Below are 89915 nucleotides of genomic sequence, written 5' to 3'. Positions count from 1 at the left end.
AGCTCAACATTTTTCATGATGGCCTCTCCAGAAAGAAAAACACCCTGCCAGCGTACCGCCTACAGGGTGGGGGTGACCATCTCATTAGCCCTGGCGGAGGCGGCAGCGATACTGGTGCTGCGAAAGCAGTTGCGGGACTACTACGGAATAACCGACGAGGACGACTGACATCAGGTGCGGAACGGCAGACGCTGATGGGATATGTGCGCAACGCGATGGCGTCAGGCGCCCGGTTAGCGGTGTCGCTCACGGAAGCCGGGTTAAGTGAACGGACGTGGCGACGCTGGCAACGTTCGATGGAGGACAAGCGTGCCAGCGCGGTCAGGCCCTCCCCGTCGAACCGGTTAAGCGCGCAAGAAGAGCAACAGATACTGGCAGTGTGCCATCAATCAGCGTATGCCAGCCTGCCACCGTCACAAATCGTACCGGCGTTGGCCGATAAGGGGATTTATCTGGCGAGTGAGTCAACCTTTTACCGGGTGCTACGTCGTCATGGAGAAGGACATCGGCGTGGACGGCAACGTGCGGCACAGAAAATCACGCCGGCCACGACCTGGCAGGCCAGCGGCCCGAATCAGGTGTGGACGTGGGACATCACATGGATGCCGTCAACCGTGAAGGGTCGCTGGTTTTACCTGTATCTGGTGGAAGACCTCTACAGCCGAAAAATCGTGGGATATGAAGTGAATGAAACAGAAAGTGGCGAGCAGGCAGCCGCCCTGATAGAGCGCACGGTACGTCGGGAAGGATGCTGGCAATACCCGCCGGTACTGCATGCGGACAATGGGGCGGCGATGAAGTCGCAGACGTTGCAGATGAAGCTGCATGAGTTGGCAATAACGCCGTCTCACAGCCGGCCTCGGGTCAGTAACGACAATCCGTTCGTGGAGTCATTATTCAGAACATTAAAATATGTGCCGGGCTGGCCGTCAACGGGCTTCACGGGACTTGATGAAGCCAGACGATGGGTTGAACGCTTTAGCCGCTGGTATAACGAAGCGCATCGACATAGTGGCATCGGTTATGTCACACCGGAACAGCGCCACTAGGGACAAGATACAAGTCTGCTGGCAAACAGAAAAGCGGTATATGAAGCGGCGAGGAAAGCCAGACCGGGTCGATGGTCGTCTGCTGTTTCATTCAGATCAAGGGGTTCAATATAAAAGCAATAAATACAGAAAGTTACTCTGGCGTTATGGGGTAATGCAAAGTATGAGTCGCCGGGGGAATTGCCTGGATAACTCGCCGATGGAAAGAGTCTTTCGTAGCCTTAAAAGTGAATGGCTTCCAAAAGGCGGGTAGGGTGATTTTAGCCATGCGGTACGCGATATAAACCAGTGGATAAATGGTTATTACAACGCATACCGCCCTCATACGAACAATGGTGGTTTATCGCCTTGCTTACATGAAGAAAAATGGAAACAGGTTATTCCGGTGTCTTGATTTTGTGATCCACTACAGGGTGTTATCAAAGACAATGGACTGATATGCAGTATGAGTGCGAAGGGCTGTTGCTACGATAACGCTTGTGCGGAAAGCTCTTCCACAGCCTGAAAGTGGAGCTAATCCACGGTGAGAGGTTCAACACGCGGGAGGTGATGAAATCGGCGGTATTCGAGTATATCGAGATAGACTACAATCGGCACCGACGGCATAGTGCCAACGGCGGGCTAAGCCCGGTGCAATTTGAGGAAAAAACCTCGCTTAAGGCTGTGTCCACCGTTGCTGGGCAAGATCAGTATGTGTCTGCTGATAGCAATATACAGAGAGAGACTGTATCAGGAGCCGAATTGTCGATCGGTTAAGTGAAATAAATGGATGCAGAGATGATAGGAAACTTTTATGGTGGGATAAGCGCAGAATCGCGATCAGAGCATCGCTAGACGCATGTTAAAAGTAGGAAAAGACTGGAAGATAGTGGTGGTATACGACCCTGCCATCGCAACAAATAAAGACAGCATTAGCGGATAAAAGTATTTATCTGCTAAGAGCGCTTTACGAGCGTTTACATCAACATGGCGAAGACATCGCCTGGAACGTTAAATATGTTGTATCGAAACTCTTCCGGCAACGCTCGACCGAATTAGGACTAGACGAGGAATATCATATAAATTACGTCAGTCGCTAAGTAGGCAGCGGTGCTAAGGCAATACAGGCAATNCAGGCAATACAGGCAATACAGGCAATACAGGCAATACAGGCAATACAGGCAATACAGGCAATACAGGCAATACAGGCAATACAGGCAATACAGGCAATACAGGCAATACAGGCAATACAGGCAATGCTACCAATTCTCATACGAGTAATGGCATAGCAATGAACATAGGAATTAAAAATAAAAATTCAGATATTTTTTAAAACTCATTTTTTCAACTATTACTACCAAGTTAAAATGATTGAGATGTAGAAAATTATTTTTAGATATTTCATTGAAATAACACAGAAATCATAATACTATCTCCTTTATGTAATGATTCACTAATCATTTAACCAAGAATTCAATTCATGTTAACACTTGAATCAATGCTATTGATAACATTGATATGTTCTTTACACCACTTTCCGCCAGGCAGATTAATATTTACACTTCTCATATTATCGCCGTAAACTAATGCAGATATATTATTACTCAACCGTCTATCCATATGAGAATCTGACTCAGGGTTATTATAGACAGTTATATCACCTCGAAGTAAAGATATCTGGCCTTTTTGGGTGTTGAATATTCTTACATCTTGGGATTTAACATTTTCAATGTATAATTTTAGTTTTATATCCTCACAAACTCTATCTTTTTCGGAAATTATCTGGCAACCATAATGACAGTCTACAGCATGTACAATGCCTTCAATTTTTCCACTTCCGGAACTAATGCGTAAGGCAGCCCCCATGATTGCACCCACAGTATTAACATCGACAACAATATTTTGGTTCCCTTGATGTATTAAACATCCATTCATATATGGTCTAACTGAGGATACACGCACATTGCCGTTTTTATTAAATGGTTCAATTTCGCAAACACAATAACCACAATCACTCCCCGAAATATCAATATCAAAATTAGTACATTTAGCTATTTTTATACCTGACCCAAGCTGTAAGTCATTACCAGTAACAGGATATACTTGCCCCGAACAATTATACTCCCCTTTTATAGTCAAATTACTACTGCCTACAATATAACAAGGAAAAACAGCATCGCAGCAAACTAGCCCCTCAGATAGATAACCTCCATTAACGCCAGATAAATATAAACCATGCGAGCTAACATAACCCCTTGAATATACTCCACGTGATATAGCATTATCAGTCTTATCGACTAAGTTTTTTTTAATTTCATTTCCAGTTATCTTAAGCTTACCTTTTATTGTAAACTCATCACCAACAACCTTTAGTGTCGCTAAATTCTCAATATCTTTATTATTTTCTCTTGTAGGCCTACGGCTTAATATTGCATTATTTCCAATGATAGTTATTTTTCTGTTTTTTATAATCCAGGGAGATGAACTATCAGTTAAAGCATTAAAATACTCTGCATTTTTTCTAAGAGAAATAACATCACCATCCTGCAGCGCTGAAATCATTCGGTTGAATGCAACTGAATCATCAATTCGTCCATCTCCTATGCAACCGTACCATTCAGGTTTTATTATACCTTTAGTCGATACTCTGACCCATATATATTTTTGATTACCACCTACATATTTACCGCCATCATCAGATAATAATCTTGTTCTTAGCTTCGATTTAAATATACCACCACCCAACATTGTTCCTTTTTTATATGACATAAGTTCTACAACTTCATTCTCCATACTAGGCATGATATTTCTCAGATCACTTATAGATTCACATCTCCGAGCCCCCATCCCTAGATGCTCTTTATCCAAATACTGTCTACTTATTGATTCCTTAGGATTGAATAGAAAAAAATAAATTATATACTTAATAAGACTTCGTCTATCCATCCCCCACCCCCATGAAAATAAACACCATCTTTAATGTCAATAGTGTTAACTAGTTAAATTAAAAATAGCGCTTGCGCCATAAAAAAGATTTTTAACTCCCACTAATAAATAAAGCAAACAGATTATCTTTATAAAATTAGATATAAAAAACAACCTAGACAATAAAATAATATAAAAAAACATTGTCATTTCAAATAACCTAAACGACAACACAGGAACTGAACTGAAAGAATAGAATAACACGACTCCTAACATTGAGAAACAATACTCATAAGTGCATATATATTTTCTTAGTTTTGAATTCACATATATATACATAATCCCTATTATTTGCAAGATAGGTTGCGATGCAAAAAAGTTAGCTTCGAAATATTGTTCTTTATATTTAGCTAACTCTATATATGTTTCTAACCTTGCATTATGGATAACACCTGAAAAAACAATCAACGGCAAGAAAAAAGAAAATAAAACAACCCAAAAGAATTTTTTATATCCAAACCGCCTGTAAATAAGAAAAGTTATTATTATCAGTATGGTTGTTAAATGAACCAACGCACCTATACAGAAAAAAATGGACATTGATGTTCTAGATTTATTGCAGTAAATACCGAATGCAACAAATGCCATCGCAAGTGCAATCCTAATTTGTGTATAATCGTGCAAGAACAACAAATAAGAACCATATAATAACATTAGAATAAAAAAATTATCAGTGCTATTTTTAAGTGCCGTTATCTTTATAGTAAGAGTAATGAAAGCGCAAACCAATAAAAAAACATTAAAACCATTATAAATAGACGTAAAAGGTCTCATAAAAGAGACAAAAAGAGGATCAACACCATTTTTAAAGATCTCTATATAGTTATTATACGTTGCCAAATAGAAATAGTTTTGATATGTAGGTTCATCGACCCATGCATTAAAGTCTTTATCTCCCGTAAGATAAACAAGGCATGGGATAAATAAAAGATAAAATAACATTAGCTTCATAACTTTCAGCTCATCAGTTTTTGAAGCTACTTTTGGATTATACTTTAATACATTTGTCATTTTTAGTTCCGTTATATCCAAAGACATATGTGACATTACAAATAATCATCCAGATAATTGGCACCACGGTAGAGAGTAATTAACTTATCACAATAAATCAAAAAACAAACTTAACCAAATTAGATAAGATCATTACTATTTAATAATTAAAAAACGCAAAAAACCACTTAAAATAATTTTTATACTTCAAAAAAACAGGGAAAGCGTGCTTAATTAAATAAAAAAACACACTTCCCCGCCATACTATTGAATTAAATTTATTTATTTATTCCCAATATATAGTTTAAAGCACTTACCCAATTCGATGGGTATATACCCTCTTTTTTCAACTTATTACAATTTAATGATGAATAAAAAGGTCTCTCAGCTGGTGTTGGGTATTGTTCCGTACTTATGGCATTAACAACAGGAACGTGGCCGAGAATGCCATGTTTCAATGCCGCGGCAAAAATTGCTTCGGCAAACTCATTCCACGCCACTTCTTTATCACCACAGAAGTGATAAACCCCGCCTTCAGCTTCTTTCTGCAGCAAATCAATAATCGCCTGGGCGATATCACCGGCATAGGTCGGGCAGCCGTGTTGATCGGCTACAATACCCAACGTATCGCGATCTTTCGCCAGACGCAGCATGGTTTTCACAAAGTTATTACCATACTCACTGAACACCCAGGCGGTACGGATAATAATCGCTTCCGGCAGCACCCCGGCAACCGCCAGTTCACCGTCCAGCTTGGTTTGGCCATACACGCCCAGCGGATTGGTCGCATCGGTTTCCACGTACGGTGTAGTGGCCTTGCCGTCAAAGACATAGTCCGTGGACACATGCACCAGCCGCGCACCCGCCTCTTTTGCCGCCAGCGCCAGGTTTTTCGGCCCGGTGGCATTTATCAATCCCGCCAGTGCCGGCTCGGTTTCTGCCTTGTCCACCGCGGTATACGCCGCCGCGTTCACGATAACGTCCGGCTGATACTGCGCGACCGCCTGTTTTACCTTGTCCAGATCGGTAATATCCAGCGTGTCCGAATCCGTCGCCCACACATCCCAGCCCGCCGGCAGGCGGTCCTGGAAACAGCTGCCCAACTGCCCTTTTGAACCGGTCAGTAACACTTTCATTTCGCCAGCTCCTTCAGACGTCTGCCCACCTTGTCTTTCTCGGAAAGCAGCGGGTTATCGATCGGCCAGTCAATGCCCACATCCGGATCGTTCCACAACAGGCAGCCTTCATGTGCCGGGTTATAGTAATCCGTGCATTTGTATTCAAAATCCGCCGTGTCGGAGAGCACCACAAAACCGTGCGCCAACCCTGGTGGCACCCAGAACTGGGTTTTGTTTTCTTCAGACAGGAGCACCCCTTCCCAGGCACCGTACGTCGGTGAATCCGGACGGATGTCCACCGCCACGTCAAACACTTCACCACGCACCACGCGCACCAGTTTGCCCTGCGGGTTCACCTTTTGAAAATGCAACCCCCGCAGCACCCCTTTGGATGAGCGGGAATGGTTGTCTTGCACAAAATCCAGATCGATATTCAGCATCTCCTGGTAGCGTTTCTTCTCAAAGGTTTCCAGGAAAAAACCGCGCGCATCACCAAACACCTTTGGCTGGATGATTTTTACGCCATCAATTTTTGTATCCGTGACCTGCATATTATTTCTCTCCCACCAGATTCGCCAAATATTGCCCATAGAGTGTCTTGCTTAGCAGTTTGGCTTCGGCAGCCACCTGCTCCCGTGCCAGCCAGCCCTTGCGGAAGGCAATTTCTTCCAGGCACGCCACTTTAAACCCCTGGCGTTTTTCAATGGTGTGGACAAACTGCGAGGCTTCAATCAGGCTGTCGTGCGTGCCGGTATCCAGCCAGGCAAAACCACGGCCCAGCAGTTCAACGTTCAGGTTGCCCTGGTCTAAATACATCTGGTTCAGGGTGGTGATTTCCAGCTCACCGCGGTGTGAAGGCTTCACCTGCTTCGCCATTTCCACTACCTTGTTGTCATAGAAATAAAGCCCGGTCACCGCCCAGTTGGATTTCGGTACCGCAGGTTTTTCTTCGATCGACAACGCGCGGAAATTCTCATCAAAATCCACCACGCCGAAACGCTCGGGATCCATTACCTGATAGCCAAACACCGTGGCACCTTCTTCACGGGCTACCACATTTTCCAGCTTGCGACCAAAGCTTTCGCCGAAGTAGATATTATCGCCCAACACCAACGCGCACCGGTCGCCATTAATAAATTCTTCGCCAATCAGGAACGCCTGCGCCAAACCGTCTGGGCTGGGTTGCACTTCGTAACTTAAATTGATGCCAAACCGACTACCGTCACCCAACAAACGTTGAAATGAAGGCATATCCTCTGGCGTAGAAATGATCAGGATATCCCGGATACCTGCCAGCATCAGCACAGAAATCGGGTAATACACCATCGGTTTATCGTAAATCGGCAGCAATTGCTTGGATACACCGCGTGTAATCGGGTATAGGCGCGTTCCGGAACCACCGGCAAGTACAATACCTTTCATCGTAAACTCCTAATATAGATTAACGGGTTAAACCCAAACGTTCACCAGCGTAAGAACCATCTTTAACACGGCTCCACCATTCTTCGTTTGCCAGGTACCACTCCACCGTTTTACGGATGCCGCTTTCAAACGTTTCCTGTGGTTTCCAGCCCAGCTCTGCCGCAATTTTTGAAGCATCGATCGCATAGCGCATGTCGTGGCCGGGGCGATCGGTTACGTAAGTGATCAGATCTTCATAGTGGCCGATACCCTGTGGTTTATTTGGCACCATCTCGTCCAGCAGGCGGCAAATGGTTTGCACCACTTCAATGTTTTTACGCTCGTTGTGGCCGCCGATGTTGTAGGTTTCCCCCACTTCACCTTCGGTAACCACTTTGTACAGTGCTCGGGCATGATCTTCCACATACAGCCAATCGCGGATCTGGGCGCCATTGCCGTAAACCGGTAACGGTTTACCATCCAGCGCATTCAGGATGATCAACGGGATCAGTTTTTCCGGGAAGTGATACGGGCCGTAGTTATTCGAGCAGTTAGTTACGATGGTTGGCAGGCCATAGGTACGCAGCCAGGCGCGCACCAGATGATCGCTGGAGGCTTTGGAAGCAGAATACGGGCTGCTCGGAGCATAAGGCGTGGTTTCAGTGAACAGATCGTCCGTGCCGTGCAGATCGCCATACACTTCATCGGTAGAAATATGATGGAAGCGGAAGGCCTGTTTAGCGTCTTCACCCAGCGTATTCCAGTACTGACGAGCCGCTTCCAGCAGCGTATAGGTGCCCACGATATTGGTTTCGATAAAGGCCGCCGGCCCATCAATGGAACGGTCAACGTGGCTTTCCGCTGCCAGGTGCATTACCGCGTCCGGCTTGAACGCATTGAAGACACGATCCAGTTCACTGCGGTTGCAGATATCGACGTGCTCAAATTTGAAGCGTTCGTTGTCTGCAATCGGTTTTAGTGATTCAAGATTCCCTGCATAGGTCAGACTATCCACTATCAGGATCTCATCCGCCGTATCGTTAATAATATGGCGAGCAACTGCAGATCCAATAAACCCAGCACCACCGGTAACGATAATTTTCATATAACCCTCAAGTTCTCTTATTATCACTTAATACGCACCATCTCTTTTTAAGACCACATTAATGGTTTTAAAAAGGATCGCAATGTCGTTCCACAAGGACCAGTTTTTTACATACCATGCATCAAAATAAACACGGGTATCATAATCCACGTCATTCCGGCCGCTCACCTGCCACAGCCCTGTCATACCTGGTTTTGCCATCAGGTAATAATCGCGATCGCCGGCATAGCGTTCCAGTTCTTTTTCAATTACCGGACGCGGCCCAACCAGGCTCATTTCCCCTTTCAGCACATTGAAAAGTTGTGGCAACTCATCCAGACTGGTTTTACGGATAAACTTGCCAACACGGGTAATGCGTGGATCATTTTTTAGCTTAAAGTCTTTATCCCATTCTGCTCGTGCTTCAGGATCATTTTCCAATAACTGTTGCAGAACCTCTTGGGAATTCATCACCATAGAACGGAATTTTAAGCATTTAAATTTAACACCATCACGCCCTATACGCTCATGACCATAAATAGCATTGCCGCCATCTTTAGCTACCAGATAAGCCAAGATCGCTAAAACTGGAGAAAGCAAAATAACAATACTACCCGCACCAATAATATCAAAAGTTCGTTTCAAAAAGCGTGATGTTCTTTTGGCCAGGTTGTTGCTAACACGCAGAATCATCACTTCATGGCTAAAGATAAATGACATATCCGTGCCATATAACGGTACACCGCGGAGCGTTGGAATCACTGAAACAGAACGGCAATGGTGCTTGGCCAATTTTTTCAACCATTCATCGCGCAAAGCATGTTCATCAAATTCCAGTGCAACGATAAACTGGGTAGACTCTGGATCGCACTGTCGCCACAATTCTTGTTCATCACAGATTACAGGTTTACCTTCCAGTTCCTTCTCACACTGCTTCCCGCTGGAAAAAAAGGCGCAAATCGCAAACCCTAAAACCTCTTCACTCTGTAATGCCGCAAAGGCATCACGCGCATTTTTCCCCGTGCCAATAATGATGGTTTGCTTTTGCCACAGCCCTAATTTATTGAGCAGGCGTTTGGTCACCGCTCTGGCAAAAGGCACCAACAATAAGGCTAGCCCCCAGGTTAATATCCATACATAGCGTGAAAATTGCCATTTAGAGAAAGCAACCAACGCAAGATCGCATACTGCGAATATCAGTAATGTTCTAAGTATTTCTTTCAGCTCGAACCAGAATGGCTTACGGTAGGTGTAATGGCGTAGCCGAACCCAGAACCAACCGACACAGATCACCCCAAGCATGATATGCGTAAGGATACGCGCAGGCATTTCTGATTCCGGAATAAATTCGTTTATATCCCCGCCACAGAGCCCGATCAAGAATACAGCAACAACTAAAGATAGAGTAAAAAATACAAAATCTGAAGATGCCAATAATAATTTAGAAATATTTGTTTGTTTTGAGTAACTGAGCGTACCCATAGTTATCATCCTTTATTAATAGGATTGTTAATTCGAAATACTATCCCAATAACGTTTATGCATACTAAGTTTTCTTCTCCATTTAGGTGATAGTTTTGTATAGTTTTGTCCAAGTTTATATCCAAGAATCTTTGCAAAATTATTAACGCATGCAATTGGAATCCACAGTGGTGCATGCTTTAGCAAATATTTCAACTCAGATAAAATAAACTTTTTACCTTCTCCACCTGCACCGCCAAAAGATTTCCTGATCCAAGGCTCATCGTAATGGAAAACCCCAATATCAAAATAACGTTTGAATTCCTCTATGGCTGAATAATTGTGAGAATGTTTCACTTCTGCATCTGCAACATATGCAATCTTGTATCCAGCCAAAACAGCCTTAGCTGAAAAGAACATATCTTCACAAAGAATTGTATTTTCAGGAAAAGCACCTAATTCCTTGAGGATAGAGATTCTGTATGCAGAGAATGAATTGGACATAAATACCGTCTTCAGACCTAACGAGTCCTTAGTTGATAAGTCGCCCTTATAATTTTCCATTTTATAGTTAAAAAACCGAGCATGCCTTGCTAATGGATTTGCTTCATCATGAGGCAATTGGCGACCATATGCGGCAGCCACATTTTCATCAGAGAAAACTGACAATATATTTTCTAATGCATGCTTTTGTAATAGTGAATCCTGAGTTAGAAATATCACAATATCTGAATCTGGTGATAATTTTAAAATGAGATTTCTAGTACCACCGTGATTAAATTGACTTGATGGAATTACCCTAACATCAAACCCGTTACTCTTAGCAATATCCACAGAATTATCAGATGATGATGAATCAATAACCATCACACTATTTATTAAATCTTTACTTATGTTTTCCTTTATAAGAAGTGCTGATTTTTCCCATAACGCCCCACCATTATAAACAGGAACGAAAATATTAACATTCATTTCATCACCCTACGCTCACTTATTTGTTTATTGGCAGAATATTTTTTACAACGAGGATGCATACCACTAAAAAAAGCATCAAACATTATAACTATAGTAGACACATCCCCTTTAAATAAAGATTTTATGCATTGTGAGAAAAAAGATTTTATTATCTTCCAATCAGGATAATGACGCATTGTCAATGCAAGATCTAACTGTCTTTCCTTTTTTCTAAAATCACTAATGGCTCCTTCTGTTCTAGACAAAGAATGAACTATATGTGAGTTACACTTAATTTTTATATCAGTGCCGCTATCAATTATCTTTTTCATTCGCTTAAAGAAACTAGTATCGACACCGTAAAGTGCGTAATGCTCATCAAATAGTTTTACATTGTGCTGTTCGAATTTTTTCTTCAACGAACATGAAACAACCATCCCTGAACCAATTGACATTACGTGTCGCCCATCTAACTCACAATATTTATTTATAGGCACTTTATTTTCTGTTGGATAATAACAGATATCAGCACATTTTATTAGTGGCAATTCCAAATCATAATAAAAATCATTTCCGATAAAAAAAGCAAAATCATCGGTTATTATTGAATCATCATCTAGAAAAATATATTTTTTACTAGATGGGTAAAACTCAACAAATCTATTATATGCAATACTGAGAGGTATGTTTTCGATATTCTCAATTATATCCACAGAAAAAAAAGACTTCTTCAACTTAGAAATTAATTCATTTGTATCATTCGAGTCAAATTTTTCAGGGCCATTATTTACAATTCGTAGAACAACATCTTTAAAGTTAAACTTAGCTAAAGATGTTATCGTTTGGGACTCAGATAATTTTTTACCATAAACTATAACAAGTAATGATGATAACTCATGCATCATACTTTTCCTTTTAGTCAGGGAGGTTAGCTTTTAAGAACTCCCGTATTACCTTTCAAGAAGTCTTTAATCCCCATCCAATATGCATTCAGCTTTATTTTTTTATTTTCTTCTAAGAATACAACTCGGAATAGATCTAACATAAACGCAGCCAAATCATATAGAACAAATGATGGATATTTCAAAAAGTATGTTTTATATACAAATAGACGATTGCGAGTAATATAATATTTTCGATAATAAGGATAATTTGTTGGCGAAAATTTAAAAATAACTTTAGCCTTAGTTCGATTACCCAGTGCATGATTAATTACAATTTTAGGGTCAACACAAACTCTGTAACCAAATTTAAGTAATCGTAGACAGAACTCATTATCTATATAATCAATAAAATATTCATCTTTAAAAGAACCTACTTTTTCAAAAATTGGCACATGATACAATGAGCCGGATGAGATAATACTCATTACATCTTGTACATCTTTTTTTGACGAGAGAGTTTCTCTTACAACCAAAGGTCCACGTTTAACAGGGAAACGACATTCACGATTAGCATTTACATCATTATAAACAGGCCCAATCACACCTATATTTTCTTCACTTTCATATGCACCTATAATTTTTGATACATAATCCAAGGGGATGACAGTATCCTGATCAAATGTTAAAAGATAGTCATATCCATTATTTTTTGCATATTCCACACCATAATTCAATGCAGTCCCAATCCCATTATTATGCTCTTCACTATAGAAATGGGCATTTATTATTTTTGAAACAAGAATTTTATTATTTCCAATAATACATTTGTCGACAGAATTATCATAAACAATGACATCATCAACCTGAGAGGCTATAAACGAAATACGGTTATAAATATCCCCATCTGGGTTATACAAAACGACAACCGCGGCTACTTTCATTTATCCCCCAAGAGAAACTCAAATTGTTTTTCCCACGTTAAATTTTTCATCGCAAAATCTCGCTCTCTTAATGAAAACCCACTATTAAGATTTTCTCTCCAAAAGATAACTTTAGATATATCTATAGGAGAATCATCTGCATTAAATTGTAATATAAACTCTTCTTGTCCGGAAAAGGAGTTATCATAATGACTTTTTATAAATGGCAATCCTCTTGCAGAATATTCTTTAGATTTTATGGAGTTATTAATATTGTTTCCACTTCGGTGTCTTCCTAAAGCATCAACACATACATCAGCACTCTGTAAAATAGACTCTAATATACGTCCTGATACTTTACCTTCAAATATAACGTTACTTTCAAGTTCTAAAGAAGCAACCAATTTTTTAAGTCTTGAATACTCAGGCTCAGAATTACCAGCGATTTTAAAAATAACATTTTTAGAACCCTTATAATTTTTTATGCCTGTAATAATTCTGTCATATCCATGCCAAAAAGCAAGATTAGCTACACCTACAAAAATAAAATCATTCGTTATATTATTTTTTTCTTCTAATAACCTAGCATCATTTATATCAATACCATTAGATATCTGTATTGATTTTATACCCCAAATATCATTATCTGCTTGCCCTAAAAAAACAATTTTATCTATTTTTTTTCTAAAAAAAGGCAATGCCATATCAAATATAACATCTGAAATCTTACCGGAAAGTGTGTTTATTTCATTTTTATAAGGATAGGTTGGGATTTCCATAATTACATCGGAACCAAACCTTTTTAGGAAACTTATTAGTCCTGAAAGATATATTACAAACGCACCACCATGGGGTTTTCGAATGTATGCTAAATGGTAGGCTTCTCTTTTATTTTCTTGTATATATTCCTTTATTATTTTATAAAATAAATATTTATTTCTAGAGCCAAGTGAAATTTCTTTTATTCCCTCACCATTATCAACAATAATGTTTTTTTTATCCATATAAAAAAAATCAACATTAAAATCTAGATTTCTTAAAGACTTTACCTGAGAGTTGATTTTTTTCCATACACCATCCGAAGGGTCCAGGTTATTATGAGTGACAAAAATAACTCTTCTTTTCATATGGTAATAACCTTATGCGTAATAAAAAATTTGCAAAAATATGAAAAAATTTCAGCGCGAGGTAGACTCGCGCATTATAAATAAAATATAGTTAATATAAATTACTTCTACATCGGTTATATCCAGAATACTTCACTTCATTGAAGTCACTTGGATTTATAACTGTAATCATAGTAATCGTAACCATAATTATAGTAGTTAGAGGCTTTTCTCATCACTGCGTTAAGAATTACACCTTTAACATCAACTCCATTTTGTTCAAATCTCTTAAAGCTTACATCAACTTCTTTAGGGCTATTAAGCTCAAAACGAGCAACCATTAATGAAGTACCTGCATGCTTACCTATAATAGCCGCGTCAGTAACCGCAAGTATTGGTGGCGTATCAACCAATACAAGATCATAATTTTCTGATGCCCATTTAATCATCTCAGCAAAATGCTTATGCATCAGCAGCTCTGATGGATTTGGCGGTATTTGCCCTCTGGCAATAAAATCTAATCCTTCGTATGCAGTATGCTGAACAGCGGTAGCTACTGATATTGCTCCGGAAAGAATATCGGATAGGCCATTCTTTTTCCCATTCAGGCCAAATAATTCATGTGAATAACCTTTACGCATATCACTGTCAATAAACAGGACTCGCTGCCCTGCCTGTGCAACCACAGCAGCCAGGTTCACACTAATAAATGTTTTACCAATACCAGGGCTAGCCCCTGATATCATCAGAACATTATTTTTTGCCTCCATCATGGCAAAATGCAAACTGGTTCTAAGGCTACGAATAGCTTCAATAGCAAGATCAGCTGGATTGCCAAATGCCAACAACGCAGTTGAATCACTATTCATTTTTTTACCGCTATTCTTGCTTCTGAACTCCAAATCTTTCTTACGTTGCCACTCAGAAAGGGGAACGCTGGCATAAACATTAATCCCCAACTCTTCCAACTGCTCAGGGCTTTCAATGCCACGATGCAAGAACGAACGCAGTAAAACATAGCCAACCGACAATATACCCCCCAAAATGATACTGAAGGCGAGCACTATTAGTTTTTTCGGCGCAACTGGTTTTGATTGTGTTAACGCCTGATCGATAATCCGTACATTCCCAATTGTACTTGCTTTTGAAATACTAAGCTCCTGCTCTTTGTTCAGCAACTGCATATACACCTCTTGCCCCGATTGCACATCACGGCTCAGGCGTAATATCTCTTGCTGAGTTTGTGGCATAGCACTCACACGCTTATTCAGTTTCTCCCTTTCATCTTCAAGCGTTTTGCGTTTTTCCAACAAAGCTCGATAAGATGGATGCTCTTTGGTATACAGCTTAGAGATCTCAGCCTCTTTAAACGTCAGTTCATTAAGCTGCGTATCAACAGAAACGATAGAGTCCAAAACAGACTTCGCTTCAAGCGAAAGATCAACCGAGTCTTTTTGCTGGCGATATTGGTTTAGTTTATCTTCCGATAAATCAAGTGCTGTACGTACTTTCGGCAGTTGTTCCTTCAGAAAATCCAAGCTCTTGGCGTCTTCTTCCGACTTACGCTCAACGTTTTGCTCAAGATAGTTTTTTGTAATTGAGTCGAGAATCTTCCGAATAAGCACTGGATCTTCGCCAGTAAGGGTAAGGCCTAATACCCCAGTATCCTTGCCTTTATCAGCCACATCGAATACTTCAAGCAGATTATTGATTGCACGCAACTCACTAATTTTAGAAATTTTAAACTCTGTACCTGGATTAGCCTTGATATCACTAACTAAAATAGAGACGCCGTCTTTTTGTAGTAATTGTCCAACATTACCTTTTGCCAGCGAATCGCCATCTTTAGTTATAGTAAAGTTATTATTCTCTTCAATAGTGAGAAATATTGATGGATCATCGACCCAAGACCCAGGCACATCAAACTTTGAGACAACAATCAGTCCTGGTTCCTGTTTGGTCAACCGCGCAAAACCTTTGCCAAAAACAGGGAAATATTGTTCTTCAATAACAGTACGCAGGCCTAAGTCTTCCACTGTTTTGCTCAATATCATTCTTGATTTGAGTAACTCAATTTCTGGCGCTGACTCTGGCTGACTGTTAGGTAATATTTGATTGATATTGTTTAGCAATGAATTACCTACATTCTGCTCAACTTGTACCATCGCATCCGCACTATAGATAGGTGTTGCAAATAAGCTATATAAAATCCCTAGTGAGAGACATATTGCTGTCACACCAATAATCAGCCAGCGGCTATCAATCAACTCCCCTAACAAGCGCCCTAAATCTATCTCATCGGACTTATCGCTTGCTGGACTGTTTACTCTAATTTTTTCTGACATTGGAAATCCTGACTGGCTATCGGCTTAAGGCTGCAGCCCATTTTTGGGCTGATTCATTAAGAAGGCGGTATACAAACTCAAAGGCTTCACGGCTTTGGTGATAAGGATCGGATATCTCCCTTTGCCCAAGCCAATGGCCGAACAGCATGGTTTTGCCCCTCACCTCCGGCGCTAAACGGCTGACCGCATCAATATGGCCTTTTTCCATTACTAGGATCAGATCATATTCCCGGCACATCGCCGCTGTCAGCTGTTTGCCTTGGTGTCCTTCCAAAGAAAGATTGTGCTGGTTAGCAACTTCCACTGCAGTGGCATCAGCAGGCTTCCCCACCATCGCTCCCAGACCCGCCGAACTCACTTTTTTATTAGGCAACATCTTTTTAAGCAGCCGTTCCCCTGTCGGGGAACGGCAAATATTGCCCACGCACACTACCAAAATAGAATTAAACAATTTAGCCCCCTAGCTACCTACTATGGCCAATTGCGAATGCGCAACGTGCCTTCGGTAAGATCGTTATAACCAGCAATCGTCGGTAACAGTTGGCTGATCACACGGTTCCAGCGTACTATTGGAGCTGTGGTGACATAAACAATATCGTAAGGTTGCAGTTGGAACTCGGTGCCCATCACCATAGCTGCAGCATCAGAGGCATTTAACTGATAGATACTCGCCAGCTTACTGCCTTGAGTTCCACGCAGTGGACGGATAACAAACACCCCAGTAGCATCAGACATTGCCTGAGATATTCCTTCAGCATTACCCAGTGCTTCGGTCAACGTCATACCGCTACGGTCCATCTTCAGCGTGGCCTGCTTAGTTACCTCACCCATCACGAACACTTTCAAATCATCATTACGCGGCACGTAAAGAATATCGCCAGGGTATAACAAGTGGTTTTGCATCAGGTCGCCGTTTTGCATCAGCGCCTGCAAGGAAATTCGATGCTCCTTGCCGTTGTGCGTTAGCACTACATTGCGCCAATCAGCATCGGTAGCAAGGCCGCCGGCAGCGTTGATCGCATCCATCACAGTGAGCGGCACGTTAGTGATCGCCTGCTTGCCGGAGGTGGTAACCGCCCCGGTGACATAGACCTTTTGCGAGCGGAAGGCTGCAATACTCACATCCACCTGCGGGCTTTCAATATACTGCGCCAGGCGGTTAGCGATGTCACCGCGCACTTCAGTTATAGTTCTGCCAGCAACCCGCACTTTGCCGATATAGGGATAGAAGATGGTGCCGTCAGAATTCACCCAGTTACCGGTGTCGCTGGCGCTGCGGTATTGGCCTGCCGGCGTGGTCAGCTCTGGGTGATCCCACACCGTTACCATCAGCACATCGCCAATACCAATCCGGTATTCATAATTCTGCAGTTCGCGATCCAGCGCGGCATTGTTCTGCGCCACCACCGGTTTGGCCCGCATTTGCTCAACCAGCCGTGGAGTCAGCGGGAAAACGTTAACCAGCTTGTCGATGTCAAAATCACTGTCCTGCTGTTTAATAACATCTTTTCCGCTGGTGGAGAGGTGGGTACCGGGAACGATCGTACAACCGCTAATCACACTGATCGATACCAGGAGCGGTATCAGTTTCCATTGTTTTTTTGCCATCGAGTTATCATCACTTTCAAAGTAAATATTTACGCTGTGCTAAGTCCCCGGCCAACCGTGGCACCTGTTGCGGTTCTCAGCAAAATGGGGTTGTGATACCAGCCCCCATGCATGTTAAAAGGGAACGTGCTCATTGAGCAACCATTGAACCCAGCTTTGCTACGATACAGAAAGAAACAGCCACTTGGTATTGGCTTGCAGCACTCCCTTTAAAGAACGGTGCTGTAATGTAAGGGGAAGTAATTTACTCTTCACCGAGCCCCTCACCCCGGCCCTCTCCCACGGGGAGAGGGAGCTGCGCTGTGCTCCCTACAAGGAACGCGGGCAATGTTGCGATGAGTCATTACTCCTCACCAGGCCCTCACCCCAACCCTCTCCCGCGGAGAGAGGGAGCTGCGCAGTGCTCCCAACAAGGAACGCGGGCGATGTTGCGACGAGTCATTTATTCCTTACCAGGCCCTCGCCCCAGCCCTCTCCCACGGGGAGAGGGAGTCGAACGGTACTCCCCTTCGGGAACGAGAGCGATACTGCGATAGTGAGGGGGAGTAATTGCCTCCTCATCGGCCCTCACTCCAGCGCTCTCCCACGGGGAGAGGGAGCCGTGTGGTGTGCTCTCTATTTCGGTTATATAGCGCTCTGGGGCCGTTCAGTGCTCAAGAGTATGAACTGCAGGCGCGGCTTTTACCAATATATCTGGCTGTTAATTCCACAACCAGGCTGTTAATTACAAACCCGCTTAAAACTGCAGTTGCTCTGCCCATTCGCGGAAGGCTTTCCCTTGTGCAGGGTGGCGCAGGCCATAGGCGACAAAGGCCTGCAGATAGCCCAGCTTTTCACCGCAGTTGTAGGATTCACCCACCAGTTCGGTCGCTTCTACCGGTTGTTGTTTCAGCAGTTCTGCAATCGCGTCGGTCAACTGAATGCGGCCCCAGGCGCCGGGCTTGGTTTTTTCCAGAATCGGCCAGATGTCAGCAGAAAGCACATAGCGGCCCACTGCGGAATAGTTGGATTGCAGCCGCACTTCCCGGCTTGGTTTTTCAATAATAGAGGTCATGCGCGCGCTTTCGCCGGGCTGCAACGTGGTCGTTTCACACTCCACCACCGAGTAATCATACAGCACATTCTCATCGTCGGCCGCTTGCACCAAAACCTGGCTATCGCCACTTTGTTCAAAGCGGGCAATCAGGTGGGCAAGGTTATCTTTTTTCAGATCTGCTTTCGCATCATCCAGCAGGATATCGGGCAACACCACCACAAACGGTTCATCCCCAACCAGCGGTTTAGCGCACAGCACAGCATGCCCCAGCCCTTTTGGCTGCCCCTGACGGATATGCATCAGCGTCACGCCCTTTGGCGTGATGGATTGTACTTCATCCAACAGTTGGCGTTTAACGCGCGCTTCGAGCATCGCTTCCAGCTCGAATGAGGTATCGAAATGGTTTTCTATCGCGTTCTTGGAAGAGTGCGTCACCAGAATGATATCTTTGATACCCGCGGCGACACACTCGTTAACGATATACTGAATCAACGGCTTATCGACGATCGGCAACATTTCTTTTGGAATAGCCTTGGTCGCCGGCAGCATACGCATACCTAGGCCAGCAACGGGAATGACAGCTTTTAACTTCGTCATGGTAATCCTCTTTCAATCTTGTGATCGTATCTGCAGCCGCTGCAGTTATTTATTGGCGAGAGCCTGTTTCAACCACTTGCTGAACCCTTCGCCCTCTGTGGCATGGCGCAGGCCATATTGCACAAATGCTTTCATATAGCCCAGTTTATCACCACAGTCATGGGATTTGCCGCTCATATGGAAAGCTTCAACCGTTTCTTGATCCATCAGCAAGGCAATGGCGTCGGTCAGTTGGATCTCATCGCCGGCGCCTGGAGGGGTTTTCTCCAGCAGTGGCCAAATGTCGGCAGAGAGCACATAGCGCCCCACCACGGCCAGATTGGAAGGTGCATCCTCAAGCGCAGGCTTTTCCACCACCGCCGTCATTGGTGCGCTTTCGCCAGCGGCCAATGCAACCCCACCACAATCCACAACACCGTATTTAGAAACGTCTTTCTCCGGCACCGGCTCCACCATAACCTGGCTGTAACCGGTTTCTTCAAAACGCTGGATCATTTTCGCCAGGTTTTCCTTGCGCAGATCGGCACTTGCATCATCCATCAGCACGTCTGGCAACAGTACAATAAAAGGCTCATCCCCGACCATCGGTTTCGCACACAACACGGCATGCCCCAGCCCTTTTGCCTGCCCCTGGCGCACCTGCATCACGGTCACGTCTGGTGGGCAGATGCTTTGCACTTCCGCCAGCAGTTGACGTTTCACACGTGCTTCCAGCACCGCTTCCAACTCGAACGAGGTGTCAAAGTGGTTTTCAATGGCGTTTTTGGAAGAGTGCGTCACCAGAATAATATCCTTAATTCCAGCAGCAACACATTCACTCACGATATATTGAATCAGTGGCTTATCTACCACGGGCAGCATTTCTTTCGGAATTGCCTTAGTTGCCGGCAACATACGCGTACCCAAGCCTGCCACAGGAATGACTGCTTTCAATCTCTTTTGCATATTTTATATCCATCAGCAAATAACAATTAAGTGTAACAGACACAGGCTAAGCCAACGCTTCCGGGGGAAATGAATTAGGAAAATTCTATATCAACGATCGGTAAAGTGATAAAAACTGTTCTTTATCAATCGCTTCCGGCACGCTACCGCCCTTGGCTTACAGCTACCAATGCACTGGAAATGATTCTGGATGGCTAACGGGCACATGTTCACCATGTATTCAGCCGAACAGTGTTAACCACTGGCATACAACGCAGGGTAATCACGAGAAGGGCAAAAAAGCCTATGTTCTATACAAAGTATTGATAGTTGTTTACATATTATATGGCTAGGATTCTTATACTATTAACCCACTGAGACAAGCCTTAGATCGGCTTCTCATGGGCTTTTAGGAATAAGACTACTCTTTGATAAGGGCTCGGAAAATTCTAACATAAGCAGAAATTCATAACACGATGATTTAAATAATAATTGTATTGCAGTTGCTTTAATAAACAGTTAAAGCGTTGGTTGTTTATGTTATTACACACAGAAACTTCCCGGTTTTAACCGCCTCACTGAGTTATTATTCTTATCCCTACCTTCCCTGCTGTTTTCATGTTGAATTTTCCTTTGCCAACGCCCATCATGCGCGTTACGGCATAAGCCGGCGAACTAAAAGGTGAAATTGGTCATATGGAATGGATCGCAGATCCAACAATTTGGGCCGGCCTGGCCACATTGGTCGTGCTGGAGATTGTGCTGGGGATAGACAACCTCATTTTTATTGCCATCCTGGCAGAAAAACTACCAAAAGAACAAAGAGATAAAGCTCGCGTTGTCGGCTTGCTGCTGGCGTTGCTGATGCGTATGGTGCTGTTGGCCTCAATATCCTGGCTGGCAACGTTAACCAAGCCGCTGTTCTTCCTCGCCGAGCATCCTTTCAGCGGGCGCGATCTGATCATGCTGGTCGGCGGTATCTTCCTGTTGTTTAAAGCCACAATGGAATTGAACGAACGGCTGGAAGGCAAAGATGAAGAGCAGCACGGCGCCCGCAAAGGGGCCCGCTTCTGGCCGGTAGTGGCGCAAATTGTGGTGCTGGATGCCGTTTTCTCGCTGGATTCGGTGATAACGGCAGTCGGGATGGTTGATCACCTGGCGGTGATGATGCTGGCGGTCACTATCGCCATTGGATTGATGCTGTTGGCCAGCAAGCCGCTCACCCGCTTTGTCAACGCCCACCCGACAATCGTCATCCTGTGCCTGAGCTTCCTGTTGATGATCGGCTTTAGCCTGGTGGCGGAAGGTTTTGGCTACCACATACCCAAAGGGTATCTGTATGCGGCTATCGGTTTCTCTGTGATCATCGAAGCACTGAACCAGCTTGCGCAGTTCAACCGCCGCCGCTTTCTTTCCCAGGTGCGCCCTTTGCGCGAACGCACGGCAGAAGCCGTGCTGCGTATGCTAAGTGGGAAACATGAAGAGGCCGAAGTCGATCGGGATGCAGCTGATTTGATCGCCGACAGCAACAGCGAAGGCAGCGAAATCTTTAACCAGCAGGAACGCAATATGATCGAGCGCGTGCTGGGGATGGCACAGCGCACCGTCAGCAGCATCATGACGTCCCGGCACGATGTGGAATACCTGGAACTGAACGATCCGCAGGAAAAGCTGAAGCAGTTGCTGGAAAAGAACCAGCACACGCGCATTGTGGTTATTGAAGACAGCGACAGCGATGAACCGCTTGGGGTGATCCACACGATTGATGTGTTAAAACAGCAGTTGCAGCAAGCGCCGTTGGATCTGCGGGCGCTGGTAAAACAGCCGTTAATCTTTCCTGAAGGGCTAACGCTGCTCAGCGCATTGGAGCAGTTCCGCCAGGCGCAAACGCACTTCGCCTTTGTGGTGGATGAGTTTGGCTCGGTTGAAGGCATTGTTACCCTGACCGACGTGATGGAAACCATTGCCGGTAACCTGCCCGAAGCCGGCGAGGAGATCGATGCACGCCATGATATTCAGCAGTGTGAAGACGGCAGTTGGATTGCCAACGGCTATATGCCGCTGGAGGATCTGGCGCATTTCCTGCCTCTGCAATTGGAAGAGAAGCGCGAGTATCATACGCTGGCCGGTTTGCTGATGGAGCACTGCCAGCGCATCCCGGAACAGGGTGAGCAGTTGGCGATTGATGGTTATCTGTATGAGCCGTTGGAGATCAGCAGCCACCGTATTCTGAAGGTAAAAATCACGCCGCTGGCAAAGCCCGATCAAGATGACGAGGGGTAACCCCTCACCCTAACCCTCTCCCCCAGGGAGAGGGAATAGCCCAGAGTTCTGCATTAGTACCCGCACCAACCCCACCAACGCAGGGATGAGGGCCTTCAGCACTCCCATGCCAAACCCTGCGCCCCTTCTCCCTCTGGGAAAAGGCCGGGATGAGGGCATTCAGTACTCCCATGCCAAACCCTGCGCCCCTTCTCCCCCTGGGAGAAAGCCGGAATGAGGGCCTTCAGCACTCCCATGCCAGACCCTGCGCCCCTTCTCCCTCAGGGAGAAGGCCGGGATGAGGGGATTCGGCATAGTAAAAGAAACGGGCCGCTTGGCGGCCCGTGAGGGAGGAGGTTACAGCTTGTCGAGCAACTTTTTCAGATCCTGCCCGCTTTGCGAATCCTTATTCTTTTCCGCCCATTTATTCAGGGCGTCCTTGGCGCGGTTCTGCAGAGACTGGCGCAACAGTTGATCCACCTTCAACTGATAATTAAGCCTGTCCCACGGCCCATAAACCCGCAGCGGGATCGCTGTTTTGCGCAGCAACGCAATCAGATCGTTATTCCCTTGCCAGCCATCCGTCACCTGCACATTCAGCGTCATATCACACTGCTTGCCAGGCATATCGAGCGTCCCGGCGCCTTTGATGTTCAGCGCAGATGAATCAGCCTGCAGTTCGCTAACCTTCACCGCTCCGGCGTTCAAATGCGCCCGGGCTGTCAGGCGCTGCACTTGCGTATAGCGTTGATATTTTTCCTGGCCGCTCACACGGCTATCGCTACGCGCCACCGCCTGCTGGATCAATTGCTGAATGTTAAGCCCATGCAACTGCACGTTTTGCATTGCTAACTGTGCATCGCCGTGCCAACTGTGTTTAAAGGCTTCCGCGCTCAGCTTATCGCCGCCAAACATGCCCTGCAGATTGAATTTACCGGTTATCACCTGCGGCATATCAAACGCTTTCAGCACCGGGCCCAGTTCAATCTGTTTGATGTCTGGCCGTAACGTAATAGCAGGTTTAGCACCGCGCACATCCAGTTCACCCGGCAGAGAAAACTCGCCGCCCGCCAGCTTGCCGCCAAGCGCGCCTAACGTTAACAGCCCACGCTGGTTCTCTGCCTGTAACGCCAACTGGGCGATCTCCAGCCCACGGTAGGTGAGCCGATCGGCCTTCAGCGCCAGCTGTGCGGTAAAATCGCGCAGCACGTCCAGGCTTTGCGCTTCATCCGGCTGGCTGGCAATCACCGGCGCCAATGGCGCCGGTTGCGGCGCCTCGCCGGAGTTGTCTTTCCAGCCTGAAAGGGTATCCAGGTTAAGATGTGGCGAAGACAGGTTCACCGCATAATGTGGCACGCTGCCAAATTGCAGTTTGGCATCGCCGGTAAGTTGGCTGTCATTGGCGCTAAGTACCACGTTATTCAGCGCCAGTTGCTGCGGCGCCCGCTGGTAAACGGCCTGCACGCTCCCCTCGCCTTTGATACCACCGTTAGTAATATCGGCCCCATCCAGTTGATAGGTAAACTGGCTGATATTGGCACTAATCTGCTGCGGGTATTGCTGCAGATCCAAATCAGCCGCCAGCGTAAAGGCCAGATCGCGCTGATCGCGGTTAACCCGGCTGGATAACGCCAACTGTGCCTGATGCTGGCCGTTTTGCTGCAGCGTCAGGTTGATATCGCGCACGTTGATTTGCTCGTTGTTCGCCCGTTGCCAAATCAGCAGGCTATCGACGATGCGCAAATTATCAATATCGAATTTCCACGCGGCCACCGCCGGTTCTTCAGCGTTGCTGGCTGGCGCGGCGGGCGCCCCCGGCACGGTTTGCTCTTCGCTATCGGGGGTCAGGCGAATAACGCCGTTTTTCAGCATCACCTGCTTAACGGAAAGCTGGTGTGAAAGCAGCGGCAGCAGTTCAACATCCAAGCGCATATTATCGGCGCTGACCACGGGCGCAGCGGCACCAGGCGCCGTCAGCGTCATGCGGCCGGCCAGAATGCTAAGCTGCGGCCAAACGTGCCAGCGCAAATCGCCATCCAGCGTTAGATGATAGCCACTCTTCTGTTCGACCTTTTTCACCATGTAAGCGCGAAAATCATTGGGATTGATCAGCAGCACCAGCGCAGCCATACCGGCCACCAGCACCACCAGCAAAATCGCCAAAGTCGTCAGTAATCGTTTCATGCCATCCCCTTGTCGGCCCCAGCAGCAATATCCTTCAGCCGTTAATCTTTATCGATACGGCTGGCTACGGCACCCTGTTGATCTTTATATTTTGCATCCTGGCGGCGATTATAAGGGCGGGCAGCCGGGCCGGAAAGCGGCTCGAAGCTCAACGCGCCGATCATCATTCCAGGGCGCAGTGCCAACGGCAACTTACCTGAATTATAGAACTCCAGAACGATACGGCCTTGCCAGCCTGGATCGATACGGTGTGCGGTGACATGCACCATCAGCCCAAGGCGCGCCAGTGAAGAGCGGCCGTCGAGCCAACCGACCAGATCGTCCGGCAGAGTAACCGATTCCAGCGTCACCGCCAGCGCAAGCTCACCGGGGTGCAGGAAGAAGGCCTCGCCCTCCGGCAGCACGATCTCGTCACTCATCACGCGATCCAGCGCGGCGCTGACTTCATCTTTCGGGCCGCTCAGATCGATAAATGCCGCGGTATGCCCGCGAAATACGCGGAACTGATTCCCTAAACGGACATCCACTGTGGCCCCGTTAATACGCTCCACCGGTGGACGGGGTGAAATAGCCAGCTTTCCGCAGTCCAACCAGCTTTCTATATCGCGGTCACACAGTCTCATCTCTTCTTCTCCATCAAAGCGCATAAACTAAAACAAAAAGTGCCACACAATAGGCGAAAGGTCTACGTTGGGGCCTAAATCATGGGAGACAGGCCGGGGATTCAGCGCCCGGCCAACAGCATCATTCAAAGAACTGGCTGATCTTGGCTTTCAGGATATCGATCGCAATCCGATTTTTACCACCGCGCGGCACGATAATATCGGCATACTGTTTGGAAGGCTCAATAAATTGCAGGAACATCGGGCGAACGGTTTTCTGATACTGCGCCATCACCGAATCCATCGAACGGCCACGTTCGTTGACATCACGCTTCATACGGCGCATCAGGCAGATATCCAGCGGTGTATCAACAAAGATAGAGAAATTCATTTCCTGGCGCAGGCGGATATCCGTCAGCAGCAGAATACCTTCCAGAATAATGACTTTCTTAGGTTCCAGATGGATGGTTTCTTGTTTGCGGGTATGTTCGGTGTAGCTATACAACGGCAGTTCAATTGCCTTGCCGGCTTTAAGCATTTGCAGATGCTGGAACAGCAAATTGTGATCCATGGCGCTGGGGTGGTCATAATTGGTTTTGACCCGCTCTTCCATGGTCAGATGGCTCTGGTCTTTGTAGTAACTGTCTTCGGGGATAACGCCAATGTGTTGATCGCCAACTTGATCGCGGAGTTCTCGATATAACGTACTGGCAATCAGACTTTTCCCTGAGGCAGATGCGCCAGCTATACCAATAATGACGCATTGATGCGGCTTGTCAGTCATAAAATTAAAGACCTGGTTTCGTAGTGTGAGGGGGGAACTAAATCGCGCCAATTATAGGGAGTTAGCAGGCCCGGCGCCAGTATTTAGAAGGCAGCGGCAACAATATGCACACAAACCGTTGCCGTAATAACCATTTCGTCTTTTTATGCGGCGGCATACGCAAAATAATTCGGGGCGCAGGGTTTGCCCCCAATGGCAGGCCTGGGGATGCCGTCACCACGCCTGCATAGTGGGGAATGACGGATTCAGATACTGTTTTCAGAACTTTTACACTACTGTTAATGCCGCAGCCAAGCTAGAATCACAGCATTTAGCCACGATTATTTATTTGAGTACCCGCGATCACGTGAACAGTCTATCCCGTTATTTATTGCCACAGAGTATGCACCTATGAACTGGCACTTTTTGACCTTCTTCGGCGACAGTATGCTGTTGCTGCCAAGCGCCGCCATTGTGTTCATTATTCTGATGCTTTCGCCGGCCAGCAGAAAGCCGACCTGGCAATGGATTCTGCTGTTCGGCGGCGTGGGGGCGGTGGTGTGCCTCTCCAAGCTGGCCTTCATGGGCTGGGGGATTGGCAGCCGTGAGTTCGATTTCACTGGTTTTAGCGGGCATTCGGCGCTGTCGGCCAGCATCTGGCCGGTGATGCTGTGGCTGCTGGCGGGGCGCTTTTCAACCAACGTGCGCCGTGTGGCCGTGGCCTGCGGCTATTTGCTGGCGCTGGCCGTGGGCTATTCACGCCTGGCGATCAATGTGCATTCCACCTCGGAAGTAGTGACCGGCCTGGCGCTGGGCTGCACCGTCAGCGCGGCATTCCTGCTGTTGCAGCGCAACACGCCGCCACCGCGGCTTTCTTACCGGAAAATCGCCGCAGCTCTGGTGCTGCCGCTGTTTTTGATCAACACCGGCACAGCGGCGCCGACTCAAGGGCTGCTGGAGCGCATCGCGGTAACCATCGCGCCGGTGAAAAAACCTTTTACCCGTGCGGATCTGCACGCCAAGCCACTAGCCGTGCCGGCCCCGGTGAAAGTAGCGCAAGACTAATCGCCCCTCACCCTAACCCTCTCCCCAAGGGAGAGGGAACAGTCCGTGCTCAATTGCCCGCCAGCACTACCCCGATGCCACATCGTACGCCCCCTCTCCCTCGGGGAGAGGGCCGGGGTGAGGGAACTGGCCGCACACAATTCCAGCCAGCACTGCCAATCCCCCACACCCATGCCGCATAATACGCCCCCTCTCCCCCAGGGAGAGGGCCGGGGTGAGGGAACAGGCCGCACACAATTCCAGCCGGCACTGCCCAATCCCCCACACCCATGCCTCATCGTACGCCCCTCTCCCTTGGGGAGAGGGGCGGGGTGAGGGAACTGGCCGCACACAATTACCAGCCGGCACTGCCCAATCCCCCACACCCATGCCTCATCGTACGCCCCCTCTCCCTTGGGGAGAGGGCCGGGGTGAGGGAACTGGCCGCACACAATTACCAGCCGGCACTGCCCAATCCCCCACACCCATGCCTCATCGTACGCCCCCTCTCCCTTGGGGAGAGGGCCGGGGTGAGGGCCCCATCACAGAGCGCGGAAAGAAATCTCGGTGGGGATCGCCTCGCCCTGCCAGTACAACTGCGCGGCCACATTGCCGGCCAGTTGGCGATACATCTGCGCAAACTCACTGTCTGGGCGGCTGATCACCGTCGGCTGCCCGCGATCCAAATCTTCCCGCAGTGAAATATGCAGCGGCATCTGGCCCAGCAGGCGGCTGTGGTATTTCTGCACCAGTTTCTCGGCACCGCCGGTGCCGAATACCGGCTCATGGTGGCCGCACTGGCTGCAGATATGCATACTCATGTTTTCCACCACCCCCAGCACGGGCACCTGCACTTTCTCAAACATCACGATGCCTTTGGCCGCGTCGAGCAGTGCGATATCCTGCGGCGTGGTCACGACCAGCGCCCCGGTAACCGGAATATTCTGCGACAGCGTCAGTTGAATATCCCCGGTGCCCGGCGGCATGTCCACCACCAGGTAATCCAGATCCGGCCACAGCGTATCCTGCAAGAGTTGCAGCAGTGCCTTGCTGGCCATCGGGCCGCGCCACACCATCGCGTTATCGTCGGTCACCAGGTAGCCAATCGAATTGGTCGCCAGGCCATGGGCCAAGATCGGCGCCATATGTTGGCCGTCCGGCGACGTTGGGCGTTCATTCTCGGTGCCCAGCATATTCGGGATCGACGGGCCGTAAATATCGGCATCCAGGATCCCCACCCTGGCCCCTTCTGCCGCCAGCGCCAGCGCCAGGTTCACCGCGGTGCTGGATTTGCCCACACCGCCTTTGCCGGAGCTGACGGCAATAATATTGCGCACGCCTTTAATGCCGGGCTGGTTATTCGCTCGCTTCAGGGTGGCGATATCGTGCTTCAGTTTCCAGTCCACCGCTTTTGCGCCGGTCACCCGCAGCAGCTCGGCGCTGGTTTGGTCTTGTAATGCCGCAAACCCGCTTTGCCAGGCAAACGGCATGAGCAATTCGATATACAGCACATCGTCCAGCAGCGCACAGTGGTGAATGGCCTTCAGCGTCGCCAGGTTATTTTTTAACGTCGGGTGCTCAAAAGCGGCCAGCACACTGGCCACCCGGGCACGCAGATCTTCAGGGTTGGTTTGCTCGGGGGATTTAGCGTTCATCCCGGCTCCTTGGTTTTAAACACATAGCTTCCTGCTTAGCATATCAGAACTGCAAGGGGGCTGGCGCACCCAGCCGGAAAGAAACCGCCCTAGCCGCGAGGGGCGCGATCGGTTAACATCAAAGCCCCTTTTATCATTACAGAAAAGCAAGTTATCACTATGGCTCAAGTCGCGAAAAAAATATTGGTGACGTGCGCACTACCGTACGCAAATGGTTCCATCCATCTCGGCCACATGCTCGAGCACATCCAGGCGGACATTTGGGTTCGTTACCAACGAATGCGCGGCCACGAGGTTTATTTCATCTGTGCGGATGACGCGCACGGTACGCCAATCATGCTCAAAGCACAGCAACTGGGCATCAAGCCCGAAGACATGATTGCGGAAATGAGCCGGGAGCACCAACAGGATTTCGCCGGTTTTGGCATCAGCTATGATAACTATCATTCGACCCATAGCGATGAAAACCGCGAACTGTCGAGCCTGATTTACGGCCGTCTGAAAGAAAACGGTTTTATCAAGAACCGTACCATTTCCCAGCTTTACGATCCGGAAAAGGGCATGTTCCTGCCCGATCGTTTCGTTAAAGGCACCTGCCCAAGATGCAAGGCGGCGGATCAATACGGCGATAACTGCGAAGTGTGCGGCGCCACCTATAGCCCGACCGAGCTGATCGATCCTAAATCTGCGGTTTCCGGCGCGACGCCAATCATGCGTGATTCCGAGCACTTCTTTTTCGATCTGCCCGCATTCAGTGAAATGCTGCAGGCCTGGACCCGTTCCGGCGCGCTGCAAGAGCAGGTGGCGAACAAAATGCAGGAGTGGTTTGAATCTGGCCTGCAGCAGTGGGATATCTCCCGCGATGCGCCGTATTTCGGCTTTGAAATCCCCGACGCGCCGGGCAAATACTTCTACGTGTGGCTGGATGCACCGATCGGCTATATGGGCTCGTTCAAAAACCTGTGCGATAAACGCGGCAATCTGGACTTCGATGAATTCTGGCGCAAAGACTCCACCGCCGATCTGTATCACTTCATCGGCAAGGATATCGTTTATTTCCACAGCCTGTTCTGGCCAGCGATGCTGGAAGGCAGCAACTTCCGCAAGCCGACCAACCTGTTTGTGCACGGCTATGTGACCGTGAACGGTGCCAAGATGTCGAAATCACGCGGCACCTTTATCAAGGCGAGCACCTATTTGCAGCATCTGGATGCCGACTGCCTGCGCTACTACTACGCGGCCAAGCTGTCTTCACGCATTGATGATATCGATCTGAACCTGGAAGATTTCGTCCAGCGTGTAAACACTGATATCGTGAATAAGGTGGTTAACCTGGCCTCCCGCAACGCCGGCTTTATCAACAAGCGTTTTGGCGGCAAGCTGGCGGATAAACTGGCCGATCCTGCGCTGTACCAAACCTTTGTCGATGCGGCGGAAAGCATTGCCGAAGCCTATGCCAGCCGTGAATCCGGCCGCGCTATCCGTGAGATCATGGCGCTGGCTGACGTTGCTAACCGCTACGTCGACGAGCAGGCACCGTGGGTGGTGGCGAAGCAGGAAGGCCGCGATGCCGAGCTGCAGGCTATCTGCTCAATGGGGATCAACCTGTTCCGCGTCCTGATGGCTTATCTGAAACCGGTGCTGCCTTCGCTGAGCGAACGCGCGGAAGCGTTCCTGAACAGCGAACTGCGCTGGGATAGCATCCAGCAGCCACTGCTGGGCCACCAGGTGAATGCGTTCAAAGCGCTGTTCAACCGTATCGATCTCGACAAAGTGAATGACATGGTTAACGCATCTAAAGAGGACATGAGCACCGCCAAGCCGGTGGCTGGCCCGCTGGCGGATGATCCTATCCAGGAGACCATTACCTTTGACGATTTCGCCAAGGTGGATATGCGTATTGCACTGATCAAAAGCGCCGATTTCGTGGAAGGCTCCAGCAAACTGCTGAAGCTACAGTTGGATTTAGGCGGTGAAACGCGCCAGATTTTCTCTGGTATTCGCTCTGCCTACCCGGATCCGAAATTGCTCGAAGGCCGCCTGACGATCATGGTCGCTAACCTGGCGCCGCGCAAAATGCGCTTCGGTGTGTCTGAAGGGATGGTGATGGCCGCAGGCCCCGGCGGGAAAGATATCTTCCTGCTGAGCCCAGACAGCGGCGCGCAACCTGGGATGCAGGTTAAGTAAGTCCCCCTCACCCTAACCCTCTCCCGCCGGGAGAGGGGATCGCCCGTGCTAACTTTTTTGCATCGCTCCCCGTCTACCCATGCCTATCCCGGCGCCCCCTCTCCCTTGGGGAGAGGACCGGGATGAGGGTTCATCCGCTCCAACCCACCTAAACCGGCTCCCATCTTCCCAGACCTATCCCTGCGCCCCCTCTCCCTTGGGGAGAGGGCCGGGGTGAGGGGTCGTCCGCTCCAACCTTCCTAAACCGGCCGCCATCTCCCCAGGCCTATCCCAGCGCCCCCTCTCCCTTGGGGAGAGGGCCGGGGTGAGGGTTCGTCCGCTCCAACCTTACAGAACCGGCTCCCATCTTCCCATGCCTATCCCTGCGCCCCCTCTCTCCCTTGGGGAGAGGGCCGGGGTGAGGGGGCCCTTCGCACAAATGCTGCAAAATAACGGCTTGAACCCCACTCCAGTTATCAAACACCTCATTATTCCAAAAACGCAGCACCTTAAACCCAAGCTGCTTGAGATAACGCGAACGCCGCGCATCATAAGTTGCCTGTTCCATATGTTGCCCGCCATCCAACTCAACAATCAGCTTTCTTTGCAGGCAAACAAAATCAACGATGTATGGCCCAATCGGCAACTGACGGCGGAACTTGTAACCGCCCAAACGTCGATCGCGTAGCCCCAGCCAGGCGGTTTTTTCCGCCGGCGTCATCATAGCCCGTAGCCGCCGGGCGTTTTGCAGCACGCTTTTTTCCATCGCAAGGCCCCCTGCCTGCGACTATAAACAGCGAAAAATATGCCGACACCCGCCTTTTACCCACTTTGCGTAACGCGCCAAAAACTTGCGGGCAACATCCTGAAAAAAATTCATCAAAAAAATAATTCATTATCGCAACTTATCTGGTTATGATGCTGCAAACACAACAAATAGACGTCCAGACAGAAAGACTTCCGTACGGATATTTAATCATCACAATTCCACCTGCTTATGGAGCAATAATGAAAAAGATAAAGACCTCATTGCTGGCGCTCAGTCTGCTGATTGCACTGCCATCGCTGGCGGCGGAAACCGTGCCAGCTCCGGTGCCTGCCGCTATCGCCAACCACCAGGGGCCAATCCGCGTCGCCATCATTCGTAACCTGGGCTCTGATGACAACACCACCCAGTTCCTGGCCGGCGCCATTCAGCAAGGCCGTAAGCTGGGTTTTAAGATCGATACTTTCTTGAGCAACGGCGATGACGCGCGTTTCCAGGATTTCGTCAACCAGGCCATCAGCCAGAAATACGACGGCATTATTCTTTCGCAGGGCCGTGCACCTTATTCCACCGATCTGGTCAAACGCATTGCCGCCGCCGGCATTGCCGTTTCCGTCTTTGATACCGATGTCAGCGGCAGCGTACCTGGCGCCACCGTCACCCAGCAGGACGATGCATCGCTGACCAATGAATCCTTCGGCCAGTTAGTGAAGGATTTCAATGGCAAAGCCAATATCGTCAAGCTGTGGGTAGCCGGCTTCCCGCCGATGGAACGCCGCCAGGCGGCTTATCAGCAGTTGCTGAAACAAAACCCGGGCATCCATGAGCTGGAATCTATCGGGGCCGTATCTTCCGACGTGCAGGGTGATACCGCCAACAAGGTCGGCGCGATCCTGGCAAAATATCCAAAAGGCAAAATTGACGCGATTTGGGGCACTTGGGATGCATTTTCTCAGGGCGCATATAAGGCGTTAAAAGAGAACGGCCGTACGGAAATCAAACTCTACAGCATTGATATTTCTAACCAGGATCTGCAACTGATGCGTGAAGCCGGCAGCCCGTGGAAAGTCAGCGTGGCGGTCGATCCCAAACTGATTGGCGCGATCAACCTGCGCCTGGTGGCGAACAAGATTGCTGGCGAACCCACGCCGGCCACCTATGAATTTAAAGCAGCTACCATCCCACAGGCATTGCTGTTGAGCCAGCCGGGGCCGGTCAACGTTGCCGGGCTGGCGAAAATTATCCCGGGCTGGGGCGCCAGCGATGATTTCATTCAGCCTTGGTTCGCCACGTTAGCGGCGCAAAAACACTAGGTTGCAGCCAGCAGCCGTGCGGGGCAGCGCCACATTCGGGTAACACGTTTTTAGCGTAAAGCGCCTTGGTTAAGGCGAGTGGGAAGCACGGTAGGGAAAGTACATTAAGGCCAACACGGAGGTTGGCCTTTACGCGGGATCATCAATGCAAAGTGCCAAGGCCCATCAGGTTTTCAGGCTTGAAGAGCCCGTTAATGCCTTTCAGTTCAACGCAATTTGCGCGGCGGGCCTGATCTTGCTCCATTCCGTTTTGATGAATTGAAGCGATAACCCCAACTTTACCGGTTTCGCTGTCCATAACCTTGCAGCCTGGGGCAATCCGGTTTCTGTACCTATCATAGACAGTTATCATTTATGACCTCCTACTCGTCAACAGCAACAATAACCGCATAAATGATAGGCCTACAAAAACCTAGATTCAAGCGACCTAGACCGTGCGAGGGGTCGTTTTTCGCCGCAGCTTGGCCAGCTGTGTTTTGATGCGGTTACGCTTCAGTTCGGAAAGGCCATCGACCAGCAGGTGCCCATCCAGATGATCGATCTCGTGCTGCAGGCAAACGGCAAAGGCGCCGCTGGCTTCAATCTGCTGCGGCACGCCGGCCAGATCGGTAAACGCCACCGTCACCTGGCGGGCCCGCTCGGCAGGCAATGGGTGGCCGGGAATGGAAGAACACAACTCCAGATGCGTCGTTTTCTCCGCTGAAACGCTGACGATCTGCGGGTTGATTAACGCCAGCCGCTGGCGCTGCCCGGCATCATCCACGGTGTCGACCGCGACAATGCGCAGCGGGATCCCCAGTTGGATAGCCGCCAGGCCAGAATCTTTGGTAGCATCGATCACGGTAAACATCTCGTCCACCACCGCCTTCACACGATCGTCGATAGCCTCGACTGGCCGGGAAACGCCGGCCATGCGCTTATCGTCGATCCACAGCACCTCAGTTGCAGACATGGTTATCTCCTTTGGTCACTGCCGCACTTTGCAAAGCCAGCAGTTTATTACGCAACCCGGCATCATGAGCATAGATATACAGCCCATTGATCGCTCGGGTCATCAACACGTTGATGGCATTTAGCATGATGCGCCGCTGCACGCTGCCGGCCTCGGCAACCTGCGCTTTGCCTTGAAACGCCGCGCTGTCTTCATAACGGTGGGGATCCAGCACGATTTCCTGCCGGCGATCATCCCAGGATACGGAAGGCCCGAGGATCAGCCCGACATAGTTAAGATCAAACCCCTGCACGGTATATACCGATCCTACTTCATCAATGGTGTCTGGCCGCTCCGCCCAGGGCAGGCGTTCATTCGGCTTTGAGCGATCCCAGCGCAGCCGGAATGCCCCTTCTTCGATAAAATAGTCCTGGCCGTCCAGCCGGTAAGGGTAATCATAGGTAGAGAGCATCCGCGACAACCCCACCGTACGGTTTTTCTGCCGGATGGCATCATACATCGCCTGGGCATCGGCAAAGATTTTTATCTCAAAATTCTGGTGCTCACGCCCAGCGCTGGGCAGCGGCAACAGTCGGTACTGGCAAAAATGGTCGATCCAGGCTTGCACCGCACTGCCGGCCTGCATCCTGAACTGGTGGTGAAGAGCATAGGTTTCATGGGGCCAGCGGCCGACGATCTGCGCCAAATCATCCCCCCGCCACAGGCTTTTGAATTTCAGCACCTGCTTTTCATCAAACACCAGCACAATCAGCCGGGCCAGGCGGGCAATTTCAACCAGGTGGTTGTCCTGGTTGAAGTGGTTGTAGCGATCGCTGCGCGTCAGCAGCAGGTGGGCTTCGTCAACCAGCACAATGTCGGCCCGGCTGCCGTTTTTATCCATCCGGTTGATAAAGGTCGTCGGCCGCTCATAGTCCTTTTTCCGCAGGTAAGGCACACCCTGCGCGGCATTTTTGTAGGCCTTGAGCATTTCCGGGTGGTTGACCAGCAGGTAGTTTTCCTGGCCGGCAAACGGGCTGCCCGGCTGCTGGCGATTTTGCGCCTGGATATCGGCAAACAACGTGTTCAGGAAAACGCTTTTCCCGGTGCCGGCGTCGCCATGGATAACCAAAAAGGCGTGTTCGTCGTTCTGGTGGGCGATCAGGAAGGCTTCAACGCGCTGTTTTAGCGCCAGTTGCTCCGCAGAGAGCGGTTTTTCCGGCGAGAGTTTGAAGCTGGCTTGATTAGTATTTGGCATTTCAGCAACGAGCTTTGTGAAAATAATGGTGGCACGGACGTTTGAGCCGTGCGGGTTGCGCACTTAATGCCCTCACCCCGGCCCTCTCCCACAGGGAGAGGGAGTATTCGTGCCCGGTAGCGGCAACGGGCGAGTCCCCTCACACCGGCCCTCTCCTACGGGGAGAGGGAGCATGAACAAGGGCTCGGGCAATCCCCTCTCCCTCTGGGAGAGGGTTAGGGTGAGGGAAAGCGAGGAGTTAGCCCCACACCTCATCAGCAACGGCTTTCACCAGGGCAATCTTCGCCCACTGCTGCTCTTCGGTCAGCACGTTACCCTCTTCCGTTGAAGCAAAACCGCACTGGGTGCTCAGGCACAGGCGTTCCAACGGAATGTACTGCGTCGCTTCTTTAATGCGCGCAATCACCGCCTGTTTGTCTTCCAGCTCACCAAGCTTGGACGAAATCAGCCCCAGCACCACTTGTTTATTCGGCGACACCTTCGCCAGCGGCGAGAAATCCCCGGCGCGTTCAGTATCAAACTCCAAGTAGTAAGCGGCCACGTTCTCACGGGCGAACAATACGTCAGCCACCGGCTGGTAGCCGCCGCTGGCAGCCCAAGAAGAGTGGTAGTTACCGCGGCAAACGTGGGTGGTCAGCACCAAATCGGCCGGCGCCCCTTCAATGGCCGCATTATTCACCTTCAGGTACAGCTCGGCCAAAGCCTGGGCTTTGGTTGGCTCAGCAGGTTCCCCACCGCAGCAACTGCAGCCGCTTTCGGTCGATTTTGGCGTATCCGCCGCGCCGCCGCCGGCAAACTTCGGATCCACCAGCATACCCCAGGTGCAGTCATCCAACTGCAGGTTGCGGCAACCAGCGGCATACAGCTCTTTAATAAAGGTGCGGTAGGCCTTGGCGATATCGGCAACCAGTTCGTCTTCCGTCGGGTAGACGGCAAGCGTCAGCGCTTTGTTATCCGGGCGCTGCAGTTCCGCCAGAAACTGCGCCGGGGAAGGCACGGTCAGGCGCGGAGTAATGCCCGCTTCAGCGAACTGCAGCAAAAATTTGAAGTGTTCGATAAACAAATGGTTTTCACCGGAAATTTTCCCGGTCAGGCGCGCGGTTTCCGGGCGGGTTTCTTTATCGGCGAACACATATCCTTTAGAAATGGATGCCTTTTCAACCCCCTTCAACGCCCACATAAAGTCCAGGTGCCACCAGCTCCGGCGAAACTCGCCATCGGTGATCACCTGCAGCCCTGCGGCCTTCTGTTTAGCCACCAATTCGGTAATCGCTTGGTCTTCGACAGCCTGCAAATCTGCGGCGGAAATCTCCCCTTTGGCAAAGCGCGCCCGCGCGTCATGTAAGTATTGCGGGCGCAGATAGCTGCCGACTACATCAGCACGGAAAGGCGGGATATGGGTATATGCTTGTGTCATGTATTGTTTCCTGTCTTATTTTAATTACTTATATTTAGCTGTTCATTTCTATCATGAAATAGCCGGTAAGGCATAAAAAAATCCTATAACTTCATCGCCCCTGGCGACGTTTGCGCCAGAAACGGCTACCGTTATTCACTACGCCAACCAGCAAAAACGGAATGGTTACCATAGACAGAATTCATCGGCTGTTTGTGGCACAGCTCACACTTTAATTGTATGATGAATGCGTCAGTTAAAGGGGAAAACGTCATGGGCAACATGTATACACAAGGCTGGAGATACCTGCGATCGTTCGGCCTGATCTATCTTTGTTTATTTGCCGGCAATGCCATTTCAGCGCTATTGCCAATCGTCATCCCCGGCAGCATTATCGGCATGCTCATCCTGTTTGCCCTGCTCGCTTCACAGATTGTGCGTTCAAGCCTGGCCAAACCGGGTTGCCATTTCTTTATTCGCTATATGGTGCTGCTGTTCGTGCCGATCGGCGTTGGCGTAATGAAATACTACGATCAGCTCATCTCCCATCTGGGGCCGTTGGTGGTCTCCTGCCTGGTCAGCACCCTGGTGGTGTTGCTGGTGGTGGGCTACAGTTCACACTACCTGCACAGCCGGCATCCGCTCGCCAATAAAAAAACCGAAAGCGCGGGGGAACAGAAATGATCCAGAATATCTGGTGGTCGCTGCCATTAACGCTGATTGTGTTCTATGCCGCCCGGCAGTTGGCGATCAAACTGAATATGCCGTTACTCAACCCGTTGTTGGTGTCCATGGCGTTGATCATTCCATTCCTGCTGCTGACCGGCATTTCTTACGAAAGCTATTTTCAGGGCAGTAAAATCCTCAACGATCTGCTGCAGCCGGCCGTGGTGGCGCTGGCTTTCCCGCTGTATGAACAGCTGCATCAGATCCGCGCGCGCTGGAAATCAATCATCACCATCTGTTTTATCGGCAGCATGGCCGCAATGATCAGCGGTGGGGCCATCGCACTGTGGCTGGGGGCGACGCCGGAAATCGCCGCCTCTATCGTTCCTAAATCGGTCACCACGCCCATCGCCATGGCGGTGGCGGACTCTATCGGCGGCATCCCCGCCATCAGCGCGGTGTGCGTGATTTTTGTCGGTATCCTCGGCGCCGTGTTGGGCCACCCGTTGCTCAACCTGCTGCACATTAACACCAAATCCGCCCGCGGCCTGGCGATGGGCAGCGCCTCGCACGCCTTGGGAACGGCGCGCTGTGTGGAAATGGATTTCCAGGAAGGGGCATTCAGCTCGCTGGCGCTGGTCATTTGCGGCATCATTACCTCGCTGACCGCACCGATCCTGTTCCCGATCATGTTGCATCTGTTCAGCTGATGGTCGGCCGGCCGCAAACCAGGCTTGGTGGCCGGCAAAAACTTGCATTAAATCTCACAGATTCCCTTTGCGTTACATTAATTTCATAAATTAAGAGACATAAATCACACATTATTATGAGAAGGTTACCTAGAATGTTATCCCGTTTCTGAGGAGAGAGTTTCTATGCATGCGCGTTTTCATACTGCTTTCCGCGACTTGCCTGCCACCCTGCAGGCAGCCCTGCAACCCTATCTTGATACTGAAAACTTCCAGGGCGTGCTGAGTGCAAAGCAAGCGGAAGCCATCAAGCAGCACTGCGGGCTGGATGATAACGCTTTAGCCTTCGCTCTGCTGCCGTTGGCCGCCGCCTGCGCGCTGGCGGCCATCTCAAACTTCCATGTGGGCGCCATCGCCCGCGGCACAAGTGGCAATCTCTATTTCGGCAGTAATATGGAGTTCAACGGCGCCCCGCTGCAGCAAACGGTGCACGCCGAACAAAGTGCGGTCACCCATGCCTGGCTGCGCGGTGAAAGCGGGCTGGCCGCCATCACCGTTAATTACACCCCTTGCGGGCACTGCCGCCAATTTATGAATGAACTCAACAGCGGTTTGGATCTGGAAATTAATCTCCCGAACCGTGAGCCGGCCACGCTGGGGGATTATCTGCCCGATGCCTTCGGGCCGAAGGATCTGGCAATCGATTCGTTGTTGATGGATAACGTTGACCACGGTTTCCAACTGCAACTGGACGATGAGCTGGCGAAAGCGGCGCTGGCCGCGGCTAACCAAAGCCATGCGCCATACAGCAACGCCCACAGCGGCGTTGCGTTGGAAGCGCAAGACGGCCAGGTGTTCACCGGCCGCTATGCGGAGAACGCCGCCTTCAACCCAAGCCTGCCGCCGTTGCAAGCCGCGTTGGTTCTGATGAACATGGCCGGCGCCGACTGCCAGCAAATCAGCCGCGCAGTGCTGGCCGAGCCGCAAAATGCACCGTTCAGCCAATGGGCCGCCACACGCGCCACGCTGGAAGCGCTGGGCTGCCTGGATATTCAACGCGTGGCCTTTTAAATGACCGGCGCTGCAGGCAGCCGCAGCGCCCTGTTTTTTCACTAACTGCCCGTATTCGTTAAATAATATGTCGACCAATAGCAAATACCTGCCCTTTTCCCCCATAATCTGATAACAATTGCTGTACATATTTTCCTTATCTTTTAGGATCTATCACGATATACCCGATAAATATCAAGGTGCGGGAAGGCAGCAAGTGAACGAATACCCAGGCCCTGGCGCAACATGGCACACCGAGCGCACCTGCGGCTTGAATGATGAAAGGGTATAAACGTTATCTGATACGCTAAAGAGTGAAATCCATGGAACTTGAATACGAAAGTAAACGCCCGCTGTATATCCCCTATGCCGGCCCTATCCTGCTGGAATTTCCATTGTTGAACAAAGGCAGCGCCTTTACCGAAGAAGAACGCAGCAACTTCAACCTGCACGGCCTGCTGCCAGAAGCGGTAGAAACCATTGAAGAACAGGTGGAACGCGCCTACCGCCAGTATCTGGACTTCAAAAACGATAACGACAAGCACATTTATCTGCGCAATATTCAGGACACCAACGAAACCCTCTTCTACCGTTTGTTGGACGCCCACCTGAGCGAAATGATGCCGATCATTTACACGCCGACGGTTGGCGAAGCCTGTGAACACTTTTCCGATATTTATCGCCGCGCGCGCGGGCTGTTCATCTCTTACCCGAACCGCGATCGCATCGACGACATGCTGCAAAACGCCACCAAACAAAACGTGAAGGTGATTGTGGTCACCGACGGCGAGCGCATCCTCGGCCTGGGCGACCAGGGCATCGGCGGCATGGGCATTCCTATCGGTAAACTTTCGCTCTACACCGCCTGTGGCGGCATCAGCCCGGCCTATACGTTGCCGGTGGTGCTGGACGTCGGCACCAACAATCCGCAACGCCTGAACGATCCGCTCTACATGGGCTGGCGCCATCCGCGTATCTCCGGCGACGAATACTACGAATTCGTCGAAGCGTTTATCCAGGCGGTAAAACGCCGCTGGCCGAACGTGCTGCTGCAGTTCGAAGACTTTGCCCAGAAGAATGCCACGCCGCTGCTTAACCGCTACCGCGACGAAATCTGCTGCTTCAACGATGACATCCAGGGCACCGCCTCTGTGGCCATCGGCAGCCTGATCGCCGCCAGCCACGCGGCCGGCAGCCAGCTGCGCGATCAAACCGTGGCCTTCCTCGGCGCCGGTTCCGCCGGCTGCGGGATTGCCGAACAGATTGTTGCCCAGATGAAATCCGAAGGGCTGAGCGAAGAAGAAGCGCGCGCCCGGGTATTCATGGTGGATCGCTTCGGCCTGCTCACCGACAAACTGCCCAACCTGCTCGAATTCCAGAGCAAGCTGGTGCAAAAAAGCGAAGCGCTGGCGGGCTGGGGGCTGGAAAACGATGCGATTTCGCTGCTGGACGTGGTGCGCAACGCCAAACCGACCATTCTGATCGGCGTTTCCGGCCAACCCGGCTTGTTCACGGAAGAAGTCATCCGCGAGATGCATAAACATTGCCCGCGCCCGATCGTCATGCCGCTGTCCAACCCGACTTCCCGCGTGGAAGCTCGCCCGGAAGACATCATCAACTGGACGGACGGCGCTGCGCTGGTCGCCACCGGCAGCCCGTTCGCCCCGGTGATGTACAAAGGCAAACAGTACCCGATCGCCCAGTGCAACAACTCTTATATCTTCCCGGGCATCGGCCTTGGGGTGCTGGCTTCCGGCGCCAACCGCGTGACCGACGCCATGCTGATGGCCGCCAGCCGCACGCTGGCCGAATGCTCGCCGCTCGCCAGCGACGGCCACGGCCCGCTGCTGCCGAACATTGACGACATTCAGGGCGTATCGAAATGCATCGCCATGGAAGTGGGCAAAGCGGCGCAGTTGCAAGGCGTGGCGGTGGTGACGTCGGAAGATGCACTGTCAAAAGCGATTGAGCACAATTTCTGGAGCCCGCAGTACCGCAACTACAAACGCACGTCGTTCTAACCCTGCATCGATTGCCCCCCCATAATGGGAGGGCAATAGCTTATAGCTTGCTGAAAAATGTGGCGCTACGCGCGTTCCTTATGGTGCATCGCTTGCGCCAACTAGTCAGGTAAAGTAGCCTTGCTCTATTCTGTCAGCATCTATGTGCGTAAGGCCCGGAAATGTGGAAACGCCTGATAATTAGCCTGTTCATCATCATTGCGGTGTTGGTGCTGTCTGTTATCGCGCTCGATCGCTGGATCAGTTGGAAAACCGCCCCCTACGTTTACGACGAGCTGCAAGAGTTGCCGCACCGGCAGGTTGGCGTGGTGCTCGGCACGGCCAAGTATTACCGCACCGGCGTGATTAACCAGTATTATCGCTACCGTATTCAGGGCGCGCTCAACGCCTACAACAGCGGCAAAGTGAAATACCTGCTGCTGAGCGGCGATAACGCCCAGTCAAGCTACAACGAACCGATGACCATGCGTCGCGATCTGATCGCGGCCGGCGTGGCGCCCAGCGACATCGTGCTGGACTATGCCGGTTTTCGCACGCTCGATTCCATTGTGCGCACCCGCAAAGTGTTTGATGCCAATGATTTTATTATTATCACCCAGCGTTTCCACTGCGAACGCGCGCTGTTTATTGCGTTGCATATGGGCATTCAGGCGCAGTGCTACGCGGTGCCCTCGCCAAAAGACATGATGACGGTGCGGGTGCGCGAGATTTTCGCCCGCCTTGGCGCATTGAACGATTTATATATTCTGAAGCGCGAGCCGCGTTTCCTCGGCCCGATGATCCCGATATCTTCCATGCACAACGTGCCGGAAGACGCCCAGGGCTACCCGGCCGTGTCGCCAGAGCAGATGGTGGAGCAGGGAAATAAACTCGCGGCGGAAAAGCAAAAGGCGCTGAAGAAATCCTGATTCCAGGCCCTCATCCCAGCCCTCTCCCACGGGGAGAGGGGGTGTAGCGTGCTATCAAAAGCATGATGCCTTCCCACAGACGAGCGCTATATCTAACATGATGCTCGGACGGTCCCCTCTCCCTATGGGAGAGGGATAGGGTGAGGGGCAAAGTGACATGCCACTACTTCTTCTTGGCGTACTTCAGCGAATCCAACGCCACCGCAAAGATAATAATGCTGCCCTTGATGATGTACTGCCAATACGGATTGATACCAATGTAGGTCAGGCCATAGTTAATCACGGTAAAAATAATTACCCCAGTCACCACCCCCAGCACGGTCCCCACCCCGCCGGCAAACGATACCCCGCCCACCACACAGGCGGCGATGGCATCCAGCTCATACATAAAGCCCAGGTTATTGGTGGCACTGCCGATACGGCCGGCTTCCAACAGGCCGCCAAAGGCATAAAACACGCCCGACAGCGCATAAATCATGATCAAATTCAGCGGCACATTCACACCGGAGACTTTCGCCGCCTCGGGGTTACCGCCAATCGCAAAGATATTTTTACCGAAACGCGTTTTATTCCACAGCACCCAGACAAAAATAATCGCAATCACCGCATAAAACGTAATGTAGGAAAGTTTGAAATCGCCAAAGCGAATAAACCCCTGAGCGAAGGTTGAGAATTTCTGATCAAACCCCGCCACCGGCGAAGCGCCGACAAAATCGTAATACAGTGAGTTAACCCCATACACGATAATCATCGTACCCAGCGTGGTGATAAACGGCGTGACGTTAAGATAGGCAATCACCAGCCCGTTAATCAGGCCGATAACCGCGCCAACAGCGCAAACCAGCAGGATCACCAGCGGAATAGACCAGGTTTCCATGTGCGGGAACACTTTGTTGACGTTATCCATCGACTGTAACAGCGTGGCTGCCACCACCGCCGCCAGCCCCACCTGGCGCCCGGCGGAAAGGTCCGTGCCCTGGGTCACGATAAGCCCCGCCACCCCCAGCGCGATAATAATACGCACCGAAGACTGCGTAAGAATATTGCTCAGGTTCATCAAGCTTAAGAAAGTTGGATCCTGGATAATAATAATTGCCAGCAGCACCAGCAAAACCACATAAATGCCGCCTTCTTTAAAATAGGTGAACAGCGTTTTTTTATTCAGCACATTCATAATTACGATCCTTAAAGGTGCAGGGATGCCAAACGTAAGATTTCATTTTGCGAGGTTTGTCTGGTATTAACGATGCCCGCAACCTGGCCGTTACTCATCACGAGTATTCTGTCGGTAATGCCCAAAAGCTCCGGCATTTCGGACGAGATAATAATGATCCCCTTGCCCTTTTTCGCCAAATCAGCCATCAGTTGATAAATTTCAAATTTAGCCCCCACGTCAACCCCGCGCGTCGGCTCATCCAGCATCAGGATTTCCGGCTGCGTTAATAACCAGCGCCCAAGGATCACTTTTTGCTGGTTGCCGCCGGAGAGTGAACCTATCGTCGTCCGATGGCCCGGCGTTTTTACCCGCATGGCGTCAATCACCCATTGGGTATCGCTTTTCATGCGCACGTTATCCAACAGGCCTATTTTATTTTTATAATTACGAATATTGGATATCAGCGAATTAAAACCGATATCCAGATAGGCATAAATGCCGGTGGAACGGCGTTCTTCGGTCACCAGAGCAAAGCCGCGGTTAATCGCCTCGTTTGCGCTGTTGTTATTAATCGCCTTGCCGTGCAGCTTAATGGTGCCCGCGACTTTTTCACGAATGCCGAACAGGGTTTCCACAATGTCGGTGCGCTTCGCCCCCACCAGCCCGGCGATCCCCAGAATCTCCCCTTTGTGCAGATCAAAAGAAACGTCGCGGATCGAAGGCTGGCGCAGCGAGGTCAGATTTTTCACTTCCAGAATAACCTCGCCCGGCGTATTACTGCGATCGGGGAAGCGTTGGCTGAGCGAACGCCCAACCATCATGGCGATAATCTTGTCCATATCCAGCCCCGCCAGCGGCTGGGTCGTGATCCATTGGCCGTCGCGTAAAATGGTGATCTCATCGCACAGCTGAAAGATTTCCTCCATCTTGTGGGAAATATAAACAATGCCGCAGCCGCGCGCTTTCAACTTGCGGATAATGGTGAACAGGTGGTTCACCTCTTTTTCGGTTAACGAAGAGGTGGGCTCGTCCATAATGACGATTTTTGCATCATAGGAAAACGCCTTGGCGATTTCGATCATCTGCATTTGCGAAACCGACAGCGTGCCAACCCTGGCGTGCGGATCAATATCGATATCCAGTTCGTCGAAGATTTCTTTGGTGTCTTTATACATTTTGTCCTGATCGACAAACATGCCCTTTGCCGGATAACGCCCCAGCCACATGTTGTCCATCACGCTGCGTTGCAACACCAGATTAAGTTCCTGATGCACCATGGAAACGCCATGCTCCAGCGCTTCTTTGGCACTTTTAAAATCAACTTCCTGCCCCTGGAAAATAATGCTGCCCGTATCTTTTTTATAAATGCCAAACAGGCATTTCAATAAGGTTGATTTACCGGCGCCATTTTCCCCCATCAGCGCGTGAATAGAGTGCGGGCGAACGCGTAAATTAACATTATCCAACGCTTTAACGCCGGGAAATGACTTATTGATCCCCGTCATCTCCAGCAGAAAGTCACGTGAGCTATCGGCCATAGTTACACCTGGCGGTTGTTATACTCGTCATACTTCAAGCTGCATGGCGTTGGCCTGTTACCCGCCCCAGTCACTGCCAAACTTCTGGCGCCTGGGATGTGCCGCACCGCCGACGGCCTGCAACTCAAACGATTTAAAGTATATTTTGCGGGCTGGAACCCGACCGCACGGGAGGTTGCCCCACCGCAGGCCAGGCGCATATCTCTATACCTTTCATACTTCAAGTTGCAGGTGTGTTGGCTTTCCTCGCTCACCCCAGTCACTTACTTATGTAAGCTCCTGGGGATTCGCTGCGTTGCCGCCTTCCTGCAACTCGAATTATTTTGGGTATCGATTTATTTCACAAACTGAGACAAGTTATCTTTATCAACGCCAACGTAAGGAATACGCACCACTTTATTGTCGATGGTGTATTGGGTGCCTTCGGCGGCAGGTTTGCCGGCGGCCAGGTTCTTCGCCAGTTCAAAGGTAGCGCGTGCCTGGTTCTCTGCATCGTTGAGCACGGTGCCGGCCATTGCGCCGGATTTCACCATTGCCAACGCCTCCGGCAACGCATCCACGCCGAATACCGGGATGCTGGCCTTATTGTGGGCCTTCAGCGCTTCTACCGCCCCCATCGCCATCGCGTCGTTGTTGGCGATCACCACTTCGATCTTGTTCGCATTCGGGCCAGACAGCCAGGCATCCATTTTGTCTTTCGCCTGTGCGGTATCCCACATGGCGGTATCCAACTGCAGTTGCTGGGTTTTGAACCCCTGCTCATTGAGGGTTTTCACCACATAGGTGGTGCGCGCTTCTGCATCCGGGTGGCCTGGCTCGCCCTTAAGCAGCACAAACTGAATCTGGCCGTCTTTGTTCAGATCCCACGCGGGGTTGGCTTTCCAGTGTTTGGCGATCAATTGGCCCTGGATCACGCCGGACTCTTTGGAATCCGTCCCGACATAATAAGCTTTGTCATAGCTGTCCAACGCCTTGCGGGAGGGTTCTTTGTTGTAAAATACGATCGGGACATCGTTGGCCCGCGCCTTGTCGATCACCACGGGCGCTGCGGCCGGATCGACCAGATTGATTGCCAGCGCTTTAACGCCCTTGGCGATCAGCACGTCGATCTGATCGTTTTGCTTCGACTGATCGTTTTGCGAATCATTCATCAGCAACGTCACGTCCGGCGCGGCTTTGGCATCCCGCTCAATCGCCTTGCGCACCACGGACATAAAGTTGTCGTCATATTTATAGATGGTCACGCCAATACGGGTATCGGCATGTGCGGCAGCCCCGAACATCATGCAGGCGGCTAATGCGGCCAGGGTAAACGCCTTTTTATTCATTTTCTGTCTCCGGGTTGTGTAGGGTCTTGCTCGGTATCAGGCCAGTTGCCACCGGCAACGTGGCGCCAGCGGAGTCTGGCAAGAGAAAATCAAGGTGCCGCTATCCTGGCTGCATGTTATGCCTGAAAGATGTTGACGATCTGTGAAATTTCTCACAGATTGGAAACGGTTACATCACGCGAAATGTTCAGGGAGTGACCGGTGCCACACTCTTGCGGCATGCAACTTTGGGCGCCGGAGAAAATGCACAGTTCAAGAAAGCAGAGGGGCGCAGGACAATGCCTGGCAGAATTTCAGCGGCAGATTGGTAATGACGAAGCGCAGCAAAAACCCGCCGCCTGCGGGCAGTCATTAATGTAATTTTTTTGTTAACAGCACGACAACCACTGCGCACTACCACGGCGGAAAAGTGATAGCGTTTTCTTTGTCGTGTTAGCAAGGCCAACACGAATCGCAGAATATACTTGATAGTAATCCACGTATTCTCTTTCGGTTTGTCTCCCCTTCTGTCGGAAACAACGTACTCCTGCAGTGATGAACGTCACCATCTGGCACCAAACAATAACCTTCATTATTTCGCCCCAAAAAAGTCAGCAAAGGAAGATATGCGAACGGCGGCTTCCCGCGCCGTCCGGCTCTCTTGCGTGCCCTAACGCCTAAGCCGAAAGAAAAAATTCCTCATGACATTTAATTGTGAAAATAACGTCACCTTTATGTAAGAAAAGGTAAATAAACCCACTCTATAGTTCTGGTGTTTCTATCGCCATAAAGCACCACAGACGTAACGGACATGAGACGCGAAGAAAAAAAGGATCGGATCGCATCGGATGCGTACTGGCTTCCTGCAGGGTAGCCGGATACCAGCACAGATGGCGCCATCGCGCGTTCATCAGCAGATAAAGCATCAACGAGGTACGGCCTTTTCCGGACCAAGCGTTCACCGGAGAAAATAAAAACGAGTTGCCGTTACGCTCAATTACCGGGTTTGTTAAAGCACCGAGATAATACGGGAAATAATGATGAAACATTTCAATCGTTCAGGGGTATATATTGCGGTGATGTCCGCGCTGCTTTCCTACACGACGCAAGCAGCGGACGGCACCGACATAGGCACAATAACCGTCCAAGGGCAGTCACTGGGCGGTGGGCAAATGGTGCAAGAAGAGAGCGCCAAAGCGCGCTCCACCGTAACCAAAGAGGCAATGGAGAAAATGTCCGGCACATCCAATGCCGTCGATAAACTCAAGTACACGCCGGGCATCAACGTCAACAGCAATGACTCCACCGGTCTGGGCGGTCTGGACTTCACCATGCGCGGCATGAGCGCCGATCAGGTGGGCCTGTCGATGGATGGCATCCCGGTGAACGACTCAGGCAACTATGCGCTCTACCCTAACCTGCTAGGCGACCCTGAAAATATCGAAGAAGTTTTCGTCACTCAGGGGTCTTCTGAGGCGGACGGCCCGCACATTGGCTCCAGCGGCGGCAACATCGGCCTGGTGACACGCCGGCCGGCGAAAGAATTTGGCGGGTTCCTCAAACAGACGATAGGCAGCAACAACCTGAGCAAAACCTTCGCGCGGCTGGATACCGGCGAGTATAACGGCTTCAGCAACTGGATCTCCTACTCGCACACCGAGGCGAAAAAGTGGCGCGGCGAGGGGCGGCAGTATGCTGACAAGTTCGAACTGAATTCGAACTATGAGGACGATAACGGCAACTCCAGCAACCTGGTGGTCAAATACCACCGCCAGGACAACATCAGCTACTACACGATGAGCAAGAAGGATTTCGATACTCACGGCCGTCGTTACGACTCAAGCGACACCCCGAGCTACAACAACGGACAGATCAGCAGCTACTACAAGCTGGCCCGCAACCCGTTTGAAAACCTGACGCTGTCCTTTACCCAGAAGCTGCAGTTGCGCGACAACCTGGCGTTGACGCTGCAGCCTTACTACTACTGGGGCAACGGCGGCGGCGCCAGCCCTTCCGCATCGTACCTGACCTCGTCGAGCAGCACGGCGGACCAATACGATCTTAGCAACCTCAGCAGCGACAGGACCTATTTCTACCGCCCATCCTGGACCCAGACCTGGCGCCCTGGCATTACCAGCAAGCTGAAGTGGGATATCAACGAGCAGCACAGTTTGGATCTGGGCTACTGGTACGAGCGCGCGCGTCAACGCCAGACCCAGCCGTATACCACAATCCAGCAGGACGGCAACCCGAGCACCGTATGGGCAGAGCCAGGCGCTTCTAATCAGTTTACTGACGCCAACGGCAACACGGTACAAGGGCGCAACTATTTCACCATCACTCCGGCACAGAAAGTGTGGCTGCAGGATACCTGGTTTGTCTCGCCAGACTGGACGCTGGTCGGCGGCCTGGCTTACCAAAACGTGAAGCGTGACGGTACCAACTATGGCAGCCTGACCGAAGCACCAGAGAAACGCAAATCCAGCTACAGTGAATGGCTGCCTAACTTCAGCATAAGTTACAAGATCGACCAGCAAAATCAGGCGTTCTATAACCTGACGCGCAACATGCGTACGCCGCAAAACTACGTACTCTACAATAAAGGCGATTCCATTAGCCTTGCGCCGGAAATGAGCTGGAACCACGAGCTGGGCTATCGTTTTCAGAATGAAGACATGCTGCTGAGCGCCTCGCTGTTCTATATGCGCTACAGCAATCGCCAGATCTCCAGTTCACTACCGGACGGCTCATACGAGATGATCAACGCCGGCAACGTGGAAAGTAAGGGGCTGCAGTTGGAGTGGGGCGGCAATCTGCCACACAACTTTAACTACTACACGTCCTACACCTATACCGATTCTGAGCAAAAGCAGGACGTGGAATATAAAGGCGTAGCGATGCCGACCAGCGGCAAGCAACTGCCCAACGTGCCGAAGAGCCTGCTCAATCTGTCCCTGGGTTACGATGATAGCCTCTACTACGGCAGCATCAGCAGTAAGTACGTCAGCTCCTTCTACGGCGATATGGCCAACAACGAGAAGATCAGCGGGCGCACGGTAGTCGATCTGGCGGCGGGTGTGCACCTACCGGTAGATAAGAAGATCATCAAGAGCGCAACGCTGCGCTTTGGCATTAACAACCTGTTCGACAAAGAGTATCTGAGCTCGGCACGCACCATCCCGATTAACGCGCAAAGCTACGGCGGCGTTTCTGCGGGAACCGCCTATTACAACGTAGGCGAAGAACGGACCTATAGCGTATCGCTGGAAGCCTCGTTCTAATATCTCCCCCTTCTGACCGCCTCCCGTATAGCTTGAGGAGGTCAGCCTTTCAGCCCCACTTAGCTACCAGCCCGCAAAACCAGCATACTGGTCTACACTCCCGGAAAGACAGCTGCGAATCATCCTCTGTGAGACTTCAGGCTGCTGGTGCGTCGGCCGCGATCGTTTATTCTGCCCTGCGCTTCCCGCTATCGGGCTGCCACCCTAGCAAACGCAACAGGTATCGCGTGTTATCTTCTGATATCAACAGGGGAACTAACCATGGCGCAAATAAAGGAGGGAACAAACTGACAATGCCACGCGGCACATTGACAGGCGCATGCGATAAAACCGAGAGGGACACATTGAGGGGATTAAACGCGGCGGGATAGCCCTGCTAAGATACCTTCCGACGGGGATAACACCGCAGCGGAAGGCACCAGGAAAACGATTCGTTTACTTCAGCCCTTCACTGGTGCCTCCCGGCACGGGCGTCGGATAGTCATAGTCGATACGCAGCGGCTGCGCATAAGGGCTATTCCACAATTGTTCGTAGAGTTTATCCACTCGGGCAGTCATAGCGCCATTGTTCAGGATCATCTCCATATTGCGCGAGTTATCCAAATAACCACCGCTCCAATTGCTGGTGCCAATCCACGTTTTCTGTTTATCAATGGTCATGACCTTACTATGGAGCACACGGGCAAAGGGAATAAATCCACTGCTGGCCTGCGGGATCGTGACGATTTTGATATGCACGTTAGGCAATACCGCCAGGCTCTTCAGATAGCTGATGTTAGGCTGTTTGGTGCTCCAGTCCGCAACCATCAGTTCAATCTGTACGCCGCGCGCCGCCGCGCTGCGTAGTGCGGTATCGATCACTGCGTAATAAGGCCGTGTGTGCTCCGCGCCATATGACAGCGGCACGTAATCCATCACCTGAACCCGAACCCGCTGCTTCGCCTCTGCCAACAGGCGGGGCAATTCGGCCTGCGAATCCAGAATGCCGGCAGGGTTAAACTCCCGAGGGCTGGCAACCAGATAATTGTCGGGACGCGTCTGTTCAGTAGGAGCCGCCAACGGCCGCGGAACAGGTTGCTCTTGTGCCAGCGCCTGCTGCGCCTGCCAGTCCTGTTCAAAAATAGCCTGGATTTGTGCGACGACGGCCGGATCGCTGATCAGCAGGCCGGTTTCATGGATGTGCTCCAGCGAACGCCAGTCCAGATTCTGGCTCCCCATATAAGCCTGTTTGCCGTCGACCAGAATATACTTGGCGTGCAGAATACCGCCACTCAGTTTATGGTACGGAATGATGCGCAGCTCAAAACCGGGAATCATCTTCAACTGCTCAAGGGTTTCCGGCGTGGAAATACGCACACCCTTTTCTTCCAGCAACAAGCGGATTTTAACCCCTCGTTCGCCAGCCTTGCGCAGGTGCTGCAGCACGCTATCAAGTTTCGATCCAGGCCGATCGGCAACATAAAATTCGCCCAGTGAGATCGAATGCTGTGCTCCATCGAACAGCTGTTTCCACACCTCGTCCGGCTGACGCAAATCATCAGCGTTAAGCGTCGTTTCCATCGGTGCGGTGTAAACCAATTCATAGCCAGGAATAGTAAATCCCGCCCAAACCGTGTGACTAAAAATCAGCAAACCTCCAGTAATCAACTTGTTCCAATTACGCTTGCGCCCTGTTGGCCGACCGTCACGTTGCTCAAACATAGTCGGTTACCACCGCCTTGACTTCGACTTCCGAAGGCGCCGACGAATTACGCGCACCAACGTTGGGCATACCGGCACGGATCAATAAGACCTTCAACATCTCGTTAATATTTTCCATGCGGTTCTGCAGAAAATTATTGCCCAGCAGGCACACCAGAGCGATAGCGATACCCAATGCGGTGGCGTACAGAGCGGTACCCATGCCAGAGGAAACCTGCGCCGGATCGGAAATGCCGGCAGCGGACAATGCCTTAAAGGTTTCTATAATCCCCATAATGGTGCCCAATAGCCCCAACAGCGGCGCGGCGGTGACAATGGTTTCCAGCAGCCACAAACCACGCGCCAGCAGGGGTTTGCTGCGCAGGAACTGCGCGTCGATCTGATCGTTGATCGCATCACGATCGCTGGTCTGATGATTCACCTCCAGCACCGGTGCAATAATCTGCAGCGGCAAGCTATTGCGCTTTCTCAGATTGGCGGGCAAATCCAGCACGCGCTTAACATCCGCCGTCAAAGCGCTCTCCAGCAACAGAGCCTGACGGCGCGTATAAACGAAATATAACCCGCGTTCGATGATAATCGCCAGTGCCGTCACCAGCGAGGCATACATAACATAGAAAATAATTTCGTGCAGTAAATTGGCATTCATAATAATCCCCTCTCGTTTCCGTCCCATCGGAACGGCGTAATATGTCGAATGTGTCGGTATGACGTATTGTTTATTGAGCCCCGGCAAAAACCGAGGGTCACTGTGGCTGATAATTGAACGTAGCTAAAAACCGCTTGGTGTTCTGCCCGGCGAATGCATCAGCGGGAAACGGCTTAACCTGTTTAATACTTTGCAGGCTGCTGTCGGCGGCACGGTTAAGCAGCATGCTACGCGCCCTGGTATTAATGCCTGAATTGATCACTCGCCCAGAGCGATCGACCTCTAGCCAGACCTCCACGATCCCTTCCGGCCGCTCCAGTGAAACCTGACGTCCGGTCGGATACCGTTTGGATCGATCAAGCTGCACCCGCAGCGCCTGGATATAACCGTTCTCTATCGCCTGCACGTTCACGCGTGGCGCAGCCGGGACCGGTACTCTGGCAGTCTCCGAACGGCGTGTCTCGGTCGGCGCCTTAGCCGGTGCGGTTTTGGGCGAGCTCACTGCAGGTTTGGGACGTGGCTTTGGCGCGCTCTTTGGCGTCGGTTTGGGGCGTGGTTTTGGCGCGGGCGCCACCTCAGCCACCGGCTGCGGAACCACTGGCACAGGTTCCGGTTCAGGCTCTGGCTCTGGTTCAGGTTCTGGCTGCGGTTCCGGTTCAGGCTCTGGTTCAGCCAGGGCCAGTGTCATAACGGTGTTATCGTAGTGGGGGCTGACTTTGATAGCCGTTTGGTGGCTGTTCAATATCAGGCAGATAACAATAACCGGCAAGGGTAACCAGCTAATGATATGGCGTACACGATAGAGCAAATACATATCATTATTTCCGGGTGGCGATAGAAACAGAATAAAATCCGCCCTGGCGTAGGTTATCCATCACAGCGACCAGTCGTTCAACTGAGACACCTTTATCGCTGTTCACGATGATTGTCGTGGGCTGGTTATCCGTTTGTTGCTGTTTGAGCACATTGACCAATTCGCTCAACTGTACGGATTGACCGTCCAACTGCAGCAAATCCGGTTCACTGATCGTGACGATGGCTTTCTTCTGCGGTTTAAGATCCTGAGCGCTACTCGCCGCAGGTAACTGCGTTTTCAAGCCGTGAGCTGGAATAACGTTCATACTGATTAAAACAAAAAACACCAGTAAAAACATCATGACGTCGATCATCGGAATCAATTCAATATGTGCTTTATTTTTCTTGGGCTCGTTCCAGGTTCTCATTTACTTCCCTCTTAACGCTTGGCGTTTTAAATACGACAGGCTAAAAACCAATAAAAGAATAAATATAAGGAGCCTTTGTTTTATTTTTTTGACTTTTATATGAAAGAATTTCTATAGAGCGGTAGCATGAAAAGCGAGGTGTGAATTGTGCTGTAAATCATCAATTCGAATAGCCAGGAGCTTACTCAAGTAAGTGACTGGAGTGAGCAGAGAAAGCCAACGCACTTGCAACTTGAAGTATGACAAGTATAAACACCCTCTGATTGAGGGTTTACTCATTAAGCAACCGGCCCACTATCCGTGGGTAGGATCAGATGGCTTTTGCCCCAGATCGACAGCGGCCAGCGCCGTGAGCTTGCGCCACAGCCACTCCATCGGCCCCTGGCGGAAATAGCGCAGCCAAAGGTGAGAAACCAGCAGGTTAATCAGCCACACCAGTGGCACAAAGGCCAGCAGTTGCAGACGATCAAAACGGTCATAAAGGCCGAAGCGGTAGAACAGCGTGGTGCAGATAAGCGTCTGCAGCAGATAATTACTCAACGCCATGCGCCCCACCTGCGCCAGCCAGCGGCTGATGCGCAGGCGCGCCAACGATGGCCAGAACCCGTAACACAGCGCCAAATACCCCATCGCCTGCAGTGGCGCGCCAAGCTCACGCGGCACCTGCAGCAAGAAGCTACTCCAGCGATAATCCCACGCCAGGTGCCAATGCAAAGCCACTGCGGGGATTTGAATCACCAGTGAAAGCGGTATCAACCATGCCGCCTGGCTCCGGTAATATGCCAGCGAGTAGGCGCCCCGCAGCCAGCCGCTGCGCATCAGGCCGGCGCCAAACAGCATCAGGCCCGCCAGTTCCCAGCCGTACTGGGCGCCGATCGCCAACAGGCTGGAAGACAGCAAATCCACCCGATTGCGCCAGGCCTCCATCCCGCCCTGCAGTTTCCAGAATTTCTCATACTGCAGGTGGGCGGTATCCGGTAGCCAGAAGTTGCCCGGCCCGCTTTGCGAAATCAGCCCCAGCAGCAGCAATACCGCCACGCCGATCAGGTACAGCACGATCCCGGTTTTCAGCAGCGTGAAGGTATCTTTCGCCTCGCGGATCATACGCCAGCACACCAGGCCAATCAGCCCATAGGCCAGCAGAATATCGCCGTCCCACAGAAAAATCGCGTGCCCCAACCCGAACAGCACCAGCCAGGACAAACGCGCACGTATCCAGCGCTTGCCGCGCGCCAGCAACATCTGCAAGCCGGCGCCGAACAGCAGGGCAAACATGGCCAAAAATTTAGCTTGGGCAAACACATCCAGCAACGCCCAGACCCAGGTATCACGCAACGAAGGCAACCCCAGATAAGCGGGGTTGAGATAGGCCGCCTTCGGCAGACCAAAGGCGCTGATATTCAGCAACAAAATGCCAAGGATGGCAATGCCGCGCGCACAGTCGAGCGTTGCAATACGCGGCAACGGCGCCGTGGTGGTGTGACTCGTCATATTGCCGTTGTCTTCCCGTTAGCAAACAGGCGCCCGCAGGCGCCTGTTATTGGTGTTGATGTTCTGGCCCTTACTTGGCCCTCACCCTAACCCTCTCCCACAGGGAGAGGGAACCGACCGTGCCAATATCCAAAACTTTCCCCTCACCCTTTGGGAGAGGGAACCGACCGTGCCAATATCCAAAACTTTCCCCTCACCCTTTGGGAGAGGGAACCGGCCGGGCCAATATCCAAAACTTTCCCCTCACCCTTTGGGAGAGGGAACCGGCCGGGCCAATATCCAAAACTTTCCCCTCACCCTTTGGGAGAGGGAACCGGCCGTGCCAATCTTTATCCGATGCCAAACCCTGCGCCCCCTCTCCCTTGGGGAGAGGGCCGGGGTGAGGGGCCAGACGATCAACCGTGGTGGCGCACCGCGCGCAGGAACTCCTGGCGGGTATTCTGGCTGGATTTGAATAGCCCCCCCAACGAGGTGGTGGTGGTCGCGCTGTTTGCATCGCGGATGCCGCGCGCTTTCACACAATAATGCACTGCATCAATCGATACCGCCACATTGTTGGTGCCAAGCAGCGTTTGCAACGCCACCAGAATCTGTTGGGTCAGGCGTTCCTGAACCTGTGGGCGTTGCGCAAAGAATTGCACGATACGGTTGATCTTCGACAAACCGATAACCGCATCTTTCGGGATATAAGCCACGGTGGCCTTGCCGTCGATGGTCACAAAGTGGTGTTCGCAGGTGCTGGTCAGCGTGATGTCACGCACCGTCACCATCTCATCCACTTTCATTTTATTTTCGATCACCGTGATTTTCGGGAAATTGGCGTAATCCAGGCCAGAGAAAATCTCATCAACGTACATTTTGGCAATGCGATGTGGAGTTTCCGCCAAACTGTCGTCAGATAGATCGAGATTAAGCAATTGCATGATTTCCGTCATGTGCTCTTTAATACGACGTTTACGCGTTTCACCATCCAACATCTCCCCGCGTAATGGGGTTTCCAGCCCACGTGCTTCCAACGCAGCGTGAACCTGGGCAGCTTCGTTACTTAATGTAGTCATGTGTATCTCTCCAGCGGGCCGCCCCCGCCCCCCAGCGGCCTGGCCGGTGTTTATTCATTGAACCCATTGATAACGCAGGCATACTACGGTTATTTTGCACGGTTCAGAGTAAAAACACCGACGACGATCACGCTGGATTGGCGGGGTCTTATTCTTCATCTTTGCTGGGGTTTCATTGCCAATAGCGTGAACCCGGTCAAGATTTTGCCTCCACTGTAGATGAGAGTGAAGCGTTTAGCCAGTGATAGTGTTTCATCCACAGGTGAAATATCTACATATTAAGCCACGATATTCCCTCTATTTTATAGGGCTAAACCCCAGTTATTCCGTTTCCATTTTGCCGGCCAAAGCCCGCGCAGGGGTATTCACCACCAGCAGCCCGGCCGCCACTAACCCCAGCATCGCCACGTACAGCGCCGGCTCCAGCCGGTGGGTCATGCTGGTCGACAGCGCCGAAAGCAGCGGCCCCACCAGTTGCCCCACCGCGTAGCCGGTGGTCAGCAAACCGGCCATATAGCGTGCATGGTTCGGCGCCAGTTCACGGCCATGCTGCAAGGCGAGTTGCACCACGGAAAGAAAACCCCCGCCGGTAAACAGTGCGCCCAGCGCCAGGCCCGCAACGCCCGGTATCACTTCCGCGCACAGTATGCCGAGCGCCTGTACCCACAGCGTGATCGCCAGCCGGCTTTGGCTGGTGAGCCGGTGGCGCGTCAGAATACCGATCACAATGCCCAGCACCGAAGCCGCACCGAACACCGGCCAGACAAACTGCGCAAACAGGCTGTCGGGAAAGCGCACCGCAGCCATCTGCGATAAAAACGTCGCCGGCAAGATATAGCCGAACCCCGCCAGGCTGTAGCTCCAAACCAGGCGTTTCAGCGCCGGGGTCAAAACCAGCGGCGTCTGCACGCTATTTGCCCGGTGCAGCTCCCCGCTGCGCGGTAGATACAGGCTGATAACGCCAACCAGCAGCAACGCCACCGCGCCGTATAACAGCCAGGCCTGCGCGGCATCCAGCCGCAGGCTGTTAACCCCCACCGCCAGCATGCCGCTGATAAATATCCCGGCCCCCGGCCCGGCAAACACTGCTGCGCTCAGCGCCGGGCGGCCATAGTGCGCAAGCCGCTCATTGGTCCAGGCGGCCACCATCACCATCGCCCAGCCGCTGGCCCAGCCAACCGCCAGCCGTATCGCCGCATGCCACCACACCCCGTGCGCCAGTGCGGAGAGCAGCGTTAACGCCACCGCGCCCCACAGCCCAAGCCACAGGCGCAGCTCTACCCGGCGGTTGGCGCGCATCGCATCATAAGCGCCGCACAGGTAACCCAGGTAATTCAGCGCGGCAATGATCCCGGCGCCGGTCAACGTGAACTGGTGTTCGGTAATCATCAACGGCACTTGCGGGGTGAAGGCAAAACGGCCGATCCCCATCGCCACCACCAGGGCAATAAATCCACTTAGTGCAATTTTTAACGCCATAGCCAATATCTCGTTATCGCAAAAAAAGAAGTTGCCAGTATCATGCAGCAACATTACACTCACGAAAAATGAATAATAGTTAAAAAGTTAATCACGAAAAGAGAAAGCTATGGATCTTACCCAACTGCGTATGTTCTGCCATGTGGCGGAAACCGGCTCCGTCAGCCGCGCCGCTGAGCTTTTGCACCGCGTGCCGTCAAACCTGACCACCCGCCTGCGCCAGCTTGAGCAAGAGCTGGGGGCCGATCTGTTCATCCGTGAAAAACAGCGCCTGCGCCTGTCACCGACCGGCCATAACTTTCTCTGCTACGCCCAGCGCATCCTGGCGCTGAGCGAAGAGGCAATGAATATGGCCCACTCCGGCGAGCCAGCCGGCAACTTTGCCCTTGGCTCGATGGAAAGTACCGCCGCCACGCGCTTGCCCAGCCTGCTGGCGGCCTATCACCAGCGCTTCCCGCAGGTGTCGCTTTCGCTCACCACCGGCACCTCCGGCGAAATCACGGAACAGGTGCGCACCGGCACACTGGCGGCGGCTCTGGTCGACGGCCCGCACCAACATGACGAACTCAACGGCTGCGTCGCCTTCAGCGAACATTTAGTGGTGATCTCCAGTTTGGATCACCCGCCAATCCACAGTGCGCAAGACGCCACTGGCGAAACGCTGTTTGCCTTCCGCTCCAGTTGTTCCTACCGGCTGCGGCTGGAATCCTGGTTCAGGCAGGATGGCGCGCTGCCGGGGCCGATCATGGAAATCCAGTCCTACCACGCCATGCTGGCCTGCGTTGCCAGCGGTGCCGGGCTGGCGATGATCCCCCACTCCGTGCTCAGCCTGCTGCCTGGCCATGAACGGGTTTTAGTGCATACCCTGCCGGCGGAAATTGCCGAAACGGCAACCTGGCTGCTGTGGCGCCGCGATGCATTCGGCCCAAGCGTGCGCGAATTAAAACAGCTGATTATCGAACAGAACGAAACCGTGCCGGGCGGTACGGACGACATTGAACAACCCGAACCGGCCTGAGTAACAAGGCCGGCAATACGCAGGGCGTCAGTACGCTGAGCCCATTCACCTGCAAGTACCACGTTTATACCCACGAGGAGAGTATAATGGAGATGATCAAAACCCGCGCTGCGGTGGCCTGGGGCCCCAACCAGCCGCTGAAGATCGAAGAAGTCGAGCTGATGCCGCCGCAAAAAGGCGAAGTGCTGGTGCGGATCGTCGCCAGCGGCGTATGCCACACCGACGCCTACACCCTTTCCGGCAAAGATCCTGAAGGCGTGTTCCCGGCGATCCTCGGCCATGAAGGCGGCGGCGTCGTTGAAGCCGTCGGTGAAGGGGTAACCAGCGTCGCCGTCGGCGATCATGTGATCCCGCTCTACACCCCAGAATGCGGCGAGTGTAAATTCTGTAAATCCGGTAAAACCAACCTGTGCCAGGCCATCCGCGCAACACAGGGCAAAGGCCTGATGCCGGACGGCACCACCCGTTTCTTCAAGGACGGCCAGCCGATTTTCCACTATATGGGCACCTCCACCTTCTCGGAATACACCGTCGTGCCGGAAATCTCGTTGGCGAAAATCAGCAAAGAAGCCCCGCTGGAAGAGGTGTGCCTGCTGGGCTGCGGCGTCACCACCGGGATGGGCGCCGTGCTGAATACCGCCAAAGTGAAGGCTGGCGATAGCGTGGCGATCTTCGGTTTGGGCGGTATCGGCCTTTCCGCCATTATCGGCGCGCAAATGGCCGGCGCGGGCCGCATTATCGGTATTGATATCAATACCAGTAAGTTCGATCTGGCGCGCAAACTGGGCGCCACCGATCTGATCAACCCGAAAGACTACGACAAACCGATCCAGGAAGTGATTGTCGAACTGACCGACGGCGGCGTTGATTTCTCTTTTGAGTGCATCGGCAACGTCAATGTGATGCGTTCCGCGTTGGAATGCTGCCACAAAGGCTGGGGCGAATCGGTGATTATCGGCGTCGCCGGCGCCGGGGAAGAGATCGCCACCCGCCCATTCCAACTGGTGACCGGCCGGGTGTGGCGCGGTTCTGCCTTCGGCGGCGTGAAGGGCCGTTCACAGCTGCCGGGCATCGTACAGCGCTATCTGGATGGCGAATTCGCCCTCAACGACTTCATTACCCACACCATGGGGCTGGAGCAGATAAACGAAGCGTTCGATTTGATGCATGAAGGCAAATCGATCCGCTCTGTCATCCATTTCGGCAACTGATTAGGGGGCAGACAGATGAGTGCGTCACCTGAGCTTCTCGAAGAGCACCGTATGTTCGGCGGCTGGCAGCAACGCTATCGCCATGCGGCGCAGAGCCTGAATTGCACCATGACTTTCAGCATCTATCTGCCACCGCCGCGCGATGAAAACCCGCCGCCGGTGCTGTACTGGCTGTCGGGGCTGACCTGCAACGATGAGAACTTTACGCTGAAAGCGGGCGCCCAGCGCATCGCCGCCGAATTGGGCATCATCCTGGTGATGCCCGATACCAGCCCGCGCGGCGACGATGTGCCTAACGATGCCGGCTACGATCTGGGCCAGGGCGCCGGGTTTTACCTGAACGCCACCCAGGCGCCGTGGAACCAGCATTATCGCATGTATGATTACCTCAGCAGCGAACTGCCGGCGTTGATCGGCCAGCATTTCAGCATCGCCGAACGTCAGTCGATTTTTGGCCATTCGATGGGCGGCCACGGCGCGCTGATGTTGGCGCTGCGTAACCCACAGCGCTACCGTTCGGTTTCCGCCTTTGCCCCTATCGTCAACCCCTGCCAGGTGCCCTGGGGGCGTAAAGCCTTCGCCGCCTATTTGGGCGATGACGAAAGCCAGTGGCTGCAGTACGACAGTTGCCACCTGTTGGCTAACGGCCAGGAAAAACTGCCGGTGCTGGTGGATCAGGGCGATAGCGATCAGTTCCTGGCCGATCAGCTACAGCCGGCCAAACTGGCTGAAATTGCGCGCCAGCACGACTGGCCGCTGACGCTGCGTATCCAGCCCGGTTACGATCACAGCTACTTTTTTATCGCCAGCTTCATCGAAGACCACCTGCGTTTTCACGCCGAACACCTGTTCCGCTAATCCCTCCGGGCGCCGCTGACGGCGCCCTTTTTCACAGTTTTTAATGCTAAAAGAAACGGTTTAACACCAGATTAAAAACTGGAAAACTCGCTGTGGTTAACTAACCTTAACTCTTGAACGCCATTAATTGAGCAAAAAGGAGTGGTCGCTATGGCACATCAAGATCAGTACACCTTTCAGAATCCACTCACCCAGTACAAACACAACGCCTACCCGAAACAATACCAACCTGCCCCCGGCATTTCCGCCGACATGCAGCCGAAGCCGGATTGCGGCGAGCAAACCTATCGCGGCACGGGCCGCCTGAAGGGGCGCAAAGCGTTGGTGACCGGTGCGGATTCCGGCATCGGCCGGGCGGCGGCGATTGCCTATGCCCGCGAAGGCGCGGACGTGGCGCTGTCTTATCTGCCCGCAGAGCAAAAAGACGCTGAAGAGGTGGCGAAACTGGTGGAAGCCGCAGGCCAGAAGGCGGTGCTGCTACCGGGTGACATCAGTGAAGAACACTTTTGCCAACGGTTGGTGGAGCAGGCGCAGCAACAATTGGGCGGCCTGGATATCTTGGCGTTGGTGGCCGGCAAGCAGGTAGCGGTGGAAAACATCGCCGATCTCAGCAGCGAGCAGTTTCGTAAAACCTTCGAAACCAATGTGTTCGCGCTGTTTTGGATCAGCAAATTCGCGCTGCCCCATCTGCCGGCCGGCGCCAGCATTATTACCACGTCATCCATCCAGGCTTACCAGCCAAGCGGCTTCCTGTTGGATTACGCCGCCACCAAAAGCGCGATCATTGCCTACAGCCGCGCGCTGGCGCAACAGGTAGCGGAAAAAGGCATTCGGGTTAACGTGGTTGCGCCGGGGCCGGTATGGACGCCGCTGCAGATTTGCGGCGGGCAGTTGGCCGACAATATTCCGGGCTTCGGCAGCGACATGCCGCTCAAACGCGCCGGCCAACCCGCAGAGCTGGGGCCGCTGTATGTGTTCCTGGCTTCGCAGGAATCAAGCTATATCAGCGCAGAAGTGTTCGGCGTCACCGGCGGCAAGCCGCTGTCTTAATTCCCCCCTCACCCCAACCCTCTCCCGCCGGGAGAGGGAGCTGATAGTGCCCATATTTAATATATGCCGACTGAAACTCGCTATTTCTCATCCACCCCCCATAGGAAAACACCCCGACCAGCCATCGACAGCGGGCGGTTCCCTCTCCCTGTGGGAGAGGGCTAGGGTGAGGGGCAGCTACCCCTTCAGCTTCGGATCCAGCGCATCGCGCAACCCATCGCCCAGCAGATTAAACGCCAGCACGGTAAAAAATATCGCCAGGCAAGGGAAAAGCGCCACGTGCGGCGCCATCACCATATCGGCACGGGCGTCATTAAGCATCGCCCCCCATTCCGGCGTTGGCGGCTGCGCCCCCAGGCCAAGAAACGACAGGCTGGCCGCGGCGATAATCGAGGTGCCGATCCGCATGGTGAAATACACCACAACCGAGGAAATGGTGCCCGGCAGAATATGCCGCAAGATGATGGTCGAATCCGCCGCGCCAATGCTGCGTGCCGATTCAATATAGGTTTGATGCTTCAACACCAGCGTATTGCCGCGCACCAGGCGCGCAAACGCCGGGATGCTGAAAATCGCCACGGCCACCACCACGTTGGCCATACCGCTGCCCATAATCGCCACCACGCCGATGGCCAACAGAATACCGGGGAACGCGAACAGCACATCGCTAACCCGCATCACAATACGATCCCACCAGCCTTCGTAGTAACCAGCCAGCAGCCCCAGCACGGTGCCGATGGCGCCGCCAGCCAGCACGGAAAATACGCCAGCCAGCAGGGAAATACGTGTGCCCATCAGGATACGGCTGAAAATATCGCGCCCCAGTGAATCAACGCCCAGCCAGTGCACCAGCGAAGGCCCCTGGTTCAGGCGATCGTAATCAAAGTAGTTTTCGGCGTCGTAAGGCGCCAGATACGGAGCAAACACCGCCACCAACAGCAGCAACAAGACAAAGACGCCGGCGACCATCGCCACGTGCTGGCGGCGAAAGCGGCGCCAAAACTCGTGCCACGGCGTGCGCACTGCGTTTGGGTCGATCTGCGGCATCGCCTTGAGTGCGGCGTTTCTGCGCCAATTGATCATGCAGCGCCCCTATTTATAGCGAATGGATGGGTTAATCGCTGCATACAGCATATCCACCAACAGGTTAATCAAAATAAATTCCAGCGAAAACAACAGCACTTCCGCCTGAATCACCGGGTAGTCGCGCATTTCCACTGAATCCACCAGCAAACGCCCCAACCCCGGCCAGTTAAACACTTTTTCCACCACGATCGAACCGCCCAGCAGGAAACCGAATTGCAGCCCCATCATGGTCACTACCGGGATCATGGCGTTGCGCAGCCCATGCTTAAGCAGCACCCGGGTTTCACGCACGCCTTTGGCCCGCGCGGTGCGCATGTAGTCTTCCTGCATCACGTCGATGAACGAAGCGCGGGTAAAGCGCGCCATCACCGCCGCCACCGCGGCCCCCAGGGTAATGGAAGGCAGAATGTAGTGCTGCCAGGTATCTGCTCCCACCGTCGGCAGCCAGCCCAAATTAACCGAGAAGATCTGCATCAACAGCATCCCCAGCGCAAAGGCCGGGAAGGAAATGCCGGATACCGCCAGCGTCATGCCGATACGATCCGGCCAGCGGTTGCGCCATACGGCGGAGGCAATGCCAATCGCCATCCCAAAGATAACCGCCCACACCATGCTGGTTACCGTCAGCCACAGGGTGGGCATAAAACGCGTGGCGATCTCTTCACTCACCGGGCGCCGGGAAACAATAGAGGTGCCGAAATCGCCCTGCAACACGTTGGCAAAATAGTGGATAAATTGCATCGGCAAAGGTTTGTCCAACCCCAACTCCTGGCGCACCAGGTTGATAACGGCCTCATCGGCCTCCGGCCCGGCGGCCAGGCGCGCCGGATCGCCCGGTAGCAGGTGGACAAACAGAAACACCAGCACCGCCACGATAAGTAGCGTTGGGATAAGCCCGAGCAAGCGTTTAAGAAAATAATTAAGCATAGGCTCCCTCACCCCAACCCTCTCCCAAGGGGAGAGGGAGCAACGGATGATTGTTTGTACATACGGTGGTATTCCCTCACCTCAACCCTCTCCCAATGGGAGAGGGCGCGACGGATGATTGTTTGCGCATACGGTGGTATTCCCTCACCCGCCCTTTGCCTGCTGGAGAGGGCGCGTACACAGCGCGTTACTGCAGATCGGCGTTTTCAAAGCTGAACGACGTATCCGGCATCACATAGAAGCCGCTTAACTGTTTGTTATTGGCCGACAGCAGGCGCTCGGTCGCCAGGAAAATCCACGGCGCATCGGCCCAGATGTGATCCTGCGCATCTTTATAAAGCTTCTGTTTCTCGGCACGATCGGTGGTCGCCAACGCGGCGGCCAGGTCTTTATCCACCTGCGGGTTGCTGTAGAACGCAGTGTTGAACTGCTTAGGCGGCGCAGACTGGGTGGCGAACAGCGGGGTGAGCGCCCAATCGGCTTCACCGGTTGAGGCCGACCAGCCGGTATAGAACATGCGCACGCCGGTGTCCTTCACGCCCACGCTTTCCACCTGGGCGGCGCGCTGGCCGGCATCCATAGCGGTCACGGTGGTTTTCACCCCAACCTGCGCCAGCTGTTGCTGGGCAAACTGCAGCACTTTTTGCGCGGTGCTGTGGTTATGCGAAGACCACAGCGTGGTGGTGAAGCCGTTCGGATAGCCGGCTTCTTTCAGCAGTTCGCGCGCTTTAACCGGATCGTAAGGCCACGGTTTGTAGCTGGCGGCGAAGTCAATCGCTGGTGGCAGAGGGCCTTCCGCCGGCACGGCATAGCCGGCAAAGGCGACCTTGATCAGCGCGTCTTTATTGATGGCGTAGTTCAGCGCCTGGCGCACCTTCAGGTTATCGAAAGGCTTCTGGGTCACGTTCATGCTGATGTAACGTTGCAGAATCGAAGGGGCGGCAACCACGTTCAGCTTGCTGTTTTTCTCCAGGATCCCTGCCTGCTCGTAAGGGATCGGGAAAGCGAACGTGGCTTCGCCGGTTTGCAGCATCGCGGCACGGGTATTGTTGTCGACGACCGGGCGCCAGGTGATGCTGTCGAGCTTCGGCAGCCCCGCTTTCCAGTAGCCGTCAAACTTCTTCACTTTAACAAAATCGGTCTGATTCCAGGTCTCAAACAGGTAAGGCCCGGTGCCCACCGGGTGGAAGCCGATGTCATTGCCGTATTTTTGCAACGCGGCGGGTGAAATAATCGCCGCCGCCGGGTGGGCCAGGTTGTTGATAAACGCAGAGAACGGCGCTTTCAGCACGATATTCACCGTTGTCGCATCCACCACCTCGGTTTTATCGATCATCTTGAACAGGTTGTAGCGCTTCAGGTGGTTATCCGGGTTGCTGGCGCGATCCAGGTTCACCTTCACCGCCGCGGCGTTGAAATCGGTGCCGTCATGGAACTTGATCCCCGGGTGCAGCTTGACGGTATACGTCAACCCGTCGCCGCTGACCGTATAGCTGTCGGCCAGCATGTTCACCACCTTCATATCCTTATCAAAGCCGAACAACCCCTGATAGAACGATTTGGCCACCGTCTGGGATAGCGTGTCGTTGGCGTTGTAAGGATCCAGCGTGGTGAAGTTCGATGCCACGGCGATCACGGCGTCTTTCGCCGCCCAGGCGGGGCCTGATGCCGCCGCCAACAGCACGGCAGCGACTAACGCATTACGTTTGAATGTGTGTCGAATCATGTTGCTTTCTCTCCTGATAAAGGCACAGCCTGCCTGGCACCGGCAATGGGGTGGCGGGCCACAAAGTGCCCCGGCCCAACTAGCACCAACGGTGCGGTTACGGGTTCATCCCCCAGCGCGCGGATTGGGCTGGGTATTTCATCGACCAACAGCGGCGGTCGCTGGCGGGCCAGCCGCGGATCGGCTATCGGTACCGCCGCCATCAGCTTGCGCGTATAGGGGTGTTGCGGGTTTTCAAATACCGCGCGGCGCGGGCCGATCTCGACAATCTGGCCCAGATACATAACCGCCACCCGGTGACAAATACGCTCAACCACCGCCATATCATGGGAAATAAACAGAAAGGCGATGCCGAACTCCCGCTGCAAATCCAACAGCAGATTGACGATCTGCGCCTGAATGGAAACGTCCAGCGCCGAGACCGATTCATCGGCAATCACCACTTTCGGGTTCAGCGCCAGCGCCCGCGCGATGCAAATACGCTGGCGCTGGCCGCCGGAAAACTCATGCGGATAGCGGCGCGCATGCTCCGGCCGTAGCCCCACGCGCTCCAGCAGCCAGGCCACCCGTTTTTCCGCCGCCGCGCCGCGGGCCACGTTGTGCACCAGCAGCGGTTCCATGATCGAAAACCCCACGGTCAGACGCGGATCGAGCGCGGCGAACGGATCCTGAAAAATAAACTGAATATCACGCCGCAGATGCTGTAACGCGGCGCCTTTGAGCTGATTGATGGTCTGGCCGTTGAAGGTGATGGTGCCGTGCTGGCTGTCCACCAGCTTCAGCAGCGAGCGCCCGGTGGTGGATTTGCCGCAGCCCGACTCCCCCACCAGCCCCAGCGTTTCACCCGGGTAAAGATCGAAACTGACGTTTTCCACCGCGTGCACGCGCCGTGTAACGCGGTTCAGGATGCCGCTGCGCACATCAAAACGCGTCACCAAATCGCGCACCCGCAGCACCGGCTCACTGCCTGGCGGCACGGTATCCTGCGGTTGGCCGGAGTCTGAACCGTTCGCTAACGGGAACTTGGCCGGGAAATCCTTGCCGGCCATGGCGCCAAGCTTGGGGACCGCTGCCAACAGTGCGCGCGTATAAGGCTGCTGCGGCGCGGAAAACAGCGGCACGGCTCGCCCTTCCTCTACTTTTTCGCCCTGGTGCATCACCAGCACCCGATCGGCGATTTCCGCCACAACCCCCATATCGTGGGTGACGAAAATCACCCCCATTTGCATTTCCAACTGCAACTCATCAATCAACTGCAAAATTTGCGCTTGAATGGTCACGTCCAGCGCGGTGGTCGGCTCATCGGCGATCAGCAACGCCGGTTTGCACGACAGGGCGATGGCGATCATCACCCGCTGGCGCATACCGCCGGAGAGCTGGTGCGGGTAACTGTTCAGGATGTTTTTCGCTTCGGGAATACGCACCCGTTCCAGCATGTGCAGGGCTTCACGCCGCGCGCGCGCGTGGTCCATCCCCTGATGCAGCCGCAAGGATTCGGCAATCTGCTCGCCCACCGGGAACACCGGGTTAAGCGACATCATCGGCTCCTGAAAAATCATCGCCATGTCGGCACCGCGTATATGGCGCAACGTGCCTTGTTCGGCCTGCGCCAGATCCAGCACATCGCCATTACGGCGGCGGAACAGCATGCTGCCGCCCGGGGCGATCTGCCCGTTTGCCGCCAACAGGCGCATCAGCGCCAGCGACGTCACCGATTTCCCCGAACCGGACTCCCCGACGATCGCCAGCGTTTCGCCGCGGTCAACGTCAAAGGAAAGCCGGCGCACCGCCGCAACGCTGCCCTCTTCGCTGGCGAAATTCACGCTCAAATCACGCACGGAAAGCACGCGCTGGCCTGGCAGGCCCCACTCACGTTCGGCGGCGGGCGAGGAGGTATGTATCATCATAAGCGGTAAATACCCACCGTCGGGGCATCCCCCACATAGCCAAAGCCGCGATACATGCCTTCGCTGTTGAACGGCAGCGCCAGATTGCCGAAGCGATCGATAGCAATCAGGCCGCCGATGCCGCCAAGCGCCGGCAGTTTTTCCATCACCACCCGCTCTGTCGCCTGTTGCAGGCTTAGCCCGGCATAGTCGATCAGCGCGGAAACATCGTGGGCAACCACACCGCGCATGAAGGCTTCGCCGGTGCCGGTGCAGGAAACCGCCACCGTGGCGTTATTGGCATAGCAGCCGGCGCCCACGATCGGCGTATCGCCAATCCGCCCGGGCTGTTTGTTGGTCATCCCGCCGGTGGAGGTGGCCGCCGCCAGGTTGCCGAGCGCGTCCAGCGCCACGGCGCCCACGGTGCCGAATTTGTTGTTGGGATCGAGGGGGGCATCGTTTAACGTGCCGCTATCGTGATCGAGCAACACCCGCCCCTGTTCAGCCTGGGCCTGGTGCAGTTGTTCAAAACGCGCCTGGGTGAAAAAGAAATCGGCATCAACCATTTCCAGGCCGTGCGTGGCGGCAAACTTCTCGGCCCCTTCGCCGGCGAACATCAGATGCTGGCTGTTTTCCAGCACCGCGCGCGCCGCCAACACCGGATTGCGGATGCGGCTAACGCCGGCAACGGCGCCGGCCTCGCAGGTGCGCCCATCCATGATGCAGGCATCCAGCTCATGGGTGCCCTGATGGGTAAACACCGAGCCCACCCCGGCATTGAACAACGGGCACTCTTCCAGCAGCCTGACCGCTTCCGTGACCGCATCCAACGCACTGCCGCCACCGGCCAGGATCGCCTGCCCGGCGGCGACAACATCGTACAACGCCTGGATATAGACCTGTTCTTTTTCCGCATTCATCACTGCACGGGTAATTGCGCCCGCGCCGCCATGAATGGCAATCACCGGTTTGCTCATGATTTATCACACCCTGAATGAGGTTGCGTGCGCCAAGGGATAGGCACCGCCTCGTTTTATCGTTACCACCCCTGCGTGGCCGATAATTATTATTTCGTCTTTTTTGACTATATTTAGCATGGCAAACGATGTAAAGCATAAAGTCCCTTGCCGTTATTCCCTAAGGTTCATTTAGATTAATTTGTTCCTCCAAATAGCTTAAGCTAATAAAAACAAATCGTTATGATTATCTTTGCCATAGGGGAAGCATTATCGTTTTTTTTGGCTAATTTGCATGGTTTGCCGGCATGTAAATAATACGCCGGGCGGCAACAGATGCAGATAAAATATTACCGCTCCGGTATCTCACCGATATACCTGCTTCGCAATAATACCCTACACTCCGCCATGTTAAGGGAATGGCCTTAATCGGCTTGCACGGCACTGCGGCGCCCAGCGCCCGGGAGTAATACTTTTGGTGGCATTCTCCCCCCCGGCGTTATCTGCCATAATAACGCCAACTTTGCCGCACTGTGTCAGCGGCCAGATAACGGAGTTCCCCCTATGGATTACTGCCCTACTTCCGGCTTGCTTTCCCTTGAGCAGGCGCTGCAGAACATGCTTTCCCAAATTTCGCCCCTGCAGGAAACGGAAACCCTTCCACTGGCTGCCGCGGTGGGCCGCATTACCGCACAACCCGTGATCTCGCCCATCAACGTGCCCCCGTTCGCCAACTCGGCGATGGATGGTTACGCCGTGCGCCTGCATGAATTACACGCGCAGGCGCCGTTGTCGGTAGCCGGCAAGGCCTTTGCCGGCGCCCCGTTTAATGCCCCATGGCCGGCCAACAGTTGCGTGCGTATTATGACCGGCGCGCCGCTCCCTGCGGGCACCGAAGCGGTGATCATGCAAGAGCAGGCGGAAGTCAGCGATGCCGGCGTGCGGTTCATCGGCCAAGCGGTGGCTGGGCAAAATATCCGCCTGGCCGGCGAAGACATTCAGCAAGGGGCGCAGGTGCTGCCCGCCGGGGTGAAGCTGGGCGTGGCCCATCTGCCGCTGCTGGCTTCGCTGGGGGTAGCGGCGGTTCCGGTGACGCGTAAGCTGAAAGTGGCCGTGTTTTCCACTGGCAACGAGCTGGTGCCGGTGGGCCAACCGTTGCAGGCCGGGCAAATCTACGATACCAACCGCTTTGCGGTGCGCCTGATGCTGGAGCAAATGGGCTGTGAGGTGCTGGATCTGGGCATTATCCGTGACGATCAGGCCGCGCTGCGCAGCGCGTTTATTGAAGCCGATCGCAACGCCGATGTGGTGATCAGCAGCGGCGGCGTTTCCGTTGGCGAAGCCGACTACACCAAACAGATGTTGGATGAACTGGGCGAAGTGGGGTTTTGGAAACTGGCCATCAAGCCGGGCAAACCCTTCGCCTTTGGCAAGCTGCAACACGCCTGGTTCTGCGGCCTGCCGGGCAACCCGGTTTCCGCCGTGCTGACGTTTTATCAACTGGTACAGCCGCTGCTGGCCGCGCTGGCCAGCCATAGCGAATGGCGTTTGCCGCCGCGCATGCGCGCCCGGGTAATCACGCCGCTGAAGAAAACGCCGGGCCGCCTGGATTTCCAACGCGGCGTGTACCAAACCAATGCCGAGGGTGAACTGGAAGTGAGCACCACCGGCCACCAGGGCTCGCACGTGTTCAGCTCCTATAGCCTGGCCAACTGTTTTATCGTGCTGGAACGCGAACGCGGCTCGGTGGCGGCGGGTGAGACGGTGGAGATCGAGCCATTTAACGCCCTGCTAAGGAGCTGACCATGTTGCCGGAATTAACCGATGCAGAAGCGCTGCGCTATAACCGCCAGATCGTGCTGCGCGGCTTTGATTTCGACGGCCAGGAAAAGCTGAAGGTGGCGCATGTGCTGGTGATCGGCCTGGGCGGCCTGGGCTGCGCGGCGGCGCCCTATCTGGCTGCCGCGGGCGTCGGGCAACTGACGCTGGTTGATTTCGATACCGTCTCGCTTTCCAATCTGCAGCGCCAGATCCTGCACCGCGATGCGCGCATCGGTATGGCGAAAGTCGCCTCCGCCCGCCTGGAGCTGGCGGCCATCAATCCCCATATTCGCATTAATGCCGTCGACCACTATTTGGATGATGATGACCTGGCGGCGCTGATTGATGATTGCCATGTGGTGCTGGACTGCACCGATAACGTCGCCGCGCGCGAGCAGCTTAATCGGCTGTGCCACCGGCTGCGCACGCCGTTGGTTTCCGGCGCGGCAATCCGTATGGAGGGGCAGATCAGCGTCTTTACTTATCAGCCCGGCACGCCCTGCTACCATTGCCTAAGCCGGCTGTTTGGCGAAAATGCCCTCACCTGCGTTGAAGCCGGCGTGATGGCGCCGTTAGTCGGCATCGTCGGCTCGCTGCAGGCCATGGAAGCCATTAAACTATTGACGAACTACGGTGAGGTACTGGTTGGCAGGCTGTTGATGATTGATGCCATTACCATGCAGTTTCGCGAGATCACGCTGCCAAGGAATCCACAGTGCGAGGTGTGCGGGGGGGAATTCCCCTCACCCTAACCCTCTCCCAAAGGGAGAGGGGACCGTCCTGCGTTGTCAGCCAGATACGAGTCAAATTGTGGGAGAGGGAATTGTCCAGCGTAGTTAGCCAGAAAGAAAACATAACCTGCTCAGCAGGTAGGTTAGGCAGCCAACACATCCGTTCGCGCCAGACGATATTTAGTCACACTCCCCACCGTCCTGCGTTGTCAGCCAGATACGCGTTAAATATGTAGGCAAAGAGACTACCTAGCGCAGTTAGCCAAATAGATGGGCAAAGAAACATAACCTGCTCAGCAGGTAGGTTAGGCAGCCAACACCCCCGTTCACGCCAGACGATGTTTAGTCACATACCCCACCAACAACGCCGGGCTGCTCCCTCTCCCTATGGGAGAGGGTTGGGGTGAGGGAGAACTTACACAATCCCCTGGCTGCGCAGATAGTCTTCGTAGTTGCCAGTAAAATCAATCACCTTCGCCGGCGTCACTTCCCAAATCCGCGTCGCCAATGAACTGACGAACTCGCGGTCGTGCGAAACGAAGATCAGCGTGCCTTCATACATTTCCAGCGCCATATTCAGCGACTCAATCGATTCCATATCCAGGTGGTTGGTTGGCTCATCCATCACCAGCACGTTCGGCCGCTGCATCATCAGCTTACCAAATAGCATGCGCCCCTTCTCGCCACCGGAAAGCACCTTCACTTTCTTCTTGATGTCATCTTGGCTGAATAACAAACGGCCCAGCACGCTGCGCACCGCCTGCTCGTCGTCTTTTTCCTGTTTCCACTGGCTCATCCAGTCGAAAACCGTCAGGGCATCATCAAATTCGTATTCGTGGTCCTGCGCGTAATAGCCAATCTTGGAATTTTCAGACCATTTCACCGTTCCGCTGTCCGGCTGCAGATCCCCCACCAGCGTTTTCAACAGGGTGGATTTACCGATACCGTTGGTGCCGAGCACCGCCACCTTTTCACCCACCTCGACCATCAGGTTCAGCTTGCTGAACAGCGGCCCGTTGTCAAAGCCCTTGCTCAGCGCTTCCACTTCCAGCGCGTTGCGGAACAGCTTTTTGTCCTGTTCGAAACGAATGAACGGGTTTTGACGGCTGGAGGCCTTCACCTCTTCCAACTGGATCTTGTCAATCTGGCGGGCGCGGGAAGTCGCCTGCTTGGATTTGGACGCGTTGGCGCTAAAGCGGCTAACGAACGACTGCAGTTCGGAAATCTGGGCCTTTTTCTTGGCATTATCCGCCAGCAGGCGTTCACGCGCCTGGGTCGCCGCCGTCATGTATTCATCATAGTTGCCCGGATAAATACGCAGCTCGCCGTAGTCCAGATCCGCCATGTGGGTGCACACCATATTCAGGAAGTGGCGGTCGTGCGAAATGATAATCATGGTGCTGTTGCGTTCGTTCAGCACCTGTTCCAGCCAGCGAATGGTGTCGATGTCCAGGTTGTTGGTCGGTTCATCCAGCAGCAGGATTTCAGGATTGGAGAACAGCGCCTGCGCGAGCAACACACGCAGCTTCCAGCCCGGCGCGATTTCGCTCATTGGGCCATAGTGCTGTTCCACCGGAATGCCCACGCCAAGCAGCAGTTCGCCGGCGCGCGCTTCAGCGCTGTAACCGTCCATTTCACCGTATTGCACTTCCAGATCGGCCACTTTGTAGCCGTCTTCTTCGCTCATTTCAGCCAGGCTGTAAATGCGATCGCGCTCTTCCTTTACGGCCCACAGTTCGGTGTGCCCCATGATCACGGTATCGAGCACGCTGTATTGTTCAAACGCGAACTGATCCTGACGCAGTTTACCCAGGCGTTCGTTCGGATCAAGGAACACGTTGCCGGCAGACGGCGCCAAATCGCCACCCAGAATTTTCATAAAGGTCGATTTACCGCAGCCGTTGGCGCCGATCAGGCCATAACGGTTACCGCCGCCAAACTTAACGGAGATATTTTCAAACAGCGGCTTACTGCCAAACTGCATAGTGATGTTGTTGGTACTTAGCACAACGCTCGCTCTTTTATTGGAAAATGTGATTTAGCGCGCATTATGCCATAAAGCCGCCTGGATTTCGTGGGAAGTTTTGGTGGATTTTTGTGCGGCCCAACAGCTTCAGCCCATCCGCCACCCGGTGCCTGGCCAGCAAAATAAATGTAGTGGAAATGAAAACTCATTCTGGTTAATTAATAACCACAATCGCATTTAATATCCCGGTAATTTATAGCTGTAATAAATCACTTTTCCCTTATTTTGCATGTTCGTGGTGCAGGCTAATAGCAATATCGGTTTTTTTAGTTACAAAAGTAGTTTTTAACATTCTTGCAAACAATAATATCCGTCCAGTAAACGTGAACTGCACAATAACCCTTTGGTATTGCCGGTAATCGTCCACTTTTTGTTAAAAACCCTGTTAACCAAAAGGCATTATTACGCTGTTTCGGCAACCTCAGCGGGCAAGCAGTTTTGCTTATTTTCGGGGTAATCCTGATAAATTCTTTCACCTGCATATGAGTAGAATTTACACAACAGAGATTTAGCTTAATGAGAAAATTACTCGTCCTGTTCTTCTGCCTGAACCCGTTTGGCATGGCCCAGCGCGCCATGGCAGAAGAGAACAAAACCGTTGATGTCGTGCTGATCGGCGGCGGTATCATGAGCGCAACGTTGGGCACCTACCTGCGTGAACTGGAGCCGGATTGGACCATCAACATGTACGAACGCCTGGACGGCGTGGCGGAAGAAAGCTCTAACGGCTGGAATAACGCAGGTACAGGCCATTCTGCTTTCAGTGAAATGAACTACACGCCGGAAAGAGCGGACGGCTCTATTGATATCAGCAAAGCAGTTGTGGTTAATGAGTCTTTCGAAATATCCCGCCAGTTCTGGTCATATCAGGTTAAAAATAACGTTCTGCAGGATCCGAAATCTTTTATTAACAACGTGCCGCACATGAGCTTTGTTTGGGGCGAAGACAACGTTAATTATCTGCATAAACGTTATACCGCATTGCAACACAGCACATTATTCCGTGGTATGGAATATTCAGAAGATCCGGAACAAATTAAGCAATGGGCGCCGCTGGTGATGAATGGCCGCGATCCGGCACAGAAAATCGCCGCAACCCGTATGCCTATCGGTACCGATGTCAACTTTGGCGTGATCACTCACCAGTTAGTGAGCTCGCTGACGCAGGACAAGAAATTCTCGCTGAATCTCAGCCATGAAGTGCGCGACATCAAACGCAACCCGGACAACACCTGGGCGGTCACCGTTGCCGATCTGAAACGTGACGGCAAAGAAACCACCGTCAACGCCAAGTTCGTGTTTATCGGCGCCGGCGGCGCTTCACTCAAGCTGCTGCAAAAATCCGGTATCCCGGAAGCCGACGGCTACGGCGGCTTCCCGGTCGGCGGCCAGTTCCTGGTCACCAGCAAGCCGGAAATCGCCAATCAGCACCTGGCGAAAGTGTATGGACTGGCCAGCGTCGGCTCCCCGCCGATGTCGGTGCCGCACCTGGACACCCGTATGTTGGACGGCAAACGCGTGCTGCTGTTTGGGCCGTTCGCCACCTTCTCCGGCAAATTCTTGAAAAATGGTTCGCTGTTTGATCTGGTGAGCTCGATGAACACCTCCAACCTGCTGCCAATCAGCCATGTGGGCATCGATAACTTTGATCTGGTGAAATACCTGGTCGGTCAGTTGATGATGAACGATGACGATCGCTTCGCTGAATTGAAAGAGTACTTCCCAGACGCCAAGCAGCAAGACTGGAGCCTGTGGACCGCCGGGCAACGCGTACAGGTCATCAAAAAAGATGATGCTAAAGGCGGCGTGCTGCAATTCGGCACCGAAGTGGTCAGTTCACAGGACGGTACCATCGCCGCACTGCTGGGCGCATCGCCAGGCGCATCAACCGCGGCGCCGATCATGCTGCACCTGTTGGAAAAAACGTTCAAAGACAAAGTGGCGACGCCAGAATGGCAGAGCAAGCTGAAAGAGATCATTCCGTCCTACGGCCATAAACTGGACGGCGATGTGGAAATGACCAATGAGATCCGCCGCTATACCAGCAGCGTTCTGGGCCTTAACTACATTGAAGTGAAACCGGAAGCCACCGCGCCGCAACAGGCCGCCGCGCAAGAAGCCGCGCAGCCGGCAACCGCACAACAGGCCGCTGTGGTGCAGGAAGCAACGGCAGCTCACTAAAGCCCCGCGCCACGCTACGAAGGCCGCTTAAATGCGGCCTTTTTTTCGCTGCCGGCCACGCATTTCGCGATTTACCCCATTCGGTTAACACTTGCGTAACCTTATTGGCACGCCTATTATCAAAGAACAATCTTGGATAATTAGCTTCAGCAGCGGCGAACAGATGCCGCATCAGCAGGAGAACCGACATAATGGATCGCGCCAGCATCATTCATGACTTACAGGAATGGATCGAAAATCATCTGGATCACCCCCTGTTATTAGATAACGTAGCGGCAAAATCCGGCTATTCCAAGTGGCATTTGCAGCGTATGTTCCGCAGCACCACCGGCCATGCGCTGGGCAGCTATATTCGCGAACGCCGCCTCGCCAGGGCGGCCGTGGCGCTGTGCTCCACCCCACGCCCGATTCTGGATATCGCACTGCAATTCCATTTTGATTCCCAGCCCTCATTCTCGCGCGCATTTAAAAAGCAGTTTGGCAAAACCCCGGCGGCCTATCGGCGCAGTGCATCCAAAGGCCCGGAAGAAAACCGCACGCAGCATATCGCACAGCTATGCTGCAAAGCATTCCATCACGAATCTTCTACCCCTTATCAGCGCTATACCGATGGGCTGAAAAAAAACAAGAATTGTGGGGATGGATGGAAAAGCGCACATAAAACGCCCCCGTTAAAGCCGTTCAATTGTGCGAAGCACGTGGTACAGGAGGCGGAGTGACCAAGCAGGCAGTAGTGTCAAAAAGCCAATGGCGCCCTCATCCATTGGCTTTGCATCGTCAATATTAGTTGTATTCCAGTGTGAAGGTCGTAATGGCTTTGATCGCCCCGCCTGTAACCTTTGACCCGGTTTGGTAATAACGCGCCTTTAAGGGCAAGGTAAGCGTATTCGTCTGGTTAGCAATGGTTTTCCCGGCATAGACAGAGCTTCCACTGTTAATCGGGGTTGAGTCATTACCATTGAGCAACTGCACTGATACCCCGGAGGCAGCATTACTATCTTGCAACGATCTCAGCACGCCCGAGGCATTGGAAGCATCCGCCGTATAATCAAAACGGACATTAACCAGGCCATCGCCGCTTCCCCCGGTCAAATACTCTGTTCCACTGCCACCGACGCAGTTGATATTGATCGAGAAATCCTGTTCAGCCGCGGTACTGCCCACGCCGGTAAACACCGAAGAAGGCACCGTAGACAAATTCACCACTTTGTCTTTGGAGCCGGTATCTACTGAACATGACGAGGTCACAATAGTAATGCCATCACCCACAACATGTGAAATCAGAATCGGCCGGGAAGGCCCGGTGCTGTCCGCATAATAGGTGGAGTATTGCCCCGGTGCCAATGTGCCCGTACCGGTTTGCTCCGCAATTTTGATGATCTCGACCACAAAGTAACCTTCCGCCAGATATGCAGCACCTGAAACAGTCAGATCATGTGGATAATACTTCCCCATACTGGAACCGATCTGGCGATACAAACGAATCCCAACGCCCGGCACATTTGTCGTCCAGATATTACTGCTCAGTGAACTTGCTGCCCCTTGCAGAATACGGCCATACATAGTGCTGCTTCCCGAACAGGTTATGCTCGTACTTCTGGCAATATCAAATTTACCAGTAGCCAACACGTCCCCGACATTGTCATAGGGAGTGATGAGCACACGCCCAACATTCATAATGATATCTTGGGGATTGGTTGTCGTGACCCGGCATTGCGCATAGGCCAATTTCCCCAGGGACATCAAAGCCAGAAACAATGTAATGTATTTCAAACAATTGCTGGCATAACCATATAGGCTTTTAGCACTCATCATTTGCAGCTCGCTTCAATAATTTCATAATCGGTACCGTTGTTTAGCGTGGCGTGATAGTTCACCGAACACTGCTGCGTCGGCTGCGTTCCCCACTTCACCTGCAACAGCCCTTGTTTTGCTTCGGTCCGCAGGTAAATACGGCTACCCTGCCCCACGATACCCACCACCTGATTACGGGTATCCAGCACTTCGGCGCCAAACGGCAACGACGAACCATCCGGCCCTTGCGCATGAATGATCAGCGCCTGCCCTTTGGTGGTTTTGAACGACAATTTGGCAATCGCGCCGGCATAAGGCGCTACCTGCTGGCTGCTGCTTTCCAATTCCACGCTGTGCGACATGCCGTTGGGATCCAGCGTGACGTTGGTCATCCGGTAAGGTGAAACATAAGGCACCACCGCATAGCCGCGATCGTCGATACGCACGCCCGGCGAGTTGGTGACCGATGCGCCGGCGGCATCCGGCGCTTCAATCAGCACCATGGTTTGGCCGCGCTGCGGCGTCATGGTAACGCCGCCGCTATGGGCGATGATGCTGCCATAAGCACCCAGCGAAGCCTGACGGTAATCTTTGCCGTAGCTGTAGGCGCCGTTCAGCGTTGAGAAACGGCTACGGTATTCACCACTCACGCTGCCGTTGGTGCTGCCGTTGCGATCGTTGGCCAACGCCGCGCTGTAGCTGATGTTGTTATCCTCGCCGGTGGAGGCGTTAATGCCGACACGGCTGCTGTCATAGCCACGATCGCTGTAGCCCAGCGAACTATTCATGCTCAACGACTGCGAACCGACGGTAAACGGAATCGAAAGCGTCAGGTAATAGCGCGTATCGTTACGGTTATAGGCGTCGGTGGTGCGCATGGCCGATAAGCCGTAGGTCACGCGGCCATAATAGTTGTTGTAACCCACCTGATACTGCTTGGTGGTGCCGCCGTGGTTCCAGTAATCCCGCACCGAACCGGTGATATACAGGGAGCCAAGACCGTTACCCAGGCCCTGGTTCAATGTCAGTTGGTACTCGCTGCGCTGGCGGTTCACAGCATCGGTGCTCAACCCTTTGCGCTCATAATCACGGGAAAACACCGCGTCGCGAAGCGACAGATAGCCGGACGTCGAGTAGCGATAGGCCGCAATCGTGAAGTTGGTATTGGTTTCCGTCATCAGCTTGCTGTAGCTGAGCTTAAAGCTTTGGCCGGATTGATTGCCTTGTTTCAGGCGGGTGTTGGCCTGGGTCACATCCAGTGCAAAAGCCCCGACCGGCGTAGCTACCGCGCTACCGACCAGAAACGCACTATAGCCGTCGCTGAAGCTGGTACCGGTGTAACCGGTGATAATATTGGTAAAGCCGCGTTGATAGGTGGCCTGGAACATTTCCGGCTCTTTGCTCAGGCTCTCATCGCGCACCTTACCCGCCGTTAGGGCGTAACGTTGAATCCCCGGGCGCAGCATTTGCGCCACCGAGGCATAAGGCACGCTGAATTGCCGCTTGCTGCCATCGGCCTCATTGATCGTGACATTAAGATCGCCGCCATAGCCGGTGGGGTAAAGATCGTTAATCACGAACTCGCCCGGCGCCACGGTAGTTTGGTAGATAAGCTGGTTATTCTGGCGGATCTCCACCAGGGCGTTGGTTTGCGCGACGCCGCGCACCACCGGCGCATAGCCGTTAAGCGAATCGGGCAACATGCGGTCGTCCGTCGCCAACTGCGCGCCGCGAAAACCGATCGAATCAAAGAAATCGCCGCTGGTATAGCTATCCCCCAAGGTCAACATGCCCTGCACCGCCGGAATGCCGCGTTGGGCATAAGTCGCCGTGTTCTGGAAATGCGAACTGGCGTCGCTGCGCCAGGTAGCGTTGGAATCATGGCGCAATTGCCAGCCGGCCAGATTAAACCCGGCGTTCATGGTCAGATACGCGTTGTTGGTATCCGTCTTGCCGCCCATGTTCGAACTGTGGGTGTTGAAGGCGTTGAAATTGTATGACAGAAAACCGGCGGTAATACCGCGATCCCAAAAGCGCGGATCCACATAACCGCGCGCGCTGCGGCGCAGCGCTGCCTGCGGCACGCTGACATCCATACGCAAGGTGCTGGTGTCCAAACGGTAGCTGGCTTCCGGCACCCACTGCCCGAGCGGTTTACAGGTTTCCGGCGTTATCGCGGCATCGCTGCCGAACTTGGCGCTATCGATGCCAAACTCATCGAGCGACAACAGCGTAAAGCAGGTATCCGCACTGCTTTTCCCTGGGATATTTTTAAACTCAATGTTCTTTTTACCCTTCCATTCGCCATTAACATAAACGTCCAGCGAATATTTCCCGGCTAAAATCGGGTTGCCATCGCGAAAGCGAGAAAGATCGACCCCCTGTGCCTGGCCGACTAAAAAATTGCTGTTGAAAGTGGCTTCGATCGGCGCGGTTTCCTGCGCGGGCTCCGTTGCCGCCATCGCGACCACCGGCAATGCCAGGAAAGCCACGCCGCCCGTCAGCCAAAAAAGGGATGTATAGCTAAAAAGTGCCGATTTTATCGCGGCTGAGATAGGTAACTCTTTCATATCCATGAATCCTTTACCAAATTGCGCTCCCCCCGCCGACAGCCTGTTCTCCGGGGCCTGAAGCCTCTTCCAAAGGTTATTTCTGGTTATTTTTACTGCGAGTCACCCGGCCGCCGTAATCATTGATGGTGGTGAATTGGATATCCGCTATGCGTGCGCTATCACCAGAAAAAGCCAGCGTTTTTTCCTGCCCCGGCGCCACCATATCGCCATGCGGCGCTAAGGGGATTTTTCGCTGGTTGACCACCGCATTGATTTCGGTAAAGGAAACATAATAAGGCGTTGGGTTTTTCACACTGACGCCCGCAGCGCTATAGCGCCATTGCAATTTTTCCGGCGCGTCATTGGCACTGCCCGCCAGGCCTACCGGGCGATAGAGCAGTTTGATGCGGGTTCTGAACGCCACCTGCAAAAAATTATCCGGCGCCTGTTGGTTATGCGCGCCAGTCGGTGCCGGCGGGATCTCCAAAACATTCAGCCAGAACAGTGATTCTTTATCCTGTGCCAGCGCCGACGTCGTCAGCGACAATCTCAACGCCTGGCCACTGCTGGGCTCAATACGGCTGATTGGCGGTGAGACAATAAATGGGGCCTTGCTGTTTTCCGGCGTGGTTTTCGCATCGCCGTCATCCACCCAAGATTGAATTAACGCGGGCGAAGCGCCGTTGTTTGATAATTGAACGGTGACATCACGTTGTTTTCCCGGATAAATAATACGCGTGCCGTTAATAATCACGCTGGAAAAAACGCTGCTGCTGAAAAACATAGCCATCAGCAATACACTGTATTTTTTCAATGAATTTTTCATTCTATTTATCGCTGCTGTAGGGAAAAACGGCGGGGAAAACTCCCCGCCCGAATAAGAATATTACTTACTGGTAAATAATGGTGTACTGAACGTTGGAAGTAACATCACCTGCGCCGGCAGCAGCAGTTGCATAGTATTCAGCGTAGTAATTCAGATCAGCTGAATCGCCATCGTTAGCCACGGTAACCCACTGGGAATTAGCCTGTGCACCATTAGAGCCTGCAGCCAGAATTGGCAGGAACTGGTTGTTGCTGCCCAATAGCTGAATTTGCACGTTGGTTGCTGCGTCAGTCTGTGCCTGGTTATTCAAACGGCCGGTATTAAAATCTACCGTTGCGCCTGGTTCAAAATAAGTTGCTACCTGGCCTTTAGAGCATTGAGTCAGGTTAATTGCGAATGGCGTACGGCCTGCAGTAGCACTCTGAGATGCCAAAGTAGAGGAAGAAACGGTCGGCAGCGTTACGGTAAAGTCTTTACCGCCAGGGGTGCTGATAGTACAGGTTTGATCGGTGACTTTACCGTTAAAAGTAATAGTACCGTCGGCAGCTTGTGCAGAGAAAGAAGAAACGGTAGCGGCACTTACCGCTAATGCCAATACAGCAGACAGCTTAGAGATTTTCATATTTAGACTCTCGATGAATTAATACGACGATGAGGTACATTCAGCGATGCTACTCCTTGTCAGGAATGAAGCCCGATGAATCCATTGCCGAACGGAATATAGACCAGACGTATTATTCCTGTTAAATCGTTTAAAACATTCATACCACCCCATGTGATAGAAAAAAACTATCAACAAACCACCATTGATCGATATTGACGATTCAACAGAATGAGAATAATCTGTGCTTGAGAAAAAAAACAATGCACTACATCACGCAAATGCGTGATATTTAGGCGTTTGCACGCATTATTTTCAGCACGCGTTTTTTGAACCCCATTGACATCCTAGAGGAAATGCTCGTTTTGCAGAGGATTGGCAATCTTTCCCCAATATGGCCGTTTAAATAGGATTTTTACCAATGAATAAGCAAAATAAAATTTATTTATTGTTGAAAATCATCACATTAAAAAAGATCCCAAGGATTGGTAAATGAGTTGTTATTTTAATCAAAAAAACAACGATATTAATTTTGTATTCCAGCCAATGTTTGGGAAGTCTGGCCGATTGGTTGCCGTTGAGTGCCTGTCTCGTTTGCACAAAAACGGAGACTTTGCACATTTAGCCCCGGAGAATTTCTTCCAACAGGCGGACAGTGATACACGTATTGAGATCTTGCTTGAACAGGTTTCATTGATCGAAAAATACCAGAGTTGGTTTAGGAAAAACCGAGTAATCGCCACGTTAAACGTTGATGACCATTCTTTGTGCTCGTTGGCGGACGACCGTTTCTCAGAAAGAATCAGTAAGATTAACTGTATCCATTTTGAGATCAGTGAACATTCCACCCAGTTGATAAAAAACCGGTTGCATGGCAATCCGTTATTAAATGGTTATTCGTTCTGGCTTGATGATTTTGGCTCCGGTTATGCCGGATTCTCAGCACTTTATAACAGCCAGTTCCATTTCGTTAAGCTTGATCGTTTTCTTTTATGGGATTTTATGGAAAAGCCGGGGGGTAAAGAACTTATGCATTCTTTGCTTCGTTATCTCTCACTAAATCAACATCGGGTGATTATCGAAGGTGTTGAAACGGCCGAACATAAGAAGTGGTTGGACGAGATGCCTTACCACGCACTGCAGGGAAAGCTGTGGAAAGAATCCGATATAAAGGATTTAAGCTCGTTTCTTACAGCTGAATACTTTTAACTCATTATGGGCGTTTTCCATTATGTCTAAAAACAATGTTCTTGTTATTAGCGAGTGCAAGTACAGCTATACCGGCCTTTCGTCATTACTGAAAAAGCATGCCGATCAATACAACCTCCGGCTGTTCTCCGACTTTCTGCACAATGGTGCTAAAGCGGAGAAAATCATCCGGCATGATATCGTGCTGATCTTTACTTCGCGCAATCTGGAGCAAAGCGTCAACGTCATCGAAAGCTTGGTCACCGCCTATCAGCAATACAGAAGCAAGACGCGGATTCTGGTGTTCTATGATGATGAGCGCGTGGTTCGGCTGCTGTCTATCCTGGGTATTTCAGTCGAATTGCTGCCTGCCCATGTGCCACTGGCAACGATGCAGGAAAAAATTCAGCAACTGCTGGACAGCAAAGATCACGCCTGCATTAAAGTGCAAAAAACCCGCGAGCTTAGCCCGGCGGAAAGCGACGTTATCTTTAACCTGTTGCGTGGGGATAGCCTGGCGCATATTGCCGAGAAACGCGGCACGCATCCGAAAACGATCTTCTCGCAGAAATACAGTGCGATGAAAAAACTGCGCCTGCGCAATATGAACGCGATCTTTACCGCTGGAAAATAGCAGTGATTGCCCCCTCGCCTTGGAGGAAAGCCAATGGAGAGGGGTGCTTGCTACAGCGGGCCTCCCCCGCGGCGAGCGGGCGTGTTGCTTATTTCCTGCGCACCGGCGCATCGCCTGCCACATAGTATGGCGCCGTGCTGCGCGCCAGTGGTGCGCGCTGGCGAATACGATCGGCAATTTTCTCGGCGATCATAATCGTGGTGGCGTTCAAGTTGCCGGTGATGATCTGCGGCATGATGGAAGCATCCACCACACGCAGCCCTTCCATACCGTGTACCCGGCCCTGGCCATCAACGACCGCCATCTCATCCTCGCCCATTTTGCATGAACAAGAGGGGTGAAAGGCGGTTTCCGCATGTTCACGGATAAACGCATCCAGCTCTTCATCGCTTTGCACATCCGCACCCGGGCTGATTTCACGGCCGCGATAAGGCGCCAGCGCCGGCTGCGCCATGATTTCACGCGTGATACGGATTGCATCGCGGAACTCCTGCCAGTCCTGCTCGGTGGACATATAGTTGAACAGGATGCTCGGGTGCTGGCGCGGATCTTTCGATTTCACCTGTACGCGGCCGCGGCTTGGCGAACGCATGGAGCCGACGTGCGCCTGAAAACCGTGTTCTTTCACCGCATTGCTGCCGTTGTAGTTGATAGCCACCGGCAGGAAGTGATACTGGATGTTCGGCCAGGCGAACGCTTCCCGGCTGCGGATAAAGCCGCCGGCTTCAAACTGATTGCTGGCGCCGATCCCGGTTCCCTTGAACAACCATTCGGCGCCAATTTTCGGCTGGTTAAACCATTGCAACGCCGGGTAGAGCGAAACGGGTTTGGTACAGGCATATTGCAGGTACATTTCCAGGTGATCCTGCAGGTTTTCCCCCACGCCAGGCAGATCGTGCACCACGTTGATATCCAGGTTTTTCAACAATGCTGCCGGGCCAACGCCGGAACGTTGCAGGATTTGCGGCGAGGCGATAGCGCCGGCGCATAGCAAGACTTCACGGCGGGCACGGGCGCGATGCAGCGTATTGCCGTCGCCTTTCAGGTAGCTGACGCCGACCGCACGCTTGCCGTCGAAATCGATATGATCGGTGAGCGCATGGGTGATGATGGTCAGGTTCGGCCGGGCACGCGCCTGATCCAGGTAACCGCGTGCGGTGCTGGCGCGGCGGCCGTTCGGCGTAACGGTGCGATCCATCGGGCCGAAGCCTTCCTGCTGATAGCCGTTGAGATCGGTGGTTGCCGGGTAGCCGGCCTGCACACCGGCTTCCACCATCGCATGGAACAATTCGTTATTGCCCACTTTCGGCGTGGTCACGCTCACCGGGCCATCACCGCCGTGATAGTCGTTCGGCCCGATATCGCGGGTTTCCGCCTTGCGGAAATACGGCAGGCAGTCCAGATAGCTCCAGTCTTCCAAACCCGGCGCTTTGGCCCAGTTATCGAAATCCATCGCGTTGCCACGGATATAGCACATACCGTTGATCAACGAGGAGCCGCCCAGCCCCTTGCCGCGGCCGCATTCCATACGGCGGTTGTTCATGTGCGGTTCCGGATCGGTCTCATAGGCCCAATTATAACGGCGCCCCTGCAGCGGATAAGCCAATGCAGCAGGCATTTGGGTACGGAAATCCAGACGGTAATCCGGGCCGCCGGCTTCAAGCAGCAGCACGCTGACGTCCGCATCTTCGGTTAATCGGGTAGCCAATACGTTGCCGGCAGAACCGGCGCCGATAATGATGTAATCAAATTCCATCAATTATCTCCTTTAATTTTGATTGTTCCCCCGCCGGGGGCAAAAACCCTGTCATCGATTTATCTTCGCTGGGATGAAGAGTTTTTTATTTATTGATTCCCCCTCTTCGCAGGGGGATAAGAATAAGGTGCCTAAGTCGCTATTTGCCTGATACAAGCACCGTCGGCTCCCTCTCCCGTTGGGAGATATTCCCCCCTGAAGGTGAGAATAAGGAGCTTTAGTCGCCGTTTTTCAAATCACGGCACGATCTGCTCCCTCTCCCGTTGGGAGAAATTCTCCCCTGAAGGAGAGAATAAGGAGCTTTAGTCGCCGTATTTCAATCACGGCACGATCTGCTCCCTCTCCCGTTGGGAGAGGGTTGGGGTGAGGGTCAGAACACCGAGCTAAACTCGCCCAGTTCCACCTGTACCGATTTGATTTGCGTATAGTGTTCCAGCGTCGCCAGGCCGTTTTCACGCCCGACGCCGGAATGTTTGTAACCGCCGACCGGCATTTCCGCCGGTGATTCACCCCAGGTATTGATCCAGCAGATACCGGCTTCCAAGCGGTGGATCACCCGATGGGCGCGCGCCAGATCGCGCGTCACCACACCGGCCGCCAGGCCATAGGTGGTATCGTTGGCGCGGGCGATAACTTCCTCTTCGCTTTGGTAGCTCAAAATGCTCATCACCGGGCCGAAGATCTCTTCACGCACAATCTCCATGTCGTCGCGGCAATCGCTAAATACCGTCGGCGCCACAAAAGCGCCCTTGGCGAACGCGCCTTCCAACACCCGCTCACCGCCGCACAGCAGGCGCGCGCCGCTATTCTTCCCGCTTTCAATAAACCGCAGCACCGATTCCATATGCGCGTAGCTGACCAGCGGGCCAAAATTGGTCGCCGGATCGTTAGGATCGCCCAGGCGAATGCGCTGGACGCGCTCAAGGATTTTGTTTTCAAACTCAGCCAACAGCGCCGCGGGCACAAACACACGCGTACCATTGGTGCACACCTGCCCAGAGCTGTAGAAGTTAGCCATCATGGCGATGTCTGCGGCGCGATCCAGATCGGCATCATCACAGACGATCAGCGGCGATTTGCCGCCCAGTTCCATGGTGACTTCTTTCAACGTTGAGCCGGACGCATTAGCCATCACTTTTTTGCCCGTTTTCACCCCACCGGTGAAAGAGATCTTGGCGATCCCCGGGTGATCGGTCAGGTACTGCCCCACCTCGGCGCCGGTACCGGTCACCACGTTGAATACGCCGTCCGGCAGCCCCGCCTCGGTGTAGATTTCCGCCAGCTTCAGCGCAGTCAGAGAAGTTACTTCGCTCGGTTTGAAGATCATGGCGTTGCCGGCCGCCAGCGCCGGCGCGGATTTCCACAGCGCGATCTGGATCGGATAGTTCCAGGCGCCGATGCCGGCCACCACACCTAACGGTTCGCGGCGGGTGTAAACGAAAGAGGATTCGCGCAGCGGGATCTGTTGGCCTTCGATCGCCGGGATCAGGCCGGCGTAGTATTCCAGCACGTCGGCGCCGGTAACGATATCCACGGCCGTCGTTTCCGACAACGCTTTACCGGTATCGAGGGTTTCCAACTGGGCCAGTTCATCATTGCGCTCGCGCAAGATATCCACCGCGCGGCGCAAAATGCGCGAACGCGCCATCGCCGGCATTGCCGCCCATACCTTTTGCCCGCTGGCTGCGCTGACCACCGCACGGTCGACGTCTTCAGCGCTAGCGGCCTGGACTTCGGCAATCACTTCGCCGTTGGCCGGGTTGACGGCGTTGAAAGTTTTCCCTTCGGTACTGTCTACATAGGCGCCATGGATATAGAGCTTCTGTAAGCCAAAACGGGACATAGGTTCTCCTTTGGTTGGCTCAGCCTGGGGTGCTTTTCCCCAGCTGAAAGTCAATGTATTCGGTCGTGATGGCAATCGCCCGCGCCTGGTTAAACGCACTGCCGCGCAGGGCGCTGCGTAGCCACAGGCCGTCTATCAGCGCCGCCAGCCCTTTGGCCGCCGCTCGCGCCTGCGCTTTTGGCAGGGCGTGCTGGAACTCGGCGCTCAGGTTGGAATACAGCCGCCGGCCGTTTACCTGCTGCAGCCGGTTGAGCTGCGGCTGATGCAGGCTGCTGGCCCAAAAGGCCAGCCAGGTTTTCATCGCTGCGCTGCTAATCTGGGTATCGTCAAAGTTGCCGGCGACGATCGCCCGCAGCCGCGCCGCGGGGCTGTGATCTTCCAGCGCCTGCAAACGCAGTTTGACCGCTTCGCCGAGATGGCTGATCAAATAGCGCATCGTCGCTTCCAGCAACCCGTTCTTATCCTTGAAATAATGGCTAATAATGCCGTTGGAAACGCCCGCCCGCCGCGCAATCTGCGCAATGGTGGCGTCATGCATTCCCACTTCGTTTACCGCGGCCAATGTGGCTTCAATCAACTGCTGCCTTCTTATCGGCTGCATTCCTACCTTGGGCATGGCTTCGACTCTCACAAAACCGATTTCACGCCCCTATTAAACTTTTTTTTGATTGAACGTTCAATTAAAATTGCATATATTTTATTACCACAAGGTTAAAGCAATGTACCTTTTGGTTGTGGGAGTGGCTGATTTTTGTGAGGTATTTAACGAATCTGACCAAAATCAGCGCCGAAAAACGGTTCCCGCCCCGCTGCAGATTTCTGCGGTATTAACCGGTTGGTAGCAATAAAATAACGAACCCGGTTCCTACGCTGTGGGAACCCGCGCATGCACTTGCGCGCCGTTTCGCTTTTTTGCCGCCCGCTTTCTTTCTGCACGTTCCCGCAGGTTGCCCGATTGGCGCAGCCCCGGCAACCGTGTGGGTACGAACGATCCGTTATCAACACCAGAGGAAGACGATGACAACACGCGATACCTCCTCAAAACCGCAGCAGGACCGTTTAAATCCTGTGGTTTTCTTTACGTCTGCGGGGCTGATCCTGGCCTTCTCGCTGATGACCATTTTCTTCACCGATTTTTCCGGCCGCTGGCTGGTCCGCACCCTGAACTGGGTGTCCACCACCTTCGGCTGGTATTACTTATTGGCCGCCACGCTGTATATCGTGTTTGTCGTCCTGATCGCCGGTTCGCGCTTTGGTTCGATCAAGCTGGGGCCGGAACAATCAAAGCCTGAATTCAGCCTGATGAGCTGGGCGGCGATGCTGTTTGCCGCCGGTATCGGTATCGATCTGATGTTCTTCTCGGTGGCGGAACCAGTCACGCAATACATGATGCCGCCCGAAGGCCAGGGGCAAACGCTGGAAGCCGCCCGCCAGGCCATGGTATGGACGCTGTTCCACTACGGCCTGACCGGCTGGGCGATGTATGCACTAATGGGTATCGCGCTGGGCTATTTCAGCTACCGCTATAACCTGCCGCTGACCATTCGCTCGGCGCTGTACCCGATCTTTGGTAAACGGATCAATGGGCCGATCGGCCACAGCGTGGATATCGCCGCGGTGATCGGCACCATTTTCGGCATTGCCACCACCCTGGGGATTGGCGTGGTGCAGCTCAACTACGGCCTGAAAGTGCTGTTCGATCTGCCGGAAAACCTGACGGTGCAAGGCGGGCTGATTTTACTTTCCGTGATCATGGCCACCGTTTCCGTCACCTCCGGGGTCAATAAAGGCATCCGTTTTCTGTCGGAGCTTAACGTGCTGTTGGCGTTGGGGCTGATCCTGTTTGTGCTGTTCTTCGGCGACACCGAATTCCTGCTCAATGCACTGGTGCTGAACGTCGGCGATTACATCAACCGCTTTATGGGCATGACGCTCAACAGCTTTGCTTTCGATCGCCCGGTGGAGTGGATGAACAACTGGACGCTGTTCTTCTGGGCATGGTGGGTAGCATGGTCGCCGTTCGTGGGCCTGTTCCTGGCGCGTATTTCACGCGGGCGCACCATCCGCCAGTTCGTGGTGGGCACGCTGATCATTCCGTTCGTGTTCACCCTGCTGTGGCTGTCAATCTTCGGCAACAGCGCGCTGTACCAGATATTGCACGGCAACGCCGATTTTGCGCAGGAAGTGATGCAGTTCCCGGAGCGCGGTTTCTATAGCCTGCTGGCGCAGTATCCCGGCTTTACCTTCAGCGCGTCGGTCGCCACCATCACCGGGCTGTTGTTCTACGTCACCTCGGCGGATTCCGGCTCACTGGTGCTGGGCAACTTCACCTCGCGCCTGGCCGATATCAACAACGATGCGCCGAACTGGTTGCGCATCTTCTGGTCGGTGGCCATTGGCTTGCTGACCATCGGTATGCTGATGACCAACGGCGTCTCGGCGTTGCAAAACGCCACGGTGATCATGGGCCTGCCGTTCAGTTTCGTTATCTTCTTCGTGATGGCCGGGTTGTACAAATCGCTGCGCGTCGAGGATTACCGCAAAGCCAGTGCGCTGAACACCTCCGCACCGGCGCCGGCTTCACACAATGAAGTGTTGAACTGGAAGCAGCGCCTGTCACGCGTGATGAATTACCCCGGCACGCAGTACACGCAGAAAATGCTGGATAACGTCTGCCGCCCGGCGATGCAGGATGTTGCGCGTGAGTTGGAACTGCGCGGCGCCAAGGTAGAATTTACCGAAGTGCCGCCCGGCGAGGATGAACGCTTGCCGCACCTGGAACTGCTGGTGCATCTGGGCGAAGAACAGAACTTTATCTACCAGATCTGGCCGCAGCGTTACTCGGTGCCGGGCTTCACCTATCGCGCGCGCTCAGGCAAGTCACACTACTATCGGCTGGAAACCTTCCTGATGGAAGGCACCCAAGGCAACGATCTGATGGACTACAGCAAGGAGCAGGTGATTGGCGACATTCTGGATCAGTACGAAAAACACCTGAACTTCCTGCATATACACCGCGAAGCGCCGGGCAACACCCTGACCTTCCCGGACATGTAATGGCCCCCGCCAGGCCGTGACGCATCGCGTTGCGGCCTGCGCCACCACTCGCTGGCACGCTTTGCCGGCGCTCTGGGGCAATTTACTCGCTTTTCGCGCTCATCAGCGCAATGCCGGCTTTCCCCAACGCTTCCCGTGCGGCTTCCGGCAGATGCTCGTCGGTAATCACCGTATCAAACACCGAAAGCGGCAGCGCCAGATAGGTGGCGACTTTGCCGTATTTCGAGGTATCGCTCAGCAAAATGCGGCGGCGGCTGGCCTCGGCGATTGCCTGTTTCACCATCACTTTGTCTTCGCTCGGCGTCGACAGGCCCCGCAGCCCCCATGAAGAAGCCGAAATAAAGGCCAGATCGATAAACAGGTTGCGCAGCGCCTGCGCCGCAGCCGCCCCCACACAGGAGCGGTTCTCGCGGCAGACGGTGCCGCCGGTATGAATAATCTGGCAACGGCTGAACTCAATCAGGTAGCTGGCAATCACAAAGTCATTGGTCACCACGGTTAAATCGCTGCGATCGCCCAACTGCCTTGCCAGCGCCAACGTGGTGGTGCCTGCATCCAGATAAACGCAGCTGTTCAGCGGGATCTGGCGCGCGGCCAGCTGGCCGATAGCGGCTTTCTGTTGGCTGAACATGCCCTCCTTGTCCTGATGCGAAGGCTCGATCGCCACGCGCTCCGCCGCTTGCACACCGCCGGACACGGTCACCACCGTGCCCTGCGCTTCCAACTTTTGCAGATCGCGCCGAATGGTCATATGGGATACGCCAAGCCGTTCGGTCAGCGCCGCTATGCTGATCACGCCGCGTTCCGCGACCAGCGCCAGGATTTGTTGATGGCGTTCTACAGGTATCACGTCTTCTCTCTCGTTAACCGCAGTGATAATAATTGTGATGTTACGTCAAATTATGTGCCGAAACAGTATTCATCGCCGGGTAAACCAAACGAAACCCGCCCCGAATCACCCTAAATAATTTAATAAACAAATAGATACAGCAATCACTCTTTTTACCTTCCTTTATCCGTTCTTACACAATGTTAACATTTGTGAGAACGATCACCAACTCTCGGCGAAAACACGCTTATATTTAACACAACAAAACAAAATATCACCAAAATTAACAAAGGTGCACAATGACAACATCAACGCATTACTCTGTAGCCATCGTAGGCTTGGGTTCAATGGGCATGGGTGCGG

Annotated in this window: 73 protein-coding genes and 1 pseudogene (1 of these 74 running past the window's edge); 25 read left to right on the top strand and 49 right to left on the bottom strand. The window is 52.8% G+C overall.

All coding sequences use genetic code 11. From position 1 onward, the window contains the following. The first annotated feature begins 194 nt into the window (after window positions 1-194). The 3 genes and pseudogenes from AC559G_RS12815 to AC559G_RS12805 all read left to right on the top strand — a co-directional run. Window positions 195-1049: an IS3 family transposase gene (locus tag AC559G_RS12815; RefSeq protein ID WP_498912784.1), complete on the top strand. Its 855-nt coding sequence runs from the start codon at window positions 195-197 to the stop codon at window positions 1047-1049. After that, window positions 952-1302, top strand: coding sequence for a DDE-type integrase/transposase/recombinase (locus tag AC559G_RS12810; protein ID WP_498912783.1), 351 nt, complete (start codon window positions 952-954; stop codon window positions 1300-1302). The genes AC559G_RS12815 and AC559G_RS12810 overlap by 98 nt, the downstream gene beginning before the upstream one ends. A 180-nt stretch (window positions 1303-1482) precedes the next feature. Next, a pseudogene (locus AC559G_RS12805) lies at window positions 1483-1697 on the top strand (IS3 family transposase); the annotation flags it as partial. An 804-nt stretch (window positions 1698-2501) separates the two neighbouring features. Here the strand turns inward: AC559G_RS12805 and AC559G_RS12800 are convergent. From AC559G_RS12800 to galU (AC559G_RS12725), 16 genes are all read right to left on the bottom strand, one after another. Then, a complete protein-coding gene (locus AC559G_RS12800) occupies window positions 2502-3875 on the bottom strand; it encodes a putative phage tail protein (RefSeq protein ID WP_498912789.1) in 1374 nt (457 codons plus the stop codon). A gap of 144 nt (window positions 3876-4019) precedes the next feature. Next, window positions 4020-5024, bottom strand: coding sequence for an EpsG family protein (locus tag AC559G_RS12795; RefSeq protein ID WP_498912782.1), 1005 nt, complete (start codon window positions 5022-5024; stop codon window positions 4020-4022). 257 nt (window positions 5025-5281) lie between these two features. Beyond that, window positions 5282-6139 (bottom strand): SDR family oxidoreductase, encoded by an 858-nt coding sequence (rfbD, locus tag AC559G_RS12790; RefSeq protein WP_498912781.1) that lies wholly within the window; start codon window positions 6137-6139, stop codon window positions 5282-5284. Beyond that, window positions 6136-6672, bottom strand: a complete 537-nt coding sequence (gene rfbC / locus AC559G_RS12785) for a dTDP-4-dehydrorhamnose 3,5-epimerase (protein ID WP_416262001.1) — start codon at window positions 6670-6672, stop codon at window positions 6136-6138. The genes rfbD and rfbC overlap by 4 nt, the downstream gene beginning before the upstream one ends. A gap of 1 nt (window position 6673) precedes the next feature. Then, window positions 6674-7543 carry a sugar nucleotidyltransferase gene (gene rfbA, locus AC559G_RS12780; RefSeq protein WP_498912780.1) on the bottom strand — a complete coding sequence of 290 codons (870 nt, stop codon included), beginning with the start codon at window positions 7541-7543 and terminating at the stop codon, window positions 6674-6676. A 19-nt stretch (window positions 7544-7562) separates the two neighbouring features. Beyond that, a complete protein-coding gene (gene rffG, locus AC559G_RS12775; protein ID WP_498912779.1) occupies window positions 7563-8627 on the bottom strand; it encodes a dTDP-glucose 4,6-dehydratase in 1065 nt (354 codons plus the stop codon). 27 nt (window positions 8628-8654) lie between these two features. After that, complete coding sequence (gene wbaP / locus AC559G_RS12770; protein ID WP_416261999.1) at window positions 8655-10088, bottom strand: undecaprenyl-phosphate galactose phosphotransferase WbaP; 1434 nt, start codon at window positions 10086-10088, stop codon at window positions 8655-8657. A 27-nt stretch (window positions 10089-10115) separates the two neighbouring features. Continuing rightward, the gene (locus AC559G_RS12765; RefSeq protein ID WP_121526055.1) at window positions 10116-11039 is read right to left on the bottom strand and encodes a glycosyltransferase; all 924 of its coding nucleotides are present in this window, start codon (window positions 11037-11039) and stop codon (window positions 10116-10118) included. Beyond that, window positions 11036-11926 carry a glycosyltransferase family 2 protein gene (locus AC559G_RS12760; protein WP_498912778.1) on the bottom strand — a complete coding sequence of 297 codons (891 nt, stop codon included), beginning with the start codon at window positions 11924-11926 and terminating at the stop codon, window positions 11036-11038. The genes AC559G_RS12765 and AC559G_RS12760 overlap by 4 nt, the downstream gene beginning before the upstream one ends. Window positions 11927-11949: 23 nt before the next feature. Further along, the gene (locus AC559G_RS12755; protein ID WP_498912777.1) at window positions 11950-12846 is read right to left on the bottom strand and encodes a glycosyltransferase family 2 protein; all 897 of its coding nucleotides are present in this window, start codon (window positions 12844-12846) and stop codon (window positions 11950-11952) included. Continuing rightward, window positions 12843-13952: a glycosyltransferase gene (locus AC559G_RS12750; protein ID WP_416261995.1), complete on the bottom strand. Its 1110-nt coding sequence runs from the start codon at window positions 13950-13952 to the stop codon at window positions 12843-12845. The genes AC559G_RS12755 and AC559G_RS12750 overlap by 4 nt, the downstream gene beginning before the upstream one ends. 146 nt (window positions 13953-14098) lie before the next feature. Continuing rightward, window positions 14099-16276 carry a P-loop NTPase family protein gene (gene wzc / locus AC559G_RS12745; protein ID WP_498912776.1) on the bottom strand — a complete coding sequence of 726 codons (2178 nt, stop codon included), beginning with the start codon at window positions 16274-16276 and terminating at the stop codon, window positions 14099-14101. 16 nt (window positions 16277-16292) lie between these two features. Continuing rightward, window positions 16293-16727, bottom strand: coding sequence for an arsenate reductase/protein-tyrosine-phosphatase family protein (locus AC559G_RS12740; protein ID WP_121525985.1), 435 nt, complete (start codon window positions 16725-16727; stop codon window positions 16293-16295). Between the two features lie 20 nt (window positions 16728-16747). Further along, window positions 16748-17884, bottom strand: coding sequence for a polysaccharide export protein (locus AC559G_RS12735; protein ID WP_498912775.1), 1137 nt, complete (start codon window positions 17882-17884; stop codon window positions 16748-16750). Between the two features lie 736 nt (window positions 17885-18620). Further along, on the bottom strand, window positions 18621-19517 hold the full coding sequence (gene galU, locus AC559G_RS12730; protein ID WP_095845228.1) for a UTP--glucose-1-phosphate uridylyltransferase GalU: 897 nt from the start codon (window positions 19515-19517) through the stop codon (window positions 18621-18623). Window positions 19518-19562: 45 nt separating this feature from the next. Beyond that, on the bottom strand, window positions 19563-20462 hold the full coding sequence (galU, locus tag AC559G_RS12725; protein WP_121525988.1) for a UTP--glucose-1-phosphate uridylyltransferase GalU: 900 nt from the start codon (window positions 20460-20462) through the stop codon (window positions 19563-19565). A gap of 675 nt (window positions 20463-21137) precedes the next feature. On the opposite strand from galU (AC559G_RS12725), the gene AC559G_RS12720 reads away from it, so the two are divergent. Continuing rightward, window positions 21138-22724, top strand: coding sequence for a TerC family protein (locus tag AC559G_RS12720; protein ID WP_498912774.1), 1587 nt, complete (start codon window positions 21138-21140; stop codon window positions 22722-22724). 336 nt (window positions 22725-23060) lie between these two features. Here AC559G_RS12720 and asmA read toward each other — a convergent pair whose 3' ends face one another. The 3 genes from asmA to udk form a co-directional block, all read right to left on the bottom strand. Further along, on the bottom strand, window positions 23061-24887 hold the full coding sequence (gene asmA, locus AC559G_RS12715; protein WP_498912773.1) for an outer membrane assembly protein AsmA: 1827 nt from the start codon (window positions 24885-24887) through the stop codon (window positions 23061-23063). A gap of 41 nt (window positions 24888-24928) precedes the next feature. Further along, complete coding sequence (gene dcd / locus AC559G_RS12710; protein WP_279029356.1) at window positions 24929-25510, bottom strand: dCTP deaminase; 582 nt, start codon at window positions 25508-25510, stop codon at window positions 24929-24931. A 121-nt stretch (window positions 25511-25631) separates the two neighbouring features. Next, entirely contained in the window at window positions 25632-26273 is a 642-nt protein-coding gene (gene udk / locus AC559G_RS12705; RefSeq protein WP_095845234.1) for a uridine kinase, read from the bottom strand. Between the two features lie 390 nt (window positions 26274-26663). Between udk and AC559G_RS12700 the strand changes: the two genes are divergently transcribed. Next, the gene (locus tag AC559G_RS12700) at window positions 26664-27317 is read left to right on the top strand and encodes a phosphatase PAP2 family protein (RefSeq protein WP_498912772.1); all 654 of its coding nucleotides are present in this window, start codon (window positions 26664-26666) and stop codon (window positions 27315-27317) included. 521 nt (window positions 27318-27838) lie between these two features. On the opposite strand, the gene apbC is transcribed toward AC559G_RS12700, so the two are convergent. After that, the gene (gene apbC, locus AC559G_RS12695) at window positions 27839-28951 is read right to left on the bottom strand and encodes an iron-sulfur cluster carrier protein ApbC (RefSeq protein ID WP_498912771.1); all 1113 of its coding nucleotides are present in this window, start codon (window positions 28949-28951) and stop codon (window positions 27839-27841) included. Window positions 28952-29110: 159 nt separating this feature from the next. On the opposite strand from apbC, the gene metG reads away from it, so the two are divergent. Then, window positions 29111-31138 carry a methionine--tRNA ligase gene (gene metG, locus AC559G_RS12690; RefSeq protein ID WP_498912770.1) on the top strand — a complete coding sequence of 676 codons (2028 nt, stop codon included), beginning with the start codon at window positions 29111-29113 and terminating at the stop codon, window positions 31136-31138. Window positions 31139-31403: 265 nt separating this feature from the next. Here metG and AC559G_RS12685 read toward each other — a convergent pair whose 3' ends face one another. Continuing rightward, the gene (locus AC559G_RS12685; RefSeq protein ID WP_498912769.1) at window positions 31404-31883 is read right to left on the bottom strand and encodes an endonuclease domain-containing protein; all 480 of its coding nucleotides are present in this window, start codon (window positions 31881-31883) and stop codon (window positions 31404-31406) included. 242 nt (window positions 31884-32125) lie between these two features. On the opposite strand from AC559G_RS12685, the gene AC559G_RS12680 reads away from it, so the two are divergent. After that, a complete protein-coding gene (locus AC559G_RS12680) occupies window positions 32126-33196 on the top strand; it encodes a sugar ABC transporter substrate-binding protein (protein WP_498912768.1) in 1071 nt (356 codons plus the stop codon). Between the two features lie 142 nt (window positions 33197-33338). Here AC559G_RS12680 and ydfZ read toward each other — a convergent pair whose 3' ends face one another. The 4 genes from ydfZ to AC559G_RS12660 form a co-directional block, all read right to left on the bottom strand. Then, entirely contained in the window at window positions 33339-33548 is a 210-nt protein-coding gene (gene ydfZ / locus AC559G_RS12675; protein ID WP_121525995.1) for a putative selenium delivery protein YdfZ, read from the bottom strand. Between the two features lie 75 nt (window positions 33549-33623). After that, a complete protein-coding gene (gene def, locus AC559G_RS12670) occupies window positions 33624-34148 on the bottom strand; it encodes a peptide deformylase (protein WP_498912767.1) in 525 nt (174 codons plus the stop codon). Then, the gene (locus tag AC559G_RS12665; RefSeq protein ID WP_498912766.1) at window positions 34135-35382 is read right to left on the bottom strand and encodes a DUF2075 domain-containing protein; all 1248 of its coding nucleotides are present in this window, start codon (window positions 35380-35382) and stop codon (window positions 34135-34137) included. Before AC559G_RS12665 ends, def begins: the two co-directional genes overlap by 14 nt. Before the next feature lie 238 nt (window positions 35383-35620). Beyond that, on the bottom strand, window positions 35621-36799 hold the full coding sequence (locus tag AC559G_RS12660) for a uroporphyrinogen decarboxylase/cobalamine-independent methonine synthase family protein (RefSeq protein WP_498912765.1): 1179 nt from the start codon (window positions 36797-36799) through the stop codon (window positions 35621-35623). Between the two features lie 252 nt (window positions 36800-37051). On the opposite strand from AC559G_RS12660, the gene AC559G_RS12655 reads away from it, so the two are divergent. From AC559G_RS12655 to sanA, 5 genes are all read left to right on the top strand, one after another. Then, window positions 37052-37462: a CidA/LrgA family protein gene (locus tag AC559G_RS12655; RefSeq protein ID WP_438597365.1), complete on the top strand. Its 411-nt coding sequence runs from the start codon at window positions 37052-37054 to the stop codon at window positions 37460-37462. Then, window positions 37459-38154: a CidB/LrgB family autolysis modulator gene (locus AC559G_RS12650; RefSeq protein ID WP_279029723.1), complete on the top strand. Its 696-nt coding sequence runs from the start codon at window positions 37459-37461 to the stop codon at window positions 38152-38154. The genes AC559G_RS12655 and AC559G_RS12650 overlap by 4 nt, the downstream gene beginning before the upstream one ends. Before the next feature lie 165 nt (window positions 38155-38319). Continuing rightward, window positions 38320-39204: a cytidine deaminase gene (cdd, locus tag AC559G_RS12645; RefSeq protein WP_498912764.1), complete on the top strand. Its 885-nt coding sequence runs from the start codon at window positions 38320-38322 to the stop codon at window positions 39202-39204. A 302-nt stretch (window positions 39205-39506) separates the two neighbouring features. Continuing rightward, the gene (locus AC559G_RS12640) at window positions 39507-41204 is read left to right on the top strand and encodes an NAD-dependent malic enzyme (protein WP_498912763.1); all 1698 of its coding nucleotides are present in this window, start codon (window positions 39507-39509) and stop codon (window positions 41202-41204) included. Window positions 41205-41365: 161 nt separating this feature from the next. After that, the gene (sanA, locus tag AC559G_RS12635) at window positions 41366-42112 is read left to right on the top strand and encodes an outer membrane permeability protein SanA (RefSeq protein ID WP_279029606.1); all 747 of its coding nucleotides are present in this window, start codon (window positions 41366-41368) and stop codon (window positions 42110-42112) included. 163 nt (window positions 42113-42275) lie between these two features. Here sanA and mglC read toward each other — a convergent pair whose 3' ends face one another. The 3 genes from mglC to mglB form a co-directional block, all read right to left on the bottom strand. Then, window positions 42276-43286: a galactose/methyl galactoside ABC transporter permease MglC gene (gene mglC / locus AC559G_RS12630; RefSeq protein ID WP_438598590.1), complete on the bottom strand. Its 1011-nt coding sequence runs from the start codon at window positions 43284-43286 to the stop codon at window positions 42276-42278. 11 nt (window positions 43287-43297) lie between these two features. Beyond that, on the bottom strand, window positions 43298-44806 hold the full coding sequence (gene mglA, locus AC559G_RS12625; protein WP_498912762.1) for a galactose/methyl galactoside ABC transporter ATP-binding protein MglA: 1509 nt from the start codon (window positions 44804-44806) through the stop codon (window positions 43298-43300). A gap of 335 nt (window positions 44807-45141) precedes the next feature. Then, window positions 45142-46134 (bottom strand): galactose/glucose ABC transporter substrate-binding protein MglB, encoded by a 993-nt coding sequence (mglB, locus tag AC559G_RS12620; protein WP_095845251.1) that lies wholly within the window; start codon window positions 46132-46134, stop codon window positions 45142-45144. 1019 nt (window positions 46135-47153) lie between these two features. Between mglB and AC559G_RS12615 the strand changes: the two genes are divergently transcribed. Further along, window positions 47154-49394: a TonB-dependent receptor family protein gene (locus AC559G_RS12615; RefSeq protein WP_498912788.1), complete on the top strand. Its 2241-nt coding sequence runs from the start codon at window positions 47154-47156 to the stop codon at window positions 49392-49394. Between the two features lie 435 nt (window positions 49395-49829). Here AC559G_RS12615 and AC559G_RS12610 read toward each other — a convergent pair whose 3' ends face one another. The 7 genes from AC559G_RS12610 to AC559G_RS12580 all read right to left on the bottom strand — a co-directional run bounded on the left by AC559G_RS12610 (window position 49830) and on the right by AC559G_RS12580 (window position 56995). Beyond that, on the bottom strand, window positions 49830-51095 hold the full coding sequence (locus AC559G_RS12610) for a phospholipase D-like domain-containing protein (RefSeq protein ID WP_498912761.1): 1266 nt from the start codon (window positions 51093-51095) through the stop codon (window positions 49830-49832). Then, window positions 51088-51744 (bottom strand): MotA/TolQ/ExbB proton channel family protein, encoded by a 657-nt coding sequence (locus AC559G_RS12605; protein ID WP_095845254.1) that lies wholly within the window; start codon window positions 51742-51744, stop codon window positions 51088-51090. Before AC559G_RS12605 ends, AC559G_RS12610 begins: the two co-directional genes overlap by 8 nt. A 97-nt stretch (window positions 51745-51841) precedes the next feature. Next, the gene (locus AC559G_RS12600; RefSeq protein WP_498912760.1) at window positions 51842-52558 is read right to left on the bottom strand and encodes an energy transducer TonB; all 717 of its coding nucleotides are present in this window, start codon (window positions 52556-52558) and stop codon (window positions 51842-51844) included. Between the two features lie 4 nt (window positions 52559-52562). Then, on the bottom strand, window positions 52563-52967 hold the full coding sequence (locus AC559G_RS12595) for an ExbD/TolR family protein (RefSeq protein WP_095845256.1): 405 nt from the start codon (window positions 52965-52967) through the stop codon (window positions 52563-52565). A 294-nt stretch (window positions 52968-53261) separates the two neighbouring features. Next, window positions 53262-54458: a DUF418 family protein gene (yeiB, locus tag AC559G_RS12590; protein WP_498912759.1), complete on the bottom strand. Its 1197-nt coding sequence runs from the start codon at window positions 54456-54458 to the stop codon at window positions 53262-53264. Window positions 54459-54853: 395 nt separating this feature from the next. After that, window positions 54854-55516 (bottom strand): GTP cyclohydrolase I FolE, encoded by a 663-nt coding sequence (folE, locus tag AC559G_RS12585; RefSeq protein ID WP_438598596.1) that lies wholly within the window; start codon window positions 55514-55516, stop codon window positions 54854-54856. A gap of 321 nt (window positions 55517-55837) precedes the next feature. After that, window positions 55838-56995 carry an MFS transporter gene (locus AC559G_RS12580; RefSeq protein WP_498912758.1) on the bottom strand — a complete coding sequence of 386 codons (1158 nt, stop codon included), beginning with the start codon at window positions 56993-56995 and terminating at the stop codon, window positions 55838-55840. Between the two features lie 109 nt (window positions 56996-57104). Between AC559G_RS12580 and ptrR the strand changes: the two genes are divergently transcribed. The 4 genes from ptrR (at window position 57105) to AC559G_RS12560 (ending at window position 61132) form a co-directional block, all read left to right on the top strand. Next, complete coding sequence (gene ptrR, locus AC559G_RS12575; protein ID WP_095845260.1) at window positions 57105-58013, top strand: putrescine utilization regulator PtrR; 909 nt, start codon at window positions 57105-57107, stop codon at window positions 58011-58013. 86 nt (window positions 58014-58099) lie between these two features. After that, window positions 58100-59224, top strand: coding sequence for an S-(hydroxymethyl)glutathione dehydrogenase/class III alcohol dehydrogenase (locus AC559G_RS12570; RefSeq protein ID WP_121525219.1), 1125 nt, complete (start codon window positions 58100-58102; stop codon window positions 59222-59224). A 15-nt stretch (window positions 59225-59239) separates the two neighbouring features. Beyond that, on the top strand, window positions 59240-60082 hold the full coding sequence (gene fghA, locus AC559G_RS12565) for an alpha/beta hydrolase family protein (RefSeq protein WP_498912757.1): 843 nt from the start codon (window positions 59240-59242) through the stop codon (window positions 60080-60082). A 150-nt stretch (window positions 60083-60232) separates the two neighbouring features. Next, entirely contained in the window at window positions 60233-61132 is a 900-nt protein-coding gene (locus tag AC559G_RS12560) for an SDR family oxidoreductase (RefSeq protein WP_498912756.1), read from the top strand. Between the two features lie 177 nt (window positions 61133-61309). Here AC559G_RS12560 and gsiD read toward each other — a convergent pair whose 3' ends face one another. The 5 genes from gsiD to AC559G_RS12535 form a co-directional block, all read right to left on the bottom strand. Beyond that, window positions 61310-62215 (bottom strand): glutathione ABC transporter permease, encoded by a 906-nt coding sequence (gene gsiD, locus AC559G_RS12555; protein ID WP_498912755.1) that lies wholly within the window; start codon window positions 62213-62215, stop codon window positions 61310-61312. Window positions 62216-62224: 9 nt separating this feature from the next. Further along, the gene (gsiC, locus tag AC559G_RS12550; protein WP_095845265.1) at window positions 62225-63145 is read right to left on the bottom strand and encodes a glutathione ABC transporter permease GsiC; all 921 of its coding nucleotides are present in this window, start codon (window positions 63143-63145) and stop codon (window positions 62225-62227) included. Window positions 63146-63332: 187 nt separating this feature from the next. Continuing rightward, window positions 63333-64871, bottom strand: coding sequence for a glutathione ABC transporter substrate-binding protein GsiB (gene gsiB / locus AC559G_RS12545; protein WP_498912754.1), 1539 nt, complete (start codon window positions 64869-64871; stop codon window positions 63333-63335). Continuing rightward, the gene (locus tag AC559G_RS12540; protein WP_498912787.1) at window positions 64868-66775 is read right to left on the bottom strand and encodes a dipeptide ABC transporter ATP-binding protein; all 1908 of its coding nucleotides are present in this window, start codon (window positions 66773-66775) and stop codon (window positions 64868-64870) included. The genes gsiB and AC559G_RS12540 overlap by 4 nt, the downstream gene beginning before the upstream one ends. Next, entirely contained in the window at window positions 66775-67734 is a 960-nt protein-coding gene (locus tag AC559G_RS12535; protein ID WP_121525226.1) for an isoaspartyl peptidase/L-asparaginase family protein, read from the bottom strand. Before AC559G_RS12535 ends, AC559G_RS12540 begins: the two co-directional genes overlap by 1 nt. A gap of 543 nt (window positions 67735-68277) precedes the next feature. Between AC559G_RS12535 and moeA the strand changes: the two genes are divergently transcribed. Beyond that, window positions 68278-69516, top strand: coding sequence for a molybdopterin molybdotransferase MoeA (moeA, locus tag AC559G_RS12530; protein WP_498912753.1), 1239 nt, complete (start codon window positions 68278-68280; stop codon window positions 69514-69516). Between the two features lie 2 nt (window positions 69517-69518). Beyond that, window positions 69519-70286 (top strand): molybdopterin-synthase adenylyltransferase MoeB, encoded by a 768-nt coding sequence (moeB, locus tag AC559G_RS12525; RefSeq protein WP_498912752.1) that lies wholly within the window; start codon window positions 69519-69521, stop codon window positions 70284-70286. 394 nt (window positions 70287-70680) lie between these two features. Here moeB and AC559G_RS12520 read toward each other — a convergent pair whose 3' ends face one another. Beyond that, window positions 70681-72273, bottom strand: a complete 1593-nt coding sequence (locus AC559G_RS12520; RefSeq protein WP_498912751.1) for an ABC-F family ATPase — start codon at window positions 72271-72273, stop codon at window positions 70681-70683. A gap of 534 nt (window positions 72274-72807) precedes the next feature. On the opposite strand from AC559G_RS12520, the gene mqo reads away from it, so the two are divergent. After that, window positions 72808-74472 (top strand): malate:quinone oxidoreductase, encoded by a 1665-nt coding sequence (gene mqo, locus AC559G_RS12515; protein ID WP_498912750.1) that lies wholly within the window; start codon window positions 72808-72810, stop codon window positions 74470-74472. Between the two features lie 191 nt (window positions 74473-74663). Then, on the top strand, window positions 74664-75191 hold the full coding sequence (locus AC559G_RS12510) for a helix-turn-helix domain-containing protein (protein ID WP_498912749.1): 528 nt from the start codon (window positions 74664-74666) through the stop codon (window positions 75189-75191). Window positions 75192-75255: 64 nt separating this feature from the next. Here the strand turns inward: AC559G_RS12510 and AC559G_RS12505 are convergent, their stop codons facing one another. The 4 genes from AC559G_RS12505 to AC559G_RS12490 form a co-directional block, all read right to left on the bottom strand. Next, the gene (locus AC559G_RS12505) at window positions 75256-76287 is read right to left on the bottom strand and encodes a fimbrial protein (protein WP_498912748.1); all 1032 of its coding nucleotides are present in this window, start codon (window positions 76285-76287) and stop codon (window positions 75256-75258) included. Beyond that, on the bottom strand, window positions 76284-78836 hold the full coding sequence (locus AC559G_RS12500; protein ID WP_498912747.1) for a fimbria/pilus outer membrane usher protein: 2553 nt from the start codon (window positions 78834-78836) through the stop codon (window positions 76284-76286). Before AC559G_RS12500 ends, AC559G_RS12505 begins: the two co-directional genes overlap by 4 nt. A gap of 76 nt (window positions 78837-78912) precedes the next feature. Continuing rightward, window positions 78913-79644, bottom strand: a complete 732-nt coding sequence (locus AC559G_RS12495; protein WP_498912746.1) for a fimbrial biogenesis chaperone — start codon at window positions 79642-79644, stop codon at window positions 78913-78915. 64 nt (window positions 79645-79708) lie between these two features. Next, window positions 79709-80266, bottom strand: a complete 558-nt coding sequence (locus AC559G_RS12490) for a fimbrial protein (RefSeq protein ID WP_498912745.1) — start codon at window positions 80264-80266, stop codon at window positions 79709-79711. Window positions 80267-80737: 471 nt separating this feature from the next. On the opposite strand from AC559G_RS12490, the gene AC559G_RS12485 reads away from it, so the two are divergent. Both AC559G_RS12485 and AC559G_RS12480 read left to right on the top strand, forming a co-directional pair. Further along, window positions 80738-81454: an EAL domain-containing protein gene (locus tag AC559G_RS12485; protein WP_498912744.1), complete on the top strand. Its 717-nt coding sequence runs from the start codon at window positions 80738-80740 to the stop codon at window positions 81452-81454. Between the two features lie 22 nt (window positions 81455-81476). Next, the gene (locus AC559G_RS12480; protein ID WP_438597723.1) at window positions 81477-82067 is read left to right on the top strand and encodes a LuxR family transcriptional regulator; all 591 of its coding nucleotides are present in this window, start codon (window positions 81477-81479) and stop codon (window positions 82065-82067) included. Window positions 82068-82155: 88 nt separating this feature from the next. Here AC559G_RS12480 and betA read toward each other — a convergent pair whose 3' ends face one another. The 3 genes from betA to betI form a co-directional block, all read right to left on the bottom strand. Then, complete coding sequence (betA, locus tag AC559G_RS12475; RefSeq protein WP_438597724.1) at window positions 82156-83823, bottom strand: choline dehydrogenase; 1668 nt, start codon at window positions 83821-83823, stop codon at window positions 82156-82158. Between the two features lie 370 nt (window positions 83824-84193). Next, window positions 84194-85666: a betaine-aldehyde dehydrogenase gene (betB, locus tag AC559G_RS12470; RefSeq protein ID WP_498912743.1), complete on the bottom strand. Its 1473-nt coding sequence runs from the start codon at window positions 85664-85666 to the stop codon at window positions 84194-84196. Window positions 85667-85685: 19 nt separating this feature from the next. Continuing rightward, window positions 85686-86282, bottom strand: coding sequence for a transcriptional regulator BetI (gene betI / locus AC559G_RS12465; protein ID WP_438599307.1), 597 nt, complete (start codon window positions 86280-86282; stop codon window positions 85686-85688). A gap of 401 nt (window positions 86283-86683) precedes the next feature. Between betI and AC559G_RS12460 the strand changes: the two genes are divergently transcribed. Continuing rightward, a complete protein-coding gene (locus tag AC559G_RS12460; RefSeq protein ID WP_498912742.1) occupies window positions 86684-88723 on the top strand; it encodes a choline transporter in 2040 nt (679 codons plus the stop codon). An 82-nt stretch (window positions 88724-88805) separates the two neighbouring features. Here AC559G_RS12460 and ygbI read toward each other — a convergent pair whose 3' ends face one another. Then, on the bottom strand, window positions 88806-89573 hold the full coding sequence (gene ygbI / locus AC559G_RS12455; protein WP_095845283.1) for a DNA-binding transcriptional repressor YgbI: 768 nt from the start codon (window positions 89571-89573) through the stop codon (window positions 88806-88808). Between the two features lie 278 nt (window positions 89574-89851). Here ygbI and ltnD point away from each other — a divergent pair, with 278 nt between their 5' ends. Next, a protein-coding gene (gene ltnD / locus AC559G_RS12450; RefSeq protein WP_498912741.1) for an NAD(P)-dependent oxidoreductase crosses the window boundary here: on the top strand, window positions 89852-89915 show its 5' end (the start). The gene runs 851 nt beyond the window's last position; only the first 64 of its 915 coding nucleotides appear in the window; it begins with the start codon at window positions 89852-89854; its stop codon lies off the right edge, out of view.

Source organism: Gibbsiella greigii (assembly GCF_039540155.1).
In the GTDB taxonomy this organism is placed as follows: domain Bacteria; phylum Pseudomonadota; class Gammaproteobacteria; order Enterobacterales; family Enterobacteriaceae; genus Gibbsiella; species Gibbsiella quercinecans.
Note: the sequence above shows the minus strand (reverse complement) of the source record. Positions and strands in the feature narration are given on the sequence as shown.

What these genes read in the sequence shown, in the direction of transcription:
- AC559G_RS12815 (WP_498912784.1), top strand. Translation starts at nt 195, where the DNA reads ATGGGATATGTGCGCAACGCGATGGCGTCAGGCGCCCGGTTAGCGGTG.
- AC559G_RS12810 (WP_498912783.1), top strand. Translation starts at nt 952, where the DNA reads ATGAAGCCAGACGATGGGTTGAACGCTTTAGCCGCTGGTATAACGAAG.
- AC559G_RS12800 (WP_498912789.1), bottom strand. Translation starts at nt 3,875, where the DNA reads ATGGGGGCTCGGAGATGTGAATCTATAAGTGATCTGAGAAATATCATG.
- AC559G_RS12795 (WP_498912782.1), bottom strand. Translation starts at nt 5,024, where the DNA reads ATGACAAATGTATTAAAGTATAATCCAAAAGTAGCTTCAAAAACTGAT.
- rfbD (WP_498912781.1), bottom strand. Translation starts at nt 6,139, where the DNA reads ATGAAAGTGTTACTGACCGGTTCAAAAGGGCAGTTGGGCAGCTGTTTC.
- rfbC (WP_416262001.1), bottom strand. Translation starts at nt 6,672, where the DNA reads ATGCAGGTCACGGATACAAAAATTGATGGCGTAAAAATCATCCAGCCA.
- rfbA (WP_498912780.1), bottom strand. Translation starts at nt 7,543, where the DNA reads ATGAAAGGTATTGTACTTGCCGGTGGTTCCGGAACGCGCCTATACCCG.
- rffG (WP_498912779.1), bottom strand. Translation starts at nt 8,627, where the DNA reads ATGAAAATTATCGTTACCGGTGGTGCTGGGTTTATTGGATCTGCAGTT.
- wbaP (WP_416261999.1), bottom strand. Translation starts at nt 10,088, where the DNA reads ATGGGTACGCTCAGTTACTCAAAACAAACAAATATTTCTAAATTATTA.
- AC559G_RS12765 (WP_121526055.1), bottom strand. Translation starts at nt 11,039, where the DNA reads ATGAATGTTAATATTTTCGTTCCTGTTTATAATGGTGGGGCGTTATGG.
- AC559G_RS12760 (WP_498912778.1), bottom strand. Translation starts at nt 11,926, where the DNA reads ATGATGCATGAGTTATCATCATTACTTGTTATAGTTTATGGTAAAAAA.
- AC559G_RS12755 (WP_498912777.1), bottom strand. Translation starts at nt 12,846, where the DNA reads ATGAAAGTAGCCGCGGTTGTCGTTTTGTATAACCCAGATGGGGATATT.
- AC559G_RS12750 (WP_416261995.1), bottom strand. Translation starts at nt 13,952, where the DNA reads ATGAAAAGAAGAGTTATTTTTGTCACTCATAATAACCTGGACCCTTCG.
- wzc (WP_498912776.1), bottom strand. Translation starts at nt 16,276, where the DNA reads ATGTCAGAAAAAATTAGAGTAAACAGTCCAGCAAGCGATAAGTCCGAT.
- AC559G_RS12735 (WP_498912775.1), bottom strand. Translation starts at nt 17,884, where the DNA reads ATGGCAAAAAAACAATGGAAACTGATACCGCTCCTGGTATCGATCAGT.
- galU (WP_095845228.1), bottom strand. Translation starts at nt 19,517, where the DNA reads ATGACGAAGTTAAAAGCTGTCATTCCCGTTGCTGGCCTAGGTATGCGT.
- galU (WP_121525988.1), bottom strand. Translation starts at nt 20,462, where the DNA reads ATGCAAAAGAGATTGAAAGCAGTCATTCCTGTGGCAGGCTTGGGTACG.
- AC559G_RS12720 (WP_498912774.1), top strand. Translation starts at nt 21,138, where the DNA reads ATGGAATGGATCGCAGATCCAACAATTTGGGCCGGCCTGGCCACATTG.
- asmA (WP_498912773.1), bottom strand. Translation starts at nt 24,887, where the DNA reads ATGAAACGATTACTGACGACTTTGGCGATTTTGCTGGTGGTGCTGGTG.
- dcd (WP_279029356.1), bottom strand. Translation starts at nt 25,510, where the DNA reads ATGAGACTGTGTGACCGCGATATAGAAAGCTGGTTGGACTGCGGAAAG.
- udk (WP_095845234.1), bottom strand. Translation starts at nt 26,273, where the DNA reads ATGACTGACAAGCCGCATCAATGCGTCATTATTGGTATAGCTGGCGCA.
- AC559G_RS12700 (WP_498912772.1), top strand. Translation starts at nt 26,664, where the DNA reads ATGAACTGGCACTTTTTGACCTTCTTCGGCGACAGTATGCTGTTGCTG.
- apbC (WP_498912771.1), bottom strand. Translation starts at nt 28,951, where the DNA reads ATGAACGCTAAATCCCCCGAGCAAACCAACCCTGAAGATCTGCGTGCC.
- metG (WP_498912770.1), top strand. Translation starts at nt 29,111, where the DNA reads ATGGCTCAAGTCGCGAAAAAAATATTGGTGACGTGCGCACTACCGTAC.
- AC559G_RS12685 (WP_498912769.1), bottom strand. Translation starts at nt 31,883, where the DNA reads ATGGAAAAAAGCGTGCTGCAAAACGCCCGGCGGCTACGGGCTATGATG.
- AC559G_RS12680 (WP_498912768.1), top strand. Translation starts at nt 32,126, where the DNA reads ATGAAAAAGATAAAGACCTCATTGCTGGCGCTCAGTCTGCTGATTGCA.
- ydfZ (WP_121525995.1), bottom strand. Translation starts at nt 33,548, where the DNA reads ATGATAACTGTCTATGATAGGTACAGAAACCGGATTGCCCCAGGCTGC.
- def (WP_498912767.1), bottom strand. Translation starts at nt 34,148, where the DNA reads ATGTCTGCAACTGAGGTGCTGTGGATCGACGATAAGCGCATGGCCGGC.
- AC559G_RS12665 (WP_498912766.1), bottom strand. Translation starts at nt 35,382, where the DNA reads ATGCCAAATACTAATCAAGCCAGCTTCAAACTCTCGCCGGAAAAACCG.
- AC559G_RS12660 (WP_498912765.1), bottom strand. Translation starts at nt 36,799, where the DNA reads ATGACACAAGCATATACCCATATCCCGCCTTTCCGTGCTGATGTAGTC.
- AC559G_RS12655 (WP_438597365.1), top strand. Translation starts at nt 37,052, where the DNA reads ATGGGCAACATGTATACACAAGGCTGGAGATACCTGCGATCGTTCGGC.
- AC559G_RS12650 (WP_279029723.1), top strand. Translation starts at nt 37,459, where the DNA reads ATGATCCAGAATATCTGGTGGTCGCTGCCATTAACGCTGATTGTGTTC.
- cdd (WP_498912764.1), top strand. Translation starts at nt 38,320, where the DNA reads ATGCATGCGCGTTTTCATACTGCTTTCCGCGACTTGCCTGCCACCCTG.
- AC559G_RS12640 (WP_498912763.1), top strand. Translation starts at nt 39,507, where the DNA reads ATGGAACTTGAATACGAAAGTAAACGCCCGCTGTATATCCCCTATGCC.
- sanA (WP_279029606.1), top strand. Translation starts at nt 41,366, where the DNA reads ATGTGGAAACGCCTGATAATTAGCCTGTTCATCATCATTGCGGTGTTG.
- mglC (WP_438598590.1), bottom strand. Translation starts at nt 43,286, where the DNA reads ATGAATGTGCTGAATAAAAAAACGCTGTTCACCTATTTTAAAGAAGGC.
- mglA (WP_498912762.1), bottom strand. Translation starts at nt 44,806, where the DNA reads ATGGCCGATAGCTCACGTGACTTTCTGCTGGAGATGACGGGGATCAAT.
- mglB (WP_095845251.1), bottom strand. Translation starts at nt 46,134, where the DNA reads ATGAATAAAAAGGCGTTTACCCTGGCCGCATTAGCCGCCTGCATGATG.
- AC559G_RS12615 (WP_498912788.1), top strand. Translation starts at nt 47,154, where the DNA reads ATGAAACATTTCAATCGTTCAGGGGTATATATTGCGGTGATGTCCGCG.
- AC559G_RS12610 (WP_498912761.1), bottom strand. Translation starts at nt 51,095, where the DNA reads ATGTTTGAGCAACGTGACGGTCGGCCAACAGGGCGCAAGCGTAATTGG.
- AC559G_RS12605 (WP_095845254.1), bottom strand. Translation starts at nt 51,744, where the DNA reads ATGAATGCCAATTTACTGCACGAAATTATTTTCTATGTTATGTATGCC.
- AC559G_RS12600 (WP_498912760.1), bottom strand. Translation starts at nt 52,558, where the DNA reads ATGTATTTGCTCTATCGTGTACGCCATATCATTAGCTGGTTACCCTTG.
- AC559G_RS12595 (WP_095845256.1), bottom strand. Translation starts at nt 52,967, where the DNA reads ATGAGAACCTGGAACGAGCCCAAGAAAAATAAAGCACATATTGAATTG.
- yeiB (WP_498912759.1), bottom strand. Translation starts at nt 54,458, where the DNA reads ATGACGAGTCACACCACCACGGCGCCGTTGCCGCGTATTGCAACGCTC.
- folE (WP_438598596.1), bottom strand. Translation starts at nt 55,516, where the DNA reads ATGACTACATTAAGTAACGAAGCTGCCCAGGTTCACGCTGCGTTGGAA.
- AC559G_RS12580 (WP_498912758.1), bottom strand. Translation starts at nt 56,995, where the DNA reads ATGGCGTTAAAAATTGCACTAAGTGGATTTATTGCCCTGGTGGTGGCG.
- ptrR (WP_095845260.1), top strand. Translation starts at nt 57,105, where the DNA reads ATGGATCTTACCCAACTGCGTATGTTCTGCCATGTGGCGGAAACCGGC.
- AC559G_RS12570 (WP_121525219.1), top strand. Translation starts at nt 58,100, where the DNA reads ATGGAGATGATCAAAACCCGCGCTGCGGTGGCCTGGGGCCCCAACCAG.
- fghA (WP_498912757.1), top strand. Translation starts at nt 59,240, where the DNA reads ATGAGTGCGTCACCTGAGCTTCTCGAAGAGCACCGTATGTTCGGCGGC.
- AC559G_RS12560 (WP_498912756.1), top strand. Translation starts at nt 60,233, where the DNA reads ATGGCACATCAAGATCAGTACACCTTTCAGAATCCACTCACCCAGTAC.
- gsiD (WP_498912755.1), bottom strand. Translation starts at nt 62,215, where the DNA reads ATGATCAATTGGCGCAGAAACGCCGCACTCAAGGCGATGCCGCAGATC.
- gsiC (WP_095845265.1), bottom strand. Translation starts at nt 63,145, where the DNA reads ATGCTTAATTATTTTCTTAAACGCTTGCTCGGGCTTATCCCAACGCTA.
- gsiB (WP_498912754.1), bottom strand. Translation starts at nt 64,871, where the DNA reads ATGATTCGACACACATTCAAACGTAATGCGTTAGTCGCTGCCGTGCTG.
- AC559G_RS12540 (WP_498912787.1), bottom strand. Translation starts at nt 66,775, where the DNA reads ATGATACATACCTCCTCGCCCGCCGCCGAACGTGAGTGGGGCCTGCCA.
- AC559G_RS12535 (WP_121525226.1), bottom strand. Translation starts at nt 67,734, where the DNA reads ATGAGCAAACCGGTGATTGCCATTCATGGCGGCGCGGGCGCAATTACC.
- moeA (WP_498912753.1), top strand. Translation starts at nt 68,278, where the DNA reads ATGGATTACTGCCCTACTTCCGGCTTGCTTTCCCTTGAGCAGGCGCTG.
- moeB (WP_498912752.1), top strand. Translation starts at nt 69,519, where the DNA reads ATGTTGCCGGAATTAACCGATGCAGAAGCGCTGCGCTATAACCGCCAG.
- mqo (WP_498912750.1), top strand. Translation starts at nt 72,808, where the DNA reads ATGAGAAAATTACTCGTCCTGTTCTTCTGCCTGAACCCGTTTGGCATG.
- AC559G_RS12510 (WP_498912749.1), top strand. Translation starts at nt 74,664, where the DNA reads ATGGATCGCGCCAGCATCATTCATGACTTACAGGAATGGATCGAAAAT.
- AC559G_RS12505 (WP_498912748.1), bottom strand. Translation starts at nt 76,287, where the DNA reads ATGATGAGTGCTAAAAGCCTATATGGTTATGCCAGCAATTGTTTGAAA.
- AC559G_RS12500 (WP_498912747.1), bottom strand. Translation starts at nt 78,836, where the DNA reads ATGAAAGAGTTACCTATCTCAGCCGCGATAAAATCGGCACTTTTTAGC.
- AC559G_RS12495 (WP_498912746.1), bottom strand. Translation starts at nt 79,644, where the DNA reads ATGAAAAATTCATTGAAAAAATACAGTGTATTGCTGATGGCTATGTTT.
- AC559G_RS12490 (WP_498912745.1), bottom strand. Translation starts at nt 80,266, where the DNA reads ATGAAAATCTCTAAGCTGTCTGCTGTATTGGCATTAGCGGTAAGTGCC.
- AC559G_RS12485 (WP_498912744.1), top strand. Translation starts at nt 80,738, where the DNA reads ATGAGTTGTTATTTTAATCAAAAAAACAACGATATTAATTTTGTATTC.
- AC559G_RS12480 (WP_438597723.1), top strand. Translation starts at nt 81,477, where the DNA reads ATGTCTAAAAACAATGTTCTTGTTATTAGCGAGTGCAAGTACAGCTAT.
- betA (WP_438597724.1), bottom strand. Translation starts at nt 83,823, where the DNA reads ATGGAATTTGATTACATCATTATCGGCGCCGGTTCTGCCGGCAACGTA.
- betB (WP_498912743.1), bottom strand. Translation starts at nt 85,666, where the DNA reads ATGTCCCGTTTTGGCTTACAGAAGCTCTATATCCATGGCGCCTATGTA.
- betI (WP_438599307.1), bottom strand. Translation starts at nt 86,282, where the DNA reads ATGCCCAAGGTAGGAATGCAGCCGATAAGAAGGCAGCAGTTGATTGAA.
- AC559G_RS12460 (WP_498912742.1), top strand. Translation starts at nt 86,684, where the DNA reads ATGACAACACGCGATACCTCCTCAAAACCGCAGCAGGACCGTTTAAAT.